Raw genomic sequence first — 98,178 nt, 5'->3', positions numbered from 1 at the left:
CCCAAGGCGACATATCCCATCGGGCCCTCTAAATATTCTTGCACTACACGGTACTTAAATTCTTCTGCATGTTTCGTCATTAAAAAACCCCAAAAGTTGGTGTCCAACTTTTGGGGTTCAGTTCATTCACCGAATCTTCCTTTTTGTTTGGTGCATAAGGACTTATGCTCGACCAACAATAGCAGCGGTCGCCATTAATTCCTCGATCAAAGCCAAGGACATTTTTCCCGACATACGATGCGGATTGAGCTCTGGCAAAGCAGAGTACTTCAACAAAATGGATGGATTGATTTTGCCGAGATTGGCTTGACCCATGGTCCAGCCGGCATAACGACGTTCGCTGATTTCTTCATAGTGCAGCAACACGACATCTTTGTGCCGAGGGTCGCGCAAGATCATGCTGTACAAAGTGTTGATAGCTTCACGTCCACCTTCCAGTACTTGCATGAACACATCATCGCTATGGCATAAAATCCCGGTAATGCCATGCTGGGGATTGTGATCACGCGATTGCTGCATGATGGCCTGTACGGTCTGATTCAAATTATTGTCCACCGCGCGGCTGGCATACAAGAGACGAACTAACATGGTAAACCTCTTAGGGTAAGGTGATTTCTTGACGTCGAATTAGGATTTCTTGATCAGTGACAAAAACTCGCGACGCAAATTAGGGTCTTTCAAGAATGAACCGTGCATTACACTATTGATCATTTTGGAGTCCATATCTTTCACGCCGCGCCAATGCATACAGAAGTGATCCGCTTCCATCACCACCGCCAAGCCATCGGGTTGCATTTTGCTTTGTAAGGCATCGGCGAGTTGCACCACAGCTTCCTCTTGGATTTGTGGGCGACTCATAATCCATTCGGCAATCCGTGCGTACTTAGATAGGCCAATCAGGTTTGAATGTTCATTCGGCATGACACCGATCCATACCTTGCCGATGATAGGGCATAGGTGATGTGAACAAGCGCTGCGCACCGTGATTGGGCCAATAATCATCAGTTCATTGAGGTGCGAAGCGTTGGGGAATTCAGTGACCGGTGGCATCGGTACATAACGACCTTTGAAGATTTCGTTAATGTACATTTTGGCGACACGGCGGCCTGTATCTAAAGTGTTGTGATCGCTTTTCGTGTCGATGACTAGGCTCTCCAACACGCCGCGCAATTTGCCTTCAACTTCAGCAAGCAATTCATCGAGTTCGCCAGGTTCAATAAAGTCAGCGATATTATCGTTAGCGTGGTAACGCGTTTTGCTTTTAACGATGCGTTCACGGATGCGCTGAGAGACTGGAATCGGTTCGCTTGTGACCGCAGTATATGTAGATTCGGTTGGCATGGTATTTTCCATTCGCCCTTAGGCGGTTTAGGCAAAAAAGTGCAAGAAGTTGATATGGTAACTGAATCAGCAATTCTCTGTTTTGGACATACATAAAACAGGCGCTGGCGTTGTTGCGTTCACTTCGTCGTGCGTTTGCACTACCTTCGGCACCACTCCTAGCCAGCACAATGTTACGTCATTCTTAGCTCGTAGTGAATGAGGTCAAACGCTTATTCGTTACCACCATCTTTCGACATCTTCTTCATGGCTTCACGCAATAATCGCATTTGGCCACTGAAGTTGGTGCAAGAACGACACATGCTTAAATGTAGCTTGAGTTGAGCACGTTCTGCCACGCTGAGCTGACGGTCCATGCCCTCAGACAGCATTTGATGAGCTTGTTTGCAAGTGTAAAAGAAACGCATAGGCTTAAGGACTCAATAACAGGTCAAACTGAGGTTCAAATTCCGGTTCATTTGGCGAGATTCCCAAACCAGTTGAGATCTAGACATTCGCGCAGGCGCAAACGTGCGCGGTAAAGCAAGACCCATAAGTTAGACGTGGTAATGTCCAATTCCTTACAAATTTCTTCGGTCGATAGTTCCAGCCACTCTCGCATCATGAACACACGGCTGGTCTGCGCTGGCAATTTTTCTAAACATATCTCAAGTGTACGGAAGAAGTCTTTTTGCTCTAGTGTGCCGTGCGGTGAGCCCCAAGCGCTAGCATCTTGGTGAGTATGGCCATCGGCTCGAAACAGGCTATCAATGAGTTCAGCTTCGCTTTGATCGCTGTCTTCAGAGTCCGCTAATTGAATTTCACGACCGGATAGACGTAGCAAATCAATAATCTTAAATTTGAGAATACCAATGACATAGGTACGTAAGCTCGATTTGCCGCTGAAGTTATCGGGTTTTTCGAGGATGGCAAGCAGTGCCTCTTGTACCACATCTTCGGCGTGCGTTTGGTTGCGCAACTGGAGCATGGCGAAGCGTAATAGCGCAGGACGCATCTCGTCGAGTTGGCGGTGGAGTTCGGGAAGGGCAGTCATGGTGTGATTATGAGCGAATTTGCGGGAAAATGGCAGCAAATGGCAAAGTGTTTTTGTTTTGCTATGAAAATTCCTTAACCAGAATTTTATTCCTGTCCCGCTTTGCCTGTAAAATTCAGGCTAGGCTGACATTCTCAATAGGATACCTTTACATGAGCACAACCACAAATATTCCAGCAGAAACCCATGACCGCTTAGCAGGTGTTGAACCAGAGATTAAGGCGGAGATCTTGGCAGAAGCTTTGCCATACATCCGTAAATTCCATGGCAAGACCATCGTCGTCAAATACGGTGGGAATGCGATGACAGACGAAAACCTGAAACACGGTTTCGCGCGCGATGTCATTTTGCTCAAATTGGTCGGTATGAATCCAGTGGTGGTTCATGGTGGCGGTCCGCAAATTGATAATGCGTTGAAGAAGATTGGTAAGCAAGGCAACTTCGTACAAGGTATGCGTATTACCGATGAAGAAACCATGGAAGTGGTGGAATGGGTCTTGGGCGGTGAAGTGCAACAAGACATCGTGATGTTGATTAACCATTACGGCGGTCAAGCCGTTGGTTTGACCGGTAAAGACGGTGGTTTGATCCGCGCCCGCAAATTGAAAATGCCTGACCGCGAAAACCCAGGCGAGTTCTTGGACATCGGCTTTGTTGGTGAAATCGATGCGATCAACCCAGCGGTGGTCAAAGCATTGCAAGATGACGCCTTCATTCCAATTATTTCACCTATTGGTTTCGGTGAAGACGGCCAGGCTTATAACATCAATGCCGACTTAGTCGCAGGCAAAATCGCTGAGATTTTAAAGGCCGAAAAGTTGATCATGATGACCAACATCCCAGGCGTGATGGACAAGCAAGGCAACTTGGTGACCGACTTGTCGGCCAGAGAAATCGACGAAATGTTCGCCGACGGCACCATCTCCGGTGGCATGTTACCGAAGATTTCTTCTGCCTTGGATGCTGCAAAATCAGGCGTCAATACAGTCCACATCATCGACGGCCGTATTCCGCATTCGCTGTTGTTGGAAATTCTGACGGAGCAGGCGTTCGGTACGATGATTCGCTCCCACTAAAGTAAATTCCATTCTGGGGCGCATTGCGTTGTTGCTTGCCTTGGAGTTTCGACGTTCAGGGTTCGACTGCTGTCATGCATATTGAAGCACTTAAAGAAATACTATGCTCATGGATAGAGGAAGGGTTCCTTGAGGGCGAGCTGTCTGTTGACCCAGGATGGTATGTACTTTGGCTGCCAGTTGAGCTCGAAGAGTTAAATCAAGGTTATCAGTTATCCGAATTCGCGCCTGGATTTATCGCTTTTGGTGGAAATGGTGGTGAACTATTGGCGCTGAATCAAGTTGGAGAAGTTTTTTATCTGCCTGCAATTGGAATGGAGCCTGATGACGCGATCAAGATCGCGGGCGATTTACTGGAATTCAAGGGTTTCATGAGCAAGTGAGACTTAGAGAATTCCCCCCTTACGTTTGTGGGTGTAAATCTGGCCCCTTTTTTTGTTCTCCACAATTGGGCACCCGAATGGAGATTGACGGGGTTTCGCAAAGCATGCTTTGCGCCATCAATCTCTAATCTGCTTGCAAGCAATGCAGTAGCTGTCGGGGCCACATCCGACCTGTAGTCAATCAAGTTAGCTCAGACAAAAAATGAATAATAAGAAAAATACCATCTGGCTCTTCGACCTAGACAACACCCTCCACAACGCCAGCAAAGCGGTGTTCCCCGCCATCGCCAATAACATGACCCGCTACATCGCCCAAGTTCTCTCCAAGGAAAGTGGCGAGGTCGACATGGAACACGTTAATCACCTCCGCACAGAATACTTAAGACGCTATGGCGCGACCTTGAAGGGCATGGTGATACATCACGGTGTTAAAGAAGAAGAGTTTTTGCGTGAAGCCCATCGCTTCGACAACCTCGAACAACTCTTGCACTTAGAGCGTGGTGTGGCGAGAGTGCTTAAGACTTTGCCGGGTAAGAAAATTCTATTCACGAATGCACCGCAGCAGTACTCAAAACAAGTGATGCGTCAACTTAATTTACATAGAGATTTTGCTGGTCATATTTCGATTGAAACGATGCGGGTGCATGGGAAGTCGCATCCTAAACCGAGTAAAGCCTATTTACGTAAATTGCTAGCACAACACGGTTGGCTCCCACGTCAATGCATTTTGGTCGAGGATAGTGTGGCGAATTTACAAGCAGCGAAGCGAATTGGCTTGCGTACGGTGATGATTACGGGGCATGGACAACATGTGGTGCAGAAAAGTGTTACAGCCAGCGCCGATATCACAGTAAAATCTGTATTTCAGCTAGCGCGTTTGTTCAAGCATAAAATTTGACATGGCGTTGGTGCTGAGTGTGCACTGAGATTGAAGAGAAATCAGGAAAGACCATGTCGATAACCAAACCAGGTGAACGTAAGCTGCAGATCTTGCAGGCGCTAGCGGGAATGTTGGAAAACCCCAAGGGCGAGAAGATTACGACGGCTGCCTTGGCGGCAAAAATTGATGTGTCCGAAGCGACGCTCTATCGTCACTTTGCGAGCAAGGCACAGATGTTTGAAGGTTTAATCGAGTTCATCGAATCAACGATCTTTGGTCTAATCAATCAGATCACTGTGCAAGATAAAGAAGGTCTGTCGCAAGCGCATAATATCAGCATGATGTTATTGAGTTTTGCAGAACGTAATCCCGGTATGACACGCGTGTTGATTGGTGACGCATTGGTTAATGAAGATGAACGCTTGCAAGTGCGTATGAATCATTTAATGGACCGTTTAGAGCTAGCTTATAAACAATGTTTGCGCCAAGCCGCGGTGCTAGGTCAAATTCCTGAAGCCGAAATAGCGATTCGTTCGAATTTATTGGTGACCTTCGTTCTGGGACGTTGGCAGCGATTTGCCAAGACAGGTTTTAAAGCCTTACCGACAGAACACGCGCCGACACAGCTTGCTGTCTTGCTTTAATCCGCATCGAGTACGATCAATTTTCCACGCAAAAGATTGAACGCCTCTTCCGTGAAGCTGGCAAGTTCTGTTGATTTGATTTTGATACTGATCTCGGCTTTGTCTGCGTAATTGACCGCTTCGATGATGGCCTTGCGTTGTTCGCATAAGCGACGCAATTGTGATTCGTCAGCAAATTCTACGGCGAAGCGTGCTTCACTCAAAATCTCGATAGGAATCAATTCAGCATTTTTGAAGGCATCTGAAATTGCTTGTCCGTAAGCACGCGTCAAACCGCCAGCACCGAGTTTAATGCCGCCCCAATAGCGCACAACAACGGCTAACACATTGAATAACTCTTTATGCACCAAGACGTTGTACATAGGCTTGGCGGCAGTTCCAGATGGCTCACCATCATCGTCTAGGCCTGAGTCTCCTTCGCATAACAAGACCCAGCACACGTGCACGGCATTCGGATGTTCGGCGCGTAATTTTGCCAGCAAAGTCTGTGCTTCAGATCGGCTATAGATGGGGTAGAGTTGACCAAGGAAACGACTCTTCTTGATCTCGAGTTCGGCAAAGACGGCCGATTTGAGTTGATACATAGATGACTTCAGAAGTGCCGGAGCTCACGAGCTCCGGCCCAAAAATAAAACTTACTGGATCACGAAATTTTCAAAGAAAACATCGCTCACGCCTTCATGTTCTTTGGAATTGAGTGCCTTATTGATTTTCTCGCGTAACTCTTCGACCAAGGCTTTCTTACCACTCGACGATTGCACATCAGCGGAATCTTTACTGCTGAGAGTCATGATGACTACATGACGAACAACCGGCATATAGGTTTTCACTTTATCAGCGACTTCTGTTGCGGTAACTTGCAAAGTAATGACAGCCTGAAGATAACGATCGAAACTCGACAAATTCACCACGAATGGCTCCAAATGCGCGGTAGGGGCACCTGCGGCACTCGCACTTGCACTACCACCACTATTCGCGGAAGCGCCAGCGGAATAAGCAAGCATTCCAATGAACATGGTGATCATTGCTATCGTGCGCTTGTATCGAAGAATCATTGCTTACTCCTTTTTGCTTGACGCTGGTTGCGGGTGGTTAGAGTGGTGGTTACAGCCCTAAATTACACAGTAAGAGGCTTATAGCGAATACGTTTCGGTTTAGCACCTTCTTCACCTAAACGCTTCTTCTTATCGGCTTCATATTCTTGATAATTGCCGTCGAAGAAGGTCACTTGAGAGTTACCTTCGAACGCCAAAATGTGTGTTGCGATACGATCTAAGAACCAACGATCATGTGAAATCACCATCACGCTACCAGCGAACTCTAATAAAGCATCTTCAAGTGCGCGCAGCGTTTCAACGTCAAGATCATTCGACGGTTCATCGAGTAGAAGTACGTTACCACCTTGTAGCAAAGTCTTCGCCAAATGCAAACGACCGCGTTCACCACCAGAGAGATTGCCAACAATCTTTTGTTGATCACCACCTTTAAAATTGAAGCGACCGAGATAAGCACGTGAAGGCATTTCGAAACGGCCGACCGTCAAAATGTCAGCGCCATTAGCGACATCTTCAAAAACGGTTTTCGTATTTCCAAGGTCTTCACGAGACTGATCCACCAAAGAAATTTTCGCAGTTTGACCGAGGGCGACTTCACCACTATCAGGTTGCTCCAACCCTTTAATCATTTTGAACAAAGTCGATTTACCCGCACCGTTAGGACCGATGATGCCGACGATCGCTCCTGGTGGAATCTTGAAGCTCAGATTGTCGATCAAGAGACGATCACCAAAAGCTTTGCTGACGTTTTTAAATTCGATGACTTCATTACCTAAGCGTTCTGCAACAGGAATAAAAATCTCCTGTGTTTCATTACGTTTTTGGTATTCATGTTCGCTCATTTCATTGAAGCGCGCCAAACGTGCCTTACTCTTTGCTTGACGTGCTTTAGGATTTTGGCGAGACCATTCCAACTCTTTTTGTAGAGCACGTTGGCGTGCAGATTCGGTGGCTTCTTCTTGTTTCAAACGTGCTTGTTTTTGATCAAGCCAAGAAGAATAGTTGCCTTTCCAAGGAATACCTGCACCACGATCCAATTCCAAGATCCATTCGGCGGCATTGTCGAGGAAGTAGCGATCATGGGTAATCGCAACAACGGTACCAGGGAAGCGCAACAAGAATTGTTCCAACCAATCAACGGATTCCGCATCCAAATGGTTGGTTGGTTCGTCGAGCAGTAACATATCAGGCTTGGAAAGCAACAAGCGGCACAATGCTACACGACGCTTTTCACCACCGGATAACACGCCGATCTTGGCATCCCATGGTGGCAAGCGCAAAGCATCAGCGGCCATTTCTAATTGCAATTCCACATTATCACCAGCGGAAGCTGAAATAATGGCTTCCAAGCGAGCTTGCTCATTCGCCAGCGCGTCGAAGTCCGCATTCTCGTCAGCGTAAGCGGCATACACTTCTTCTAGTTTTGCTTTGGCTTCGAACACTTCGCCGAGCGCGCTTTCAACCGCTTGACGTACCGTTTGTTCCGGGTCAAGTTGCGGTTCTTGTGGCAAATAACCGATATTCAGGTTAGGCATCGGTACTGCTTCACCTTGGATATCTTTATCGATACCCGCCATAATTTTCAACAGTGAAGATTTACCTGAGCCGTTCAAACCCAAGACGCCAATTTTGGCGCCAGGGAAAAAGGAGAGTGAAATATCTTTCAGAATTTGACGTTTCGGCGGCACGATTTTGCCGACGCGGTTCATGGTATAGACGTAATTGGCCATTTTTTCAGGTTTTTTTGTAGTTAATGCGAATCTTCTAAGGATACCGCAAGAGGGGCACGAAAAGCGTCAAAAATGAGGTCAGATAGGCAAAAAATTACTTTGGTTAAATATTGAAAAATTTCGGCATAGGCTTTTCAAACGCCTATATTAGAAGCTCTTGTAGCGGAAGTAGCGTGTGATTTGCGCCACTGTTACAACAAAAAATGAATATTTCAGATGGGAAAGATGATTCACTTGCTCTGTTTCGCCATATAAAGTTAATATGAGCGCAAAGCGCCTGTCGAAGTCAAAGCCGCGGTTTTTGACAATTTTCCCGCCCAGACTGCGGAAACTGTTCTATATTACGATTTTGCTAAAATTATGATTTTAGCTAGATAGAGGAATCGTTTTTGTAGCTGGCACTTGGCGAACGTGAGATATTTGTACTTGTGTTCAATTGATGCTGTGCCTTAAATAGTACATATGGAATCAATTATCAAACATTTGATGGAAATTACAGGGCATCGTGACCACGATCTTCTGAACATTTCCGTGATCTCCGCTTTGAGTGAGCTGACCAATGCGGGTCGCGCACGTGTCCTCGATATCTTGCATGTCGGGGAAAAGTCTTTCGTTAAGCCACAGATTACGATCGTCAAAGGCAAACTCGCTCCATCCGAGGAAATGTCTGGTGTGGTATCACCTGAGGTGCCTGTTGAGCAGTTTCCACAGCTAGCAGAAGCGCTTGGCAAGCATGAAAGCGTGGCTGAATTTCTGGATGCGAATGGTGACCGTACAATTTGGTTGCCAGTGTGGATGAATGAGAAGGTCAATGTCTGCCTTGAAATTCTCAATCCAGCAAACTACACCGAAAACACCAAAGAAGTCATGGGCGGTATCTTGGTGGTGTATCGTAATTTCCAAAATCTCCTCGATTACTCGGAACGCGATTCCCTCACCGGCCTGCTCAATCGCAAGACTTTTGACGACAATTTCTCTAAGATTCTACGCACCAGTGTACAGAAACAGAGTTTGATCGACGCTGAAAAAGGCGACGTCGAGGTAGAGCGTCGTCATAGTGACCGCGAAAAGCAGCATTGGCTGGCCGTATTGGATATCGACCATTTCAAACGCGTCAACGATCAGTTTGGTCATTTGTATGGTGATGAAGTCTTGATTTTGGTCGCCAATTTGATGCGCTCCTCGTTCCGTCCAACCGACAAATTATTCCGTTTCGGTGGTGAAGAGTTTGTGATCTTGTTGCGTTCGACTTCGAAAGAAGACGCTAAGATGATTTTTGAACGTTTCCGTGAAAACGTGGCGCGCTATCCTTTCCCACAAGTTGGCACGGTGACGATCAGTATTGGTTTCGCCCATATCGATCCATTCGAACCAGCGGTAGGTATTATTGGGCGCGCCGATCAAGCTCTGTACTTTGCAAAGAGCAATGGACGTAACCGCGTTTGTCATTATGAGGATCTGATTACCTCTGGTGAATTGCGCATCGAAGTATCGCAAGACAGCGTCGAATTCTTCTAGTCAACGCTTACTCAATTTCGATGGCTGCAGCGACACTGCAGCCATTTTGTTTTTAAGCAGCTTTTACACCATCATCTCTCCAAAACGTCGCCATGGAACTACGCCAACTTCGCTATTTTGTTGCTATCGTTGACCACGGTTCTTTGTCGCGCGCCGCGCGCGTTCTGCATATTGTGCAGCCAGCATTAACTCAACAGTTGCAACAACTTGAGGAAGAGTTAGGCGCAACCTTGTTACATCGTTCAGCACAAGGGATGCAAGCGACGGATGCGGGAAAGATTTTTTATGAACACGCGCTGGCGATTCTTAAACAAGTTAGTGATGCCAAATCTGCAGTCAGCCAATCGACAGACAAGCCTTCAGGTACGGTGGCACTGGGCATTCCTCAAAGTGCATCGGGTGCACTGGCTTTTCCCTTGCTGACCGCTGTGCGTGCGGCTTATCCTGAAATTGTTTTTCAGTTGACCGAAGAGTTAACCGGTAATCTGACAGAGCAGTTGGCGTCAGGACGCTTGAACCTAGCGATTCTGTTTGACGATGGTCAGCTCGGTAAATTCGCCACTAAACCCTTAGTGGAAGAGGAGATGATGTTCATCACGCGAGCGGATTCTCAATTTGCTTGCAAGAAGAAATCGATCAGCTTAGCGAAAGCCTTGCAAGTGCCTTTGATTTTGCCCAGCATACAACATGGTGTACGCCCTCGTATCGAACAGGTCGTGCGTGACCAAGGGCTGAAGATAGAGCATGTCATTGACATCACGTCTATCGCGATTCTGAAGTCGGCCATCCTCGCTGATATGGGCGCCACCATTTTGCCAGTGTCACCGTTGCTAGCGGAAATCGAACGTGGAGAGATGCGCGCTTGTCCAATTAATGACGTCAAATTGTCACGTACTGTGAGTCTTTGCGCATCGAAAAATATTCCACTAACTAATGCGGCTATGGCGGTGGAAAAATTAGTGCTTGAACTCAGTCGCGATCTGGTCGGTAGCGGTAAATGGCTGGGTGCGGAATTGCTGAATTCCAGCAGCTAGGCTTATGAACTCCGAAGATCTAAAACGTCGAGTCGCCATAACCGAGTTGATCGGTTGGGTTCTATTCTGGGCCATGATGTTGGCCGTCGAGGTGCAAGATTATCAACGAAATGGTGGTAAGTATTATTGGCAACCCGTCTTGTGGGAATTGTCTTCTGCGGTTGTCATTAGTGTCTTATTGTATGCACTTAACCCTGTATTAAATGATCAAACTTTAATGCGGACACCACGTCGTTGGTTTGCGCGGGTGTTGCTGTGGCATCCCTTAGTGTGCGTGGTGTTTGTCATCGCCGTTTTCGCTATACGACATCTGGTGTATGCCGCGATGGGACACCAATATCTACACGAACCGTGGGATAAGGTGTTTCTCTATGAAACCATCAAACTCAGCCTTTTTCTGAGCCTGTTCTATGTTATTTTTTTTGGCATTCAATCATATATGTTGCTCGTGGATGAGCGTGAGAAGGCAACGCAAGCGCTCGCACAATTGCAGAAAGCACAGTTAAAACGTTTGACGCAACAAATGCAACCTCACTTCCTATTCAATGCGTTGAACACGATTTCTTCATTAATGTATTCCGATCTCAAAGCTGCCGATACCGCAATAAGCCGCCTCGCTGAGTTGCTGAGATCGAGTCTGGACTTGAATCAAGCAGATACCGCAAGCTTGCAAAAAGAAGTCGAAATGCTGCAGGCATACGCTGAATTAATGTCTCTACGATTTGTTGATCGCGTTGTGATCCGTTGGCAATTGGATTCCGCTAGTCTTTCTTGCCTAGTGCCGGTCTTGGCGTTGCAGACCCTATTGGAAAACACGTTTAAGCATACGGTCGAAAAAAATTCACGTTTGACTACGGTTGATATTCAATCCCGAATCGAACATGAAATGTTAGAGCTTATCGTGCAAGATGATATAGGCGTCTTGAAATCGAATGAAGGTGGTGTTGGGCTCAACAATCTACGACAACGCCTTGCATCGATTTACTGTGAGCGCGCACAACTCACAATTGAGGTGCGTGCTGGCGGTGGCGTACGCACCACTCTCTTGATCCCCATGCAGCACGCAAACAAATGAAGACGCCGGTGCAGATCGCGATTGTGGATGACGAACGACCGGCGAGGGATAAATTATGCCGTCTATTACATGAGCATTGGCCTGATGCGCATTTATATCAAGCCGCCGATGGGAACGCGGCTCTGCAGCTTCTCGCCGAACACAAAATTGATTTAATTTTTCTCGATATTCAAATGCCTGAAATCGATGGTTTGGAAGTGGCGCAAGCCTTGAACGCACCTGTCCCTGCTATTATCTTTGTGACCGCATACGATCAGTTTGCTCTGCAAGCGTTTGATGCAAACGCGATCGATTATCTGCTCAAGCCTTACGATGAAGCCCGCTTTTTGAAGGCAATCAATAAAGTGCGATCGAGACATGCGCCATCCACCTCCAATGATGACGCCCCGCTCTTGATTGGTGACCGTGGTAGTGTCAAAGTAGTACAGATAAAAGATATCGTCTGGGCGGAAGCGGCTGATAACTACGTCATGATTCATACCCGTGATCAGCAATATATGATGCGTCAGACTTTGAGTGGCTTGGCTCAGCGTCTAGGTTCCGCGTTTGCACGTTGTCATCGGCGATATTTGGTTCGGGTTGACCAAATCGCTGAAAGCCGTGCGCTACTGAAAGGCGATGCTGAACTTGTCCTGCATTGCGGAGTAGAGCTGCCTTGCAGTCGGCAATATCGCGAAGGCTTAAAGCAACAACTCAGCTCATCCTAGATCTTCGTCCGGCTTTCCGATTCGCCACGCGCTAAGCCCAATTTGCCCCTTTTTCCTTGGTTTGCTTCTCTGCTTTGAATAAAGTGCCTTCATTCTTCTTTTTTGTGATCGGATGAATGATGACCGCGTTCAGTTTTTCTTTAGCACCAGGCAATACCGTTAAACAGCTCGATGCTGTTGAATCGTGCGAGCGATTATATTTTCTTGATTGGGTGAGAATCTTCGCTTTCTGTCTCCTGATTTTTTACCATGTCGGCATGTACTACGTGACATGGTACTGGCATATCAAGAGTGATGCCGCGAGCAGCACAATAGAACCCTTAATGTTTCTGACCAATCCTTGGCGTATGGGATTATTGTTCATGATTTCAGGCGTAGCAACGCGATTTATGCTCGGCAAACAGACCACGAAGTCATTTGCTTCCGCACGTAGCTTAAGGATTTTGTTGCCGCTGGTTTTTGGCATGGCAGTGATCGTGCCGCCTCAGGCCTATTTAGAAGTGGTGCAGCGGCTCGGCTACGCAGGAAGTTATAGCGATTTTCTGAATCTATACTTCCAAAACTATCAAGGTTTCATGATTGAGGGAAAGCGTCTTGTGCTACCCACATGGAATCATTTGTGGTTTTTACCGTATTTGTGGGTGTATTCAATGCTGATCGCCGCTTTCGTCGCGAGTGCTCCGCGTTTTATTGTTTGGCTCGATCAAACTATAGAAAAGAAATTTCGTGGAATTTGGATTGTCGTTTTGCCCGTTAGCTATTTGGCAATGGTGCGCATCAGTATGTTGAGTAATCACCCACAGACCAATAATCTGACCAATGATTGGTATAACCATGCAAGCTATCTCTTCTTATTTCTGTGCGGGTTCTTCTTGGCAAAGCAGAATACATTTTGGCAAGGAGTGGCGCAGAAGCGGTGGCGTAGTGCAGTGATCGCCGGGTTGGGATGGGTATTCTTAGTCTCGTATTTTTCTTACTTCAATGATAGCAATGAGCCCTCACAATTAATGTTGTACATTCAACGTGCTGTTTGGATAATGATGGCGTGGAATGCAATCTTGGCCCTGTGTGGGTTTGCACGTCAGCATTGGAATATTGATCATCCATTGCGGCAGCATCTAACGCAGGCAGTGTTTCCAGTGTATATCTTGCATCAGACCCTGATTGTTATTTTGGCTTGGAATATGCGAGCGTGGCATCTTCCCGCTGGAATTGAAGCGTTCGCACTCATTGGCCTCTGTTTCGCCTTTTGTTGGGTGGGATTTGAATGCATTCGACGTATTCCATTGTTACGGCCATTTTTTGGCATGCCGTGGAAGGAACAGGACAAGAAAAAGGCAATCACTCGATGATTGAAGTTAAAGCTTCTTACCCAGATGGGCAGAAGTGATGAAATCAGCAATCCTACGCGACACCTATTGAGGCTTATGGTCGTTTGGTATTGTTGAACTGTTTAATTCGACGCTTTCCAAAAGTAGGGGTATCGTTTTTCATGATATCCCTATTTAAATTCCGTATTTTCCAAACCGTCCTAGTCTCACTACACTGTGAACACAGCAGATTTCAAAGGAAGTCGAGAAAGCGCTGCAGCGAATGGGTGTGGTCTCCATCCCAGAATTTCGAAAGCTTTCTTTGATGTCTCCAGTTTGCGATCAGCGTAGGAAGGGATGTTGGAAGTCCTAAAACCTGATTCTCGTCTGCAGAATGTGCATTTCGACAATTTGGTTTTCGGAAATAGCCGAGGCAAAGAACTCGGTGTTTTCCTCGCCTTTGGCTATCGCTGAATGGGCAAATTGAATTAAAATGGCTGCTATCTCAGCCGATGCAACTTGAACTTATGGCGATTACCTTCCCATAAGCTCAGAACAGACTTGTGTCTTACCGGACGCAGCCCAAGTTCTTTGCACACAAAAATCACAAATTTTTTGGAGCTCTACAATGTCATCCGACACAGCAATGAAATCTGCTGGTCTGGTGGAAGCGTCTTCGCTTTCGTCCGCCACAGCACCTGAAACAAATTCAGCAACGAATTCAGCAACATCGTCCGACGTCAACGCAACGACTGCATTTGTACACGAATTAGCACCAGTCACGCTCGACGACAAATACACGTCGAATACCGGCACCATTTTCTTATCAGGCATTCAGGCATTAGTGCGCTTGCCGATGATACAAAGACAGCGTGATCTCGCCGCTGGCTTGAATACGGCTGGTTTCATTTCCGGATATCGTGGTTCACCGCTCGGAGGTTTGGATGAAACTTTGTGGAAAACCAAAAAACTTCTCGAACAAAATCACATCAAGTTTGTACCCGGCGTTAACGAAGATCTCGCCGCCACTGCGGTGTGGGGCACGCAAACAGTTGATCTGATCGGCCCTGCTAAATACGATGGCGTGTTTGGCCTGTGGTACGGCAAAGGTCCTGGCGTCGATCGCAGTGCCGACGTCTTCAAACACATGAACCATGCGGGTACCTCGAAACACGGTGGCGTGATCTTGGTCGCAGGTGACGATCATGGTGCTTACTCATCGACCTTACCTCATCAGTCTGATCATATCTTTTCCGCCTGCATGATTCCTATGCTGTATCCAGCCAATGTGCAGGAATACCTAGACCTGGGTTTGCATGCGTGGGCGATGTCGCGCTTCTCAGGTTGCGCAGTCGGCTTCAAAGCTTTGGCTGATACGGTTGAATCCACTTCCTCGGTAGATGCCGATCCTTTCCGTTTGAAAATCACAATCCCAGAAGATTTCGTGATGCCAGAAGGTGGCCTCAATACTCGCCTGTCGCTCGATACTTTAGGCATCCAAGCGCGTAAGCAAGAAGCCTTGATGCAAGATTACAAAATCTATGCGGCCTTGGCGTATGCACGTGCGAATAAGCTCAATCATGTGACGATTGATAGTCCGCATGCGAAGCTCGGTATTGTCGCTTCAGGCAAGTCTTATCTCGATGTCTTGGAAGCATTTGAAAACCTGGGCATCGATGAACAAATGGCGGCCGATATTGGTATTCGTCTCTACAAAGTGTCTATGCCTTGGCCATTAGAACCGGACGGCGTACGTGAATTTGCGCAAGGCTTGGACGAGATTTTGGTGGTCGAAGAAAAACGCCAAATGGTCGAGTACCAACTTAAAGAACAACTCTACAACTGGCGCGACGATGTGCGTCCACGCGTGATCGGTAAGTTTGACGAAAAAGGCGAATGGGTTGCACCGCGCGGTGAATGGTTGTTGACATCGAAAGCCGATTTCTCCGTGTCGCAAATCGCACGCGTCATTTCCGCACGTATCGCTCGATTCCACACGAGTGACTTGATCAAAGCGCGCTTGGCATTCCTGGAAGCCAAAGATGAAGTGTTGAACAAACAGGTCAACACGCCTGCACGTCCTGCTTACTATTGCTCGGGTTGCCCGCACAATACTTCAACGAAAGTGCCCGAGGGCAGTTTGGCATTAGCCGGTATTGGTTGCCACGTGATGGCGACAGCGATTTATCCTGAGTTCAATAAATTGACCACGCACATGGGTGGCGAAGGCGCACCGTGGATAGGCCAAGCAGCCTTCTCGACTTTGCCACATGTGTTCCAAAATTTGGGTGATGGTACCTACTTCCACTCTGGTTATTTAGCGATCCGCGCCGCCGTGGCGGCGAAGGTCAATATTACTTACAAGATCTTGTATAACGATGCGGTAGCGATGACAGGTGGCCAGCCTGTTGATGGCACCATCAGTGTACAAATGATGGCGCAGCAAATGGCGGCCGAAGGTGTGAAGCGCATTGCCTTAGTAACCGAAGATTTGAGCCGCTATGAAGACCGCAGTGGCCTACCTGCACAAATCACTTTGCATGATCGCAAAGACATGGATGCGGTACAACGTGAGTTGCGCGAGATCGAAGGCGCAACGGTGTTGATTTATGATCAAACCTGCGCGGCCGAAAAACGCCGCCGTCGCAAAAAGGGACAATTCCCTGACCCGAACCAACGCATGTTCATTAATGAAGCGGTGTGTGAGGGTTGTGGCGATTGTGGCGTGCAATCGAACTGTACTTCCATCATGCCGGTGGAAACTGAATTTGGTCGCAAACGCGCGATTGATCAATCGTCCTGCAATAAAGACTATTCTTGCGTCAAAGGTTTCTGCCCTAGTTTTGTGACAGTCGAAGGTGGCAAATTAGTTAAATCCAAAACTGGCGTTGCCAAACAGGATGAATTCGGTGACATTCCATTGCCAACCCTACCAAGCTGCGACACCTCTTACAATATTTTGTTGAATGGTATCGGCGGCACAGGCGTGATTACGGTAGGTGCCTTGCTCGGTATGGCGGCACATCTCGAAGGTAAAGTTGCATCCGTGTTGGACATGACGGGCATGTCGCAGAAAAATGGTTCGGTGACATCACATATTCGTATCGTCGAAAAAGTCAGCAAACTACGCGCGCAACGTATCCCAACGGGTGAAGCAGATTTGATTTTGGGCTGCGATATTTTGACGGCAGGCCAACATGATGCGATCTCTAAAATGCGTGCAGGCCGCACGCGTGCCGTCATCAATAGCCACGAGCAACCCACTGGTGCGTTTGCAAAAAATCCTGATTGGCAATTCCCATTAGAATCGACCGAGCGTTTGATCTCGGATTCTGTTGGAGGCAATGTCGATTTCGTCAACGCCACAAAACTCGCGACAGCATTGATGGGCGATTCGATCGCAACCAATTTGTTCATGCTGGGCTTTGCTTTCCAAAAAGGCGCGATACCTTTATCTGAAGCAGCCTTATTGCGCGCGATTGAGTTGAATGGTGTCGCGATCGACGCCAACAAGAAGGCCTTCTTGTGGGGGCGTAGAGCGGCAGTCGATTTGGCGCGCGTAGAAAGAGTCGCGATCCCAGCGCAACCCGTCGTCATTCAAATGCCGCAAAGCTTGGATAGCTTGATCAAACGTCGTATGGCCGAACTGACTGCATACCAAGATGCTACGTATGCGAAGCGCTATGAAAACTTGGTACAACAAGTACGCGCCGCAGAAGAAAAGCTCTGCAAAGGGAATAAACTGGCGACCGCAGTGGCCAAGTATGCCTACAAATTGATGGCCTACAAAGATGAATATGAAGTCGCGCGTCTGTACACCAATGGTGATTTCACAGAAAAATTGAAGCAACAATTTGAAGGTGATTTCTCGGTGAAATTCAATTTAGCACCACCGCTATTCGCTAAAAAAGATGGCCAAGGCCATTTGGTGAAAGCGCAGTATGGTTCTTGGATGTGGCAAGCCTTCAAATTGTTGGCGAAATTGAAGGGCTTACGCGGCACTAAACTCGATATCTTTGGTTACACAGAAGAACGTCAGAAAGAACGCGCCTTGATCACTGATTACCGCGATACGATCTTGTCCTTGCTCACGAAGCTCAATGCGGACAATTTAGATCAAATCGTCGCTATCGCCAGTTTGCCTGAGAAAATCCGTGGCTATGGTCATGTGAAAGAAAAGGCAATGCAAGCGTATTATGTGGAGAAAGCGGCATTGATGAGTGCGCCGGTGAAACAGCAAGCGGCTTGATTTTGCATGTCACTCCTGCGAAGGCAGGAGTCCAGTGACTTTTGTTGTTGAGACTACGCCACTGGATTCCTGCCTTCGCAGGAATAACAAATCGCCTCAGAATCATCGCTAAAACCAACATAAAACCACAATTAATAAGTGACGTGAACGTAAACGTAAATCGAAACGTCATATAATCGAAGCATAGCGTAATTGCCATAAGCAGTTATCGAATGAACAAAAAGGAAAACAACATGACCGATCTATCCATCGCCGAGAAGTTAACCGAATACAAACCTAGCAATAAAGTCCGTTTTGTGACTGCCGCATCTTTGTTCGATGGCCATGACGCCTCGATCAATATCATGCGTCGCATCTTGATGGCGAATGGTGCTGAAGTGATTCACTTGGGCCACAACCGTTCGGTAGAAGAAATCGTTACAGCAGCCTTGCAAGAAGATGCGCAAGGTATTGCGATTTCGAGTTACCAAGGCGGGCACGTCGAGTATTTCAAATACATGATTGATTTGCTCAAGCAACGTGGTGGGTCGCATATCAAAGTATTCGGTGGCGGCGGTGGCGTGATCGTGCCAGATGAAATCGCAGATTTACATGCCTATGGTGTGACACGCATCTTCAGTCCAGAAGATGGTCAACGTATGGGCTTGGTCGGCATGATCTTATCCATGATAGAAGCGTGCGATATCGATCTCTCACCATTTGCCCCAACGAGTTTGGATGTGTTGCAACAAGGCGAGATTGCCGATAAACATCGCCCGCTCGCACAACTAATTACCGCGTTAGAAAACGATAAAGTCGATGCAAGTTTGCGCGCAACAATTATCGAGTCGGCGAAAGCCATTAAGACGCCAGCATTTGGTATCACCGGTACCGGTGGTGCAGGTAAGTCTTCTCTCACTGATGAATTGATTCGTCGTATTCGTCTCGATCAAGATGATGAACTCAATATCGCTTTGATCTCTATCGACCCATCACGTCGTAAATCGGGTGGAGCTTTGCTCGGCGACCGTATTCGTATGAATGCGATCAACCCATGGAAGGGTAAAGTCAAAGTTTTCATGCGCTCTTTGGCGACCCGTGAAGCAGGCTCAGAAATTTCTCAGGCATTGCCAGACGTCATCGCTGCTTGCAAAGTAGCAGGCTTTGATTTGGTGATTGTCGAAACCTCCGGTATCGGTCAAGGCGACGCCGCGATTGTGCCCCACGTCGATTTGTCGATGTATGTGATGACACCAGAATTCGGCGCAGCATCTCAATTAGAAAAAATCGACATGCTCGATTTCGCTGACTTTGTCGCCATTAATAAATTCGACCGCAAAGGCGCACTCGATGCACAACGCGACGTGGCGAAACAGTATCAACGCAACCGCGAAATGTGGAGCAAGAAGCCAGACGAAATGCCAGTGTATGGTACGCAAGCATCGCGCTTTAACGACGATGGGGTCACCGCTTTGTATCAAGGCATCTTGCCTGAGTTGGTGGCGCGTGGTCTCAAGACAAAACCAAGTAAATTGGTAGCCGTGAATACCAAAACCTCCAGCGCACAAAATGTCATCGTGCCACCAGCACGTACGCGCTACTTGGCTGAGATCGCCGACACGGTACGTGCCTACCATAAGCATACCTACAAACAAGTCGGTATCGCACGTGAACGTCAACAGCTGCAAGCAACTAAGCAGATGTTGACCGTCGCAGGTAGGACTGCCGACTTCGATGATTTGATTACGGATCGTGACAACAAGCTCGATGCAGAATCCAAAAAACTGGTCGCCATGTGGCCAGATATGCAGAAGGCCTACGCAGGTGATGAATACGTTGTTAAAATTCGCGACAAAGAAATTCGCACTCGTCTCACGCAAAAATCTTTGTCCGGCACCACAATACGCAAAGTCGCTTTGCCACGCTTTGAAGACCACGGCGAAATCTTGCGTTGGTTGATGTTAGAAAACGTCCCTGGTTCTTTCCCATTCACTGCTGGCGTGTTTGCGTTTAAACGCGAGGGCGAAGATCCAACGCGCATGTTTGCTGGTGAAGGTGACCCTTACCGCACGAATCGTCGTTTCAAACTCGTATCGCAAGGCATGGATGCGAAACGTTTGTCGACCGCGTTTGACTCCGTCACTTTGTACGGTGCAGACCCAGCGATCCGCCCAGACATCTACGGTAAGATTGGCAACTCCGGTGTATCTGTCGCCACCTTGGAAGACATGAAAGTCTTGTACGATGGCTTCGATCTCTGCGATCCAGCGACATCGGTATCGATGACAATCAATGGCCCAGCACCAACGATCTTGGCCTTCTTCATGAACACTGCGATTGATCAGCAAATGGATAAATTCCGTGCTGATAATAAGCGTGAGCCAACGGCAGATGAAGCAGCGAAAATCCGTGCGTGGGTGCTGATGAATGTTCGTGGTACGGTACAAGCCGATATTTTGAAAGAAGACCAAGGTCAAAATACCTGCATCTTCTCAACCGAGTTTTCACTCAAAGTCATGGGCGATATTCAAGAGTATTTCGTGCATCACCAAGTGCGCAATTTCTACTCGGTCTCGATCTCTGGCTACCATATCGCTGAAGCCGGTGCGAACCCGATTTCTCAATTGGCCTTCACCTTGTCGAATGGCTTCACCTTTGTCGAAGCCTACCTCGCACGCGGTATGCACATTGATGATTTCGCGGCGAACTTGTCTTTCTTCTTCAGTAATGGAATGGACCCAGAGTACACTGTCTTGGGCCGCGTCGCTCGCCGTATCTGGGCAGTAGCAATGCGCGACAAATACGGTGCGAACGACCGTAGTCAGAAGTTGAAATATCATATCCAAACTTCAGGCCGCAGCTTGCACGCACAAGAAATCGACTTCAACGATATTCGCACCACGCTGCAAGCTTTGATCGCGATCTACGATAACTGCAATAGCTTGCATACCAATGCTTACGACGAAGCGATCACTACACCAACCGACGAATCGGTACGTCGTGCTTTGGCGATTCAGTTGATCATCAACCGGGAATGGGGCTTAGCGAAAAACGAAAACCCTATCCAAGGTAGCTTCATCATCGAAGAATTGACCGATTTGGTCGAAGAAGCGGTAATGCAAGAATTTGAACGCATCGCAGAACGCGGCGGTGTATTGGGTGCGATGGAAACCGGCTACCAACGTGGCAAGATTCAAGAAGAATCCATGCACTACGAGCACCTGAAGCACGACGGCACTTTACCTATCATCGGCGTTAACACCTTCCGCAATCCAAAAGGCGGCGAAGCACCACAGAAGATAGAATTGGCACGTTCCACCGAGGAAGAAAAACAATCGCAACTCACGCGCTTGGCAGACTTCCATCAACGCCACGCCAACGTTGCGCCACAAGCGCTGGCAGCATTGCAGCAAGCCGCGATCAATAATGAAAACGTGTTTGCGAAATTGATGGACGCGGCGCGGGTTTGTTCTTTGGGGCAGATTACGACTGCCTTGTTTGAGGTGGGTGGGCAGTATAGACGCAACATGTAAATGACACGCCGTTAAATCCAATTGGCGGGCACAGCGCGTTGTAAGGTGCTAAAACAGCGGTCCTCGCAATACTTCAGTATTGCTGCGGGAAGCGCCTAGCTCTGTATCCCGCTAATTGAATTTTCCGGCATGTCATCCAGATGATTGAACAGTTTCATTTTCTCTTTTTTTGTATTTATGTATGCCGAACATCTCTGACTTGCTCGAATTTGAATTTATCCCGGCTCGATTGAAGGATTTCGCGTACTCGAAATATGATGTCGATACACTTTCTATTAGAACTTTTGGTGAAATCAATAACGATTATTGCTTGGTGCTGATCGCATACAATGACAAAGATAAATTATTGGAGTTGTTTGGTAACTACAAGGCAGTTGATGAATCCTTAAATAAGAACATCTTCGATAAATATCGAGAAATTTCTGGTGGGGCGATTCTATTGCCTGAAGGTCTTAAGGTGTTTGTCGAGAAATTTAGTCAAGAACAGGCTTTAGAAATCTTAGACAGTGACTAGCTCCGTAGGAGCGATGCACTGCATCTTGCTCGAAGTATTCCGTTTATTGAATTTCCAAGCGCGTTATTTGTAATATGCACGAGGTTGTAAAGTTTTGAGTCTTTAGTTTTTGTGAATAAAATTATTGACAAGAAGTTTAATGGCACAGACAATAGAGCTGTCGCAGATGTAGTTTTGCGATACGTCTCCTTGCTGTCACTTCTGGTGGGGTTTGATTTGCAGTGAGGTATTTTGAGTAGTAGTTGAACGCCTTGTGGCGCTGAGGTAAATATGAAACCAACGACAATCAACTTGGTGGTACGTTCGTGCCATCTTCTTTTTAGGACGTTAGTCCATTTTTTAAAAATCCCGTTTGAAGTCTCCCGTCAACGTTCGTCTTATAGACCACCTTTCCCGACAGGAAAACATCGTTCCATTGTTCGGAATAAGAACCATATAAACGTAGAAAAAAATGGTGGGTCGGAAATATTTCACACTATCGTAGAGTCTGGTACGGCAACTATTCTATTTATAATCATTGCTTTTACAGCTTTATTTTTGCAATTCATTATAGATCTGGTCGGTTATTGGGGTGGTAGCTTAATTTTGATAAATCTCCTCAAGATTCTCGAATATTCATTGCTTTTTGCTGAAGGGCTTTATTTTCTTACTCGGTTGATGCGCAAAATCCGGAAGCATTTTGGCTCGTCTTGACTTAATCAAGTAGGGCAGGTGCAACCCGCGCTGTAAATCACCGAAACGATTTATCGTTCAAATATTTTCTCTCGCTTCAAATCACGATAGCGGTATTCTGAAAATTCCGGCGGCGCGGGTTGCACCCGCCCTACGTTTATGTCAGCGCGGATTGCACCATCCGCCCCGCAATTCTTGCCAGTTATCAAAATAAATTGGTACATAAGATAATTTCTCATACAATGCCCACACGCACTTGATATCCTATTTCATGCTATTCGTGGGTAAGGTGCAAGGACCGATACGAACGCGAAAATTTTTATAATCTACCTGAACCCACTCATGAAAATTATAGCCTCACTTCTTTTGGCAGGTCTCGCTTTGTCGCCTGTCCATGCGAACGCACAGTCATCTGGATTTAGTCTTAAGAAAATTATTAAGGATAGTGTTAAAGAACAGACCGCTTCTAAGCCTGAACAGACTTCTGGTGCACAAGCTAACGCGAATAGCACGCCGACCATGCCAGGCAGCGTCGGATCTACTCCGGTGAAAGAAGGTGTTGTCCAATTAGATGGCTTGCCTATTCCGGGTTCTCCGGGTTTGCTGATGGATTCGAATTCTTTCGCCAAGTTTGCAGCGTCGATTCGAAAGCCAGAAATTGGTGGCATCAGTTTAGGGATGAATGTGAATGATGCTATCCCCATCATTAAAAAGCTCAATCCAGCCTATCGCGTAGAAACTCTGAAAATTATGGTGAATAATTATCGAGGTGTGACTGCGAAAGCAGGCCCTGCGAATGCTATTCCGACAGATCAGTTCACGGTATATTTTAATGAGGCAGGCAACATTTGGCTGGTTAGTCGCCGCATTGAACTGCCGAAAGATCAACCTCTGCTGTTGGAAACGTACAAGAACGCGTTATTTGAGAAATACGATGCCCCGAACGCGCTCATCTCTGAACGTAGCCGTGTCAATTACCCACATTTTACTTGGTCCTTTGGTATGAATGGTCAGCAACATGCTTCGCATAATTTGGATTCCAAATCGGGACCTTGTGCCTCATTACCTTACACCATGTATGTACCGATTACGGATTCTGTGACCATCCCGAATAATTTCCGCAACACCTGTGCGTTAGCGCTGACAACCAGCGCGTACATGCAATCCAATACAAATTTAATTCAAAGCTATACCGTGCAGATGTATTCACCAGCCTTGATTCGTGATGTGAATAGCGTGAATGCGCAGCAAGCGGAATATCTGAAGCAAAAACGTGAAGCGGAAGAGAAAGCGCGGGCGAACAAACCGCAGTTTTAATTCGTTTCAGCAGCACGGCAATTTGGTAGGCTAGATATTCAAACACACAGTTTTAAAACATACTCGACAAAGGATGGACCATGAAATTGACCCATTGGATGTGCGCCTCGATCTTGGCTTTCGCGGTACAAGCTCCAACGCTGGCCGAAGATCTTGCTCTGAAGGCTGCCGTCGCTGCACCGTCTCGTACCAAGGAAAATGTAGCACGAGACGCTGCTCGTCACCCATATGAAACTTTGAGTTTCTTCGGTATCAAACCAGATATGACTGTCGTTGAATTGATACCTGAGGGTGGCTGGTACACTGAGATCTTGGCGCCATATTTACGCGAAAAGGGGACGCTGATCGGCGTTGATGGCCCCATCGTCGAAGGTGAAAAAGGTTTTTATACAAGACAGTTTCGCGACTTTTTGGCAACTAAACCTGTCGTGTATGATCGCGTAAAAATGGGGCTGTTTCAGCCGCAGACAAAGAAATTTGATTTCGCGAAAGATGGCACTGTCGACATGGTTCTCACGTTCAGAAATGTGCACAACTGGGTAGGTGAGAAAGATGAAACAGTGCGAGCGGCGTTTAAAGCTGTCTTCCTTAGTTTGAAATCAGGTGGTGTCTTTGGTGTAGTCGATCACCGTCGCCCACCTGCTATGCCTCAAGATACACGAGCGATGAGTGGTTATATTCACGAATCCTACGTGATTCGCTTAGCTGAGGAAGCTGGTTTCAAGTTAGTGGCAAAGTCTGAAATCAATGCGAATCCTAAAGATGATGCAGACTATACGTTTGGTGTTTGGTCTTTGCCTCCAAGCTTAAGCAATGGCGCTTACAAACGAGAAAAATATCTTGCGATTGGTGAGAGTGATCGTATGACGCTTAAGTTTGTTAAGCCATAAGCTAACTTTACGTGCACGGTGGCTTACTGTTTTTGCCGTCGAATACCATTTAGTGAATTGTCGGGCATATCGATTAAATTCGCGGGGCAATTCTTTGTTTTAATTTTTTCGTTAGATGAATATGAAAACTAAATTACTGTCGTCAGTATTGTCACTATTCGTAGGCATTACTTCATTCGCTGTGCAGCCTGCTGTGCACGCGCAAACTACTGTAAAAAATTTAGAGACGGAAGGCGTTAAGTTGGGCGATTCGGTCGCCGATATGGAGCTTGCTCTGAAAAAAGAGGGATGGGTATTCTGGCGTAAGACAAACCATAAGGCTGCGGCAGGTCTACCTGAGCGCATCGCTACAGCACAATACAAAAAAGATGGCCGCAATCTTGAACCTGATTACATGATGTTGGTGTTTAGCCCTGTAACGAGTCGGGTTGTTGCTTTAAGCCGTAGTGAGCGATTTAATGTCGAAATTACTTTGAGTGATCTTGCGAAAACGATGTCGTCAAAATATGGTGTGCCAGCGATGACGCGTGGTGCAACCGATGTGTCTTGGGTGGAGAAGCGTGCAGGTAAAGATGTAACGCCAATTACTCAGTGTGAAGCAGCAGCAGGGCTACAATTGAATTACGCAAGTAACTTAGACACTTTTGCTAACTGCCGATATGCAGTACGTTTAGCAATGAGCCCAGCGGCAAAGCCGCAACTGGTCTGGCGTATGACTTTGAACATGGTGGATTTTGAAAGACTGTACGATGAGACTCTGCAATTGAAGAATGCACTGAAAGATCAAGCTTATATCAAAGTTGGGAATTAAGTGCTGTAAGCAGTGGTGTTTTTCGGCACCGCATTGTTTGAGAGATTTGGCATATCAAGCTTATGCCATATAAACCCATGATCGTATTCCAAACAGAACGCCTACGCGGGCGGCACTTCCAGGAAGCAGACGCCGCTTTCATGTTGAACTTATTGAACGATCCTGGTTGGCTTCGTTACATTGGTGAGCGCGGCGTCCACGATGTCGAGCAAGCACGTCGATATTTGTTGAATGGGGCAATTCAAAACTATCAGCGTTTGGGTTTTGGTTTCTATTTGCTTGAATCTATCGAGACAGGGGCAGCTGTTGGTATGTGCGGCCTTGCACAGCGGGAATATCTTAATGCTCCAGATATCGGCTTCGCTTTGCTAGCTGAATACGAAGGTAACGGCTATGCATTTGAAGCTGCAGCAGCATGTTTACAATTCGCCAAAAACCAACTACACCTAAAAAGCTTGGTGGCAACGACGCGTCTTGATAATGAACGCTCGTCTAGACTTCTCGAAAAATTAGGAATGCTTTTCAAAGAAAATATGCTGCATCCAGACGGCGATCGTTATCTCAAGCTCTACGAGATAAATTTATGAGAATTGAACTTAAGGCTTAAACCAATACTTGGGATTCGCTGGCAGAGACCCTTCTTTGATCAAAGGATTTTTGAGGTCGAAGACATATCGATGTTTGATATCTGCATCGCGAATAAAATCAGCAAAATACTTATTGAAGGTTCGATCGAAACTCCCATCTTCAACAGCTAGTTCTAATCCGCGCGTTAAGTCTTCGGCTAGTTGCGTGCGCTTCGGTGATACAAAAAAATAGAAAGCGGTGGGGTAGTGCAATACAAAAGTTTTATCGATAACGAAATGTCGATATTCCACATTTTTTTGTTCATTCCAAATGGCGATAATCGGGCGTGGGAAATAGTCGAAACGTTTGGCGCGCAACATATTTGCTAATGCCTCATCGCTGCCCGTGACTACTGGTAATCCGTTATGTCTGAGGATGTCGGTGTCGGGCCATTGCGTTCCTTGGCCGGCACGAAATTTCGCGAGTGCTGTAAGGCTGGTGGCGCTCTTCAAGAGCGCTGGGTTATCGCTATGAATGAAAGGAATGCGCCAACCAAAGAAACCTTTGTCGATGGGGATCTTGATCGCACGAATCTGCTTCTCTCTCTCGTCACTGGTCATGGTCCAGATTACATCGAGTTTGCCTTGATTCTGCGATAAGTCAAAAATTTGCCTTGCTTGAGGGACGGGGGCTTCTGTCGATTTAACGATCACATAATCGCCCCCACTTTTTTTGATCGCGAGTCGCAAAATCTCAACGATATAACTTGCTATGGGGTCGTTGGTGCGTTCTAGATCTTGGATGCGAATAGGCGTGCTTTCTGCATGCGCGACAGCGTGGAGCAATAGGTAAAGGCTCATGACTATACTCATGAACCATGGTCTCTTTCGCACCGGTGCTGAAAATGAAGTCATTACTTGAATATGCCTAATATGCGTAACTCTATTCGTGTAGGTGTTGGGCTGAATTGAGTCTACCGTACGAAGTAGAACTACGCCAAGACTTCTCGATTGAAGTGTCTTGATATGACACAAAAAAGGCATCGTCGACCAATCCGACGATGCCTTTTTGTGGTTCATACTGCATCAATTTTTGAGGATATCGCTGCGATTTACTTCTTCAGACATTTCTCTAAGAATTGGTCTTGTTCCCATAAGAGATGAAGAATGTTTTCACGCGCAGCGTAACCATGGCTTTCTTTCGGTAGGATGACCATTCGTGCTGGCGCACCTAATCCTTTCAAAGCTTGGAAGTAACGTTCGGTTTGCAGTGTGAAGGTTCCAGGATTATTGTCGGCTTCACCATGAACCAATAGGATCGGTGTCTTCATTTTGTCGGCATTCATAAATGGCGACATTTTGGTGTAGACCTCAGGTGTTTCCCAGTAATTGCGTTGCTCACTTTGGAAACCAAACGGCGTTAAGGTGCGGTTATAAGCGCCACTGCGTGCGATGCCGCAGGCAAACAGCTTAGAGTGCGTAAGCAAGTTGGCGGTCATGAACGCACCATAGGAATGTCCACCTACGGCGACACGTTGACGGTCGATATAGCCCAATTTATCGACAGCATCGATGGCGGCTTCTGCGTTGTCGACTAATTGTGGAACAAAATTATCGTTTGGTTCGGTTGTGCCTTCACCAATAATCGGGAATGCTGCATCGTCTAATACTGCATAACCACGTGTCGCCCAATAAATAAAAGAGCCATAATTCGGTGCAGTGAAGGCATTCGGATTATGCGTGCTTTGGCCAGCAGAATTTTTGTCTTTGTATTCTGCTGGATACGCCCAAATCAACAGTGGCAGCTTGTCCTTCTTCGCTTTGTCGTAACCAGCCGGTAGATACAAAGTACCAGACAACTCAACACCATCTTTACGTTGATATTTGATGACTTCTTTCGAGACATCTTTTAAACCTTCATACGGATTCTTAAACTGTGTAATTGGATTTAACGCACCTGACTTCACATTACGTAAGAAGTAGTTGGGGTATTCGGTTTTAGACTGAATCTGGACCAAGACGTCGCCTTTAGCTGAGTCTTCAATCGTGATCAGATTCTCGATTTTATCGGTATAGCTAGACTGATAGAGACGGGTTTTGCTTAAAGTCTCAACATTCAATGCATCGATAAACGGAAATTGTCCTTTTTTACTATGACCAGCGCCCATTAAGTAGACTTGGCCATTTTCGATGGCGAGTGTGCGACGCTGATATTGATTACGTTTGGTTTCAAAACGTCCTGGGTCGCTGTAAATATCTTGCGAGTTACGATCAGAGACGAGACGTAATTTGGCGCTTGGGTTGGATGGGTTAAAGAAGAAACTACGCTCGTTTCGTGTGTCGTACCAATTCTCTGAGATGACAGCGAGCTGGTCGTTGCCCCAAATGATGCCGCTGAAGCGTTGGTTGGTTTTAGCCAAAGATGTTGCTGCCTTCTCAAATGGAGCATCCCATTGGAATACTTCGTCACGATACTCCACCTTTTTCGCTGGATCGCCATCATCTAGTGCGACGACATACGCCAAAGTTGCAGGTTTATCTGCGCGCCATGACAAGCTACGCTTCCCACTTCGTGTTGCGCTAAAGCCTTTAGGCATGGTTTCGGTCAAAGGGACTTCGTTAACTGTTTTGATCGCCTTACCACTGAGGTCGTACACCACGGTCTTGCTCGGGAATCGATTGTAAGGAACGATGTATGAAAATGGTTTTTGTATTGAGCTCAGCATCAGATATTTGCCATCTGGTGAAAAACTCTCATCCACATACATGTCGGCTTTTTTCCAAACGCTGCTCTTACCATTCAAGTCGACCTTGACTAATTCAGATGTGCTGAGCATGACGAAATTAGCTTCGTCGTTTTGATTCTTCAAGAGATCAGGATAGGTGCGATTTTGAGATGCGGTCCCTGAAGAGTTAGAAGTAATTGGACCCTGTGGTAGGTCCTTGCTGGAGTCGAGAAGTGCCGGACGATCTTTCGGTAGGGTCTTCAGCAGAAGGCTATCGCTATCCTTGAACCACATGAAGGGCGATCCGAGATTGGCATTCAAGTTGGCTGCGCTCAATTTTTTTGCTTGTGCGCTAGCGACATCAATCACCCACAACTCAACACCCTTTTCGGTCGTATTGGTGAAAGCAATTTTTTTCTCATTCGGTGACCAACTGATATTTGCAATCAATGGATTTTTAGGTAGATCTTTGATCGTGATCTCTTTACTCTCTTTGACCTTACGTAATTTCAAGTCGTTGATATAGGTCATTGAGCTAGAAATGTTCGTGACAGGGTTAATACGCAAGCCACCGAGGCGAACTTCTGTTTGATTGAGTTCGGACAGGGTTTTGAAGGTGTTGCGATAGCTCAGCAGGATATTGTCCATCTTAGAGTCGATCTGCACCGTAGGCGCTCGCACGACATCGGCCAGATCAAGGATGGATTTCGGTGGTTTTTGATAGTTAAGATTTTCTTGTGCAAACAAAGGACTAGATAGGCCGATGCAAGCGATGCTGAAGGCGAGTGTGAGTAGTTGGTTTCTTGTTTTCATTTTTTATGTATCCTGTATTTGTCGAAATGTCTTACTGTTTTTTCTTAAGCAGTTTGAGTTATTATCGGACTATTGTAGCCTTAAAAAGTTCCCTATTTCATCTTACTTATTGAGTGCTGTACCTTAAGCTTCGTTCGAGTGAAGCTGATCTTTATCATCTAAAGTCGTACATGAAAAACGCGATCACAGTTGTTCGTCCGATGCAGGAGTCTGATTTGAGCGAGGTTCTGCGAATACAAGCAGCATCTTATGCTGGAGATATTCCTGAATCACGTGCCTCGTTAACGGCAAAACTGTTGGCCGCACCGACGTCCTGTTTTGTTGCACATGATGAGAGGCAGTTATTAGGATATGTCTTCGCCCTTCCTTGGAGTAGTGGGGCACCGCCGGCACTGAACTCGCCTGATTGTTTGATCCCTTCAGTGATAGATTGTTTATATGTCCATGATTTAGCGGTAGACCCTGGTGCCCGCGGCGGCGAAGTGGCACGTTCATTATTTGTGAGTCTCTTACCTCTTCTCGACCAATTTAAGCTCAATCGAATGTTTTTGACGGCAGTTCAAAATTCGTCAAGCTTTTGGCAAAAACAGGGTTTTGTCCCCGTGCAAACGAGCGAGGGCATCGACGATAAACTCCGTACTTATGGTGCCGATGCAGTATATATGTGCAGGCTTACAAGCGATTGATGCAGATTGGTTTAAACGAGTTTGGTACTTGACGTTCGAGCGCTGCTTGCGGTGTTGTATTGAACGTCTAGCCGAAATCCGAAAAAACCACGTGATCGCGATGAAATCCATTATCATATCGGCAAAGTAATCGACCTCGTCTCGGAGAATAAAAAGATGGCAGTATCAACCCGTTGGATAAGTAAAATATTGGTGTTTGTTTCAGTTTTCTTTGCTGCGCTCCTCGCACTCTTCTTTTACATATTTGCGGAACGCTATCAAGGTAAAAATGAAATTAGTCTGCAATTCCCAGTGGCCGTAATCGATCAGGGTGTACCGACTTTGATTCAGTGGAAGCAGTATGTGAAAGCCCCAGATTCCTATAAGTCGCACTTGATTGCGAATGCCTCAAGCGGGGTTTTTACGACCGCCGAAGGACAACAATTTAGTTTGTCGCCTTTGGGGGCGGGAAAAGTACAGCTAACGGTCAGCCAATCATGGAAGCGGCAATCTGCCGAATATGCAATAGAGGCTGAGATGGTTAAACCCCTAGTTTTCAGGCAATTTGATGTCCTCTTGTTGTGGGTCGCCTTGAGTGTGGCCTTTCTTGTGACGGCCATTTTTTACTTTCTAGAGCGCCAATTGAAGCGAACGCCGATCACATCTGTCTAAATGATTAGTTGCCGCCACTGGGCTTATAGGGCTTTGTGTTAATAGTTTGTTTATTCGAGTGCCATATTTTTGGCCAAAATAGAAAATGCGATTTGTTTTTCGATTCAGAACTGTGACTGCGATCTTGTTGTTGATCTGTGTCGCTGTCAATGCAATATGGTTGCCGAAAGGTGTATCGTGGCAGAGCTTGGTGTCTTTTTCTGATGCATGGCTGGCACCACTTGCCTTCGGTCAGGCACATAATGGTGTAGTCGCGCTTACGCTTGTCCTTGCCTGCTTGTTGGCGCTTGTGCTTCTGTTTATGCCAGTTTACTCAGTGATTCTTGCAAGAGTTGTTCTGATTTGTGTGGTGTTGATCCTGCTAACAGCATTCATGTTTCAGCTCGTTTTGCCAGCGCTGTGGTCGTTGCCCTTATGGGCAAGTTGGCGCTTGAGTGGTCGCCCCGGTGTTCCTGTGAAAGCCTAAATGAGTTTTTCTAAGATTGGGTAAAGTATGAGTAAGTGGAATCAAATAATCAAAACTCATCTGAATATGGCGTTGATGCTGACGGTCATGTTGAGTTGTGTTGGTACGGGTACCGCTTTGGCAGATAACAATCCAAAAGTGGGTGATTACGGTAGAAAGTTGGTCGCGCAGTATAGTTTAGATCGTGATCAAATTGAGCGCTTTGCGAAGTTTGTCGCCCCAGCTGAAAACCTGAAAGAATTAAATCAGGTGTCGTCCTTGAGCGCGGTAACTGAAGATTGGACAGGGCCACCATTGGGCGTCGATCGCGAGTCTGGCCCCTACACCGTGGTTGTTACCTTGACTGGTAAATCTCGTTATCGCGGAGACGTCAGTACCATGTGGAATTTCGGATGGGCGGTAGATGGTGGCACTCGCTTGACAGCGTTTCCTGGTCTGTCCAAGCTCGATGTCAAGGCAGGTGAAACGATAGTGATCAAGAGGGCTGCAGCACCAAATCGTTTCAAAGATAAACAAACAGTTTCTGCAGTATTGGCTCTTGTAAAAGCTGAGAATTTTGATTTTGAAAAAGTCGATGTCGAAATTTGGAGTGGCGTTGCAGATAATTCTTGGCGCGATATATTGTTGTCGTTTCGCTGGGTAGCATTAGGTTTGATTGTGTTTTTATTGCGTTACTTCTGGGTTCGTCGTTAGAAGAAACGCAGGTCTTCAGTACATTGATTGAGAGTGAAATATGAGTGAATTTGCTAACGATATCGCGAAGTTTAATGGTATCTATAAGTTGCCGGTAAATACTGCACCAACCTTGGACGTCGGTGTCCCCGCTGCCGAACGAATGGCTGCCTTTAAAGATATTCTGATTGAGGAAGTGCACGAAATCGATGAAATCATTGCAGCCCAAAAGGAGGGTAAAGACCCACTTGAAGTGCTTACTATGTTGGCCGATTTATTGGGTGATATACAAGTTTATTGTGCTTCGGAAATGGCAAAATTTGGCCTGCCTCTAGATCAAGTCCTTGGCGTTATCATGCAGTCCAATTTTTCTAAGTTAGGTGCCGATGGTTTGCCGATTTACGACGAACGCGGGAAAGTCATGAAGGGACCTAATTATTGGAAACCAGAACCAAAAATTCGTGCTTTGCTTGAAAGTATGAAGCAGGAATAGTTCTGCACCAGAAAAGTCGTATTGGAAGAGAGTGCGGGCGAAGTCCCGCACTTTTTTTTGCATGCGATCATTGTCAAAAAGACTTTTCGAATTGCCTCTTATTTTTAGTGCATGTGGCGCTCTGACAGCAAATTGAGAAATATGTAATGACGGGTGGTTCGTCGAGGTGATACTTTATTATTGCTTTAAAGCACGTTCTTTAAATCCAGACTATTTTTCACCACATAACCACGAAAATCACTCGCAATGATGCTAGATGCGCGTACTTTTGTATTCATTATCACACTTAGTACGATATTGATCGCGCTTGGGCTTGCGCTGGTGGCGCGCGGCCCGCTAGGCAAAGTAACAGGTATCTCACGGTGGGCAATGGCGACGGCGATGCATTCGCTCGGATGGATTTTCACCGGACTGCTACGCGGTACCGTTCCAGATCTACTTTCTATCGTCGTCGGTAACGGTTTGATCGTATTTTCGGTCATGTACTACATGATCATCATTGCCGACTTTTTACAGCAGCGTCTTAACCGCAGGCCTTGGTTTATCATGCTAGCGCTGCTCTGCACTACCTTGGTCTACTTTACGGCATTGCAAAATGATGTCGCCATTCGTACCGCGGTGATTTCTTTTTGTTTGTCTTTGATTGCCTTTCAGAGCGCGCGACTATTATTGCTTAATCGCTCCAATCTACTTCCGAGTAGTCGGTTCATGACCGGCCTATATGCCTTTTGCGGCAGCTTCATGTTGTTACGTGTTTTCTATTTTTTGCTTATTTCGACCGCACCAGATCAACAGCCATTTAGTGGAAATGGTTTTAAAGATGCGTCCCTGATCATCTTTTATCTGTTCTCAGTCTTGTTACCCTTCGGCTTTATTCTGATGTGCAATGACCGTTACTTGGTTCAACATAATCGCGCGGAGAAAGAGCTTCTGCAGAAGACACATTTATTCGAGCGCCTTTCAAGCTTAGTGCCCGGAACTATCTATCAGTATCAACGCTTTCCTGATGGGCGAAGTTGCTTTCCTTTTGCCAGTGCTGGAATTGAAAAAATCTATGAAGTGACTGCTAGTGAAGTGGAACATGATGCCTTCATGCTTTTGCAAAGGATTCATCCTGAGGATAGAGACGAAGTGATTGCGTCGATTCGTCAGTCTGCTGACACTCTGGAGACTTGGCATGCTCAATATCGCGTCGTCTTACCGCGTCAAGGGCTACGCTGGCTTATAGGGCAAGCGAAACCCGAGAAACTAAACGATGGCAGTATTCTTTGGCATGGCTACATTGCGGATTTCACTGAACAAGCGATGGTTGAAGCCAAGCAAAAACAATTAGAGCAAGAGGTTCTGCAGAGTTATCACGCGCTCGAGGCAAGTGAACAACGATTACGACGGCTAATGAATTCGAGCTTGATCGGTATGATGCAAGGGAATGCGACCGGTGTTTTGATTGAAGCCAATGACGTCTTGTTACAGCTTTTGGGTTTGCAACGATCGTCGATCGACCAAGCGGATGTGAATTGGTTCGAGTTGAGCAATCCGCCGGAGTTGACGCGGCAGATCAACGCGATTCGTAGCCTCGATCAAGTTGAATCGATTCCACCATTTGAAACATATTTATTGGATCGCGAAGGCAGGCAAATTCCTATTATGTTTGGTGTTTCGAAATTGGCCGATAGTGAAAATGAATGGGTAGGATTTGTGCTCGATCTGCGCGAACAGAAACGTATCGATCATTTGAAATCAGAATTTATTTCTATTGTGAGCCACGAGTTGCGTACTCCATTAACCTCGATACGTGGCTCCATGGGTTTACTTGAGTCAGGTGTGGTCGGAGAACTCCCAGCGAAAGCGTGGCAGTTGGTACATATCGCGCATAAGAATAGTCAGCGTTTGACGGCCCTGGTGAACGATATCTTGGATATGGAAAAACTCGCTACTGGGCAGATGGTCTTGAACATGTGTGAGTTGAATTTGTGCGAACTATTGCCGCAAGCACTTGAGGCAAATGCACCTTATGCCGAAACTTACCGCGTGCGCTATCAATTGCAAACGGAGTTCAGTCGGGCAATGGTTTTAGCCGATAGTGACAGGTTGATGCAAGTGATGGCCAATATCTTGTCGAATGCAGCAAAATTTTCATCAGAAAATGATGTGGTCGATGTGCGCCTAATCGCTAAGGACGATTCATACGTGATTGAAGTCGAAGATCATGGGCGTGGTATTCCTAGCGATTTTCACGATAGAATTTTTGGCAAATTTGCACAGGCGACCGATTCCTCTACTCGTCAAAAAGAGGGGGCGGGTTTAGGGCTGCATATATCGAAGACCCTCGTGGAAAAGATGTTGGGCAATATAGGTTTTAGCTCAGAAGAGAAAGTTAGAACAGTATTTTGGATTAGTTTGCCGAAGCTTTAGACTTCTTTCAGCACACCGCTTCTGCTACACTACGCGTCAAGATGTGTAATCAATTTTTTGTTGTAATTTCCTAGGCCAAGCGCCCCCGAGACGATAAAGTGAACCATTTCCTTGCTTAAATTTAGCTTCGATTATTAATTATTGCGATGATTAATGATCGATTTCTTGCGAGTGTTGACGCCATTGATGGTGTAACTCGCTGATACTTTGAGTAAAGGAATCATATGTCACGTCTACATCAAAAAGTAGCACTAGTTACTGGCGCCGCGCGCGGTATTGGTGCTGCAATTGCCACTCAGTTTGTAAAGCAAGGTGCCATCGTTTTCCTGACCGACATTGATGATGTGCTTGGTCTTCAACTCGCAGTTGGTTTAGGTGCTCAGGCAAGTTATCAGCATTTGGATGTGCGTGAAGAAGGGCAATGGCAAATCGTGTGTGAACGCGTGTTGCAAAAGCATGGGCGCCTCGATGTGGTGGTCAATAACGCAGGTATTACCGGCTTCGAACAGGGTTTTCGTCAGCATGATCCTGAGCATGCCAGTCTTGAAGATTGGCGTGCTGTACATCAAACCAATCTCGACGGTTGCTTCTTGGGCTGCAAGTATGCAATACGGAGCATGCGTGCCAAAGGCAGCGGTGCCATCATCAATATTTCATCTCGTTCTGGCTTAGTTGGGATCCCCGGTGCTGCGGCTTACGCTTCATCGAAAGCAGCTATTCGTAATCACACCAAGTCAGTCGCTCTGTATTGTGCAGAGCAAGGGTTGGCAATTCGATGTAATTCGATTCATCCCGCGGCAATTTTGACACCGATGTGGGAACCGCTTCTAGGTAATGATGCAGAGCGTGAGGGACGAGTACAAGCGTTTGTGAAGGACTGCCCCCTACAACGATTTGGGCATGTCGATGAAGTCGCAGCGTTGGCGGTTTTACTCGCTTCAGATGAAGCGACTTATATGACAGGAACCGAGCTCAATATCGATGGCGGCATGTTGGCTGGAACAGCACAAAGGCCGACCATGGTAAAGACCAATTGAGCCCAAGGAATGCGAGAAGTTTTTTGTCTTCTCGCATTCCTTAGCCAAATCCTATTTCTTTGGTGGCGGAGGGCGGCGATCATCCCCTGTTTTGTCTTCAGGGGGATGTTCTGGTCGTGCGAAAAGGCCTTTGGGTGACTCAGTACAGTTGCCTTTGAGTTTATCGCCGCGCGGTGTGATGATGTCGACTACATCACCTTTTTTCTTAGCCTTGCATGCTTCATAGGCTTGCGGTGGTGGTTCTCGGTGTGGTGGCTCTGAACGACTGTTCGCTGGTTTGCTCGCCGCAGCAGATTGCGGTGAAGCATGCACATTATGGGCGCCGACCAAAGCCATAAGACTGAGGCAAGTCATTGCATAGGATAGTTTGCGCATTTTGATCTCCTTCAATTGATGAAAGCCAGAGTTTAAAAAAGGAATATGAAGAAATAATGAAGCTCGCAGAAAGTTTGCGAGTTAGAAAGGTGAACACTGGCCTCCCCTCGTTAGTCTGATGTTCTTCCCTCACTTGAGTCTTGTCGACTTAATCGAATAGAATGCCATTTCATTCTATATGGAGTTCGACCGATGAAAGCCTCGTTCTGTAAATATCTTGCTTACACCCTGATTGTTTCCATATTTATGCCATTCACTTCAGCGTCTGCGGCAGAGATGTCAGCAGCGAGCCGTGTTGAAGTCGAAGTTTTATTAAATCACCTATCGAATTCTGGGTGTCAGTTCAACCGAAATGGCACTTGGTATTCAGCACAAGAAGCGAAAGCACATTTAAGCAAGAAGCTCGATTATGTTGTCGAGAAAAAATTGGCGACGACCGCAGAGCAATTCATCGATGCCGCTGCAAGTAAAAGTAGCATGAGCGGCAAGGCGTATCAGGTGAAATGCGGCAATGACGCTGCGCAAGAGAGTGCCCTATGGTTGCAGGCTGCATTGAGAGAAATACGGAATAAAAAAGCTGCCACCGGAAAATAACCAGTGGCAGCCTTTCGCTGTCAGTGTGTTGGTACGAGTTTCTTACTCTTTGTTACTTTGAGCTTGTTCTAAACCTTTTGGGTTACGGCCAAACCAGAGCCACGCCGTATCGAGGCCGCCATGATTAAGCACGATTTGATTGATATTCGCTTTGATGACTATCACCGCGAATAAACAAGCGGCCAATACCATGAGACCACCTAAGGTATAGGTTAAGACAGTGAGTTTTGCAACGTTTGGCAAGACATCGTTCGAAAAAATCATCATCAAAGATATCAAGGCAAGTGCGAGAACCAGCAATTTCAATTTGAACGTTGTTTTCATGATAGCTAATTTTGGTTGTATGAACGATAATGCTTATTAGATTTGTAGAAGCGCAAAACGCGCATCTACAGTAGTGCAGTATAGTCAATGTTTTATTCAATTCAAGTAATTTTCATTGCAGCGTGATTCGTCGTCACCGGATGAAACTCCTGAAAGTAGTGTTATGTCGTTTCCTCGTTTGCGCACCTGGTGCTCGCTCCAAATTACCGTCTGTTTGCTATGCATGTTGAGCGCCTGCGCCATGCCCCTAGCCCCCACTTACGATAAAGCGGTGAGTGAAGCCTTAAATGTTGCCAACACGGATGCGATGACACTGTTTGCGGGTGTGAGTCTCGGTGTTCAAAAGCAAGACTTTGCGAGCCGCGCGGACCAATACGCTCAGGTCATTGGCAAACTTGATGCCTTAGCGATTTCTGCCAATGCGAGACCCATTCCAAAGAACGCTGTGACTGACAAAGTGAATGCCGTACTCGATAAAACAATACCCGTTACCGTTGAACACAGTGATGCACGTTTGCCTAGCGTGGTCGCGATTCGTAAGATTGCCGAGACCATGACGAAAATGCGAGACACTGATATTAAGCAGGGTCTGACTACCTATGAAGTTATCGCTTTTAAACAGCAGGCGAGTATTTATTTTGATCAAGCGATCACTTACGAAAATTTCTTACAGCGTTAATCAAAGAGTGCTAATCATTGAGCGCTCAACATTAAATCGAAAGTAGAGTATGGGAATCAATACGGCGCAACTCGTCATCGATATGAAAGCGGCTGCCAGCACAGAGCTGAACGCTGATGTCAGTGCTTTTCGAGGCTTCTCTGAACGGCAGTTAGAGGCGATTGCGAAACAAACGGAATTTGTTGCGATCGGCATCGCCACCAAGCAAATTACTGAAGAAACCAAAGATTTTTTCCTCGACGCGATTGAGGACATGAGTCTCAATTTTGTGAAGACTTTACGTGGTTTGATTCTGGCGACGGTTGAGAAAGTGTGGAATGCTTTAGTCGGCGTGATTTGGAAAGCATTATCGGACGTGACTGGCTTGGTTTTGCCAGTACCAGTCGCAAGGATCTGATACAGTTCTCATGCTTTAACCGCGATAGAATGCCGCAGACAAGGTGTCTGCGGCGTTGAGCGATTTAGACCTTCTTCAGATAGCATGCTTTGAGCATGAAACTGCCGCCATCCATTTTGCAGTCAACCTCGTGATCACCGCCCACGATACGAATACTCTTGATTTTCGTACCTTGCTTGAGGGTAGTCGAAGAACCTTTGACTTTCAGGTCTTTGATCAATACCACTGCATCACCATCATTTAACACGTTGCCATTAGAGTCTTTAACGATGCGCTCATCGCTTTCCTCTTCGGCAGCTTGCATAGGCCACTCGTGGCCGCAATCTGCGCAAACGTAATTGTCACTATCAGGGTAAGTGTTTTCGAGGCCGCAAACAGGGCAGGCAGGTAAGCTGGACATACTATCTTTCGGGCAAAGACTCTAGTATAGCCGACTAGCCGAGCATTCCTCGCAAAAACGGGGGCGTGAAGGTTTGATATTTGTCATCCGCCATGCGTGGAGATATTCTTGTCGAATGCGAATGAAAAAAGGGCATGCCCATACCGCGCATGCCCCAAAGTGGCGACTGAGGCCTTAGTTGACAGTCGCTTTTACCGTTAATGCGCTGTAAGCACTATAGGCGTAAACGCCGAGGTAGTAACGTCCTGCTGCCGGAGCTGAAACAGTACAAGTTTCGATCGAAGTAGAGCCATCCGATTTGCATTTGTACGCAGTTGCGGTTGGTTTTACCGTCAATTGGGAGAACAAGTCGGCATCACCGTTGGCGCCATTGATGGAAAATACGACGCTAGTTTTGCCACTAGGAACGTCAATCGCATAGTAGTTCCAAGTGCCCGCACTACCGCTTTGGCCACCAAGCGCGACACCACTGGTAAGGACGACATCAGCTGGTGGAGTGGAACCCACCAAGGTACCGCTCATGCCGTAGTAACCTAAAGAAGAGTAATTAGAAAAACCATTCGATGGCGTACCTTCGGCGCCACCCGCAATCACCAAACGGTAGCTTCCAGCTGGAAGATTCAACGCCACAAATTCAGCTGTGCGATTAACACCTTTGTTACTACTAGCCACCAAAGTGTTGGCCGAGTTGTAGATCTTGGCGTCGACGTCAAGCATGCCGAAATATTCAATAGGCTCAATTTTTAGATCGAGCTTACCATTACCAGTTACCGTGAATGTGAAGGCGTCAGTATCACCGGTTTTTTCGATTTGCCCGAAGTTTTGTGCCGGGCCGATCACGCCAGTATTGCTGATGACGAGGGCTTTGCCGTTGACATTGTCATCTGCGACGAATGGCACGTTTTCATTCACGTTGGTGATGCGCAAATCGTCTTCGAAGTTGGTCGCAGTATTGTATTCGCCTTTGCTCCAGGTCCATAAACTATTGGCCCAATTGGCCCCCATCCAATAGTTACCCATGATAGGACCCCATTGATATGCTGCGATCCCTTCAAAGTATTCGCCACCAGTGCCACCGTGGTCATGGGACATCCCCATTTGGTGTCCAACTTCATGGGCGGCAGTCATACCGATACCGTAACCATAATCAAAACCAGAGGACGGGTTACGGTAGAGCGTACCGGCAGATGTCGTGCCGAATGAAGACAGCGGCGCGTTGGAGCGACCATCTTGATTCACGAAGTTAATTACGCCAGTACGTAAAATGTTGGCGGATTTCGCTGCGTTATAAACGGCAGCGTTGGTTGTGATATTGATGTTGTACATCGAATATTGGCTCGCCACTACTTGCCATGCGCGATACATATTTTCTTTAGTCACGCCATTGAGTGGTGTTGAGCCACTCATCACAGCAGTAGTGTTCAAGTAGAACACCCAAGGGCTGCCAGGTTTGCTTTCTAGTTTGGTGACATCTTCATTATTGTAGGGGCCGATGTGGGGTGCTTGGCGCTGTGCAAACGCACTGTAGACTGGGTGAACGGCGCTCGCGATAGTGGCGGTCGCTGCGTTGGTTGCAGCGACCCATTTGGCGTCGAAATCAGGAATAACCTTGGCGATCGGTACTTCGACCACGAACACAATTCCTTTGGCATCTGTACTGTATTCATAGGCCTGTTTGCTGTCATGCTTGATGAGGTAACCGCGCAATGATTTGTTTGAGCCTTTAAGGTAAAACGTGGAGTTGTTGGAATCTGCTGCCCTACCACTGATGGAGACCAAGCCGTCTTTATTATGCACGTGGCTGACGATGGTTTCTAAACCAGTCGTTGTACCCGCAGAACGTGCAGATAACGGGTTTATCGATTGTTGATTGCTAAGACTATTAATGACGGCGTCGACCGAGCCGAGTTGACGTGGCGTGCTCGCAAGTGATTGGGCGTGACCAAGCTGAGAAATGCCAGCCATCACCAGCATCATGCCTAAGCTGCTCAATTTCATTGATTTTTTCATACTACCTCCTGAATTGTCCGGTTATTGTTTTGATTAAGAAGCGTCTCACTAGCGGATAATTTAAGTCGATTTAATGATGACTTTTTGCTAGCGAGGGCCTAGTAAAACATAATTCAAGACAGGTAAATATGAGTTTGATATATTGGCTGGACAACGAGATGTATAGATAAATTAAGAAGATTTTAGTGAAATTTGTGTTTGCTTTTGTTTGTTCATATTTTGCATGCTATTTATTTGATATCAGCGTGTAATCGACGTTACCTTTAACTTTTTGTGCTGACACTTGTGCATTTTTATTATGTTGTTAATTAATAGTTATTAAAACTTGATCAGATGTGGTGAAGGGCGTGCGTGCGAGAATTTTTTAACTACAGGTAAGTAGTGGAATCGAGTTTTGCTCTGAGTTTTATGCGAGACAGAAAAAGCTGAATGCAAAAAAAAGTCATGCCGGCGTGGCATGACTATTCTTGATCTTCGTGGACGAGAGCAAATTAGAACGAACGTGCTGGCAGTAAACGGCCTTCTACTTCGCCAAAGCCAATGCGCGGCGCACCGTCTTTTTGTGCCCAGCCACGCATGATGATGCTGTCGCCGTCTTCGATGAAAACGCGTTGCTCACCATTGCTGAAGACGATAGGTTTCTTACCGCCTTCAGTCAATTCCAACAGCGAGCCTGCTTCTTCCGGCAAGGGGCCAGACTGTGTGCCAGAACCAAGGAAATCGCCTGCTTGTAAATTACAGCCATTGACTGTGTGATGCGTGACCATCTGTGAAACAGTCCAATAGGAATGACTGAAATTCGACAATGACAAGCGCTGCGCTGACAGGTCGTCTTGACGCATTTTCTCTGTTTGCAGTAAGACTTCGAGTTGGATATCAAATGCACCGCTTGTGCGCAAATCCGCATGCTCCAAGTACGCCAAAGGCTGTGGATCGGCGGCGTCACGTTGCCAGGCTTTGCGATACGGAGCCAAGGCTTCGATGGTGACGACCCAAGGTGAAATCGTCGAGGCAAAATTCTTCGCTAAGAAAGGGCCAAGCGGTTGATATTCCCAGCCTTGCACATCGCGTGCAGACCAATCATTGAGTAGGCATAAACCGAACACATGATGTTCTGCTTGATCGATGCTGATGGCATCACCCAAAGCATTGCCTTGACCAATGAAGATACCGACTTCACATTCGTAGTCCATGCGTTTCGCTGGGCCGAACGATGGAGTTGCGGCATTTGGTGGCATAGTTTGCCCAATCGGACGACGGAATTGTTGGCCTGAGACGCCGATCGACGACGAGCGGCCGTGGTAACCAATCGGCACCCATTTGTAATTCGGCAGTAAAGGATTATCTGGACGGAATAATTTACCGACAGAAGTCGCGTGATAAATCGACGTATAAAAGTCAGTGTAGTCACCAATTTGCGCCGGTAATGCGTATTCAGCCTCAACTTGCGCGATTAAAGCACCAACTAATTTTTCTTGCGCACTCGCGCCTTCGCGCAAGGCTTTGGACAAAGCCAATCGTACTTGTGATGACACGCCATTGCCTAAATTCATCAACGCATTCAAGCTCGATGCTGCTAAGGCATTTGCTAGCGCAGAGTTCGTCACCTCTGCAAAAATACCAGCTTGTTGCGCCAAATGGATATCAAGAATTTGATCACCAATCGCAACGCCAATGCGAAATTGCTCATGACTGCCCGCGCGACGAAAAACACCAAAAGGTAGGTTTTGGATTGGAAAATCGGTGTCGCTGCTATTGGCAGAATTGACCCAGCTACGCAGTGCTGGATTGTGAGTTTCATTAAGTTGTACTGACATAGGTCGCTTTCAGATGCGCAAAAATTACGCTTGATTCGGATTGAAATTTTTCTTGATACCCTGCCAGCATTGGAAATAATCTGGCTGCAATTGTGGTGAGTTCATCGCGGCACGTGTTGGCTTGATAATCGTATTGGTTTCGATCATGAAGGCCATCGTGTTATCCACTTTTTGCGGGATGCTGGTGTCGATATTGCTCGCCTTGTCAAAGGTCGGCGCGTCTGGACCATGACCGCTCATGCAGTTGTGTAAGCTAGCACCACCTGGACGGAAGCCCGCTGATTTCGCGTCGTACTGACCGTGAATCAAGCCCATAAATTCACTGGCGATATTGCGATGGAACCAAGGCGGGCGGAAGGTGTTCTCTGCCGCCAACCAACGCGGTGGGAAAATCACGAAATCGATGGTGTCGACACCAGGTGTATTGCTTGGTGATTGCAAGACCAAAAAGATCGATGGATCAGGATGATCGTAACTAATCGAACCTATCGTATTGTAATGACGCAGGTCGTATTTGTAGGGGGCCATATTGCCGTGCCATGCAACGACATCGAGTGGAGAATGGCCAATCTTCGCGCTCCACAAATTACCGCTGAATTTCGCTACCAATTGGAAGTCGCCTTCACGATCTTCATACCACGCGGTTGGCGTCAGGAAGTCACGCGGATTGGCTAAACCATTGGAGCCGATGACGCCCAAGTCTGGCAGCTTCAACATGACACCAAAATTTTCACAAACATAGCCGCGTGCGTCGCCATCAGGCAGCTCAACCTGGAAACGAACACCACGTGGAATGACCGCGATTTCTTGTGGTTCGATATCAATTAAACCCATCTCGGTTTTAATATGCAGTCGACCTTGCTGTGGAATGATTAACAGTTCCGCATCCGCATCGTAGAAAAATTTGTCGACCATATTGCGATTCGCCGCATACAAATGAATCGCGCAACCGGTTTGCGCATCGGCTGAGCCATTGCCTGCCATCGTCATCCAGCCTTCGATAAAATCAGTTGGCGTGCTTGGTATGGGTTGTGGATCCCAGCGCAATTGATTCGGTGTGCTTGGTACTTGTGTGAAGTCATTCGTCATCTGGCCATTGTTGATCTGTCCGAAAGGCTGGTGCATGGCCGCTGGGCGAATACGATAAGTCCATGAGCGACGATTTGCATGACGTGGCGCTGTGAAGGCCGTACCCGAAATCTGTTCTGCATACAGGCCGTAGGCGCATTTTTGCGGGGAGTTTTGGTTTTGCGGCAAAGCACCGGGCAGCGCTTCGGTCGCGAATTCATTGGCAAAGCCGGTCATGTAGTTCTTGTTCATCATCATTTCCAAATGAAAGGAGAAAACGGTCAAGGTAAATAGGGAAGTGCTGCACTTATTCGCTAGGCTTTCAGCCGTCTTTAGCAACAGGTCTGAATTGCTCTGTTCACTTAGCGTCGCAGAATGAGACGCTAATGTAGTGGAAAGCTCCCTTTTTTGCGATATAAATACTAAAATGTAGATCATTCATGAAATCAATAGTGGGGTAAGGTTTGATCGAAGCTAAAGACATCGACTTAAATTTGTTGGTTGTGTTTCAAGAAGTGTTTCAAGAACGACAAATTTCTAGTGTGGCGCGTAAGCTTAATTTGTCGCAGCCTGCGGTCAGTAACGCGCTCGCGCGCTTACGCAAAACCTTTAATGATGAGTTATTTGTCCGCACCTCACTAGGCATGCAGCCCACCCCTTTGGCTCAGCAGTTGGCTGACCCGATAGCTGCCGCGCTAGCTAACGTGACCAAGGCACTCAATCAACAAGAGCGTTTTGATAGTCCCAATAGCCAACGTCGTTTTACGATTGCCATGACCGACGTCGGCGAGATGTATTTCATGCCGCTCTTGATCGAGCAATGTAGGCAACTAGCACCCCATATCCAAATCGCGACCGTACGCGCCAATAGCGTGGATTTGATGGCGGAAATGGAAACAGGAAGGATAGATCTGGCCTTAGGTGCTTTTGATGAGATTTCCGGCGCACTCTATCATCGTCGCTTGTTCCAGCAAGACTATGTTTGTTTGCATCGTCAGCATCACCCAGTGCTGCGTGACGCGGGCGAGGAAGTAGGTCTGAAAGAATTCTTAGCCGCGGAGCACTTAATTGTGTCGACCAAAGAAAGTCCTTACGACAAAATTAATCAAGCATTAGAGAAGGCGGGAATCAGTGCCGGTGCGAACTTTACCGTACCGCATTTCTCAGCAGTTCCCTATATCTTGAGCCACACAGATTTGGTCGCCATCGTGCCGCAAAAATTGGCGGCGAGTGCTGCCCAGCATTTTAGACTAGCGTATAGCAAAGTGCCTCTAAAATTACCGAGCTTACAAACCAATATTTTTTGGCATCGTCGTTTTTCACAAGATGAGGGTAACCAGTGGCTGCGCCAATGCCTAGTCGATCTTTTTGCAGACATCTGAATACCACTACACAGAATTGAAAATGGTATGATCGAACCCATATCTAGTTCATTCAATATAGACTTCATTTTCTTGTACCATCACAGCTCATAAGCGCATGTCTAATCAAGACCCCCATCAGGTTCGCTCTTCACAGCCTATTAATTTGCGTACTGCTCGCAAACAGGCATCGCAGCAGCAAGCGCAATTGAGCGCTGCGGAACAGCAACGGGTCGCGCTACTAAAACAAAGGCATCAAACTTCATTGGTTGGAGCCGCTTCGCCCAAGCAGAGTCACATGACGAGTGGAAAGTTGATCGCGGGAGGTACTCTGCTATGTTCGGGCGGCATGCTTGGAGTGGCGATTATCGGCGGCTCAGGGATACTCGCAGCAATTGCAGCTGCAGGTGTGGGCTTGAGTGGCTTTTTGTATCTACATGGTGTGCGTGAAAACAAGCGGAAGCACGTGGAGCAAGCGCTACCCTTCGTTTTTCAACTTGATCACTTGCAACGAGTCGATCAATTGATCGCCAAAGTCAATGCGGAGAGTGATGAGGAAGTTCAGGTGAGTTTGCAGCAGATCAGGCAGCAACTAGATCGCGTGATGCAGATGTTGGCGAATGCTGATTCGAGATTGTCTCTCAACTTAGAACAGCGCTTTTATCTGCAGCAATTTGTCGAGCGTTATTTGCCGGATAGCTTGCAGGCATATTTGAAGGTTCCGGCACAAGCGCGTTGCGACCAAGTCATTGTAGAAAATAAAACTGCGCTGATGCTCTTGAAATCCCAGCTGATATTGCTGCAGCAAGGCTTGCAAGAACATGAATCTCACCTACAAGAAAACGCTACTGAGCAACTCGTGCAACAGCAGCGTTTTCTTGAGGCTAAGCAGGTTCAAATACCTCGCTCTTCTAACTTAGATTTGTGAACATTAGTGATTGTTCGCATTCATCGCCGCGCGTTCCATTAATTCTGCTTCATGAGCGTCGCGTATGGTCTTCGCAAGAGTAAAAGTGGTGGTGATCAAGAATAACCAACTGACCACCATATAGCTCTTTTCCCATACAGGAATATTCATACGCCATAAACCCCAAGCGGTTAATGAGAGTGCGGCGACAAAGGCTGCCCATACTGTCATCGTCCATGAGGTGGTATCGATTTGGCCATCACGGTTGTCACGAATCATTTTTGCTACGGTAAAGCTCGCGAACAAACTAAAGAACAAACCGAGTGCGACGAAGGCACGATCGAGCTCTTGTCCCGGTAACTGAATCACGCCAGCGCCAGCAGCTACGATCGCCAAAATAAATGAAACCCACACCTGAAAATGCCAGCCCTTACTATCTCGTTGCATAATGTATTGCGTTGCCATATCGAATCCTTATTGTTTGATGTTGTTAAATTTCGTTATTACTAAGCGACCTAAGTTCTTAAATTCGTTTTTTGAAACAGACTCAAAGCGCGACTGGACCAGCTAGCTCAGCTTTGTGCAGTTCGCGGGTTTGCTGTTGACGATGACGATCAAGATAGTGTTTGGCTCTCTCCAACTGATCAGCGATCACCTGATTGTTTTGTCCCATCACTTCAATTGCCTTGCTGCGGAAGTTGTCCATGGCATCCATGGCTTGAAAAGTTTGATCGAACATCTCCTTCAGCTTATCAATTCCTACCATAGGATTCTGCGCAAATTGATTGACGCGATCGACGTGTTGATTCAAGGCGCCCCCCGTTTCCGAGATCATGTTCTCTATGGTTTGATTGATGCTACTTAAGCTATCCATCACCTTGATCTGATTGCCGGTTGCCCGCGCTACCGTTTGCGCCACAACTAAGGCGCTCATGCCAGTGGTGGCGATGCGACTGCAGCCATTCATCATTTCACGTCCAGTGCGCTTCAGTACATCGAGCGCCAAATAAGCATTGGTACAAACAGCCTGTTGCGTCAACATGTCTTGCAAATTTTGTCGAGCGTAAAACAGCACCTCTTGTTCCAGCGCTTTTGCGCGAGCATGATCATTGATTTTGAGCTGTTCAACTTGCTGCTGTAATCGTGTATCCAAGGTCCGAGCGAAGTGAACTGCTGCGATCAACTTTTGCATCGCTTCCCACAACTTCACGCGTGAGGCTTCAATGTCTACAACATCACGTTGTAAGTCATCGCGTGCCGCATATAACTGCTGCATACTCTTTTGCAGTTGTGTCGATGCTGCGTGATATTTACGGAAGTAGGTTCTTAGTTTGTTTCCGTAAGGGATAATGCCTAACCATTTATTTGCTTGTAGCAAATCACCTTCTTTACCAGGGTTAAGCGCATCAAGTTGCGAACGCATTTCTTGTATGGCTTTGAATGCTGAACCTTCTTCAACGCCGATAAAGTTCGCTTGCATTAAACGCGATTGCATTAAGCCTGAGGCTACCGCGATTTCCTCGCGACCTAGGGCAAACGCACTATCGAGTTTATGTTTGAAATCTTCGCTTTGCAGATCTTCCGTCAACAAGGCATGCATAAAGCGTTCGACTTGCTCTTCGACGGCGGAACGTAAATCTGGATTCAAAGGCAACGCGCGTGCCGCTGACTCCGCATTGACCGGCGAAATCACTTCCGGTGCATTTAAGACAAATTCAGTGTTTGCAAGCGATTCAATTTGCTGATTCATGCTTTCTATTCCTATGGCTGTGGATGGATTCATTTATTCAAGCCATCGCGCTGGTCTGTGCAAATGATGTTGCCAAGACTGAAGCGGAGCAGGCTTGAGACGAACTGTGCCATTCGGAATATTAATATTCAACTTAATTGTATTTGGTTGATATTATTGATGTATTTGGTATAATATTTTTATACTTTATGCCCATGCTGTGCCTTATGCGGTGAATTGTCGGTAAAACAGTGGAATGACGGTTTCCGTTAGTTAAATGGAAGGCATAGATAAAAAAAAGCGTAGCTGTCACCAGCTACGCCACAAGGGAAACGAAACAACAATGAAGAAAACAAAGTGTCCTACTTGGTGCTCGATGAGCACCTGACTACATTAGGCTGCTTGTAACTGGTCTGGGGTATTCACCGTACGCAGTGGTTCAGCATCGATCAAGATGCGACGAGGTTTATGTGCCTCTGGAATTTCGCGTTGCAATTCGATATTGAGCAGACCGTTGTCGAGATGAGCGCCCACGACTTTGACATGGTCTGCTAGACGGAAGTTGTGTTCAAAATCGCGCGACGCGATGCCACGGTGCAGGAAGGTGCCTTGCGTTTCGGGTTTCGCTTTGCGACCAACAACTTTTAATACATCACGCTCAGTTTCAATTTCGATCTCACTGCGATCAAAACCTGCGATCGCCATACTGATACGGTATTGATCTTCGTTCACTAATTCAATGTTGTACGGTGGGTAGCTCGGCGTGGATTCTGCACGTTGTGCTTCGTTGAACAAATGTGCCAAACGATCAAAGCCGATTGCGGAACGATAGAGTGGAGAAAAGTCGAAATTACGCATGATGATTATCCTTTTTAATTGAAGCGATAAAATAAATATGAGTGGTGAAATTGATTTGCAATTTGAATCTTTTTCACCTCTGACAGACCTCACTTGAGCATCTGCTGATTCGGATATGTGGCGGGTAAAAAGACTTTTCAAGAGAAAAAAATTTATAAAAATTCGGGTCTTGAAAGGCTTAAAACTAACCCCATTTGAGACGATTTTCATTTGTTGTGTCGGTGGCTTTTAGCATGTTCATTTGAAAAACAAGGTAAAAACCGAGCGAAAAAATATTTCAAAATGCTGTCAACACAAAAAACTTGGGCACCGTTATGGCAGTACGCAGTAACAAGGCTGCGATGTAAAACGAAGTAAGGCAATATCGAATAACAGAAGCACCCTTTAGTTCTGATACAGAACACTACTTAATGGAAGAAGGATTGATCATGAAAAAGCTCACACTCTCTATCGTTGCTGCGACATTTACTTTGGGTGCAGCTTTTGCAAATGCTGCGCAAACGCAGACAGCAGCGCCTGCATCTGCAGCGAAAGCCAGCGCACCAGTAGCTGCGCCCGCTGCAGCGGCGGCATCAAGTGCCCATGCATCTGCGCCTAAAGCACATGCCGCCAGTGCTGCTGCAAGTGCAGTCGCTAGCGCACCTGCTGTTAAGGCTGAAGCGAAACCAGCGGCTAAACCAGAAGTGAAAACTGAAGTAAAAGCGGCCGCTGCTAGTGCTGCAGCAAGCACAGAAAAGGCAGCAGAAAAAGCTTCTGATAAAGCAGCAGAGAAACATGGTAAAGCGACTCATAAAGCGCACAAAGCAGCATCTGCTGCGGCATCAGCAGCTTCTGCCGCCTCCATGAAATAATCGTGCAAGCATTGCAGTAAGTTGAGAAAGACGGCGCCTTGTGCGCCGTTTTCTTTTGCATTTGAGGCAGGCTTTTTTGCAGTTCGTCACACACTATCGGCAATTTATCGCCTTTTGCAGACAGCGTTCGAAAAAACGGGCAAACTTCCTTCCATGGTTCAATCAGTTAAACCTCAAGCAACACTCATTGTTCAGTATTCACTCAGTACTCACTCAGTTCTCATTTAAGGAGCTTCAAATGCGTCAATCTCGTCTTTTCGGTATGGCAGCAGCTGTTGGTACAGCACTCACATTGGTTTCAGGTTTGGCTTTGGCTGGAGAGCAAAGTCGTAATGCAACTCCATTTACAGCGATTCGTACTCAAGGTGCGTTGATCGTTGAAGTTGAAGTGGGACCAGCCTATTCAATTCGCGTGAAAGGCGACGATAAATACATTTCGCAAGTAGTTACTGATATTACTGGCGACGAGTTATTGATCAGCTACAAAGAAAAGAAAAACATCCGCATTTCCGATGATCTAAAAGTGATTGTGACAACGCCGAGTCTGACGAAATTTAAAATGGAAGGTGCGGGCATGACCACAGTTAAGAAGATTAGTGGTGACCGTTTTGATTTGAACTATGAAGGCGTTGGCATGCTGGTGATGACCGGTAAAGTGACTAACTTTAAAGTACGTGCGCAGGGCGTTGGTCATGTTGAAGCGAAAGAGTTGATTGCTGAGAACGTCGAGGCGAATGTCGAGGGTATCGGCTCAGTGAATGTGTATGCGTCGGAAAAATTGAAAGCCAATGTACAAGGCATCGGTTCTCTGAACTACTATGGACATCCAAAATCCATCAGTAAAACGGTGGACGGTATTGGTGGCGTTAGCGCAGGCAAATAAGTTACTTTGCTTGGGTTAAAGCAAGAAAAAACGGCTAGCATGATGTGCTAGCCGTTTTCTTTTGCGAATGAATTGTGCGCTTAACTTACCGTCAATTCAAAACACTATCCGCTGCAACATAGGCATACCCTAAATCGCGTGCGACTGCTTCATACGTCACTTTACCTTCACATACATTCAAGCCATTGCGCAAATGAACATCATCACGTAATGCTTGTTTCCAACCCTTGCTAGCCAAAGCAATTGCGTGACCGACTGTAGCATTGTTGAGAGCGAATGTCGAAGTGCGTGCAACCGCACCTGGCATGTTGGCCACGCAGTAGTGAATCACACCATCAACCACGTAAGTTGGTTCTGCATGAGTCGTGGCGTGTGAAGTCTCAAAACAACCGCCTTGATCAATGGCGACGTCGACGACAACTGCACCTTTCTTCATGCGAGAAATCAAATCGCGGCTGACCAGTTTCGGCGCAGCAGCACCCGGAACTAAGACGCCACCGATCACCAAATCTGCAGACAATACCGCCTCTTCTATCGATTGTGCATTGGAATACACAGTAGAAATACGATTACCGTACACTAAATCCAATTGACGCAAACGATCTATACTCTTATCGAGTACCGTGACGCGGCCACCAGTTCCTACCGCCATTTGCATGGCATTGGTGCCGACCACGCCTGCACCAATGATGACGATATGCCCAGGCGCTACTCCTGGCACACCACCGAGTAACAATCCCATACCGCCTTTGGATTTTTCTAAGTGCGCAGCACCCGCTTGGATAGACATACGACCTGCTACTTCACTCATCGGCGCCAACAATGGTAAGCCACCATTCGCACCGGTGATGGTTTCGTAAGCGATGCAGATTGCACCAGACTTCACCAACGCAGCGGTTTGTTCTGGATCAGGAGCCAAGTGCAAATAAGTGTACAAGATCTGACCTGGGCGCAGCATCGCGCACTCAACGGGTTGCGGCTCTTTGACTTTGACGATCATTTCCGCGCGTTCAAAAATTTCTTTGGCCGTTTCGACCAGTTCTGCACCAACGGCGAGATATTGCGCATCGCTGAGTCCAATCTCAGCACCAGCATTTTTTTGTACCAATACTTGGTGCCCGCGCGACGTTAATTCACGTACTGAAGAGGGGGTCATACCCACGCGATATTCGTGGTTCTTGATTTCTTTAGGAACGCCTACGATCATGATGTCTCTCTTGTTTTTGATTTGTTGAGTTTGATGGGAACGGACGGCAGTGGCCGGGTAAGATCAGTGCCATCTTGATTGCAACAACTAAAGGGTATTAGTCGAGGAAATTATGGCACCATGCCATTTCAAGATGTTCGCTGTTTCACACAAAGCTGGATTTAAATGAATTTTGGAAATTGTGCGTTCGCACATTGTAAGAAAAGCTGTACAGTTTTCGTCTTGCTGTAAGAAATTTCAGACAGAACGTCGAAAACCTTAACCATGAGAGTCAAATAGGAGCCCATCAAATGAGCAATACTGTCACGCTTCACCGTGTCTTTACGGCACCTGCCGAACGCTTGTATCGTGCATTTCTCAACGCTGAGGCGATGGCAAAATGGATTCCACCTTATGGCTACACATGCACAGTGCATCATTTTGAGCCATTGGTCGGCGGTAGTTTCAAGATGACCTTCACCAATTTTGCCAAGCAACAAAGCCAGTCGTTTGGCGGCGAGTACATTGAGCTAGTACCGAACGAATTGATTCGTTATACCGATCAATTTGATGATCCGAATTTACCAGGTGTCCTCGACGTGATCGTTACACTTCGCCCTGTCTTGTGCGGTACTGAGTTGCGCGTTGTTCAGTCGGGGATTCCTGAGGCGATACCGCTAGAACTTTGTTATCTCGGTTGGCAAGAGTCTTTGGCGCAATTGGCCTTGCTGGTGGAGCCTGAAGTAGGATAGGTGTCGTTTTTTCTGATTGAGGCTAGGCCCTTGCGGCGCCTAGCGACTCTTTCAACCATGTTCAGGGCAGGACTACACGATAAACGGCATGACCCGCACTAACTGCCAATGTATTTTTTCCGATATAGACAACGTCGTTCGGTGTTCCGAGATACCCTGGAAGTGGCCCTAAGCGTATTCTATTACTGCCATTCATCGCACTTGTCGAACCAACCAAAGTGCTGACAGTGCCTCTGCTCGAAATCATACGGATACTGTCGTTATTACTATCGGCTACATATAGATTGCCTTGCTCGTCGAAAGTTAATCCTCGTGGGCAGTTGAATTTAGCCGATGCCGCGGCGCCATTTAGCTCTCCTGAAGACTGCGCGACGCCAGCGAAAGTCGTGACGTCTCCACTAGGACTAATCTTGCGAATGTTATGGGCGTAGCAGTCAGCAACGTAGACATTGTCGTTGCCATCAATCGTCATCCCAACTGGACGCATGAAACGAGCATTGCTGCCTCGACCATCGGTGGTTCCCGCAGTATTCGGGGAGCCGGCGAATGTGCTCACTGTTCCATCTGGGCCAATTTTTCGTATCGTACGGTGGTAATAGTCTGCGACATACAGATTGCCTTTGCTATCACTGCTTACACCACGTGGTGAGAAGAAGCGCGCATCTCTTGCAGCTCCATCCACGTTAGGGTTTGAATGAAGACCATTGTGATAAGTATCCGTTGACAATGCTCCAGCAAAGGTTGTTACTTGCCCTTCACTAGTCACTTTTCGGATGAGATTGTTGTAAGTGTCAGATACGTAAATATCGCCGTTTTTAACCAAATGAAGCGCACGGGGTGAATTAAATCGCGCAATATTTTTTAACCCGTCTGTGAATCCAAATTCGGTGGGAAAACCAGCGAGCGTTTCAACACGACCATTTGAATCGATCTTTCTAATGAGATTATTATTCGCATCGGTGACGATAATCTTTCCATTGCCATCACTTGCCAATCCAAATGGTGAATAGAAACTGGCGTACTTGCCTACCCCATCATTGGCACCGTAACTCTGCTTGCCGACCACGTTAGTAACGAGGTTGCCGCGAACCCGTCGAATCATTTTGTTGCCGAGATCGCTGACGTAGATATCGCCATTGCTGGTTTGCGTGATTCCAACAGGAGAGTTAAATGCAGCACTAGAGAGAGTTCCGTCATTGAAGTTTCCGACTTCACGGAAAGCGCCTGCCCACGATGAATTGATAAGAAATAATCTGTTGGTGTAGGAGTCAACAATCATTAATCGTCCAGCGTTGTTAAAACTGAGGACTGGGTTGTCGCTGAGGTATCCAACTTCAGTGCCAGCTGGGACTCCATTTAGCAGGTCGAAATTTTTTGTGGAAGTGTAGCTAGTACCCGAACCGCGCAATGTATACACATTAGAAGATTCGGTGTCGCTCACGACGATGTTCCCATCGGGCGCAATCGCGATGCCCGCAGGAGCTGCTGGAATATCACCTGTAATACTAATTGTTTGGACCAAACCAGCCGTATTGACGCGCCGTACCTTACCGGAAATTCCAAGTGCTGGATCTCCCATGTCAGCAATCCATATTTCACCGTTGCCATCAATCGCAATACCGATGGGTTGGGTGAATCGCGCATTGGTGCCATAGCCGTCGACAAACCCACTTTCACCCGCTTTCCCAGCCACCGTAGACACGACACCATTGGGGGTAATTTTGCGAATTGTTTTGCTGATATTTTCGGTAACGTAGATATTTCCAGTACGATCAATCGCGATGCCACGGAGTCCATTGAACTTCGCAAATCGCGCGTTGCCATCGACGCTACCAAAAGATTCTGCGATGCCCGCGATAGTGGTGACACTGCCGTCCGCAGACAGTTTCCGAACGAGGGTTCCTCCGTCAACAAAGAAAACATTATCTTGAGCATCATGCGCAATGCCGGCGGGTCCGAGTAATCGAGCGGATTCTGCTGAGCCATCAATTGCCCCCTCTAGCTCAAGGCCAGCCAGCAGCGAAATACCTGCCCCTCGTTGAATCAAAATTTGCGTACTTGAACTCGCACCACCTAAACGTGCGGTAATAGTGACGCTGAGGTCTTCCGCGATACTAGCGGCCGGCGTAAAGTACACTTGGTCGCCATTTATTTGATCCAAGGTTCCGAGAGTTTCATTCGATAGTGACCAAGTGATGACACCTGTCCCTTTGCGACTAGTCTTGATTTCGATTGCTGTCGCACCTGCTTTCACCTGTGTGCTTTGAGGCAGTAGCGTGACACTCGCTGTTAAGTCGAATTCAATGTCTCTTACTTTGACTTGCGACAATGCCTTCGATGTGTCGCCAGCTTCGATTAAAGAAGCGATCGCACTACCGCGAGTAATCGACTCTTCCGGTGTTTTGAAATTGAGTCCTTGCTGTACCGAGAAGAGCAAGCCGACGTCGACTTTGTTGTCAAGGAGTTGTGGAACCCAACCCCAGGTGGCGTCTCCCTTAAATGTATGGGCGGAGTTCAACATAGTCAGTACCAAGAAAGATTTGGTCTTTCCGGACTCCAATTCCTTAACCCAATAGCCTACCTCGTCATCACCTGGCGCACTTGGGCCGCTACGTCCGAGCACGTTCTTATAGATAATTTTGACGAAATCAGCATTTGACATATTCTTTGAATAGCCAGTCTGCTCCGAGTACAAGACAGCCGCATTGTAGAATTGGTCGGCGAGCTGATCATTACTCATACCATTACGAATTTGCTCAATCCAGTAAGCCATTCCATCGGCATCGGGAATGCGATTAAAGAAGGCGACGTAGAGTTCGGCCAGTTGTCGTAGTCTTTCGTTTGAAATCGTGATGGACTTTCCGGCGACACTGAGGTTCAGCGTATAGTCAGAGAAAATGATGGTACTGTCAGCACTCACCAAAATTTCCGCAGCGCCCGACACGTTGTCGATCAAGGCAAAACGATCGCCACGTCGTTCGATACTATAATTTTCTCTGGGAAAATTCAGGGTAATTTGCCCAGACGCAGGAGCACCTGCAAGCACCATGCTAGGGTTGGAAGTAGTTTCACGATGAGAATCACTACATGCAGAGACAATTAGCGCACAAGATAAGATGAGAATGAGTTTGCTGCGAAGTGGAGAAAAAAATTGCATCGGCTGAATGACGTTGATAAAAAAATATCATTGTAATCGAAAGCGATTTTTTTGCGACCTTTTTGCACAAGCGACGTCTATACCAGTACATCATATCGATGAATCGACAATTCAATAGGAGAATCCAATGAAACGCTTTCATGTACACGTATCAGTAGACGACTTAGATACCAATATTGCCTTCTACAGCAAATTGTTTGGACAGGCACCGAGTAAGCAACAAGCGGATTATGCGAAATGGATGTTGGACGATCCGCGCATCAACTTTGCGATTTCGAAGCGAGGCCACACCGTCGGCTTGAATCATTTCGGCATGCAGGTTGATACAGCAGAAGAGTTGGCGGAATTAAAGGCCCTGGCAGATGCCGCATCGCAAGGACAAAGTATTGATCAATCAAACGCCACTTGCTGTTATGCGAAGAGCGAAAAGCATTGGACGCTCGACCCACAAGGCCTCGCATGGGAACATTATTTTACGATGGCCGACGCTGTCGAATTTGGTGACGACCATGCGCCCGACTCTACAGCGTGCTGCATTCCCGTGATGAGCAATGCGGAAGAAAAAGCAGCCGGCAATTGCTGTGTGCCTAAGCAGGCTACGGCGACCAAATCTTCTTGCTGCTAAGGAGTCCCCTTGCTTGCTGCAGCTACATCACCTGAGCTCGGAACCGCCTACCTAGCCTTGCGCCAGCAGTTGCGCAGTTTCTTGCGACGCCATGTATCTGATGCGAGTGTGGCAGACGATCTGCTACAAGATATTTTTGTCAAAGCGCTGCAGTCGCATCGCTCCGGAAAGACGATTGCGAATGTCACTGCATGGCTTTACACTGCGGCGCGCACGACCGTGATTGATCACTATCGTGCGCAAGCAGAACCCCATGTCGAACTCGACGAATCGCATTGGATATCAGAAGAAAATGAACTAGAACTGCATAGCAAACTCGCACTCTGCCTGCGACCATTTGCCGAGCAACTCGCGCCGATCTATCGCGACAGCTTATTGGCAAGCGAGCTCGATGGCATAGGAATGCGTGAACTTGCAGAGCGTGAAGGTGTCAGCCTATCGGCAATCAAGAGTCGCGTCAGCCGCGCACGCAGCATGTTGAAAGATAAGGTATTGAAATGCTGCCATGTGGAGATGCAGGATGGTGTGGTCAGTGATTATTTTCCGAATACAAAGTGTGTTAAAGCTTGTTGATTTAGATTACAGTGTAGATTATCAATCATCATTCGGAGCATGTTTTGAAACGCCCTATGTTTTTGTCCTTACTGATTCTAGTATCGCTTCCGGTCTGCGCCAGTAATCAAGAGTTGTGTACAAACTTAAGTCAATTTGCGAACTCAAGCATTGAAGGAAAACCGAGCTTTGTCGAATTGACGACGTTCTGGGGCGTGAGAAAAACGGGCAACACGATCTCGATAGGGGAGAAAAGTTGTTCTCACGATCAAAGTGAGGGAGCGAAAGCTTTTTGCACCTATCTGTCGCGCCATTCGTCGACCGAGTTTCCAGAGATGAATTTCAGACGCATTTTGGCCTGTTTGCAGGGGAAAGACCCGTTTGAACCAAATGTGCAAGTGAATTTACAAGACATTAGTATCAATATTTATGAAAGCAGCTTTCTTGAAAAGGATTTGAGCGTGCGTCTTGATCATAAGCGTAAGAGTGATGGGGCGACGATGCTGATTGAAGTGAAGCGATGGCCTCCTGAGAAGGAGTGAAAGTGGTGCCTAGTGCATTGCGAATTTCTCTTAGGTAAGCGGATCTCAGACGCCTCCTATTTTGTGACGGCAACTCGCGCAGATTAAAGTTCATTTAAGTGAAATTGACTTATTTTCTGCGAGGGTTCTTGTTACGTAATATTGCATCTACCCATCATTGCTTTACCGCAGACCAATAAGCAAGAAATTCGCGTCCAGTTGAGTTGGTAAGGCCTTCCATATGACCTCCTTTGAGCACGGCAGAATGATTGTAGGGGCCAGACTGGTCTGCGGTAACAAATGCGATGCGTACCGCTCCCCACGTTGTATTGATTCTTCCTTGGGTGATCGGTGCGCCGTAGAACGTGCCTTCAAAGGTGTTGTTGGGGTTAATCTTTGTTACGACAAATTCTTGAAAGTAGGGCGCGGCATCTGGGGTCGGACGTAGATCTACTTTCCATGTGCCTAGCACCTCTGAGGCACTTACAGTCGCTTGCGTTGGAACCTGAGCAATGGCTAGTGAGGAGATCAAGGCGAATACGGCCGCAATCCACAATGATTTCTGTGAGCGTTCGGCACGAGACTGACGAAATTTTGGCGAGAAGAGTTTACAGAACGCTTTCAGTTGGTGGATAACACTTTGCATAGAAATCTCCTTAGTTCGATGTAGAGTCGGTTGTAGTTGATAACTTCACACTTTCTATTCAACCCATTGATTCTAAATCGATATAGACTGGCATTAACGGTTCAACGAAATTTGAACCGATTTGAAATGGATTCATGATTGGTGAGTCGAGTTCGAATAGAGCGAGTTGCACAGGCTCCAAAGGGTTAGATCGGTTTTTCGAGGTCGAATTCCTGTGGCGATTGCACGGCATTTGTAAGGCGACATCCTTGGCGAAGTAGACCCAGGGCAACTGGTCCAACATAAAACGTATTCACGCGGGTGAAGAGTTTTGCGATCGCATTGGAAAAGGTCGAGTGTAGTGATCTCGATGTTGGTGTGCTAGATACAGTTGCAACTCTCCCTGAGATGAGGACTTCATGAGAAAACATTCCACCATGAGTAAATGTAATGCTATCGGGATTCAATAGTTGATCAACCGAGTATAGAACACTGCCATCTGTTTGCACGACGCTCCGTACATTGATGGCCAAATTCTTCAGCATAACTAAGTATGTTGGACACATTAATGACGATTCTTTCGCAGTAGCTCGAAGCGTTGGTAATGAGGTTCCGGTGGTGAAATTGGTTCGTTCCTGTTGATCGAAAAGGCCCGTAAGTACATAGCAAATACTATGTTTTTTCTCAACTAGCTCGAACAAAGACAACAGATCGTCAGCTGTTGCGAAGAAATGGCGTTGTGGCATCTACAGACCTAACTTAAAAGATTAAATGGTGCACTCTAAACCATTGATCGTCGAACCCTTGAATTACACATCAAAGATCTTTTTGCCAAGTTTCTTAAACTACTTCATTGAAGTCGATGTGGTCGTAGTCGTTGGATGTTTGGATATTGCAAAGTGTTCTTCAGACAATTGCTTGCAGATACTCCATAGCGCAGGACATCCGCGCTCAATCGTAGGACCGTACCGCTGTAACACCTGTTCGAGTGTGACATTGCTTTCGGTCCAAGTCCCACCGCCGGTGCTAACATTGGCGAGCAATGGTTGTATTCGATCTAATGCTTTTGCGAATAGTGCATCTTCAGACTGTGCCTCTTCAAATTCGTGCCATAGCGCCAAGAGCTCTGCAGCCTGCTCTTTGGGGAGTAGACCAAAGAGCCGATTGGCCGCCTGAGTTTCAAGGTAATGTTGTTCGTCTGGTGATGAACCTCCATGAATAGGCGTATCTCCGACGTCGACTTCGACTACGTCGTGGATGAGGAGCATCTTAATAACGCGTTCAATGTTGACGCTGCTGCTTGCATAATCCTGCAAGAGCAATGCGAACATGGCTACGTGCCAAGAGTGTTCCGCGCTGTTTTCCTTACGGCTTTGGTCAAGTATCGGAGATTGCCGAATGACTGATTTTAGGCGATCAATTTCACTCAAAAAAGTGAGTCTTTGAATGAGTGGATTGGTTTGCATAAGTGGCTTGAAGAAGTAAATTTAATTTTGAGTGGTACAGGGCGAAAACGCCAACTAGTTCTTCAATATGAAATGTATCAAGCTTACCCAGTGTCTTCGCCTAACTGACGTGCGCTACCAATGGAGCAGCCCCGGAGCGCACCTTATCTATTGAAAGAGCGCTCGAGGCAATTCTAAACTTTAATCATCGCCCAAACTAGCCAACAACTCCGCCTGATGTTCCGCCACCAAAGCATTAGTCAATTCCACTAAATCACCATCCATGATGAAATCGAGTTTGTACAGAGTGAGGTTGATGCGGTGATCGGTCATGCGGCCTTGTGGATAGTTGTACGTGCGGATGCGTTCGCTGCGGTCGCCTGAGCCGATCAGGCTCTTACGCGTGGCCGCTTCTTCTGCTTGCTTCTTGCGCAACTGGCCGTCCATGATACGGGTCGCCAATACGCGCATCGCTTGTGCTTTGTTTTGGTGTTGGCTACGGCCGTCTTGGCATTCGACCACAATGCCTGTCGGAATATGCGTCAAACGTACTGCAGAATCTGTTTTATTAATGTGCTGACCACCGGCACCAGAAGCGCGGAAAGTATCAATACGGAGATCGGCGTTGTTAATGACCACGTCGACTAATTCATCGGCTTCTGGCATGACGGCGACGGTGCATGCTGAAGTGTGAATACGACCTTGGGTTTCTGTCGCTGGCACGCGCTGTACACGATGGCCGCCCGATTCAAATTTGAGCTTGGAGTAAGCTCCAAAACCTGCGATACGGATGATGACTTCTTTGTAGCCGCCGAGTTCAGATGCAGACTCCGACATCACTTCGATTTGCCAGCGATTGCGTTCTGCGAAGCGGGTGTACATGCGTAGTAAGTCGCCTGCAAACAGGGCTGCTTCGTCACCGCCAGTACCTGCACGAATCTCGAGCAAGATATTGCGCTCATCGTTAGGGTCTTTCGGCAACAGCATGGTTTGCAAATCGCGCTGCAAGCCTTCGATACGTTCTTTAGCCGCGCTGATCTCTTCTTGCGCAAACTCTTTCATCTCAGGATCGTTGAGCATCTCTTGCGCTTCGATGATGTCGTTTTGCGCCTGTTGATAGTTGTTATACAGCGCAACCAATGGTTCAAGCTCGGCATGTTCGCGATTGAGCTTGCGATAGTTGTCCATATCATTGGTGACGCCTTCTTGCACCAAGAGTTGACCAACTTCGACCAAGCGTTCGGAAAGTTGATCTAATTTTTGTAGCATCGATGGTTTCATGATGTGCTCTTTATCTTCTATAGCTTGATGATTGTATTGGGGTTCGAATCGTTGGCTGGTATCACGATTCGGTGGCGTCTTATTCGCACTACCACCGGCGTCAGATTCGAAAAAATCTTAAGTATGGAACTGGGAAAATGAGGTCAAACACAAGTCGGCCAGTCCATGTTGAGATGGAACTAGCCTAGCTAACGTTTGGTGCGGAAGAGTTGCGGCAGTAAGCGAACCAGATGGGCGCGCTCTTCACCTTGTGCTTGATGCAAAGCCTGTTGCGGGCCATGCAAGAACTTGGCGGTGATGCCTTTAGAAAGTGCTTCGAGCACAGCTTCCACATCTTCACCGCGGGCTAGCATTTTGCGCGCGCGTTCGAGTTCGTGTTGGCGGACTAATTCGCTGGTCTCGTGTAAGTCTTGAATCACAGGGACCACGTGACGACCATCGACCCAATGCATAAACGATTGCACGCGCGTTTCGATAATTGCTTCCGCTTGCGCGACAGCAGCATGGCGGTTTTCTAAACCGCTTTGTACGACGCTTGCTAAGTCATCCACGGTGTACAAAAACACGTCGTCGAGTTGTGCCACTTCCGATTCAATATCACGTGGTACGGCAAGGTCGACCATGAAAATCGGGCGATGCTTACGTGCTTTGATGGCGCGTTCAACTAAGCCCAAACCCAAAATTGGCAAGGTGGACGCGGTACAAGAGATAACGATATCAAACTCGTGCAAGCGGTTCGGTACATCGGCTAAGCGTATCGCTTTACCGTTAAATCGGTTCGCCAAATTCTCACCGCGCTCTAAGGTGCGGTTGGCGATGGTGATGTTCTTTGGATTCTGTGCGGCGAAGTGCGTCGCGCATAATTCGATCATTTCACCCGCGCCGATAAACAGAATGTTTTGATCGGCGATCTTATCGAAGATGCGTTGAGATAAGCGCACGGCTGCAGCTGCCATGGAAACGCTATGTGCGCCGATTTCTGTCGTGCTTCTGACTTCTTTTGCCACCGCAAAAGTGCGTTGAAACAGTTGGTGCAGATAAGTGCCAAGACCACCAGCTTCTTCGGCTTGACGCACGGCATCTTTCATTTGTCCCAAAATCTGCGGTTCACCGAGCACCATAGAATCCAAGCCAGAGGCTACGCGGAAAGCGTGGCGCACGGCATTGTCTTGTGGCAGTGTGTAAAGATGATGGCGTAAATCTTGGTAGGGCAGCTTGTGAAAATCGGCTAAGAATTGTGCTGTGGTGTCGATAGGATTAGCGACATCGGCTACCGCATACAACTCAGTGCGATTACAGGTCGACAACACCGCCGTTTCTGAAGCTTGCTGGGAACCATTACGCGCAAACCATGCACGTGCGCCCACCACCGCCTGAGAAATTTGCTCAGGCGAGAAGGCTACCTTCTCGCGTAAAGCGAGAGGTGCAGTCGTGTGGTTAAGGCCGACGGCGAGTAATTGCATAATGATTTTCGAGTGAAGGCCTGCATTATAGCGCGACTCAAGCCGGCTTTCATCGACACGGGCCGAATCTTGAGTAAAATCAATTGTTATTTAGATACCATTTGCTGGAATTTCGATGGTAAAGCAGGTGCCTTCGCCAGGGATGCTGGTAAAGCGAATTTGCGCAAAGTGGCGGTCGATGACGGTTTTCACAAATACCATCCCGAGGCCAACGCCATCATTTTTGATTTGATCGGGACCGCGTCCAAAGCTAAAACGTTGGAAGCGTTGGAATAAACGGCTTTGATCAGCACGGGCAATGCCGTAGCCTTGGTCTTGAATCGTACACACCACATAGTCGTTCAGATTTCGTGTGGTGAAGCCTAAGCTGCAGGTCACGGTGGTATCGGTCGGACTGTATTTGATCGCGTTGGATAAGAGATTGGTCAGAACGCGGGTCATCAAGCTGCGGTCTACGCGTACCGGATATTCACCCTCAGGAATGTCATTGTGTAAGGTGATCCGTTTATTTTTCGCCAAGGTCCACATTTCTTCTGTGGCGTCGATCAAGAGATCTTGTAAGTCGACCTCTTGGAAGCGATATTCGGTCGCCTCCGCATGGGCGAGATGTACAAAACTATCCGCGAGACTTAAGGTGGTATTGGATGCTTTTTCTATGCGTTTCAAAAACTCTTGATGTTCAATTGCCGTATCGGGATTTTTTTGCATCTCGATCAAAGCCAAAATCGATGCTTGCGGGGCTCGCATATCGTGAGAAATGAAATGCAGCATCTCATCACGACGACGCTCTGCTTGGCGAATTTCGGAGATGTCGATCAAGCTGATGATCCAACCGATCAAGACTTTTTTGCTGGTGTAGCAGGGGGCACTCTTGATAATCAGATCGCGGCCTTTCGGGTCTTCGACTTCAACACCTTTGCTCAGCAATTCAGTTTGATCGAGGTCGAGAATATGCCACCAACTAAACTGTTGTGGTTGCACTAAATACTCGGTATGAGGCTGGCTCATATTTGAGAATAGATAGGGGACCAAGGTATCGATTACATGCGGCATGCCTATGCTTTTAAAGTATTCCACTGCAGCAGGATTGGTCAAAACCACATTGCCATCAATCGTGGTCACCATCGTTGCATCGGGCAGGCTGTGCAGGCTATCGGTCACAAATTGACGCAAGTCTCGTACGCGCCGTACGGCCGCTCGCATCGCTTGAATATGACGTTCTAGCCGATCTTGAATTTGTGTTTGCGCTGGGCTGGGGATGCCGTCTTTGGAAGCAATTTCGACGTTTGGTTCCGGTAATAGATTGGGTTCTTGATCTAGCAAGACAAATTCTTGACCAAGGAAAACGATGGCGGCCTCAAGGCGACGCCAGCCCCAAAGCGGATAAGCGATGATCAAAACCACGATAGAGGCACCGGGCGCAATCCAGTATCCGAAATGCAGAAGTAAGGCGCAACTGAGCACGCAAAACAAAGTCAAACCTAAGACTGTGATAAGCGCAATGCGTGGCGACGCAAACAGGAAACTCGACAGTGCCAGTAGCAAAATCAAAGCGGTAAAGGCCAGCGTTTGCGCATTGTTGGCGGGCATAATGCTACGTTGGTCGAGTAAGCTCGCTAAGATATTGGCATTGATTTCAACACCGGATAAAACTCCTTCTGTTGAGGTGACCGGTGTTGGAAAAGCATCGGCCATACCTTGAGCTGTGGCACCGATCAACACATACTTATCCCGAAATACTTCGTTCGATACTTCGCCGCGCAGCACAGATACGTAGGGAATCGACGTAAAGTGACCGCTACCTCCATAATAGGGAATATGCATGCGCCAATTGCGATGCCAGATGCCAGCGCTGTAACTAAACTCTTGGTCATGGATGACGGTGCCAGCTAAATCGACCGAATTAATATCGCGATTCAAGCCTCGGCCAATGTCATATAAACTGAGCGTGAAGTGTGGCCACCATTGACCTTGCGTCCCTTCTTTGAGATAAACGCTGCGTGCGACTCCGTCGTCATCGAGTTCAATATGATTGTGTCCCACACCTCTCACCGCATTGGCAAACAGGGGTATTGGTAAGCCTGCTTGCAAGCCACTACCCGCATCGACATTGGCAAGGGGGATGACGACATTGCCGGCATTTTGCATTGCCGCAGCTAACAGCGCGTCGCCCGTAACGAGGTTGCTGGAGTTACTGTGTTCAGCTTCCGCGAAGATAACGTCGAAGCCTATGGCTTTTGGTTTGGCTACGCTGAGTTTCTGCAAAAGTTGGGCGTGGATATCGCGTCGCCATGGCCATTTACCTAGTTCTGCAATACTGAAATCGTCGATGGCAACAATGACGATGTCATTGCGAGCGGCTCTGGATTGGGTTTGCAAAAGTTTGTCATACAGACTTTGATCGAATCGTTTTAAACTCTGACTGAAAATGAGTATCGCTGCAAGAATCAATAGACCAATAGCCAATATCAACCATTCTCGCAAGGCGAGATGACGCCGCATAAACGCAGACTTTACCGAGCTGGCGAAACGAGTGATGGCCACGCTGATCCTTTAATTTTTCATTGAACGTTTGGACGAACAACACCACTTGTTGATTGCAAGCTTTCACCAGTGCCAGTTGTCCAGCGTAGACCAACTTCAAATTTCTGAGGCATGGAAAATGCACCTATGAAACGGTCTGCATCGGTGGCGCGAACGCGAATGTAATAGATGCCTGATTCGGGGCGTGGCATTTGCACTTGTGCATCGCTTACCTCTTTACTGAGTAGCGGTTTTTTGAATTCAGGTTCGTTGGCAATCTGTACTAGAAAGCGCTGTCCAGGTTCCGATGGCCAACTGAAATGAAGCTGGTTAGCGCCATTATCGACAAATGCATTGACGCTTTGACCTGGTAATACGCTAAAACTTTGTGGATTGGAGAAGGGACCATGATCAGGGCCGGATGTTCGCTCTGCAACCGCCGCCACGCGCCAAAAATACTGCCCCACACTAATTTTGTCGGTACTAAATTCCGCAAGAGTAATTTGGTTTTGATCTAAGACGATTTGATTGAACTGTGCATCGCTTGCTACTTGTAAGTGGTAGCTCTTAGCCTCGATACTTTGTGCCCATTTAAATTCGATGGTTTGTGAACGCACCTTATGTTTCGGTTGCAGTGGGAAAGGCGGCTCTGGCTTAGCTTTGAGTTTAAAAGGCGTCACGTTAGGGAGGCCTTCTAGGTGATTGCTGTCGATGGCAGTCATGCGAATAAAATAGTCACCATCCTCGAGATCGCTAAATTGAAACTTGAGGTCTTTCGTGATGCTCTCTGCGACCACATTTTGTGCTTGCACATCTTTGCTAATTTGAGCACGATATTCGCTGGCCCCTTCGACCGGATTTAAGTTGAAGTTGAGACGAGGTCGTTCTTGCAATTGGAAACCAGTGACGAGTGTAGGTGCTGGCAGCAGCGGTACAGGCTTGCCTACACCTTCACGTGTGACGATATTGCCTTGGCCTGCGGGAAGAATGACGGTATTCGATTTTTCGGCTTGGCCTGCCGCTACACCACCTTCAAGCACTTCGTTCGCGATGCCATTGTCATTGACACCGACCCGGAAGTGGGTGCCGCGCACACCAGCAATCGCCAACTTGGAACGTACCTCAAAGCGACCTCTATTGGCATCGAGCTTAGTGACTTGTGATTCGACGCGACCATCTAATAATTTGATTTCAGTACGCGGGCTCTTGGTAAATTTGGTGATGCGTAAGCGATTCAAAATCGCTTGGCTGTTGGACGGGATGGAGACTCTCGAGTCGTCGACCAATGCGAGCGTGACAAAGCCATTTTTGCCAGTATTAATTTGGGTACCTTCGTTGATGCTGCTATTGAGGGCGATGGCGACTTCTTGACCATTTTTAAGTGTCGCTGAGACTATCCCTGCTAAGGCAACCACGCGCGCTGGTGCTGCTTCTTCCGCTAACAGTTCGGCAGGAATAATCACGGCCGAACCAATGGGGATAGCGCGTTCATTACCAATCCGATTGCGTTTGCCGATTGCTTCCCAATGTGAAGTGGTGTCAGTGAACTGTTTGGAGATGGACATCAAAGTATCGCGCTCGGATGCGTAGTAGACGAGATCAGCGGCAATAAGCTCAGTACTACCAGGTTTGCCCCGCACTTTTTCCGCCTGACTCGGTGCGCTTTGCAGCGTTAAGAGAATAACGCCTATCACGCCCGCCAATGAGACAAAGCGATGAATAAATTTCCCAAGCGAAGGCGAGGCAAGATGGGAAGTTGCCTGAATGTGCGAAATGACTTGCATGAATTCTCCGATCTGGTCAGGTACGCCATGTAGCGAGCTGACCAGTGCATCAATGATTTATTCTTTACCGATTTGTTCGAGGCGATAGCCGTAGCTATACACAGGTGCGAGACGATAGCCGTTCTCAGGACGCAGATCGAGCTTACTGCGTACGCGTGAGATATGCGTATCCATGGTACGGGAAGGGACTTCGATATCGCGTGACCAAACTGCTTCCAAAATATAAGCGCGAGAAAGTGGACGACTGAGATTCTGGAAGAGCAATAAAGCGAGGTCAAATTCTTTTTGGGTAAGTTCGACTTCTTCGCCATTGAGTTTCGCACGGCTAGCGCGGATATCAAACTCGTATGGGCCAAAGCTGATAATTTCGCTGGCCGTTTGCGTGGGGTAGGCACGGCGTAGTAATGCTTGTACGCGGGCGACTAACTCAGCTCGACGTATTGGCTTGATCATGTAATCGTCGGCACCTGCAGCGAGTCCGGCAACGATGTCATCTTCGCCAGAGCGGCTGGTCATGAACAGCACAGGTAGGGTGGTCGATAATTTTTCACGTACCCATTTCAAGATTTCCGTACCGTTTAAATCAGGTACATGCCAATCGAGAATCAAAAGGTCAAAGCTTTCTCTATGCAACTGATGCATCATCGCTTTACCACTGGAAAAAGTATGGCAAGTGTGGCCAGCATTGCTTAAGGTTGCCGCAGTGAGATCGAGCAAGTTTTGGTCGTCGTCCAGAATGGCAATTCTCATAGGTTCTCAGTCAATAGCGTTACTTAATAATCAATCACAAAAGATGGCCCTTGTGCGCCATCCCAATTGTGGATCGTACCTGCGATACAAGTACGATCCTTTGCATGGATTAACCGCGCAATTCAGCGTCCGGAAGAATCACGTTAACGTCTAATACTTCGAGATTACCTTGTTTGTCGAGAGACACTTTGATGTCATCAGGATTTACTTTGGTATACTTCGAAATAACGGCGATGAGTTCTTCACGTAGCGCAGGCAAGAAATCGTAGCCTTCACGACCGCCATTGCGTTCACGCGCAATGATGATCTGCAAGCGTTCTTTTGCAGCGCTGGCACTCTTTGGCTTGTTGTTGAACAAAAACGAAAGCAAAGCCATCTTACTTACCTCCAAAAATACGTTGCAGCAAACCTGGCTTTTCGTAATCAACAAAACGCAAAGGAGGCTGTTCGCCCAAGAAGCGCGATACCACGTCGCCATAGGCTTCGGAAACATCGCTGCCGGTCATGTGAATAGCTGGGTTACCATGGTTAGATGCATGCAACACAGTTTCAGATTCCGGAATGACACCGATCAATGGAATACGCAAAATTTCTTGAACGTCTGTGTAGGAGAGCATCTCGCCAGCCTCGACACGTTTCGGTGAGTAACGTGTAATCAGTAAATGCTCTTTGACTGGTTCCCCACCTTGTTGCGCGCGCTTAGATTTGGCCTGAATGATGCCCAAGATACGATCGGAGTCGCGCACTGACGACACTTCAGGATTAGTCACGACAATTGCTTCATCAGCGAAGGTTAAGGCCATCACCGCACCACGTTCAATGCCCGCTGGTGAATCGCAAACAATATATTCGAAATCCATCGCGATCAAATCGTTGAGAACCTTTTCTACACCTTCTTCTGTCAATGCATCTTTGTCACGCGTTTGAGATGCTGGCAAGATGAAGAGATTGTCGCAGTGCTTGTCTTTGATCAGCGCTTGGTTCAGTGTCGCTTCGCCGCTAATGACGTTGACTAAATCGTAAACCACACGACGTTCGCAGCCCATAATCAAATCGAGATTACGGAGGCCGACGTCGAAATCGAGCACTGCTGTTTTATGTCCACGCAATGCTAGACCAGAGGCGAAACTCGCACTTGACGTGGTCTTGCCAACACCGCCTTTACCAGATGTCACAACGATGATTCTTGCCACAGAGTACTCCTTCAATAAAACCTTGATCAATGCAAATCTAATCAAGGATAAACATCAATAAAAAACGAAAATGCTTGCTGTTGTTATTCCATGTGATCGCGAGTTTTTTTTTAATTCGCTGTCTTCATGGAGGTCATTTCTATACTATCGCCGACCAGCTTAATTTGTACCGGCTGGTTAGCTTTGAATTCGGGGAACCCGTTGTCGAAAGTGCGATAAATGCCTGCAATGGACACCAGTTCCGCTTCCATCGCTGCGGCGAAAATACGTGCTTCCGTATTGCCGCGAGCACCTGCTAAAGCACGACCTCGTAGCGGAGCATAAATGTGGATACTACCGTCGGCGATTACTTCTGCGCCATTGTTGACGGAAGCGGTGACAATTAAATCGCAGCCTCGCGCATACACACGTTGGCCTGCTCGCACTGGCGTGTCAATCACCATCGCTGGAATATAACTTGGCGCTACGGCTGCCGCTGGTGCCGGCGTTGGTGTAACTTCGACGGGCGCAGCCTTTACTTCAACCGGTGCGACTTCTTTCGGCACTTCAGGCCGTGCTTTGCTGACGACATCGATACTGAGACCGTGTGAGCGGATCGCAGCGTGATCTTCTTCTGCAGCGTTACGCACAGCGACAACGTGTAAGCCATGTGTCTTAAATAAAGTAATGATCGCAGACCAATCGAGTTTTTCAGCTTGAATGGATTCGATATCGAGAATAGCGAATTCGTCATCAAAGAAATCGGGTGCGCCCCCAGTCATTTCCTTGAGTGCTTGCTCAAGCGATGAGAGTGCAGATTCATTGAGGCTTACAGCGACTGCCACGACCGTGGATATTTTTATTTCTATGGGCTTACGTGTCAGACTATTTTGCATAAATGAGAAGCAATTTGAAAACGATGTTGATCTGGTTTCTTTTTCTTTAAGGGTGAGTTTTTTCTAGTGTTGAGATTGATCACAATCGCTTGCTTTCAACATGAAAAAAAACAGTCTTTAGAATTAAGAATGCAATAGGCTACATCGTACCAATTGATGAGGCAGTTAGCAAAAGAGGATTGAGTCCAAATGCGGTTTTTGAGGGATTTTCATGACAAACGGCGCAAACTGTTGCGACATTCAAGTGAAATGCAAATCGAAATGAAGAATTAATTGCCATATGGAAATTTGAGGCGATATTTCTCCTGCTAACCTTTGAGCGAAATTGGGCGGTAATCGAGCTTGATATTGGCATCACTTGCACGACGTCCAGCAGTTTGTCTCCGTCCTTGGGTTTTGCGCGTATTGAGAAAAGTTGATTGCTGTTTCTCGCGGCGGTCGGTGGCGCGACGATCTTGGATTTGACGGCGTTCAATGAACGTTTCTTCAGTGCCCGATTGCGTGTTCAGTCCCCCTCGAACAGGTGGATTGCCGCGGCTTGGGCGTGCAGCGTTTTGCATGCTATTCGGCTGCTGATAATCGAAGATGCGAAAAATTTGTAGAGGAGACATGGCCTTGCGAATGAAAATCTAACCGCTCAGTAACGGCAGCTCTGTTGTTAACTTGAGGGATTTTCTTCTAAATTTACGTCTTTATGCGCTTATTTCCGCCTAAAAATTCCATATGGAAATAAAGTTCGATCAAACGTTTCCGCTCGTTAACTTTGAGGCAAATTTAGCTTGCTGAAAGGAAACCTTGAGCGGTCTCCGCTTACATGAGAGTTTCGACTTTTTCGTCAGTTGCTCGGCGACCGAAACTGCGGCGTCGACCATTGTTTGTGCGGGTATCGAGATACGGGTGGCAGTTGACTTTGCGTCGTTCTGCTAAGCGACGATCGGGAATCTTGCGACGTTCAACGAATTCTGTGGGTTTTTCAGGCGTAGAGTTGGTCCCAGCATGACTGCCAGAAGTGCTGACCACACTCTGCTTAGAGTGATCGGTAAACATATCAAAGAATTGAAAGATTCGAGGCCTAACCATCGACTTCACCTTTACTTACTGACGCACAGTGGTGCTGAATACAAACGAATTGAAATCATCTCAGCAGTTTTCGTGCCAGCGAGAATGTTTGTGGAATCGGTGTAAAGAGGCGCTAACTTGAGGATTTGACGTGTAAATTTACCGAAATTTTTCGTGTAAATTGGCATGTAAAGGAACACTTAATAAAAAAGCGAGTAGTTTGATCTACTCGCTTTTTTAATGTTGAGAATGGTGGAAGTCTATTTTTCTGTACCCACGCCATGTGCTTGTTGATCTGCATGGTAGCTTGAGCGCACCATCGCACCGACAGCCGCATGAGCGAAGCCCATTTTGTATGCCTCTTCTTCGAACATTTTGAAAACGTCAGGGTGAACGTAACGACGTACTGGCAGGTGGTGACCACTTGGTGCCAGATATTGGCCGATGGTGAGCATGTCAACATTGTGAGCGCGCATGTCGCGCATGACTTGCAAAATTTCTTCATCGGTTTCACCGAGGCCAACCATGATGCCGGATTTCGTCGGTACATTTGGATGCTGTTCTTTGAAGCGTTTGAGTAGGCTTAAAGAATATTCGTAGTCAGAACCTGGACGCGCTTCTTTGTAGAGGCGTGGTGCTGTTTCCAGATTGTGATTCATCACATCAGGAGGTGCCATGTTCAAGATTTCTAAAGCACGATCCATGCGGCCACGGAAATCTGGAGTCAAAATTTCGATGCGTGTTGACGGCGATAGTTCACGAATCTTCTTGATGCATTCAGCGAAATGCGCAGCACCGCCGTCTCGTAAATCATCGCGATCGACGGAGGTGATGACGACATAGCTCAAGCGCAGTTCTGCAATTGTCTTCGCCAGATTCAGCGGTTCATTCTCATCGAGGGGATCTGGACGGCCGTGGCCAACATCACAGAATGGGCAACGACGCGTGCACTTATCACCCATGATCATAAAGGTTGCTGTGCCTTTACCAAAGCATTCGCCGATATTGGGGCAGGTCGCTTCTTCGCAGACGGTTACCAATTTATTTGCACGCAAAATATCTTTGATTTCGTAGAAACGTGTCGTTGGTGAACCTGCTTTAACCCGAATCCAATCTGGCTTAGGCAAGCGTTCTGCAGGCACAATCTTGATCGGAATACGAGAAGTTTTGCTCGCGCCCTTTTGCTTTTCAGTCGGGTCGTAGTTGGTATTGTCAGCGAGCGGTGTATTTTCGGTAGTCATAGCAGATTAAAACGAATTAAACGACGGTCAATAAATGTTGTAAGCGTTGTGCCAGCGCGTGTTGGACTTGATTCAATGGCGCGTTTACGCCTAGGGTTTGCATATCGATGGTAGCCAAGCCTTTGTAACCACAAGGATTAATCCAAGAGAAAGGGCTTAAATCCATGGCGACATTCAAAGAAACACCATGATAAGTGCATCCATTGGCGCGTACTTTTAAGCCCAGCGCGGCGATTTTTGCACCTTGCCATTGACCTTCTTTGAGGTAAATTCCAGGCGCACCTTCGACGCGTTCACCGACGATATTATACGCCTGAAGGGTATCAATCACCGCTTGTTCTATCTTAAACACGAATTCTCTAGCGAACAAACGGCCTTTGGTGTGCCGGCGGCGTAGGTCTATCATCAAGTAAATGACGACTTGCCCGGGGCCGTGGAAGGTCACTTCGCCACCGCGATCAGTTTGTATGACAGGAATATCATGCGCTGCCAGCACATGCGAACGATCAGCGCCGAGGCCAAGCGTAAATACAGGGGGATGTTCAACGATCCATAATTCGTCTGCGCTGTGTTCATCGCGAGCGTCAGTAAAGGTGCGCATCGCATCGAAACTCTTTTGATAGTCTTCTTGGCCACGATAGCGGACGATAATTTGATTATCCAAGATACTTACCCTCGATCACGCTAGACGACGCACTGTCAGTCTTTGTATATAAAACTGGCCATCAATTACTTTGCGAAAAGGAATGCCATCGACCAGAAAGCCCGGGCCACCTTGCTGTAGCCAAGAAGTAGCCAAGCGGTCGAAGCTCTGTGTGTCGAGTCCTAACATCGGCGCCATAATGACAAAGCGCGCATCGGGCTTCTGGCGCTCGACGATACTCTGCAATTTTTCTAGTAATTCAGATGAAGGGTTTTCCACAATGCATGTCCCAAGCGAAGGTGCGTGATTTTGCGATAAATACACACCGCTGTGCTGCTTATTTTTGTCACAAGTGTTTTGCTGCCCTCACCCTTCGCGATAAGGGTAAAGACTGTCGCTGTTAATTACTGCAAGATTTACAGCACCATTTTAACCATAGGGTGTGATGACAGCGCGCGATAGATATTGTCCAATTGTTCGCGATGGATCGCACGAATGGTAATCGTTAGTGCGAGGTAGTTACCTTTGCTTGATGGGCGCATTTCCAATTTACCCGCATGGAAAGTCGGGTCGTGAATCATGACGACCTCAACGATGGTTTGGGCGAAGGAATCCTGCATCACTCCCATCACTTTGATAGGGAAATCGCATGGATATTCGATCAGGCTTTGCTCTGGTGGAATGTGTTGCATATTTAAAAAATTTTGTAAAAAGAGAATGTTTGATTGCAGCGCGCTCAAATAGAAATCAGACTGTTGAGGTATGTTGAGTGTGCAAGCGTTAGCCAAGAGTTGAGATTACTGAAAGCAAATGCGAAGCTTTAATCTCAAATGGGGATCAAACGTGGAATAGCAATAGTGTGAGGCAGAGCACCCGGATACGCAAGTAAACATGCTCCTTTGACCATAAAATAGGCTTTATCAAATAGGAATTGGCGGTCTGCTAATGGCATAAAAAACTTCAGATAAAAAAATGCCTGACGGAGTGTTCAGTCAGGCACCTTAATATTCTGGATTTATCCGCTTGCTCTTTTATTTGAACAATAGACGAATCGAATCCCAAGCTCGGCCAAAAATACTTGCTTGACTCACTTGCTCTAAGGCGACGACGGGGAATTCCACAACGGGTTTGCCATCTAGCATCATCTTCATCGTACCAATTTTGCTGTTTTTGTCGATCGGTGCGACCAATGGATCTTTGCGCTCCAATGCCGGTTTCAAACGTGCAGCGCTGCCCTTAGGTAAAGTGACATATAAATCCTGAGTAAAACCGATTTTGACTTTGCCTTGGCTACCTTTCCACACTTCTGGAGTATCGACAGCCTGATCTTTCGCATACAGTTTTACGGTATCAAAATTCAAGAAACCCCAGTTTAAAAGTTTCAAACTTTCCTGCGCGCGAACTTGGTCGCTGTCTGTTCCTGTTACAACAGAAATCAAACGACGTTGTCCGCTACCGTTCGGACGAATCGCTGAGGAGATTAAGCAATACTTCGCAGATTCAGTATGACCTGTTTTCATACCGTCGACCGTTGGGTCTAGCCACAACAAGCGATTGCGGTTGGCTTGGGTGATTTTGTTATAAGTAAAACTCTTGGTGGAGTAATAGGTTTTGTAGAATTCAGGATGGTCGAGAATTAAACGCGAAGCCAGCAACGCAAGATCACTGGCGGTGGAGAAGTTATCTGGGCTAGGTAAGCCATGGGAGTTGGCGTAACGCGTAGACTTCATACCCAATCTCGCCGCTTCGCGATTCATTTGCACTACGAAAGCATCTTCACTACCGGCGACAGCTTCGGCTAAGGCGACAGAGGCATCATTGCCAGATTGAACGATCAAGCCAAATAGTAAGTCGTTAATACTCACCGGCGTAGCTGGGTCGATAAACATTTTGGAGCTACTTGCGTCGACTTTCCAAGCTCGTGTTGAAACCGTTACTTGCTGCGCTAAATCCAAGCGTTTTTCCTTGAGGGCATTGAATACCAAATAGGCGGTCATGATTTTGGTCAAGGATGCTGGTTCAATCTGTAAATTGGCATTCTCAGAATCGATGACCTGATTACTCGTGGCGTCCAAAAGAACCCACGATTTGGCAGCAATAATCGGTTTAGGCAAACTTTGTGCTTGAACCTCAAAGCTGCCGAGTAACACTGCGCTGCTGGAAAAGGCGATCAAGAGTGAGGAGAGAAATTTTTTCATTATGCGTAAAACTCAAGAGAAAATCGAATGGGAAATCAGGTCCACAAGTCGGTCACAATTTTTTTGATATGTGGCAGACGTTTGTGAAAAAAATGGTCAGCGCCAGGGATGACGACAACCGGAATATCTTGTGGGCGCAACCAATCAAACACCGCTTGTAGAGGAATCGTGTCATCGAGTTCGCCGTGAATTAGAATCGTATCTGCAGGAATATCCGGCATCGCCCATTTGCCTGCGGCAGCGCCGACCAATACTAATCTTTGCACTGCGACGCCAGCTTCGTTCAAGCGTTGATGTAAGCGTGACTGCACAAAAGTACCGAAGGAAAAGCCGCTTAAGACTAAAGGTAAATCGGGATACTCCTGTCGCATATGCTTAAGCAGGGTTTCCATATCATCAGTTTCGCCTATGCCAGCATCATGCACGCCTTCCGATTGACCAACTCCGCGGAAGTTCATGCGCACTGTGACGTAGCCGAGGCTGACAAAAGTACGTGCGAGTGTTTGCGCCACTTTATTTTCCATCGTGCCGCCGAACAGTGGGTGCGGATGCGCTACTAGGGCTAGGCCCTTGAGTTGCGGGAATAATTCGGCATCTGGTAAATTTAGCGCGCACTGGATATTGCCGGCAGCGCCTTGAATCAGAAAACTTTTGCTTTGTACGTTCATAGCTTATCGCGCATCAAACTTTTAAACGTTCCACTACACCACCGCCAATCAAATCGACCTCGATGATTTCATCAATATCGCTTTGATCGACATAGGTGTACCAAGTGCCTTGCGGATAGACAACGAGCACTGGGCCATCATCGCAACGATCTAGGCAACCTGCCTTGTTAATGCGAATTTTACCTGCACCGTTTTGGTCGAGCTGTTTGATACGACGTTTTGCATGCTCTTGCGCCGCTTGTGCCCCGCGATGTGCACAACATGAGCGACCATCATCGCGTTCATTCATGCAGAAGAACACGTGTTTTTTAAAATAAAGGGATTCCGACATGAGAGAAAATCTAGGTGGTGTGCTTCAATCAAACATTCTGTGGAAATAGCAGCAGGTTTTTCTTGAAAAAAATGCAGCCAAGTCAATGCAGGCGCTATGATACAACGATTAGCAAAGGGCGGCAGTGCTGACTTCTAAATATTCGTTTATAAGATTCGGGCGATAGTTGATCGGTACTGCAAGAGTTTCACTCACTTTCTGGTTTTGGAGTCAAAATGTTACGTTTATGTTCATTCTTTACAGCTTTGATCCTCAGTTTAAGTTTGAGCTTAAGTGCTTGTAAAAAGCATAGTGAGCCAGTGAAGACAGAGGGCGGTGAGTCTACGAGCGCAAACGTAGAAGGCAAGAAAGCCGCGTCGCCAGAAGAACCATTATTTAAAATTGCCGAGCAATCAAGGAAAACCCTGGATGATGCTAAGAAGCTCGAAGAAGAGATGAAGAAGGCGGCAGAAGCACAAAAGAAAGCCTTAGATGCTCAAGAAAAAGCGATAGAAGAGGCTAAGTAGCTTTATTTAGACCAAGCTAGCAGCAGCTATTTACTGTCGCTCTTATTGGCTCTTTTACTTACTTTTGGTTTTGTTGCAGGAAAAAGCGTCGCAGCTTGCCTGATTAAAGCAACTAATTGTTGAGGCTGGTCGAGTTCGTCACTTAAAAGGTAATAGTTTTTAGCCCCCGGATAGGGCGGTGCTTCGTTGACGCTATCAAGCATTGCTTTCAACTGTGGATGAGGTTTAAGAAAAAACTGATTGTCACAGAGGAAGGCGACGACTCTATCGTCGCAATATAATGCGTATTCGCCAAACATTTTCTTGTAGCGCACTGCACCTGCATGGCGGCATTGGTCGACAATAAACTCTACAAAACTGATATCGGTCGCCATACTTCGTTACCTTATTTCAATAGAAAGCGTAGCGGTTCAGCTAGGCGAGCGCGCCAAGCGCGTTCGTTGTGATCAGCGCCTGCGAAATAACGTGTGACCCAATCTTTATCCTGCTGGTAGTGCTTTTCACGCATGAGTTGGTCTATCTGCTGTTGGTGCTCGCCATATAGCGCGTCTAGCCCTTGGTCGCCATGGTCGAAATAAATTTTATGCTGGCCAGCGGCTGGCAAATGTTGCTGCAGCCATGTGCGATAGCTTCGCGCGATGGTGGCGAGACTCGTGCGATCGGGAGGTGTGGTCAGTTGAGGATTGGTCGCGATAATCCAATGAATCGACAGACAGCCTGCTCCACCGAAGAGTGAGGGATATTTGGATAAGGCATATAGTGAGATCAATCCACCCATGCTTGAGCCCATTAAAAAACGGTGATCGTGCTTGGCAATCGTTGGAAAATGTTGGTCTATATATGGCACCAACTCTTCGGCAATAAATTTGATATAGGCATCAGCCTGTGGGCTCGTCCCGCCATCTGCACTTGGCCTAGGGATGCGCGCTTGAAGTGCTGGAGAGAGTGTTTCTATCGGTTCTTGTGGGCCATATTCCCGGGAACGGTAGCTTTGACCATTCCAGATCGCAACGACGATTGTCGGACGAATCGCATTGGCTGCTCTTAACGCTACCAGATGTTTGTCAACCTCCCATGCTCCATGGGCAAAGGAGGCTGCAGGTTCAAATAAATTCTGCCCGTCGTGCATGTACAAGCTGTCATACCGCTCTTGTTCGTTGTAGTCGGGAGGTAACCAGATTCTGACCTTTCTTGGTGTAATGAACTGACTAGGAAAGGACTCAATGTCAACAAAACGTCCACCCGCTTGTGGTGCAGCGTGAGTGACGGATATCGATCCCAGCAAGCCGAAAGATAAGCCAGCAGCCAATATTTGTCGCCGTTGAACCATGTGATTTTCTCCGGGTTAGGCTTGCTCAGATAGATCAGGGGTTGGCTTGCAAAACAAGGCGAGCCAAATGAGGCCAAGTAAGCCCGCTCCCAATGACGCAACCATAATTGCCATCTTCGAGGCATTAATTAAATTTGCTTGGCCACTAAAGGCGAGATTTGTAATGAAGATGGACATCGTAAAGCCGATGCCGCCGAGCATGCCAGCGCCAATAATGTGTTGCCACTTCAGTTCTGCGGGCAGACTGCACCACTTGAGCTTCACGGCCAAGATACAAAATAAGACGATACCTAGAGTTTTGCCTATGATTAATCCAGAAATAATTCCCACGCTGTTCGCGCTGCCGAGTTGATCCATCCAGTCAGCACCAATCACGATGGCAGTGTTGGCCAGGGCGAAAATCGGCAAGATCAAAAAAGCGACCGGCTTATGGAGCGCATGTTCGAGCTGATGCGAGGGGGAGCTGCTGTCATTGTCTTTTGCTGAGTATGGAATCGCAAAGGCTAACATCACGCCGGCGATCGTAGCATGCACTCCTGACAGCAACATACAGGTCCACATGGCAACGCCACCGATTAGATACGGCGCTAAATGCATGATGCGAAGTCGTCGATTTAGAAACACGAGCACGAACCAAATCGCCAATGCAGCACCAAGATAAATTAATTTTACTTGGGCAGTGTAAAACAAGGCGATGATGATAATGGCGCAAAGATCATCGATGACCGCAAACGCCACCACAAACACTTTGAGCGCTGGTGGAATCCGTGAGCCGAGTAAAGCTAATGCGCCTAGCGCAAAGGCAATGTCGGTTGCCATCGGGATGCCAATGCCTGCTTGGCTTGGTAGTCCTTTGTTCATCGCAAAGTGAATCGCAGCAGGAGCGAGCGTGCCACCAACTGCTGCAATGATCGGTAGTAAAGCATTCTTAAAACTTGAAAGTTCCCCGCTGTACAGCTCACGCTCCAATTCCAAGCCGATTAAGAGGAAAAACACTGCCATGAGCGCATCATTAATCCACAACTCTAAACTAAGGCCTGCAAATTTCTGTTGCCAGAAATCGATATAGCTTTGCCCTAACCAGAGGTTTGTGAGCATGAGTGAGATCAGCGTACATAGAATCAAAATAATGCCACTACTCTTTTCTGAGTTCACAAATGCCTCGAATGTCGAAGAAAGTCTTTGGAGGCTAGTTTGTGGTTGGGCGAATTCTTGTTTCGTCATAGTGTTTCCGTGGATGAGGCAAATTATGTGCCCTAATTACTTCGGGCGCCAAGTGCAATCGTAACAGAGAAAAAACAATTTAATTTGACTTCGGACGATGGGGTTTGCTTAGGTACCAAATTGCGCTGAAAGGCCAAGCAATTGCAAGGAATTGCGCTGCTCCATAAAAATTCAACATTTTTCCCTGCACCATATTTTGTAAAGTGTTGAGAAAGTAAGGGTTACTCGGAATCAGGTTGACTAAAACGAGACTAATCAACAGCAATAGAATACTGAGTCGACGTTGTGCATGGTTAGGGGCGAATGAAAACCCATACAACATCAAAATGCCAATCATGATGCCACCTTGTGCCCCAGGAGTTAGCCAAGCGAAGGCATTTTCTTGCCCAAACATGAGGGCACTTGCTAGGGTTTTGATACACAGACCACCCAATAAAATTAAGCTAGATAATCTAAATTTAGGGGCATGTCGGTTCAATAAAGAGAGTGCAAACAATATCGCGCCAGCACAACCGCAGGCTGTAATGATTGCTTCGGAAATAAGGTAGAGCTCGGCTGAAAGCTCAACGCCTTGGCGGAGTATGGCACTAAAGTCGATGCTAATGTCCAAATAAGTTTCGGCAGCTTGCGATAAGAGATTGAGCACTTGACCATGGCCAAACAAGAAAGCCTGCGGGAAAATTTGTGCGAGTGGCCACAGTCCGATGATGACGATTTCTCGCGGCGATTCTCGCCATAGCCAGTTTGATCGCAAGCTATTGAGTTTGCCATTATCAAGGATAGCAGGCGTTACTGCAGCACCAATCAGTGCGCCTATCAATGCGCCCGAACTGTTGGTCACGATATCGAGCAAAGAAGTGACTCGGCTTGGGAGCAAAAATTGCAAGCTCTCCATGCAAAAACTGAGGAGCAAACCGCACAACAGGGCGAGCGGAATCGACCAAGTTCTTGATATTTTGGGATAGCACGAAAAGACGATCAGAACACCGAACGGTATGTAGCCAATGACATTAATCAAAATATCGAAGCGAATCCAATAATGTGGCCATTCTTGAATTTGATCGAGGTAAGCCGCAAGAGTTTCAAACTGCCAACCAGAAAAAGGGTAGCAACTCGCGTAGATAATCAGCACGGTGTACGCAACTAAGCATGCTCGAGAGAATGGTGAAGCGCTAGGCTCGACAGAAGTCATGTGCAAATTGCGATTGCTAATTTTGAGTGTGGGATACGATTATCCCGCTAGCCATCGAGTGGCGCTGATGATCGTAAAACGTATCACGGTATTTTAGCGGATTGTTGTTCTTGTTGCGCCCATTGCAGGATCTTTTGAATAATTTGGTCGCTGGCATGGCTCATCGCAATCGCGCCACCTTTTGCATCAGCGGTATTGGCATCGACTTCGCTAGAAAAAGACTTTTGCGCTAGCAAATTATTTTTATAGACCAAGCCAACCCGCAATTGGATATGCGCCTGACTGCGTTGTGGAGTACTGAAGTGCTGCGCAAATTCATCGAGCTCGATTCGTAACAGCGGGACATCTTTGATGCCATCGCTCGCAGATAAGCCCGCGCCGCCAGCCTGATTGATGGCTTGCTTCAGACGTAGATTGAGAAGCTGTGCCGGTGACGCGCTCCAGCGGCTGTGAGCGTATGGTTTCAGTGCTAGCGGGTTTTCATAGTTGAGTCGGTACAGCATAGCGTTGCCGTCAAGGCTGTCGGGTACTTGAATATTGGTAATGACCCATTTCACATTTTTCAGTTCAAGTGTCGAGCTTTTGGACGTTGCTACACCAGGACCAAAGTCGAAACTTTGTGTGGTATTGCTTGTGGCGCAAGCCGCCAAAAGCAGAAGTAGCGCTACTAAACTAGAGTGAATTAAGCTGATGCGAGCTCGCTTGTTGGAATGGAATGGACGGTTCGTCATAAGATATTCTCTATTCATTTAACTGGCATGGCGGAGTTTTTACGCTGGAAGGCGCTGGCTACTTGTTTCCAACGCTACCACTATTAAATCCAGGCTCGCCAGGGCCTGGCGCGATCGCTTTATTCCCAAACAATATGCTTTGAGGTCTTTCACTTAAATTGTCGGTGACGCGATTGACACTACGCAGACTACTCCTCGCCTCTTGTGTCAGGCTATGAATATTGGGAAGTGTCTCGCTATTGAGGGTTGTGCCGAGTTGATCGACGGTACGACCAAGTTTGGCCAAGCTTCCATTCTCTGCTTGTATGCTTTGAATCAAATTATTGAGATTCGTACTCGTATTTTTCGCGTTATCGGAAAACTGTTTGAAAGATTGAAATCCTTCTTGTGCCTTTGCGATTGTTTGGGGTAAGCCGTTAAGTACAGGATCTAGTTTTGCTGGTAGGGCCTCAAACGCCTCAGCAGTCTTGCCGATTTGTTTGATGGTGTTTGTTAATGATTGGCGATTTTCTTTGTCGAGCAGGCTATTGAGTCGCTGACTAATTTCCTCTGTTTGCCCCAAGATCACCATGCCGCGTTTTTCAATTTCTTGCAAAAGCCCAGGACGTAGTGGAATCAGTGCGCCCAGTTCTGGGTCTCTAGCAATTGGACCAGGTTTGCTGCCGTCATCATCAAGCTCGATGTAGGCAATGCCAGTAACGCCCTGATAGCCCAATGTAGCATAGGTGGATTGTGTAATTGGGGTGTCGGAGACTACATCTAAATTTAGTAGAAGCTGTCCTGGCTTTTTGGGGTCGAAATCGATATCAGTGACTTTACCCACTTTGATTCCTTTATAGCGCACGGCAGCCTGCACGTTGAGGCCAGATACTTTAAGTGTGGTGGCAATCGTGTAGGGCGTCTTTTTGATTTCGTCTTTGCCTAGCCACATGCCGAGTAAAACGGCGAGGGCTAGTAAGATAATGGCAAACACGCCGGCAATTAGTGCATGAGATTTACTTTCCATGCGTTTCTCCTTGTGCGGACAAGATGTTGCTCGATATCGTTGTCGCATTGATTTCATTTAAATTTTGACTGACGCGAGGTGGGAGTGCTCCCATGGCGCGTACCCCACGCCCCCCACCAAAATAGGTTTCAATAAATGGGTGTTTGACCTTCGCTACTTCTTCAGGTGTATTGATCGCAATAAACTTTTTATCGGCAATCACTCCAATCCGCGAAGAGAGTGCAAACAGGGTGTCTAAGTCGTGCGTCACCATAACCACCGTCAAATGTAGTTCTTCATGTAGCGCGCGGATCAAGTCGACAAAACCGTCTGAACTATCTGGGTCAAGACCGGCGGTAGGCTCGTCTAAAAATAGAAGTTCTGGATCGAGTGCGATCGCTCTTGCTAACGCAATTCGCTTAATCATGCCGCCGGATAAATCAGAAGGCATTTTCTTAGCGTGCTCAAAGCTAATACCCGACATATGAAGTTTGAGATAAGCGATATCTTCTATGAGGGAGTCTGACAATGTGCCTAGTTCACGCAAGGGTTGCATCACGTTTTCGATCACATTGAGTGCCGAATAAAGCGCACCGTGTTGAAACAGCATGCCAGAACGTCTGCGTAAATGTTCTAAATGATGTTCTTTGGGCTCATGAATATTATCGCCAAAGACCCGAATAATTCCTTGCTTAGGTACTTCCAAACCCAGCATTTGACGCATTAATACGGTTTTGCCAGACCCAGAGCCGCCGACGATGGAAAATATTTCGCCGCGATACACGTTTAGGTTGAGATCGTCGTGAATCACCGTGCGCCCAAATTGGCTGCGCAGATGTTCAATTTCGATGATGGCTTCCTGTTGCATGGACGAGATCTTTTTCACTAATAAGGGACTTGGCTAAAGACGATAGCAAAAATGGCGTCCGCAATGATTACCGTGGTAATCGATACGACGACCGAACTTGTCGTGCCTTGCCCAAGGCTTTCGGTATTCGGCTTAATCCGTAAACCATAGTGGCAGGCAATCATCGCAATCAAAATGCCGAAGACGACGCCTTTTCCCAACCCAATCCAGAAGTTGCCTAAACTTACCGCATCAGGAAGTTTATGCAGGAAGAAGCCTGGCGACATATCGAGAATGACTTGTGCAGAAATAGCACCACCAATTAAAGCCATGATGTCGGTCCAGATCACAATCATCGGCATCGTAAAAGCGAGCGCTAAAACTTTAGGCATGATTAAGCGGAAGCCTATGGGGATGCCCATGACGCGCATGGCATCAAGTTCTTCTGTCACCTTCATCACACCGAGTTGCGCCGTGATGGCAGAGCCAGAGCGCCCGGCGATCAGAATCGCCGCCAACATGGGGCCAAGTTCGCGAATAATGCTTACACCGAGCAAATTAACGATAAATAGATCGCCGCCATAATTGCGTAATTGTTGTCCTGATAGATAGGAGAGCACGACACCAATGAGTAGACCAACTAAGGCTGTGATAGCCAGTGCCTGGTAGCCGGTGCGATAAATATTGGCCGATATTTCTTTCCACGGACCTTTCAAAGGATGACGAATGAATTGACACAAGTCTAGGATAAAACGACCGAGTAACTCGGTGATACCTATCATGTGTAGCGCGAAATTCAGTGACAACTGCCCTAGGCGTCCCATCGGCAAACCAGTTTGTTTGAGGGGGACAGGGATCGCGATTTGACTCACTTCTTCTAAGCGTCGAAAAAGCGCAGCAAATTGCGTTGGCATATTTAAATGCGCTGGGATCTGCTTGCCCCATGCTTGCCACAACATCTGCGCACCAATGTAGTCGAGTGCGGTCAGGGAGGATAAATCCCAATAGAGTTCCTGATGCTGGCGAGTTTCTGCAAGCGATTGCGCTAGTGCTGCGGCGATCAAATCGTCCGACAATAAATCAGCTAGCCACGCGCCACTAAGGCGTGCAGTAAGTTTAGGATTGTCTGCGAGACAGAGCGCAGGAGGAAGCTGGCGTTGCATGCCGTTAGTGTAAGGGAGAAAGTGCTTGTCAGCAAAGAAAGATCGCGTCCGCTTGTGAATCATCAAGTGGTCTGTTGCAAAGCCGAAGGGCGACTTTCGTCGTCTATTTCTCTTGGGGGAGTGGCTCTTTTAAATCGATCACCTCTCGACAATCCCCTTTAAAAGTGGCGTTATCGTAATCGCTCCAACCGTAGCTATCGACATAACGAGTATGAAACCTTAGTTGGTCACTAAAGATACTGCGATCGAGCTTTTCATCGGGATAGCGAATATCCACCATGTCGAGTAAAGAATGAAAGACATTTTCTGTCGACAATTTTTCATGCTGGTGTTGTTTGAGTTGAGTAATCTTCTGTGGGTGCTGAGCGGCGTATTGATCGGAGTACCAAACGAAAGCCGGTACGTGAAATTCAAATTGTGTATTGTGCCCGTGGAAGGCTAGATTGCAACTACCGTCGTAGAGGGTTTGGCCGTGGTCAGATACATAGAACAGTGCACTCATGTGTGGCAATCCCTTGAGCTGTGTAATGGCACGTGCAAGCACCCAATCCATATACAAAAGAGAGTTGTCATAACTATTGCTGATAAGTTGTTTGTTTTTGAGATTGGTATAGGCAGGATTGGAGACCCCAAATAGCGATGGTTTCCATTTATCGTATTCTTTAGGGTGCCGATGACTATAGTTCCAATGGTTGCCGAGGGTATGTAAGACAATCAGTTTATTGGGGGCAGCATCCTCCAATGCATTTTGCAATGGTTGCAAAAGGACTTGATCATAACTTGAAGTGTTGGTGAATCCACCCAAATTTAAAAACTGGGTAACGTCGGCTTCTTTTGCAATGACTGAGGTTGGGGTGTCAAATTGCCCGAAACTCATTTGATTGGAAATCCAAAACGTTTTAAAGCCTGCTTCCTTATAAGCGCTGAGAAAGGACTTTTCAGCGAAGCCAGCCTTTAGACTCTGCGCGGCTGGCTTACGGGTCGTGATAATAGGTACCGACAGTCGTGTGGCTGCGACTGCACTGACCATATCACTAAAACTGACGAGATTCTCTTCTTGGCTTAAGTAGGGGTTGGTTTCGCGCTCATAACCATTAATACTCCAGCGATCGTAGCGCGAGGATTCGCCGATGACTACCACGATAGTTTGTTGAAAATCATTGCCAGGTGCTTGTTTGGCCTTGAAGCGGAACTCGCGATTTTTTTCACTCAATTTGTTTAGATAGCGTCGCTCAACAACATAGTCATAGCCGCGAGCAAAGATACCGAGTGGCCAACTTTTGCTGAAAGTTTCCTCGTCGTAGAGTGCCTCTGCCCAAGACGGCAGTGGTTCGTGTTCATCGGCCCAAGCCTTGAGGTGCGACCAATTACGAGCCGAAGTCAATCGCTGCGGCGAAGATTGAGTAGCGCTTTCGATCGTTGACGCACTCGCGATCCCAAAGTACTGGCCGAGAAGCCAAGGCCCCATTGCCAACATAAAAATACCGGTCACAATCCAACGAGACCAGTGGTTCCAGCTTAATTCGGGCGATTTCTTCGCCGCGCGCCATAGGGCCACCCACCACCCCAATATAAAAACAATAACTAGAAGCAACAACCAAATTTTATTTCCCAAAAACTCAGCAGCCTCTTTAGGGCTGGTTTCCGTAATGATGCCCAAATGATGAGTGGATATCCCTTGGTTGTAGTAAAGGCGTAAATAAATCTCAATCGGCGCGGCTAGAAAAGCAGGAAAAAGCGCGAGATGAAACCAGCGAGGTGACTTAAAGCATGCCCAGAGGACGGTCCAAGCGAGCAATTCATAGACCACTAGTCGCCCGGGGTGACTTAACTCTTTGCCATTAAACCACGCGAGAAGAGGCATGGCACTGAGAAGCAGATAGCTGACCAGCAAAAAATGCCGAGAATGGGATGGGCTTGTAAACATCAGGGAGTGAGGCAGTCAAAATAGCAACACCAATATAAAGCATTTCTCTTGCGCTTTGAAACATTTCCAGTCTGAATTATGCTGCGTTGCAATAGATTTCGACCCGAAATAAGCACAAACCCATGAGTTGTTTGTTTAAAATTTGAGCAATTTTTCTTTGAGCGCAAGCGCTAAGTTGTTGTTTCCACTGATTTTCGTTGACTTTGTCGGAATATGAGGTGTACACTCGCGAGTTCTCGATTTTATATGGTTTATTGCTGCGTCTTAGTCAAATGGGCTGAGTGTGGTTAATAGGCAGTCGAGAATCCCTGAGTAATCAAGGATCTATATAGATTTATTAAGTGCCCGGGCAACCGTTTCCGGGCGTGTGTTTAACGTTGTATTTTGTTGGATTAAAAACGATGCCAACCATCAATCAACTGATTCGCCAACCACGCGTTTCCGCAGTGGTTAAGAGCAAATCTCCGGCGCTGGAAAACAGCCCGCAAAAACGTGGTGTATGTACACGCGTTTATACGACAACTCCAAAAAAGCCTAACTCGGCTTTGCGTAAAGTTGCCAAAGTACGCTTGACCAACGGTTTCGAAGTTATTTCGTATATCGGCGGTGAAGGCCATAACTTGCAAGAACACAGCGTAGTTTTGATTCGCGGTGGTCGTGTTAAGGATTTGCCGGGTGTGCGTTATCACATGGTTCGCGGTGCTTTGGATACTCAAGGCGTTAAAGACCGTAAGCAAGCTCGTTCCAAATATGGTTCTAAGCGCGCTAAAGCAGTTAAGAAGTAATTTTTTAGTCCACTAAAAGATTCTTTGTAATTTGCTTGTAAATTAACCTAAGTAAAATCTCCGTAATTCGGAAAGGTGTCGGTCTCGAATGAGCCGAGTAAGTGGTGGCTATGATGGCTTACCGCGGGCGTTGATAAGTTGTTATCGGCCGCTCAACTGAAGATTGAAAGGAATTGAAATGCCACGTCGTCGTGAAGTCCCGAAACGGGACATTTTGCCGGATCCAAAGTTCGGTAATGTAGAAGTCTCTAAGTTTGTTAACGTGTTGATGTTGTCTGGCAAGAAGTCTGTTGCTGAAGGCATTATCTATGGCGCGTTTGACCACATCCAATCCAAATCTGGTAAAGATCCATTGGAAGTGTTTGCATTGGCAATTAACAATGCTAAGCCATTGGTCGAGGTTAAATCTCGCCGTGTTGGTGGCGCTAACTATCAAGTGCCTGTTGAAGTTCGTCCAGTTCGTCGCTTGGCTTTGTCTATGCGTTGGTTGCGTGAAGCGGCTAACAAGCGTAGCGAAAAATCCATGCCACAACGTTTGGCTGGTGAATTGTTGGAAGCCGCTGAAGGTCGTGGCGGTGCGATGAAGAAACGTGATGAAGTGCATCGTATGGCTGAAGCCAACAAAGCCTTCTCCCACTTCCGCTTCTAAGAGTAAGAGCTTTAAAAGCAATTGTGAGAGACCATTGTGTGTTTTGTTTGCAATGGTTTTGGTACGTATATTGAATCAGGCCGGGCGTAATTTCATGAAGAATATTGCGCTCGGTTTTGTCCATTAAAAGATTTAGGATTAGCTATGGCCCGTAAGACCCCCATTGAGCGCTACCGCAATATCGGTATTTCGGCTCACATTGATGCTGGTAAAACTACCACTACCGAGCGCGTTTTGTTCTACACCGGTGTAAATCATAAGATTGGTGAAGTGCATGATGGCGCGGCTACCATGGACTGGATGGAGCAAGAGCAAGAGCGCGGTATTACTATTACTTCAGCAGCGACTACATGCTTCTGGAGTGGTATGGCGAATAACTTCGCTCCGCATCACATTAACATCATCGATACACCAGGCCACGTTGACTTCACAATCGAAGTTGAACGTTCTATGCGTGTATTGGACGGCGCTTGCATGGTTTACTGTGCAGTTGGTGGCGTTCAACCTCAGTCAGAAACAGTTTGGCGTCAAGCTAACAAGTACAAAGTCCCACGTTTGGCATTCGTCAACAAGATGGACCGTACTGGCGCGAACTTCTTCAAAGTGTACGATCAAATGCGTGCTCGTTTGAAGGCAAATCCAGTGCCTTTGCAAGTACCTATCGGTGCTGAAGACCAGTTTGAAGGCGTGATCGATTTGGTAAAAATGAAAGCGATCATCTGGGATGTGGCATCTCAAGGTATGAAGTTTGAATACCAAGATATCCCAGCGAACTTGTTGGAAGAGTCTAAAAAATGGCGTGAAAACATGGTCGAAGCAGCTGCTGAAGCCAGTGAAGAATTGATGAACAAATACCTTGAAGAAGGTGATTTGTCTGAAGCTGAAATCAAGAAAGCATTGCGTCAACGTACAATCGCTTCTGAAATCGTTCCTATGATGTGCGGTACTGCATTTAAGAACAAGGGTGTTCAGGCGATGTTGGATGCGGTTGTTGAGTACTTGCCATCGCCATTGGATATTCCACCAGTTCCAGGTTTGAATGAAGATGATGAGCCAGTAGTTCGCGAAGCTAAAGATGATGAAAAATTCTCCGCTTTGGCATTTAAGATCGCAACAGATCCGTTCGTTGGTCAATTGTGCTTTATCCGTTGCTACTCTGGTACTTTGAATTCCGGTGACAGTGTATTCAATTCTGTTAAAGGTAAGAAAGAGCGTATCGGTCGTTTGGTTCAAATGCATGCGAACCAACGTGAAGAAATCAAAGAAATGATGGCGGGTGATATTGCTGCTGTTGTTGGCTTGAAAGAAACGACAACTGGTGACACACTCTGTGACGACAAAGCAATTGTTGTCTTGGAGCGTATGGTGTTCCCAGAGCCAGTTATTTCTCAAGCGGTTGAGCCAAAAACTAAGGCTGATCAAGAGAAAATGGGCTTGGCGTTGAATCGTTTGGCAGCTGAAGATCCATCTTTCCGCGTACGTACTGACGAAGAATCAGGTCAGACAATTATCGCTGGTATGGGTGAGTTGCATCTGGATATTATCGTTGACCGTATGAAGCGTGAATTTAACGTGGAAGCGACAGTTGGTAAGCCACAAGTTGCGTACCGCGAAACAATTCGCAAAACATGTGAAGAAATCGAAGGTAAGTTCGTTAAGCAATCTGGTGGTCGTGGTCAATATGGTCACGTAGTATTGAAGATCGAACCGCAAGAACCAGGTAAAGGCTTTGAATTTGTTGACGCGATCAAAGGCGGTACAGTTCCACGCGAATACATCCCAGCAGTTGAAAAAGGTGTTCGTGAAACATTGACTTCTGGTGTGTTGGCTGGTTACCCAGTGGTTGACGTTAAAGTCACATTGTTCTTCGGTTCATACCATGACGTCGACTCCAACGAAAACGCGTTCCGTATGGCGGGTTCGATGGCGTTTAAAGATGGCTGCCGTAAAGCAAGTCCAGTCATCTTGGAGCCAATGATGGCGGTTGAAGTGGAAACACCAGAAGACTACGCTGGTACAGTGATGGGCGATTTGTCCTCACGTCGCGGTATGGTTCAAGGTATGGATGAGATCGCTGGCGGTGGCGGCAAGATCATCAAAGCTGAAGTTCCATTGTCTGAGATGTTTGGTTACTCAACATCCTTGCGTTCAGCAACTCAAGGTCGTGCTACTTATTCTATGGAATTTAAGCACTACTCTGAAGCGCCTAAGAACGTTATCGACGCAATCGTTACGTCTAAAGCTAAGTAATTTAAATCGGAAATCCCGTCTCTCTTACATCGTGTGAGTGGGATGGGTAATTAATCTAATCGTTCTTTTTGAAGGAAGAATAAAATGGCAAAAGGTAAGTTCGAACGCACCAAGCCGCACGTTAACGTCGGCACAATTGGTCACGTTGATCACGGTAAAACTACATTGACAGCAGCGATCGCGACAGTATTGTCTGCGAAATTCGGTGGTGAAGCGAAGAAATACGACGAGATCGACGCAGCTCCAGAAGAAAAAGCACGTGGTATTACAATTAACACAGCACACGTAGAATACGAAACAGCTGCACGTCACTACGCTCACGTTGACTGCCCAGGCCATGCTGATTATGTTAAAAACATGATTACTGGTGCTGCTCAGATGGACGGCGCGATCTTGGTTTGCTCCGCAGCAGACGGTCCAATGCCACAAACACGTGAGCACATCCTGTTGGCTCGCCAAGTTGGTGTTCCATACATCATCGTATTCTTGAACAAATGCGACATGGTTGATGACGCTGAGTTGTTGGAATTGGTTGAAATGGAAGTTCGTGAGTTGTTGTCTAAATACGAATTCCCAGGCGACGATTTGCCAATCATCCAAGGTTCTGCAAAATTGGCGCTCGAAGGCGACAAAGGTCCATTGGGCGAAGAAGCGATCATGAAATTGGCTGATGCTTTGGATTCTTACATCCCAACACCAGAACGCGCAGTTGACGGTACATTCTTGTTGCCAGTGGAAGACGTGTTCTCCATCTCTGGTCGTGGTACGGTTGTTACTGGTCGTGTTGAGCGCGGTATCGTTAAAGTCGGCGAAGAGATCGAAATCGTTGGTATTAAAGATACAGTAAAAACAACATGTACTGGTGTTGAAATGTTCCGTAAATTGCTCGACCAAGGTCAAGCAGGCGACAACGTAGGTGTGTTGTTGCGCGGTACAAAACGTGAAGATATCCAACGTGGTCAAGTTTTGGCGAAACCAGGTTCAATCAAGCCACATAGCCACTTCACAGGCGAAATCTACGTTTTGTCTAAAGATGAAGGTGGTCGTCATACACCATTCTTTAACAACTACCGTCCACAGTTCTACTTCCGTACAACGGACGTAACTGGTTCGATCGAGTTGCCGAAGGATAAAGAAATGGTTATGCCAGGTGATAACGTATCTATCACTGTAAAATTGATCAACCCGATCGCGATGGAAGAAGGCTTGCGCTTCGCTATCCGTGAAGGTGGTCGTACAGTAGGTGCTGGCGTTGTTGCTAAAATTATTGAGTAATAACTTTTGAGATTCTGAGGGAAATTCCTTCAGAATTTTGAGAAAACCTCAAAAATTGGTGTACACTAGTCGGCTGTCTCACTTTTTAGTGAGACAGCCGATTTTTTAGTATTCGTTCTTTGTTAAAAATGCCACACGTAATAAGAGATTATTGTGATCGTGGCTCGTTCTTTTGGAAGATATTATGTCTACAGCAAATCAAAAAATTCGTATTCGCTTGAAAGCGTTCGACTACAAGTTGATCGATCAATCTGCACTCGAAATCGTTGAAACAGCGAAGCGCACAGGTGCTGTTGTTAAAGGTCCAGTTCCTTTGCCAACACGTATTCAACGTTTTGACGTTTTGCGTTCCCCGCATGTCAACAAAACATCCCGTGATCAATTCGAAATCCGTACGCATCAGCGTTTGATGGATATCGTTGATCCAACAGATAAAACTGTTGACGCTTTGATGAAGCTCGACTTGCCAGCTGGCGTTGACGTAGAAATCAAATTGCAATAATCGTTTTACCCCGTCAGGATTTTGGTGATTTGAAAATAACTTTCTGATCACTAAATTCCCTGAAAATCAGACATACCATAAATTTTTCGTTTTTCAAACAAATTTGTCTTGTAAGTGAAAAATTTTCGGGTTACAATCGAAGGCTTAGATATAGTTAGGCTTTCGCCTGTCTATTTTTTAAGTTTTTTAACATCAGCCTCACCCAATCGTAGGTGAGAATGGAGAAAACAATGAGCTTGGGCCTAGTTGGTCGCAAGGTTGGCATGATGCGCATCTTTACTGATGATGGAGATTCAATTCCAGTCACAGTATTAGATGTGTCAAACAACCGCGTGACACAAATCAAAACTCCTGAAACAGATGGCTATTCTGCTGTTCAGGTAACTTTCGGCCAGCGCCGTGCATCCCGTGTAACTAAAGCGGCTGCAGGTCACCTCGCAAAAGCGGGTGTGGAAGCTGGTACTGTCTTAAAAGAATTCCGTGTTGATGCTGCTAAGGCTGCTGAACTCAAAGCAGGTGATGTTGTGCCTGTAGGTTTGTTCGAAGCTGGTCAAAAAGTGGACGTGCAAGGTGTGACAATTGGTAAAGGCTATGCCGGTACTATCAAGCGCCATCACTTCGCTTCTGGTCGTCAAACGCATGGTAACTCCCGTTCGCATAACGTACCAGGTTCTATCGGTATGGCGCAAGATCCTGGTCGTGTTTTCCCAGGTAAGCGTATGACCGGTCACTTGGGTGATGTGAATCGTACTGTGCAAAATCTCGTTATCGCTCGTGTGGATGCTGATCGCCAATTGTTGTTGGTGAAAGGTGCTGTTCCAGGTGCGAAAAATGGTCAGGTGATTGTATCTCCAGCCATTAAAGTTAAAGCAAAGAAGGGGGCTTAATCTATGGAACTGAAGCTCCTAAACGCAGAAGGGCAAGCTGCTTCTAACGTTGCTGCGCCAGATACTATTTTTGGTCGCGATTACAACGAAGCTTTGATTCATCAAGTTGTTGTTGCTTACCAAGCGAATGCACGTAGCGGCAATCGTAAACAATTGGGTCGTGACGAAGTTCACCACACAACTAAGAAGCCATGGCGTCAAAAAGGTACGGGTCGTGCTCGTGCTGGTATGTCATCTTCTCCATTGTGGCGTGGAGGCGGTCGCGCTTTCCCAAATTCTCCTGATGAGAACTTCTCTCACAAAGTTAACAAGAAGATGTATCGCGCAGGTATCTGCTCGATCTTGTCTCAGTTGGCACGTGAAGGTCGTTTGAATGTTGTTGACAGTTTGACTGTTGATGCGCCAAAAACAAAACTCTTGTCCGAAAAATTGAAGGCAATGGGTGTGTTGGATTCTGTTTTGTTGATTACTGAAGATTTCAACGAAAACTTGATGTTGGCTGCTCGCAATCTGGTTAACGTTTTGGTTGTTGAGCCACGTTATGCTGATCCAGTTTCTTTGGTTTTCTACAAGAAAGTGTTGATCACAAAAGCGGCCTTGACAAAGATTGAGGAGATGCTGGCATGAGTGCAACAATCAAGCATAGTGAAGAACGCCTGATGAAGGTGTTGCTGGCTCCGGTGATCTCTGAAAAAGCAACTATGGTTGCAGAGAAAAACGAACAAGTTGTGTTCTTGGTTACTCCAGACGCAACTAAGCCAGAAATCAAGGCTGCAGTTGAGTTGCTGTTCAAGGTTCAAGTTGAATCTGTTCAAGTGGCTAACCGCTTAGGTAAACAAAAACGTACTGGTAGATTTAATGGCCGTCGCAATCATACAAAACGCGCTTTTGTATGCTTGAAGCCAGGTCAAGAAATTAACTTTACCGAGGGGGCATAAGCATGGCACTCGTTAAGATGAAGCCAACCTCACCAGGTCGTCGTGGCATGGTTAAAGTGGTAACAGAAGGCTTGCATAAAGGCCGTCCGTTTGCTGCTCTGTTGGAAAAGAAAAATAAAACTGCTGGCCGTAACAACAACGGTCACATCACTACACGCCATATCGGCGGTGGTCATAAGCAGCACTATCGTGTAGTTGATTTCAAACGTTCTAAAGATGGTATTCCTGCGAAAGTTGAACGCATTGAATACGATCCTAACCGTACAGCGCACATCGCTTTGTTGTGCTATGCGGACGGCGAACGTGCATACATCATTGCATCCAAAGGTATGGCTGCTGGTGATCAGGTAATGAACGGTTCTCAAGCACCGATCAAATCTGGTAACTGCTTACCAATCCGCAATATCCCAGTTGGTACAACTATGCACTGCGTAGAAATGTTGCCAGGTAAGGGTGCGCAGATTGCTCGTACTGCTGGTGCTGGTGTTGTGTTGATGGCGCGTGAAGGTACATACGCTCAGGTGCGCTTGCGCTCTGGTGAAGTGCGTCGTATCCATATCGAATGCCGTGCAACTATCGGTGAAGTCGGTAACGGTGAGCATAACCTCCGTAAAATTGGTAAAGCTGGTGCGATGCGTTGGCGCGGTGTTCGCCCAACAGTTCGCGGTGTTGTCATGAATCCTATCGATCACCCACACGGTGGTGGTGAAGGTAAGACAGCAGCAGGACGTCATCCAGTTTCTCCATGGGGTCAGCAAACTAAGGGTAAGAAGACACGTCGCAATAAGCGTACGACTTCCATGATCGTCTCACGCCGTGGCAAGAAATAAGGGGTAACACATGACACGTTCAGCTAAAAAAGGGCCGTTTTGTGACGCCCATTTGGTAAAGAAAGTCGAAGCTGCGCAAGCAACTAAAGACAAAAAGCCAATCAAAACTTGGTCACGTCGTTCGACAATCATGCCTGATTTCATCGGTCTGACAATCGCTGTGCACAATGGTAAGCAGCACGTACCAGTGTACGTTTCTGAAAACATGGTAGGTCACAAATTGGGTGAGTTTGCATTGACTCGCACATTTAAAGGCCATATCGCGGATAAGAAAGCGAAGAGATAATATGGAAACCAAAGCAATATTGAAGGGTGTACGTCTGTCCGAGCAAAAAGGTCGCTTGGTTGCAGACTTGATCCGTGGTAAGAAAGTCGATCAAGCACTAAACATCTTAGCTTTCAGCCCGAAAAAAGGCGCAACGATCATCAAGAAAGTGTTGGAGTCAGCAATTGCTAACGCCGAACATAATGATGGCGCTGATATCGATGAATTGAAAGTGACGACGATTTATGTCGAAAAAGGACCAATTTTGAAGCGCTTCACAGCGCGTGCAAAAGGTCGCGGCGATCGTATCTCTAAACAATCCTGTCACATTTATGTGACTGTTGGTAACTAAGGAGTCACGATGGGACAGAAGATACACCCAACCGGTTTCCGTCTTGCGGTAACTCGTAATTGGTCCTCTCGCTGGTATGCTGGCAATACAAATTTTGCCACTATGCTGGGCGAAGACTTGAAGGTACGTGAATACCTCAAGAAGAAACTGAAGCAAGCTTCCGTTGGTCGCATCCTGATCGAGCGTCCAGCTAAGAATGCACGCATTACTATTTACAGCTCCCGTCCAGGTGTTGTAATCGGTAAAAAAGGCGAAGATATCGAATCTTTGAAAGCGGATTTGGCGAAGATTATGGGCGTGCCTGTGCATGTCAATATCGAAGAAATTCGTAAGCCAGAAATCGATGCACAATTGATCGCTGATTCTATTTCTCAGCAACTCGAAAAACGTATTATGTTCCGTCGCGCAATGAAGCGTGCGATGCAAAATGCAATGCGTTTGGGTGCTAAGGGTATCAAGATCATGTCTAGTGGTCGTTTGAACGGTATCGAAATCGCACGTAAAGAATGGTATCGCGAAGGCCGAGTGCCTCTGCATACATTGCGCGCCGATATCGACTACGGTACAAGTGAAGCGTCTACGACATACGGTATCATTGGCGTTAAGGTTTGGGTTTACAAAGGCGATCGTTTAGCTAATGGCGATGCTCCAGTAATCGAATCCGCACCAGAAGACGACAAAAAACGTCGTGGCCCACGTCGCGAAGATGGCAAACCAAATAGCCGTCCACGTGCAAAGCGCCCTGAAGGTCAAACTCCAACTGGTGCAGCACCAGCAGCTAAACGTGTTCGCACAAAAGCAGCTGACGGCGCAGTATCAGCTGAGAAAGCAGGAGAATAATCATGCTGCAACCAGCACGCAGAAAATATCGTAAGGAACAAAAAGGCCGCAACAAGGGTATTTCCCATGAGCGCGGTACAGCAGTCTCTTTCGGTGAATTTGGTTTGAAAGCAATTGGCCGCGGTCGTATTACGGCGCGTCAAATTGAAGCTGCACGTCGTGCTATGACTCGTCATATCAAACGTGGTGGCCGTATCTGGATCCGTATTTTCCCAGATAAACCAATCTCCCAAAAGCCAGCTGAAGTTCGTATGGGTAATGGTAAAGGTAATCCAGAGTACTACGTAGCCGAGATTCAACCAGGCAAAATGTTGTACGAAATGGATGGCGTAGATGAATCGTTGGCACGTGAAGCGTTCCGCTTAGCTGCTGCGAAATTGCCGTTATTGACAACGTTCGTCGTACGTCAAGTCGGCCAATAAGGGGAGTTGTAAATGAAAGTATCTGAACTCCAAGGCAAGGATCAAGCCGCTTTGACGAAAGAACTGAATGAATTGTTGAAGGCTCAATTCAGCCTGCGTATGCAAATCGCTACGCAACAACTGAATAACACTTCACAACTCAAAAAAGTACGTCGTGACATCGCAAGAGTTAAAACAGTCATGAATCAGAAGGATGCCAAATAATGAACGATCAAGTTAAAGTTGCACTGAAGCGCACATTGATTGGCAAGGTTGTTTCCGACAAGATGGATAAAACAGTGACCGTGTTGGTTGAGCGTCACGTTAAACATCCTTTGTACGGTAAGATCATTGTTCGCACAGCAAAATACCATGCGCACGATGAAGCTAACCAAGCAAAAGCCGGCGACACAGTAGAGATTCAAGAAGGCCGTCCAATCTCTAAAACGAAAGCCTGGACATTGACTCGTGTAATTCAAGTTGCACAAGTCGTATAAAGTTGTTGCAGTAATCGTTTTTTGATGTAATAATGATGGGCTGTCATTTGCACTAGCTGCAAATGACAGCTTAAATGTCTCTCGCGTCTGCTTCTTGCGAGAGTGGTTAAAAAATCGTCCACCTAATCGGTTGACTCGTACATTGTTGCTTGTGTTTTACAGGCGTCCGACAATAAGTGGGTTGGCTGGCGGGACCAAGACTGACTACAGATTTGCAATGTGCGGATTGTGTGGATTAAGTTGGGAAAGAGAACAATATGATTCAAACAGAAAGCCGGCTAGAAGTGGCTGACAATACTGGTGCGCGCGAAGTTTTGTGCATCAAGGTATTGGGCGGTTCTAAGCGTCGTTATGCAGGGATTGGTGACGTTATCAAGGTAACAGTCAAGTCTGCTGCTCCACGCGGTCGCGTGAAAAAAGGTGAAATTTACAATGCAGTTGTGGTTCGCACTGCTAAAGGCGTTCGTCGTCAAGACGGCTCTTTGGTGAAGTTCGACGGCAATGCTGCAGTGTTGTTAAATGCAAAGCTCGAGCCAATCGGAACACGTATTTTCGGCCCAGTAACGCGTGAATTGCGTACTGAGCGTTTCATGAAGATCGTTTCTCTTGCTCCTGAAGTGCTGTAAGGGGTCGTGATGAATAAGATTCGTAAAAACGACGAAGTCATCGTCTTGACGGGTAAAGACAAAGGTAAGCGCGGTCAAGTGCAGCAATGCATCGACAGTGATTACGTTGTTGTAGCAGGCGTGAACGTTGCTAAAAAAGCGACTAAGCCTAACCCAATGACTGGAGCAGTTGGTGGTATCGTTGATAAATTGATGCCGATTCATGTTTCCAATGTTGCGTTGTTTAACGCTGCATCTGGCAAAGCAGACCGTGTAGGTTTTAAAGTTGTGGATGGTAAAAAAGTCCGCGTCTATAAATCTACTGGCGAAGTTGTGAAGGCGTAAAGTCATGGCCCGTCTACAAGCATTATATAAAGATAAAATCGTTGCAGATTTGACTGAGAAATTCTCTTACAAGTCTCCAATGGAAGTTCCTCGCATCTTGAAAATCACCCTGAATATGGGTTTGTCCGAAGCTGTCGCTGATAAGAAAATTATCGAGCACGCTGTAGGCGATTTGACAAAGATTGCAGGTCAAAAACCTGTCGTAACAAAAGCGCGTAAAGCGATCGCTGGTTTCAAAATCCGCGAAGGCTATCCAATCGGTTGTATGGTCACATTGCGTGGCAATCATATGTACGAATTCTTGGATCGTCTGGTTACTGTAGCTTTGCCACGTGTACGTGACTTCCGCGGCGTTTCTGGTCGCGCATTTGACGGTCGTGGTAACTACAACATCGGTATCAAGGAGCAAATCATTTTCCCTGAGATCGAATACGACAAGATTGACGCGTTGCGTGGTCTGAATATCAGCATCACTACAACAGCTAAGACCGACGAAGAAGCAAAAGCGCTTCTCGCCGCATTTAAATTTCCGTTCAGAAACTGAGGTCGCCATGGCAAAATTGGCACTGATTAATCGTGAGCAAAAGCGTGCAGATTTGGTGAAGAAATTCGCTGGCAAACGCGCCGAATTGAAGGCCATCATTGATGACCAATCAAAAACTGAAGAAGAGCGTTATTTAGCTCGTTTGAAGTTGCAGGCATTGCCACGTAATTCAAACCCGACTCGTCAACGCAATCGTTGCGCTTTGACAGGTCGTCCACGTGGAACATTCCGTAAGTTCGGTTTGGGCCGTATTAAAGTCCGTGAATTCGCCATGCGTGGTGAAATCCCGGGTATGACTAAAGCTAGCTGGTAATAGGAGAATAAGCAATGAGTATGAGCGATCCTATCGCCGATATGCTGACCCGCATCCGTAACGCGCAAGTTGTTCAAAAGACTGCTGTTGCGATGCCGTCCTCTAAGGTAAAAGTTGCTATTGCAAACGTACTGAAGGACGAAGGCTACATTGAGGATTTCGCAGTAGTTGACGCTGCTGGTAAATCTGAATTGAAAATCGGTTTGAAATATTATGCAGGACGTCCTGTTATTGAGCGCTTGGAACGTGTATCACGTCCAGGTCTTCGTATTTACAAAGGTAAAGACGAGATTCCAAGTGTAATGAACGGTTTGGGCGTGGCCATCGTGTCCACACCTAAGGGCGTTATGACTGACCGCAAAGCACGCGCAACCGGTGTCGGTGGCGAAGTTATTTGCTACGTCGCCTAAGGAGTGCAAGATGTCTCGAGTAGGTAAAATGCCAATCGCGTTGCCAGCAGGTGCAGAAGTTGCAATCTCAGCAGCAGCGATTACAGTAAAAGGTCCAATGGGCGTACTGACACAAAGTTTGAATGGCTTGGTGGCAGTTGCTAACGAAGGTGGTTCACTGAACTTTAAACCAGCTAACGAAAGC

The 98,178-nt window shown here is 47.0% G+C and carries 104 protein-coding genes (1 of these 104 cut by a window edge); 56 read left to right on the top strand and 48 right to left on the bottom strand.

Annotated elements, in window-relative coordinates; all coding sequences use genetic code 11:
• Positions 1-162: 162 nt before the first annotated feature.
• The 4 genes from H8K36_RS15760 to H8K36_RS15745 form a co-directional block, all read right to left on the bottom strand.
• The gene (locus H8K36_RS15760; protein WP_186917312.1) at positions 163-588 is read right to left on the bottom strand and encodes a BLUF domain-containing protein; all 426 of its coding nucleotides are present in this window, start codon (positions 586-588) and stop codon (positions 163-165) included.
• Between the two features lie 39 nt (positions 589-627).
• The gene (folE, locus tag H8K36_RS15755) at positions 628-1,341 is read right to left on the bottom strand and encodes a GTP cyclohydrolase I (protein ID WP_230404693.1); all 714 of its coding nucleotides are present in this window, start codon (positions 1,339-1,341) and stop codon (positions 628-630) included.
• Between the two features lie 212 nt (positions 1,342-1,553).
• Entirely contained in the window at positions 1,554-1,748 is a 195-nt protein-coding gene (locus tag H8K36_RS15750; protein ID WP_186917314.1) for a zf-HC2 domain-containing protein, read from the bottom strand.
• Positions 1,749-1,795: 47 nt separating this feature from the next.
• Positions 1,796-2,374: a sigma-70 family RNA polymerase sigma factor gene (locus H8K36_RS15745; RefSeq protein WP_186917315.1), complete on the bottom strand. Its 579-nt coding sequence runs from the start codon at positions 2,372-2,374 to the stop codon at positions 1,796-1,798.
• Positions 2,375-2,526: 152 nt separating this feature from the next.
• Between H8K36_RS15745 and argB the strand changes: the two genes are divergently transcribed.
• The 4 genes from argB (at position 2,527) to slmA (ending at position 5,357) form a co-directional block, all read left to right on the top strand.
• Complete coding sequence (argB, locus tag H8K36_RS15740; protein ID WP_186917317.1) at positions 2,527-3,450, top strand: acetylglutamate kinase; 924 nt, start codon at positions 2,527-2,529, stop codon at positions 3,448-3,450.
• Positions 3,451-3,524: 74 nt separating this feature from the next.
• Entirely contained in the window at positions 3,525-3,833 is a 309-nt protein-coding gene (locus H8K36_RS15735) for a hypothetical protein (protein WP_186917319.1), read from the top strand.
• 202 nt (positions 3,834-4,035) lie between these two features.
• Positions 4,036-4,731, top strand: coding sequence for a pyrimidine 5'-nucleotidase (locus H8K36_RS15730; RefSeq protein WP_186917320.1), 696 nt, complete (start codon positions 4,036-4,038; stop codon positions 4,729-4,731).
• Between the two features lie 53 nt (positions 4,732-4,784).
• Positions 4,785-5,357 (top strand): nucleoid occlusion factor SlmA, encoded by a 573-nt coding sequence (gene slmA, locus H8K36_RS15725; RefSeq protein WP_186917321.1) that lies wholly within the window; start codon positions 4,785-4,787, stop codon positions 5,355-5,357.
• Here the strand turns inward: slmA and H8K36_RS15720 are convergent.
• From H8K36_RS15720 to ettA, 3 genes are all read right to left on the bottom strand, one after another.
• A complete protein-coding gene (locus H8K36_RS15720) occupies positions 5,354-5,941 on the bottom strand; it encodes an IMPACT family protein (RefSeq protein ID WP_186917322.1) in 588 nt (195 codons plus the stop codon). The genes slmA and H8K36_RS15720 overlap by 4 nt on opposite strands.
• A gap of 51 nt (positions 5,942-5,992) precedes the next feature.
• Positions 5,993-6,412: a flagellar basal body-associated FliL family protein gene (locus H8K36_RS15715; protein ID WP_186917323.1), complete on the bottom strand. Its 420-nt coding sequence runs from the start codon at positions 6,410-6,412 to the stop codon at positions 5,993-5,995.
• 62 nt (positions 6,413-6,474) lie between these two features.
• Complete coding sequence (ettA, locus tag H8K36_RS15710; RefSeq protein ID WP_186917324.1) at positions 6,475-8,142, bottom strand: energy-dependent translational throttle protein EttA; 1,668 nt, start codon at positions 8,140-8,142, stop codon at positions 6,475-6,477.
• A gap of 462 nt (positions 8,143-8,604) precedes the next feature.
• Between ettA and H8K36_RS15705 the strand changes: the two genes are divergently transcribed.
• From H8K36_RS15705 to H8K36_RS15650, 12 genes are all read left to right on the top strand, one after another.
• Positions 8,605-9,660 carry a GGDEF domain-containing protein gene (locus H8K36_RS15705; protein ID WP_186917326.1) on the top strand — a complete coding sequence of 352 codons (1,056 nt, stop codon included), beginning with the start codon at positions 8,605-8,607 and terminating at the stop codon, positions 9,658-9,660.
• 92 nt (positions 9,661-9,752) lie between these two features.
• Positions 9,753-10,694: a LysR substrate-binding domain-containing protein gene (locus tag H8K36_RS15700; protein WP_186917327.1), complete on the top strand. Its 942-nt coding sequence runs from the start codon at positions 9,753-9,755 to the stop codon at positions 10,692-10,694.
• 4 nt (positions 10,695-10,698) lie between these two features.
• Positions 10,699-11,769, top strand: a complete 1,071-nt coding sequence (locus tag H8K36_RS15695; protein WP_186917328.1) for a sensor histidine kinase — start codon at positions 10,699-10,701, stop codon at positions 11,767-11,769.
• A complete protein-coding gene (locus tag H8K36_RS15690; RefSeq protein ID WP_222611245.1) occupies positions 11,766-12,476 on the top strand; it encodes a LytR/AlgR family response regulator transcription factor in 711 nt (236 codons plus the stop codon). The genes H8K36_RS15695 and H8K36_RS15690 overlap by 4 nt, the downstream gene beginning before the upstream one ends.
• Before the next feature lie 116 nt (positions 12,477-12,592).
• A complete protein-coding gene (locus tag H8K36_RS15685; protein WP_186917329.1) occupies positions 12,593-13,828 on the top strand; it encodes an acyltransferase family protein in 1,236 nt (411 codons plus the stop codon).
• A gap of 586 nt (positions 13,829-14,414) precedes the next feature.
• Positions 14,415-18,035 carry an indolepyruvate ferredoxin oxidoreductase family protein gene (locus tag H8K36_RS15680; protein WP_186917331.1) on the top strand — a complete coding sequence of 1,207 codons (3,621 nt, stop codon included), beginning with the start codon at positions 14,415-14,417 and terminating at the stop codon, positions 18,033-18,035.
• A gap of 233 nt (positions 18,036-18,268) precedes the next feature.
• Positions 18,269-21,547, top strand: coding sequence for a fused isobutyryl-CoA mutase/GTPase IcmF (gene icmF / locus H8K36_RS15675; protein WP_186917332.1), 3,279 nt, complete (start codon positions 18,269-18,271; stop codon positions 21,545-21,547).
• A 181-nt stretch (positions 21,548-21,728) separates the two neighbouring features.
• Complete coding sequence (locus H8K36_RS15670; protein ID WP_186917334.1) at positions 21,729-22,061, top strand: hypothetical protein; 333 nt, start codon at positions 21,729-21,731, stop codon at positions 22,059-22,061.
• A gap of 1,014 nt (positions 22,062-23,075) precedes the next feature.
• Positions 23,076-24,050, top strand: coding sequence for a hypothetical protein (locus H8K36_RS15665; protein ID WP_186917336.1), 975 nt, complete (start codon positions 23,076-23,078; stop codon positions 24,048-24,050).
• An 80-nt stretch (positions 24,051-24,130) separates the two neighbouring features.
• Positions 24,131-24,940: a class I SAM-dependent methyltransferase gene (locus H8K36_RS15660; protein WP_230404691.1), complete on the top strand. Its 810-nt coding sequence runs from the start codon at positions 24,131-24,133 to the stop codon at positions 24,938-24,940.
• Positions 24,941-25,061: 121 nt separating this feature from the next.
• Positions 25,062-25,751: a hypothetical protein gene (locus tag H8K36_RS15655; RefSeq protein WP_186917337.1), complete on the top strand. Its 690-nt coding sequence runs from the start codon at positions 25,062-25,064 to the stop codon at positions 25,749-25,751.
• Positions 25,752-25,813: 62 nt separating this feature from the next.
• On the top strand, positions 25,814-26,338 hold the full coding sequence (locus tag H8K36_RS15650; RefSeq protein WP_186917338.1) for a GNAT family N-acetyltransferase: 525 nt from the start codon (positions 25,814-25,816) through the stop codon (positions 26,336-26,338).
• A gap of 9 nt (positions 26,339-26,347) precedes the next feature.
• Here H8K36_RS15650 and H8K36_RS15645 read toward each other — a convergent pair whose 3' ends face one another.
• Together H8K36_RS15645 and H8K36_RS15640 are read right to left on the bottom strand one after the other, a co-directional pair.
• On the bottom strand, positions 26,348-27,178 hold the full coding sequence (locus tag H8K36_RS15645) for a substrate-binding periplasmic protein (RefSeq protein ID WP_186917339.1): 831 nt from the start codon (positions 27,176-27,178) through the stop codon (positions 26,348-26,350).
• 251 nt (positions 27,179-27,429) lie between these two features.
• Entirely contained in the window at positions 27,430-29,856 is a 2,427-nt protein-coding gene (locus H8K36_RS15640; protein WP_186917341.1) for an alpha/beta hydrolase family protein, read from the bottom strand.
• Between the two features lie 170 nt (positions 29,857-30,026).
• On the opposite strand from H8K36_RS15640, the gene H8K36_RS15635 reads away from it, so the two are divergent.
• The 7 genes from H8K36_RS15635 (at position 30,027) to H8K36_RS15605 (ending at position 36,276) form a co-directional block, all read left to right on the top strand.
• Entirely contained in the window at positions 30,027-30,542 is a 516-nt protein-coding gene (locus tag H8K36_RS15635) for a GNAT family N-acetyltransferase (protein WP_186917343.1), read from the top strand.
• A gap of 156 nt (positions 30,543-30,698) precedes the next feature.
• Positions 30,699-31,193: a hypothetical protein gene (locus H8K36_RS15630; protein WP_186917345.1), complete on the top strand. Its 495-nt coding sequence runs from the start codon at positions 30,699-30,701 to the stop codon at positions 31,191-31,193.
• 112 nt (positions 31,194-31,305) lie between these two features.
• Positions 31,306-31,659 (top strand): hypothetical protein, encoded by a 354-nt coding sequence (locus tag H8K36_RS15625; RefSeq protein ID WP_186917346.1) that lies wholly within the window; start codon positions 31,306-31,308, stop codon positions 31,657-31,659.
• Between the two features lie 27 nt (positions 31,660-31,686).
• Positions 31,687-32,352 (top strand): hypothetical protein, encoded by a 666-nt coding sequence (locus tag H8K36_RS15620; protein ID WP_186917348.1) that lies wholly within the window; start codon positions 31,687-31,689, stop codon positions 32,350-32,352.
• 40 nt (positions 32,353-32,392) lie between these two features.
• A complete protein-coding gene (locus tag H8K36_RS15615; RefSeq protein WP_186917349.1) occupies positions 32,393-32,824 on the top strand; it encodes a nucleoside triphosphate pyrophosphohydrolase family protein in 432 nt (143 codons plus the stop codon).
• 246 nt (positions 32,825-33,070) lie between these two features.
• Positions 33,071-35,239 carry a PAS domain-containing sensor histidine kinase gene (locus tag H8K36_RS15610; RefSeq protein WP_186917350.1) on the top strand — a complete coding sequence of 723 codons (2,169 nt, stop codon included), beginning with the start codon at positions 33,071-33,073 and terminating at the stop codon, positions 35,237-35,239.
• 224 nt (positions 35,240-35,463) lie between these two features.
• Positions 35,464-36,276, top strand: coding sequence for an SDR family oxidoreductase (locus H8K36_RS15605; protein WP_186917351.1), 813 nt, complete (start codon positions 35,464-35,466; stop codon positions 36,274-36,276).
• Positions 36,277-36,327: 51 nt separating this feature from the next.
• Here the strand turns inward: H8K36_RS15605 and H8K36_RS15600 are convergent, their stop codons facing one another.
• Positions 36,328-36,651, bottom strand: a complete 324-nt coding sequence (locus H8K36_RS15600; protein ID WP_186917352.1) for a hypothetical protein — start codon at positions 36,649-36,651, stop codon at positions 36,328-36,330.
• A gap of 192 nt (positions 36,652-36,843) precedes the next feature.
• Between H8K36_RS15600 and H8K36_RS15595 the strand changes: the two genes are divergently transcribed.
• Positions 36,844-37,245, top strand: a complete 402-nt coding sequence (locus H8K36_RS15595) for a YfeK family protein (protein WP_230404689.1) — start codon at positions 36,844-36,846, stop codon at positions 37,243-37,245.
• Positions 37,246-37,287: 42 nt separating this feature from the next.
• Here H8K36_RS15595 and H8K36_RS15590 read toward each other — a convergent pair whose 3' ends face one another.
• On the bottom strand, positions 37,288-37,569 hold the full coding sequence (locus H8K36_RS15590) for a hypothetical protein (RefSeq protein WP_186917353.1): 282 nt from the start codon (positions 37,567-37,569) through the stop codon (positions 37,288-37,290).
• Between the two features lie 241 nt (positions 37,570-37,810).
• Here H8K36_RS15590 and H8K36_RS15585 point away from each other — a divergent pair, with 241 nt between their 5' ends.
• Positions 37,811-38,248: a hypothetical protein gene (locus tag H8K36_RS15585; protein ID WP_186917354.1), complete on the top strand. Its 438-nt coding sequence runs from the start codon at positions 37,811-37,813 to the stop codon at positions 38,246-38,248.
• Positions 38,249-38,297: 49 nt separating this feature from the next.
• On the top strand, positions 38,298-38,645 hold the full coding sequence (locus H8K36_RS15580; protein ID WP_186917355.1) for a hypothetical protein: 348 nt from the start codon (positions 38,298-38,300) through the stop codon (positions 38,643-38,645).
• Positions 38,646-38,709: 64 nt separating this feature from the next.
• Here H8K36_RS15580 and H8K36_RS15575 read toward each other — a convergent pair whose 3' ends face one another.
• The 4 genes from H8K36_RS15575 to hmgA all read right to left on the bottom strand — a co-directional run bounded on the left by H8K36_RS15575 (position 38,710) and on the right by hmgA (position 44,192).
• Positions 38,710-39,045 (bottom strand): zinc ribbon domain-containing protein YjdM, encoded by a 336-nt coding sequence (locus H8K36_RS15575; protein ID WP_186917356.1) that lies wholly within the window; start codon positions 39,043-39,045, stop codon positions 38,710-38,712.
• A 174-nt stretch (positions 39,046-39,219) separates the two neighbouring features.
• On the bottom strand, positions 39,220-41,055 hold the full coding sequence (locus H8K36_RS15570) for a pre-peptidase C-terminal domain-containing protein (RefSeq protein ID WP_186917357.1): 1,836 nt from the start codon (positions 41,053-41,055) through the stop codon (positions 39,220-39,222).
• 491 nt (positions 41,056-41,546) lie between these two features.
• Positions 41,547-42,872: a fumarylacetoacetase gene (gene fahA, locus H8K36_RS15565; RefSeq protein ID WP_186917358.1), complete on the bottom strand. Its 1,326-nt coding sequence runs from the start codon at positions 42,870-42,872 to the stop codon at positions 41,547-41,549.
• 24 nt (positions 42,873-42,896) lie between these two features.
• Positions 42,897-44,192: a homogentisate 1,2-dioxygenase gene (gene hmgA, locus H8K36_RS15560; RefSeq protein ID WP_230404688.1), complete on the bottom strand. Its 1,296-nt coding sequence runs from the start codon at positions 44,190-44,192 to the stop codon at positions 42,897-42,899.
• A 212-nt stretch (positions 44,193-44,404) separates the two neighbouring features.
• On the opposite strand from hmgA, the gene H8K36_RS15555 reads away from it, so the two are divergent.
• Positions 44,405-45,322: a LysR family transcriptional regulator gene (locus tag H8K36_RS15555; protein WP_186917360.1), complete on the top strand. Its 918-nt coding sequence runs from the start codon at positions 44,405-44,407 to the stop codon at positions 45,320-45,322.
• A gap of 97 nt (positions 45,323-45,419) precedes the next feature.
• The gene (locus H8K36_RS15550; RefSeq protein WP_186917361.1) at positions 45,420-46,229 is read left to right on the top strand and encodes a hypothetical protein; all 810 of its coding nucleotides are present in this window, start codon (positions 45,420-45,422) and stop codon (positions 46,227-46,229) included.
• A 3-nt stretch (positions 46,230-46,232) separates the two neighbouring features.
• Here H8K36_RS15550 and H8K36_RS15545 read toward each other — a convergent pair whose 3' ends face one another.
• From H8K36_RS15545 to H8K36_RS15535, 3 genes are all read right to left on the bottom strand, one after another.
• Complete coding sequence (locus tag H8K36_RS15545) at positions 46,233-46,673, bottom strand: YiaA/YiaB family inner membrane protein (RefSeq protein WP_186917362.1); 441 nt, start codon at positions 46,671-46,673, stop codon at positions 46,233-46,235.
• Between the two features lie 82 nt (positions 46,674-46,755).
• A complete protein-coding gene (locus tag H8K36_RS15540) occupies positions 46,756-47,958 on the bottom strand; it encodes a toxic anion resistance protein (protein ID WP_230404687.1) in 1,203 nt (400 codons plus the stop codon).
• Between the two features lie 372 nt (positions 47,959-48,330).
• Entirely contained in the window at positions 48,331-48,795 is a 465-nt protein-coding gene (locus tag H8K36_RS15535; protein WP_186917364.1) for an Hsp20 family protein, read from the bottom strand.
• 428 nt (positions 48,796-49,223) lie between these two features.
• Between H8K36_RS15535 and H8K36_RS15530 the strand changes: the two genes are divergently transcribed.
• Positions 49,224-49,646 carry a hypothetical protein gene (locus H8K36_RS15530; RefSeq protein WP_186917365.1) on the top strand — a complete coding sequence of 141 codons (423 nt, stop codon included), beginning with the start codon at positions 49,224-49,226 and terminating at the stop codon, positions 49,644-49,646.
• A gap of 238 nt (positions 49,647-49,884) precedes the next feature.
• Positions 49,885-50,529, top strand: coding sequence for a head GIN domain-containing protein (locus H8K36_RS15525; RefSeq protein ID WP_186917366.1), 645 nt, complete (start codon positions 49,885-49,887; stop codon positions 50,527-50,529).
• A 91-nt stretch (positions 50,530-50,620) separates the two neighbouring features.
• On the opposite strand, the gene ald is transcribed toward H8K36_RS15525, so the two are convergent.
• On the bottom strand, positions 50,621-51,736 hold the full coding sequence (gene ald, locus H8K36_RS15520; RefSeq protein WP_186917367.1) for an alanine dehydrogenase: 1,116 nt from the start codon (positions 51,734-51,736) through the stop codon (positions 50,621-50,623).
• A 290-nt stretch (positions 51,737-52,026) separates the two neighbouring features.
• Here ald and H8K36_RS15515 point away from each other — a divergent pair, with 290 nt between their 5' ends.
• Positions 52,027-52,467 (top strand): SRPBCC family protein, encoded by a 441-nt coding sequence (locus tag H8K36_RS15515; protein WP_186917368.1) that lies wholly within the window; start codon positions 52,027-52,029, stop codon positions 52,465-52,467.
• A 61-nt stretch (positions 52,468-52,528) separates the two neighbouring features.
• Here the strand turns inward: H8K36_RS15515 and H8K36_RS15510 are convergent, their stop codons facing one another.
• On the bottom strand, positions 52,529-55,624 hold the full coding sequence (locus H8K36_RS15510) for an NHL domain-containing protein (RefSeq protein WP_186917369.1): 3,096 nt from the start codon (positions 55,622-55,624) through the stop codon (positions 52,529-52,531).
• Between the two features lie 127 nt (positions 55,625-55,751).
• Here H8K36_RS15510 and H8K36_RS15505 point away from each other — a divergent pair, with 127 nt between their 5' ends.
• From H8K36_RS15505 to H8K36_RS15495, 3 genes are read left to right on the top strand one after another with little or no spacing between them, the layout of a single operon-like run.
• Positions 55,752-56,249: an ArsI/CadI family heavy metal resistance metalloenzyme gene (locus H8K36_RS15505; protein WP_186917370.1), complete on the top strand. Its 498-nt coding sequence runs from the start codon at positions 55,752-55,754 to the stop codon at positions 56,247-56,249.
• Between the two features lie 9 nt (positions 56,250-56,258).
• Positions 56,259-56,822 carry a sigma-70 family RNA polymerase sigma factor gene (locus H8K36_RS15500; protein WP_186917371.1) on the top strand — a complete coding sequence of 188 codons (564 nt, stop codon included), beginning with the start codon at positions 56,259-56,261 and terminating at the stop codon, positions 56,820-56,822.
• A 56-nt stretch (positions 56,823-56,878) separates the two neighbouring features.
• Positions 56,879-57,343, top strand: a complete 465-nt coding sequence (locus tag H8K36_RS15495) for a hypothetical protein (RefSeq protein ID WP_186917372.1) — start codon at positions 56,879-56,881, stop codon at positions 57,341-57,343.
• 154 nt (positions 57,344-57,497) lie between these two features.
• On the opposite strand, the gene H8K36_RS15490 is transcribed toward H8K36_RS15495, so the two are convergent.
• From H8K36_RS15490 to H8K36_RS15400, 19 genes are all read right to left on the bottom strand, one after another.
• Positions 57,498-57,968, bottom strand: a complete 471-nt coding sequence (locus tag H8K36_RS15490) for a hypothetical protein (protein ID WP_186917373.1) — start codon at positions 57,966-57,968, stop codon at positions 57,498-57,500.
• An 824-nt stretch (positions 57,969-58,792) separates the two neighbouring features.
• Positions 58,793-59,413 carry an HD domain-containing protein gene (locus tag H8K36_RS15485; protein ID WP_186917374.1) on the bottom strand — a complete coding sequence of 207 codons (621 nt, stop codon included), beginning with the start codon at positions 59,411-59,413 and terminating at the stop codon, positions 58,793-58,795.
• Positions 59,414-59,593: 180 nt separating this feature from the next.
• A complete protein-coding gene (gene prfA, locus H8K36_RS15480; protein ID WP_186917375.1) occupies positions 59,594-60,673 on the bottom strand; it encodes a peptide chain release factor 1 in 1,080 nt (359 codons plus the stop codon).
• A 188-nt stretch (positions 60,674-60,861) separates the two neighbouring features.
• A complete protein-coding gene (hemA, locus tag H8K36_RS15475) occupies positions 60,862-62,136 on the bottom strand; it encodes a glutamyl-tRNA reductase (RefSeq protein WP_186917376.1) in 1,275 nt (424 codons plus the stop codon).
• A 90-nt stretch (positions 62,137-62,226) separates the two neighbouring features.
• Positions 62,227-64,680 (bottom strand): CHASE2 domain-containing protein, encoded by a 2,454-nt coding sequence (locus H8K36_RS15470; RefSeq protein ID WP_329604233.1) that lies wholly within the window; start codon positions 64,678-64,680, stop codon positions 62,227-62,229.
• Between the two features lie 17 nt (positions 64,681-64,697).
• Positions 64,698-66,443 carry a FecR family protein gene (locus tag H8K36_RS15465; RefSeq protein ID WP_186917377.1) on the bottom strand — a complete coding sequence of 582 codons (1,746 nt, stop codon included), beginning with the start codon at positions 66,441-66,443 and terminating at the stop codon, positions 64,698-64,700.
• Between the two features lie 57 nt (positions 66,444-66,500).
• Positions 66,501-67,193, bottom strand: a complete 693-nt coding sequence (locus tag H8K36_RS15460; RefSeq protein WP_186917378.1) for a response regulator transcription factor — start codon at positions 67,191-67,193, stop codon at positions 66,501-66,503.
• 109 nt (positions 67,194-67,302) lie between these two features.
• Positions 67,303-67,569 carry a cell division topological specificity factor MinE gene (gene minE / locus H8K36_RS15455; RefSeq protein ID WP_186917379.1) on the bottom strand — a complete coding sequence of 89 codons (267 nt, stop codon included), beginning with the start codon at positions 67,567-67,569 and terminating at the stop codon, positions 67,303-67,305.
• Between the two features lies 1 nt (position 67,570).
• Positions 67,571-68,386, bottom strand: a complete 816-nt coding sequence (gene minD / locus H8K36_RS15450) for a septum site-determining protein MinD (protein ID WP_186917380.1) — start codon at positions 68,384-68,386, stop codon at positions 67,571-67,573.
• A 110-nt stretch (positions 68,387-68,496) separates the two neighbouring features.
• Positions 68,497-69,261 carry a septum site-determining protein MinC gene (gene minC / locus H8K36_RS15445; RefSeq protein ID WP_186917381.1) on the bottom strand — a complete coding sequence of 255 codons (765 nt, stop codon included), beginning with the start codon at positions 69,259-69,261 and terminating at the stop codon, positions 68,497-68,499.
• A 308-nt stretch (positions 69,262-69,569) separates the two neighbouring features.
• A complete protein-coding gene (locus H8K36_RS15440; protein WP_186917382.1) occupies positions 69,570-69,872 on the bottom strand; it encodes a hypothetical protein in 303 nt (100 codons plus the stop codon).
• Positions 69,873-70,071: 199 nt separating this feature from the next.
• Positions 70,072-70,308 (bottom strand): hypothetical protein, encoded by a 237-nt coding sequence (locus H8K36_RS15435; RefSeq protein WP_186920455.1) that lies wholly within the window; start codon positions 70,306-70,308, stop codon positions 70,072-70,074.
• 272 nt (positions 70,309-70,580) lie between these two features.
• Entirely contained in the window at positions 70,581-71,561 is a 981-nt protein-coding gene (gene lipA, locus H8K36_RS15430; RefSeq protein ID WP_186917384.1) for a lipoyl synthase, read from the bottom strand.
• Positions 71,562-71,577: 16 nt separating this feature from the next.
• Positions 71,578-72,225 carry a lipoyl(octanoyl) transferase LipB gene (lipB, locus tag H8K36_RS15425; RefSeq protein ID WP_222611244.1) on the bottom strand — a complete coding sequence of 216 codons (648 nt, stop codon included), beginning with the start codon at positions 72,223-72,225 and terminating at the stop codon, positions 71,578-71,580.
• 15 nt (positions 72,226-72,240) lie between these two features.
• Complete coding sequence (locus H8K36_RS15420; RefSeq protein WP_186917474.1) at positions 72,241-72,483, bottom strand: hypothetical protein; 243 nt, start codon at positions 72,481-72,483, stop codon at positions 72,241-72,243.
• Positions 72,484-72,620: 137 nt separating this feature from the next.
• A complete protein-coding gene (locus H8K36_RS15415; protein ID WP_186917385.1) occupies positions 72,621-72,896 on the bottom strand; it encodes an HP0495 family protein in 276 nt (91 codons plus the stop codon).
• A gap of 339 nt (positions 72,897-73,235) precedes the next feature.
• Positions 73,236-74,402, bottom strand: coding sequence for a D-alanyl-D-alanine carboxypeptidase family protein (locus tag H8K36_RS15410; RefSeq protein WP_186917386.1), 1,167 nt, complete (start codon positions 74,400-74,402; stop codon positions 73,236-73,238).
• Positions 74,403-74,437: 35 nt separating this feature from the next.
• On the bottom strand, positions 74,438-75,070 hold the full coding sequence (locus H8K36_RS15405) for an alpha/beta hydrolase (protein WP_186917387.1): 633 nt from the start codon (positions 75,068-75,070) through the stop codon (positions 74,438-74,440).
• 13 nt (positions 75,071-75,083) lie between these two features.
• Entirely contained in the window at positions 75,084-75,401 is a 318-nt protein-coding gene (locus H8K36_RS15400) for a (2Fe-2S) ferredoxin domain-containing protein (protein ID WP_186917388.1), read from the bottom strand.
• 215 nt (positions 75,402-75,616) lie between these two features.
• Between H8K36_RS15400 and H8K36_RS15395 the strand changes: the two genes are divergently transcribed.
• Complete coding sequence (locus H8K36_RS15395) at positions 75,617-75,907, top strand: hypothetical protein (protein ID WP_186917389.1); 291 nt, start codon at positions 75,617-75,619, stop codon at positions 75,905-75,907.
• 26 nt (positions 75,908-75,933) lie between these two features.
• On the opposite strand, the gene H8K36_RS15390 is transcribed toward H8K36_RS15395, so the two are convergent.
• The 9 genes from H8K36_RS15390 to H8K36_RS15350 form a co-directional block, all read right to left on the bottom strand.
• Positions 75,934-76,281, bottom strand: coding sequence for a TfoX/Sxy family protein (locus H8K36_RS15390; protein ID WP_186917390.1), 348 nt, complete (start codon positions 76,279-76,281; stop codon positions 75,934-75,936).
• An 11-nt stretch (positions 76,282-76,292) separates the two neighbouring features.
• Positions 76,293-77,237 (bottom strand): alpha/beta hydrolase, encoded by a 945-nt coding sequence (locus tag H8K36_RS15385; protein ID WP_186917391.1) that lies wholly within the window; start codon positions 77,235-77,237, stop codon positions 76,293-76,295.
• A 15-nt stretch (positions 77,238-77,252) separates the two neighbouring features.
• Positions 77,253-78,461 (bottom strand): Na+/H+ antiporter NhaA, encoded by a 1,209-nt coding sequence (nhaA, locus tag H8K36_RS15380; RefSeq protein ID WP_186917392.1) that lies wholly within the window; start codon positions 78,459-78,461, stop codon positions 77,253-77,255.
• 79 nt (positions 78,462-78,540) lie between these two features.
• Positions 78,541-79,653 carry a VanZ family protein gene (locus H8K36_RS15375; RefSeq protein WP_186917393.1) on the bottom strand — a complete coding sequence of 371 codons (1,113 nt, stop codon included), beginning with the start codon at positions 79,651-79,653 and terminating at the stop codon, positions 78,541-78,543.
• A gap of 83 nt (positions 79,654-79,736) precedes the next feature.
• A complete protein-coding gene (locus tag H8K36_RS15370) occupies positions 79,737-80,384 on the bottom strand; it encodes an ABC-type transport auxiliary lipoprotein family protein (protein ID WP_186917394.1) in 648 nt (215 codons plus the stop codon).
• A gap of 58 nt (positions 80,385-80,442) precedes the next feature.
• Entirely contained in the window at positions 80,443-81,390 is a 948-nt protein-coding gene (locus H8K36_RS15365; protein ID WP_186917395.1) for an MlaD family protein, read from the bottom strand.
• A complete protein-coding gene (locus H8K36_RS15360) occupies positions 81,380-82,237 on the bottom strand; it encodes an ABC transporter ATP-binding protein (RefSeq protein ID WP_186917396.1) in 858 nt (285 codons plus the stop codon). Before H8K36_RS15360 ends, H8K36_RS15365 begins: the two co-directional genes overlap by 11 nt.
• Positions 82,238-82,254: 17 nt before the next feature.
• Positions 82,255-83,379, bottom strand: a complete 1,125-nt coding sequence (locus H8K36_RS15355; protein ID WP_186917471.1) for an MlaE family ABC transporter permease — start codon at positions 83,377-83,379, stop codon at positions 82,255-82,257.
• A gap of 103 nt (positions 83,380-83,482) precedes the next feature.
• Entirely contained in the window at positions 83,483-85,243 is a 1,761-nt protein-coding gene (locus tag H8K36_RS15350; protein WP_230404681.1) for a phosphoethanolamine transferase, read from the bottom strand.
• Between the two features lie 464 nt (positions 85,244-85,707).
• On the opposite strand from H8K36_RS15350, the gene rpsL reads away from it, so the two are divergent.
• The 21 genes from rpsL to rplF all read left to right on the top strand — a co-directional run.
• Positions 85,708-86,091 (top strand): 30S ribosomal protein S12, encoded by a 384-nt coding sequence (gene rpsL, locus H8K36_RS15345; RefSeq protein ID WP_186917398.1) that lies wholly within the window; start codon positions 85,708-85,710, stop codon positions 86,089-86,091.
• A gap of 178 nt (positions 86,092-86,269) precedes the next feature.
• Positions 86,270-86,740, top strand: coding sequence for a 30S ribosomal protein S7 (gene rpsG, locus H8K36_RS15340; RefSeq protein WP_186917399.1), 471 nt, complete (start codon positions 86,270-86,272; stop codon positions 86,738-86,740).
• Between the two features lie 144 nt (positions 86,741-86,884).
• The gene (fusA, locus tag H8K36_RS15335) at positions 86,885-88,990 is read left to right on the top strand and encodes an elongation factor G (protein WP_186917400.1); all 2,106 of its coding nucleotides are present in this window, start codon (positions 86,885-86,887) and stop codon (positions 88,988-88,990) included.
• 84 nt (positions 88,991-89,074) lie between these two features.
• Positions 89,075-90,265 (top strand): elongation factor Tu, encoded by a 1,191-nt coding sequence (gene tuf, locus H8K36_RS15330; protein WP_186914434.1) that lies wholly within the window; start codon positions 89,075-89,077, stop codon positions 90,263-90,265.
• A gap of 184 nt (positions 90,266-90,449) precedes the next feature.
• The gene (gene rpsJ, locus H8K36_RS15325) at positions 90,450-90,767 is read left to right on the top strand and encodes a 30S ribosomal protein S10 (protein ID WP_186892579.1); all 318 of its coding nucleotides are present in this window, start codon (positions 90,450-90,452) and stop codon (positions 90,765-90,767) included.
• A 230-nt stretch (positions 90,768-90,997) separates the two neighbouring features.
• Entirely contained in the window at positions 90,998-91,654 is a 657-nt protein-coding gene (gene rplC, locus H8K36_RS15320) for a 50S ribosomal protein L3 (RefSeq protein ID WP_186917401.1), read from the top strand.
• Positions 91,655-91,657: 3 nt separating this feature from the next.
• Positions 91,658-92,281: a 50S ribosomal protein L4 gene (rplD, locus tag H8K36_RS15315; protein WP_186917402.1), complete on the top strand. Its 624-nt coding sequence runs from the start codon at positions 91,658-91,660 to the stop codon at positions 92,279-92,281.
• The gene (rplW, locus tag H8K36_RS15310) at positions 92,278-92,592 is read left to right on the top strand and encodes a 50S ribosomal protein L23 (RefSeq protein ID WP_186917403.1); all 315 of its coding nucleotides are present in this window, start codon (positions 92,278-92,280) and stop codon (positions 92,590-92,592) included. Before rplD ends, rplW begins: the two co-directional genes overlap by 4 nt.
• Before the next feature lie 2 nt (positions 92,593-92,594).
• A complete protein-coding gene (gene rplB, locus H8K36_RS15305) occupies positions 92,595-93,422 on the top strand; it encodes a 50S ribosomal protein L2 (protein WP_186917404.1) in 828 nt (275 codons plus the stop codon).
• Positions 93,423-93,432: 10 nt separating this feature from the next.
• A complete protein-coding gene (gene rpsS / locus H8K36_RS15300) occupies positions 93,433-93,708 on the top strand; it encodes a 30S ribosomal protein S19 (protein WP_186917405.1) in 276 nt (91 codons plus the stop codon).
• Position 93,709: 1 nt separating this feature from the next.
• On the top strand, positions 93,710-94,039 hold the full coding sequence (gene rplV / locus H8K36_RS15295) for a 50S ribosomal protein L22 (RefSeq protein ID WP_186892585.1): 330 nt from the start codon (positions 93,710-93,712) through the stop codon (positions 94,037-94,039).
• Between the two features lie 9 nt (positions 94,040-94,048).
• Entirely contained in the window at positions 94,049-94,879 is an 831-nt protein-coding gene (gene rpsC / locus H8K36_RS15290) for a 30S ribosomal protein S3 (RefSeq protein WP_186917406.1), read from the top strand.
• 2 nt (positions 94,880-94,881) lie between these two features.
• Positions 94,882-95,301: a 50S ribosomal protein L16 gene (gene rplP / locus H8K36_RS15285; RefSeq protein ID WP_186917407.1), complete on the top strand. Its 420-nt coding sequence runs from the start codon at positions 94,882-94,884 to the stop codon at positions 95,299-95,301.
• 12 nt (positions 95,302-95,313) lie between these two features.
• Positions 95,314-95,505 (top strand): 50S ribosomal protein L29, encoded by a 192-nt coding sequence (gene rpmC, locus H8K36_RS15280; RefSeq protein ID WP_186917408.1) that lies wholly within the window; start codon positions 95,314-95,316, stop codon positions 95,503-95,505.
• Positions 95,505-95,777: a 30S ribosomal protein S17 gene (gene rpsQ / locus H8K36_RS15275; protein ID WP_186917409.1), complete on the top strand. Its 273-nt coding sequence runs from the start codon at positions 95,505-95,507 to the stop codon at positions 95,775-95,777. The genes rpmC and rpsQ overlap by 1 nt, the downstream gene beginning before the upstream one ends.
• A gap of 257 nt (positions 95,778-96,034) precedes the next feature.
• Positions 96,035-96,403 (top strand): 50S ribosomal protein L14, encoded by a 369-nt coding sequence (gene rplN, locus H8K36_RS15270; protein WP_006464924.1) that lies wholly within the window; start codon positions 96,035-96,037, stop codon positions 96,401-96,403.
• A gap of 9 nt (positions 96,404-96,412) precedes the next feature.
• Positions 96,413-96,727: a 50S ribosomal protein L24 gene (rplX, locus tag H8K36_RS15265; RefSeq protein ID WP_186917410.1), complete on the top strand. Its 315-nt coding sequence runs from the start codon at positions 96,413-96,415 to the stop codon at positions 96,725-96,727.
• Between the two features lie 4 nt (positions 96,728-96,731).
• On the top strand, positions 96,732-97,271 hold the full coding sequence (rplE, locus tag H8K36_RS15260; protein ID WP_186917411.1) for a 50S ribosomal protein L5: 540 nt from the start codon (positions 96,732-96,734) through the stop codon (positions 97,269-97,271).
• 7 nt (positions 97,272-97,278) lie between these two features.
• Positions 97,279-97,584, top strand: coding sequence for a 30S ribosomal protein S14 (gene rpsN / locus H8K36_RS15255; RefSeq protein ID WP_186917412.1), 306 nt, complete (start codon positions 97,279-97,281; stop codon positions 97,582-97,584).
• A 14-nt stretch (positions 97,585-97,598) separates the two neighbouring features.
• The gene (gene rpsH / locus H8K36_RS15250; RefSeq protein ID WP_186892593.1) at positions 97,599-97,994 is read left to right on the top strand and encodes a 30S ribosomal protein S8; all 396 of its coding nucleotides are present in this window, start codon (positions 97,599-97,601) and stop codon (positions 97,992-97,994) included.
• Between the two features lie 10 nt (positions 97,995-98,004).
• Positions 98,005-98,178, top strand: the 5' end (the start) of a protein-coding gene (gene rplF, locus H8K36_RS15245; protein ID WP_186917413.1) for a 50S ribosomal protein L6. Its footprint extends 360 nt past the window's final position; 174 of the gene's 534 nt are visible here — the first part of the coding sequence; its start codon is at positions 98,005-98,007; the stop codon falls past the right edge of the window.

This window comes from Affinundibacterium nitidum, from assembly GCF_014284155.1.
GTDB classification, from domain to species: Bacteria; Pseudomonadota; Gammaproteobacteria; order Burkholderiales; family Burkholderiaceae_D; genus Undibacterium; species Undibacterium nitidum.
This window is presented reverse-complemented; position numbering and strand designations above follow the sequence as displayed.

Bases quoted from the DNA above. Each gene is read 5' to 3' on its own strand.
- rpsH (WP_186892593.1), top strand. From the start codon at position 97,599: ATGAGTATGAGCGATCCTATCGCCGATATGCTGACCCGCATCCGTAAC.
- tuf (WP_186914434.1), top strand. From the start codon at position 89,075: ATGGCAAAAGGTAAGTTCGAACGCACCAAGCCGCACGTTAACGTCGGC.
- H8K36_RS15650 (WP_186917338.1), top strand. From the start codon at position 25,814: ATGCCATATAAACCCATGATCGTATTCCAAACAGAACGCCTACGCGGG.
- fusA (WP_186917400.1), top strand. From the start codon at position 86,885: ATGGCCCGTAAGACCCCCATTGAGCGCTACCGCAATATCGGTATTTCG.
- nhaA (WP_186917392.1), bottom strand. From the start codon at position 78,461: ATGACGAAACAAGAATTCGCCCAACCACAAACTAGCCTCCAAAGACTT.
- H8K36_RS15745 (WP_186917315.1), bottom strand. From the start codon at position 2,374: ATGACTGCCCTTCCCGAACTCCACCGCCAACTCGACGAGATGCGTCCT.
- H8K36_RS15545 (WP_186917362.1), bottom strand. From the start codon at position 46,673: ATGGCAACGCAATACATTATGCAACGAGATAGTAAGGGCTGGCATTTT.
- H8K36_RS15485 (WP_186917374.1), bottom strand. From the start codon at position 59,413: ATGCAAACCAATCCACTCATTCAAAGACTCACTTTTTTGAGTGAAATT.
- H8K36_RS15535 (WP_186917364.1), bottom strand. From the start codon at position 48,795: ATGCGTAATTTCGACTTTTCTCCACTCTATCGTTCCGCAATCGGCTTT.
- folE (WP_230404693.1), bottom strand. From the start codon at position 1,341: ATGCCAACCGAATCTACATATACTGCGGTCACAAGCGAACCGATTCCA.
- H8K36_RS15610 (WP_186917350.1), top strand. From the start codon at position 33,071: ATGATGCTAGATGCGCGTACTTTTGTATTCATTATCACACTTAGTACG.
- prfA (WP_186917375.1), bottom strand. From the start codon at position 60,673: ATGAAACCATCGATGCTACAAAAATTAGATCAACTTTCCGAACGCTTG.
- slmA (WP_186917321.1), top strand. From the start codon at position 4,785: ATGTCGATAACCAAACCAGGTGAACGTAAGCTGCAGATCTTGCAGGCG.
- H8K36_RS15585 (WP_186917354.1), top strand. From the start codon at position 37,811: ATGCCCCTAGCCCCCACTTACGATAAAGCGGTGAGTGAAGCCTTAAAT.
- H8K36_RS15600 (WP_186917352.1), bottom strand. From the start codon at position 36,651: ATGCGCAAACTATCCTATGCAATGACTTGCCTCAGTCTTATGGCTTTG.
- H8K36_RS15590 (WP_186917353.1), bottom strand. From the start codon at position 37,569: ATGAAAACAACGTTCAAATTGAAATTGCTGGTTCTCGCACTTGCCTTG.
- H8K36_RS15410 (WP_186917386.1), bottom strand. From the start codon at position 74,402: ATGAAAAAATTTCTCTCCTCACTCTTGATCGCCTTTTCCAGCAGCGCA.
- H8K36_RS15620 (WP_186917348.1), top strand. From the start codon at position 31,687: ATGAGTAAGTGGAATCAAATAATCAAAACTCATCTGAATATGGCGTTG.
- H8K36_RS15690 (WP_222611245.1), top strand. From the start codon at position 11,766: ATGAAGACGCCGGTGCAGATCGCGATTGTGGATGACGAACGACCGGCG.
- H8K36_RS15385 (WP_186917391.1), bottom strand. From the start codon at position 77,237: ATGGTTCAACGGCGACAAATATTGGCTGCTGGCTTATCTTTCGGCTTG.
- H8K36_RS15510 (WP_186917369.1), bottom strand. From the start codon at position 55,624: ATGCAATTTTTTTCTCCACTTCGCAGCAAACTCATTCTCATCTTATCT.
- icmF (WP_186917332.1), top strand. From the start codon at position 18,269: ATGACCGATCTATCCATCGCCGAGAAGTTAACCGAATACAAACCTAGC.
- H8K36_RS15685 (WP_186917329.1), top strand. From the start codon at position 12,593: ATGATGACCGCGTTCAGTTTTTCTTTAGCACCAGGCAATACCGTTAAA.
- rplP (WP_186917407.1), top strand. From the start codon at position 94,882: ATGCTGCAACCAGCACGCAGAAAATATCGTAAGGAACAAAAAGGCCGC.
- H8K36_RS15365 (WP_186917395.1), bottom strand. From the start codon at position 81,390: ATGGAAAGTAAATCTCATGCACTAATTGCCGGCGTGTTTGCCATTATC.
- H8K36_RS15525 (WP_186917366.1), top strand. From the start codon at position 49,885: ATGCGTCAATCTCGTCTTTTCGGTATGGCAGCAGCTGTTGGTACAGCA.
- H8K36_RS15660 (WP_230404691.1), top strand. From the start codon at position 24,131: ATGAAATTGACCCATTGGATGTGCGCCTCGATCTTGGCTTTCGCGGTA.
- H8K36_RS15550 (WP_186917361.1), top strand. From the start codon at position 45,420: ATGTCTAATCAAGACCCCCATCAGGTTCGCTCTTCACAGCCTATTAAT.
- H8K36_RS15355 (WP_186917471.1), bottom strand. From the start codon at position 83,379: ATGCAACGCCAGCTTCCTCCTGCGCTCTGTCTCGCAGACAATCCTAAA.
- H8K36_RS15715 (WP_186917323.1), bottom strand. From the start codon at position 6,412: ATGATTCTTCGATACAAGCGCACGATAGCAATGATCACCATGTTCATT.
- H8K36_RS15615 (WP_186917349.1), top strand. From the start codon at position 32,393: ATGAGTGAATTTGCTAACGATATCGCGAAGTTTAATGGTATCTATAAG.
- H8K36_RS15540 (WP_230404687.1), bottom strand. From the start codon at position 47,958: ATGAATCAGCAAATTGAATCGCTTGCAAACACTGAATTTGTCTTAAAT.
- rplV (WP_186892585.1), top strand. From the start codon at position 93,710: ATGGAAACCAAAGCAATATTGAAGGGTGTACGTCTGTCCGAGCAAAAA.
- rpsJ (WP_186892579.1), top strand. From the start codon at position 90,450: ATGTCTACAGCAAATCAAAAAATTCGTATTCGCTTGAAAGCGTTCGAC.
- H8K36_RS15505 (WP_186917370.1), top strand. From the start codon at position 55,752: ATGAAACGCTTTCATGTACACGTATCAGTAGACGACTTAGATACCAAT.
- H8K36_RS15515 (WP_186917368.1), top strand. From the start codon at position 52,027: ATGAGCAATACTGTCACGCTTCACCGTGTCTTTACGGCACCTGCCGAA.
- H8K36_RS15375 (WP_186917393.1), bottom strand. From the start codon at position 79,653: ATGACTTCTGTCGAGCCTAGCGCTTCACCATTCTCTCGAGCATGCTTA.
- H8K36_RS15400 (WP_186917388.1), bottom strand. From the start codon at position 75,401: ATGTCGGAATCCCTTTATTTTAAAAAACACGTGTTCTTCTGCATGAAT.
- H8K36_RS15640 (WP_186917341.1), bottom strand. From the start codon at position 29,856: ATGAAAACAAGAAACCAACTACTCACACTCGCCTTCAGCATCGCTTGC.
- H8K36_RS15490 (WP_186917373.1), bottom strand. From the start codon at position 57,968: ATGCAAAGTGTTATCCACCAACTGAAAGCGTTCTGTAAACTCTTCTCG.
- rpsC (WP_186917406.1), top strand. From the start codon at position 94,049: ATGGGACAGAAGATACACCCAACCGGTTTCCGTCTTGCGGTAACTCGT.
- H8K36_RS15635 (WP_186917343.1), top strand. From the start codon at position 30,027: ATGAAAAACGCGATCACAGTTGTTCGTCCGATGCAGGAGTCTGATTTG.
- rpsG (WP_186917399.1), top strand. From the start codon at position 86,270: ATGCCACGTCGTCGTGAAGTCCCGAAACGGGACATTTTGCCGGATCCA.
- H8K36_RS15570 (WP_186917357.1), bottom strand. From the start codon at position 41,055: ATGAAAAAATCAATGAAATTGAGCAGCTTAGGCATGATGCTGGTGATG.
- hemA (WP_186917376.1), bottom strand. From the start codon at position 62,136: ATGCAATTACTCGCCGTCGGCCTTAACCACACGACTGCACCTCTCGCT.
- H8K36_RS15735 (WP_186917319.1), top strand. From the start codon at position 3,525: ATGCATATTGAAGCACTTAAAGAAATACTATGCTCATGGATAGAGGAA.
- H8K36_RS15575 (WP_186917356.1), bottom strand. From the start codon at position 39,045: ATGTCCAGCTTACCTGCCTGCCCTGTTTGCGGCCTCGAAAACACTTAC.
- rplW (WP_186917403.1), top strand. From the start codon at position 92,278: ATGAGTGCAACAATCAAGCATAGTGAAGAACGCCTGATGAAGGTGTTG.
- rpsQ (WP_186917409.1), top strand. From the start codon at position 95,505: ATGAACGATCAAGTTAAAGTTGCACTGAAGCGCACATTGATTGGCAAG.
- H8K36_RS15580 (WP_186917355.1), top strand. From the start codon at position 38,298: ATGGGAATCAATACGGCGCAACTCGTCATCGATATGAAAGCGGCTGCC.
- H8K36_RS15655 (WP_186917337.1), top strand. From the start codon at position 25,062: ATGAAAACTAAATTACTGTCGTCAGTATTGTCACTATTCGTAGGCATT.
- H8K36_RS15435 (WP_186920455.1), bottom strand. From the start codon at position 70,308: ATGTTTACCGATCACTCTAAGCAGAGTGTGGTCAGCACTTCTGGCAGT.
- rpsN (WP_186917412.1), top strand. From the start codon at position 97,279: ATGGCAAAATTGGCACTGATTAATCGTGAGCAAAAGCGTGCAGATTTG.
- H8K36_RS15360 (WP_186917396.1), bottom strand. From the start codon at position 82,237: ATGCAACAGGAAGCCATCATCGAAATTGAACATCTGCGCAGCCAATTT.
- H8K36_RS15760 (WP_186917312.1), bottom strand. From the start codon at position 588: ATGTTAGTTCGTCTCTTGTATGCCAGCCGCGCGGTGGACAATAATTTG.
- ald (WP_186917367.1), bottom strand. From the start codon at position 51,736: ATGATCGTAGGCGTTCCTAAAGAAATCAAGAACCACGAATATCGCGTG.
- ettA (WP_186917324.1), bottom strand. From the start codon at position 8,142: ATGGCCAATTACGTCTATACCATGAACCGCGTCGGCAAAATCGTGCCG.
- H8K36_RS15730 (WP_186917320.1), top strand. From the start codon at position 4,036: ATGAATAATAAGAAAAATACCATCTGGCTCTTCGACCTAGACAACACC.
- H8K36_RS15370 (WP_186917394.1), bottom strand. From the start codon at position 80,384: ATGACGAACCGTCCATTCCATTCCAACAAGCGAGCTCGCATCAGCTTA.
- rpmC (WP_186917408.1), top strand. From the start codon at position 95,314: ATGAAAGTATCTGAACTCCAAGGCAAGGATCAAGCCGCTTTGACGAAA.
- rpsS (WP_186917405.1), top strand. From the start codon at position 93,433: ATGACACGTTCAGCTAAAAAAGGGCCGTTTTGTGACGCCCATTTGGTA.
- H8K36_RS15670 (WP_186917334.1), top strand. From the start codon at position 21,729: ATGCCGAACATCTCTGACTTGCTCGAATTTGAATTTATCCCGGCTCGA.
- rpsL (WP_186917398.1), top strand. From the start codon at position 85,708: ATGCCAACCATCAATCAACTGATTCGCCAACCACGCGTTTCCGCAGTG.
- H8K36_RS15465 (WP_186917377.1), bottom strand. From the start codon at position 66,443: ATGCAAGTCATTTCGCACATTCAGGCAACTTCCCATCTTGCCTCGCCT.
- H8K36_RS15605 (WP_186917351.1), top strand. From the start codon at position 35,464: ATGTCACGTCTACATCAAAAAGTAGCACTAGTTACTGGCGCCGCGCGC.
- H8K36_RS15680 (WP_186917331.1), top strand. From the start codon at position 14,415: ATGTCATCCGACACAGCAATGAAATCTGCTGGTCTGGTGGAAGCGTCT.
- H8K36_RS15440 (WP_186917382.1), bottom strand. From the start codon at position 69,872: ATGTCTCCTCTACAAATTTTTCGCATCTTCGATTATCAGCAGCCGAAT.
- minE (WP_186917379.1), bottom strand. From the start codon at position 67,569: ATGGCTTTGCTTTCGTTTTTGTTCAACAACAAGCCAAAGAGTGCCAGC.
- H8K36_RS15390 (WP_186917390.1), bottom strand. From the start codon at position 76,281: ATGGCGACCGATATCAGTTTTGTAGAGTTTATTGTCGACCAATGCCGC.
- rplD (WP_186917402.1), top strand. From the start codon at position 91,658: ATGGAACTGAAGCTCCTAAACGCAGAAGGGCAAGCTGCTTCTAACGTT.
- lipA (WP_186917384.1), bottom strand. From the start codon at position 71,561: ATGACTACCGAAAATACACCGCTCGCTGACAATACCAACTACGACCCG.
- rplN (WP_006464924.1), top strand. From the start codon at position 96,035: ATGATTCAAACAGAAAGCCGGCTAGAAGTGGCTGACAATACTGGTGCG.
- H8K36_RS15700 (WP_186917327.1), top strand. From the start codon at position 9,753: ATGGAACTACGCCAACTTCGCTATTTTGTTGCTATCGTTGACCACGGT.
- hmgA (WP_230404688.1), bottom strand. From the start codon at position 44,192: ATGAACAAGAACTACATGACCGGCTTTGCCAATGAATTCGCGACCGAA.
- H8K36_RS15665 (WP_186917336.1), top strand. From the start codon at position 23,076: ATGAAAATTATAGCCTCACTTCTTTTGGCAGGTCTCGCTTTGTCGCCT.
- rplC (WP_186917401.1), top strand. From the start codon at position 90,998: ATGAGCTTGGGCCTAGTTGGTCGCAAGGTTGGCATGATGCGCATCTTT.
- H8K36_RS15395 (WP_186917389.1), top strand. From the start codon at position 75,617: ATGTTACGTTTATGTTCATTCTTTACAGCTTTGATCCTCAGTTTAAGT.
- H8K36_RS15350 (WP_230404681.1), bottom strand. From the start codon at position 85,243: ATGCCTCTTCTCGCGTGGTTTAATGGCAAAGAGTTAAGTCACCCCGGG.
- H8K36_RS15595 (WP_230404689.1), top strand. From the start codon at position 36,844: ATGAAAGCCTCGTTCTGTAAATATCTTGCTTACACCCTGATTGTTTCC.
- H8K36_RS15630 (WP_186917345.1), top strand. From the start codon at position 30,699: ATGGCAGTATCAACCCGTTGGATAAGTAAAATATTGGTGTTTGTTTCA.
- H8K36_RS15645 (WP_186917339.1), bottom strand. From the start codon at position 27,178: ATGAGCCTTTACCTATTGCTCCACGCTGTCGCGCATGCAGAAAGCACG.
- minC (WP_186917381.1), bottom strand. From the start codon at position 69,261: ATGCAAAATAGTCTGACACGTAAGCCCATAGAAATAAAAATATCCACG.
- rplB (WP_186917404.1), top strand. From the start codon at position 92,595: ATGGCACTCGTTAAGATGAAGCCAACCTCACCAGGTCGTCGTGGCATG.
- H8K36_RS15720 (WP_186917322.1), bottom strand. From the start codon at position 5,941: ATGTATCAACTCAAATCGGCCGTCTTTGCCGAACTCGAGATCAAGAAG.
- H8K36_RS15695 (WP_186917328.1), top strand. From the start codon at position 10,699: ATGAACTCCGAAGATCTAAAACGTCGAGTCGCCATAACCGAGTTGATC.
- rplE (WP_186917411.1), top strand. From the start codon at position 96,732: ATGGCCCGTCTACAAGCATTATATAAAGATAAAATCGTTGCAGATTTG.
- H8K36_RS15415 (WP_186917385.1), bottom strand. From the start codon at position 72,896: ATGCAACACATTCCACCAGAGCAAAGCCTGATCGAATATCCATGCGAT.
- H8K36_RS15460 (WP_186917378.1), bottom strand. From the start codon at position 67,193: ATGAGAATTGCCATTCTGGACGACGACCAAAACTTGCTCGATCTCACT.
- argB (WP_186917317.1), top strand. From the start codon at position 2,527: ATGAGCACAACCACAAATATTCCAGCAGAAACCCATGACCGCTTAGCA.
- rplX (WP_186917410.1), top strand. From the start codon at position 96,413: ATGAATAAGATTCGTAAAAACGACGAAGTCATCGTCTTGACGGGTAAA.
- H8K36_RS15405 (WP_186917387.1), bottom strand. From the start codon at position 75,070: ATGAACGTACAAAGCAAAAGTTTTCTGATTCAAGGCGCTGCCGGCAAT.
- fahA (WP_186917358.1), bottom strand. From the start codon at position 42,872: ATGTCAGTACAACTTAATGAAACTCACAATCCAGCACTGCGTAGCTGG.
- H8K36_RS15530 (WP_186917365.1), top strand. From the start codon at position 49,224: ATGAAAAAGCTCACACTCTCTATCGTTGCTGCGACATTTACTTTGGGT.
- H8K36_RS15750 (WP_186917314.1), bottom strand. From the start codon at position 1,748: ATGCGTTTCTTTTACACTTGCAAACAAGCTCATCAAATGCTGTCTGAG.
- H8K36_RS15705 (WP_186917326.1), top strand. From the start codon at position 8,605: ATGGAATCAATTATCAAACATTTGATGGAAATTACAGGGCATCGTGAC.
- H8K36_RS15495 (WP_186917372.1), top strand. From the start codon at position 56,879: ATGTTTTTGTCCTTACTGATTCTAGTATCGCTTCCGGTCTGCGCCAGT.